This is a genomic window from Polymorphobacter fuscus (assembly GCF_011927825.1).
Lineage (GTDB): Bacteria > Pseudomonadota > Alphaproteobacteria > Sphingomonadales > Sphingomonadaceae > Sandarakinorhabdus > Sandarakinorhabdus fusca.
This window is the reverse complement of the sequence record NZ_JAATJI010000001.1, coordinates 2,684,270-2,786,013: the sequence shown is the minus strand read 5'-3', so window position 1 is coordinate 2,786,013 and position 101,744 is coordinate 2,684,270. Positions and strand designations below refer to the sequence as shown.

The 101,744-nt window shown below is 67.6% G+C and carries 85 protein-coding genes, 2 tRNA genes and 2 pseudogenes (1 of these 89 cut by a window edge); 41 read left to right on the top strand and 48 right to left on the bottom strand.

Annotation, left to right across the window (positions count from 1 at the left end; translation table 11 throughout):
• Nucleotides 1–91 precede the first annotated feature (91 nt).
• On the bottom strand, nucleotides 92–472 hold the full coding sequence (gene hspQ / locus GGQ62_RS13215; RefSeq protein ID WP_152579207.1) for a heat shock protein HspQ: 381 nt from the start codon (nucleotides 470–472) through the stop codon (nucleotides 92–94).
• Nucleotides 473–637: 165 nt separating this feature from the next.
• Between hspQ and GGQ62_RS13210 the strand changes: the two genes are divergently transcribed.
• Together GGQ62_RS13210 and GGQ62_RS13205 are read left to right on the top strand one after the other, a co-directional pair.
• A tRNA-Ser gene (locus GGQ62_RS13210) sits at nucleotides 638–727 on the top strand.
• A gap of 1,025 nt (nucleotides 728–1,752) precedes the next feature.
• Nucleotides 1,753–2,667 (top strand): sensor domain-containing diguanylate cyclase, encoded by a 915-nt coding sequence (locus GGQ62_RS13205; RefSeq protein WP_153401523.1) that lies wholly within the window; start codon nucleotides 1,753–1,755, stop codon nucleotides 2,665–2,667.
• A 241-nt stretch (nucleotides 2,668–2,908) separates the two neighbouring features.
• On the opposite strand, the gene GGQ62_RS13200 is transcribed toward GGQ62_RS13205, so the two are convergent.
• The 6 genes from GGQ62_RS13200 to GGQ62_RS13175 form a co-directional block, all read right to left on the bottom strand.
• A complete protein-coding gene (locus GGQ62_RS13200) occupies nucleotides 2,909–4,849 on the bottom strand; it encodes a TonB-dependent receptor domain-containing protein (RefSeq protein ID WP_243446331.1) in 1,941 nt (646 codons plus the stop codon).
• On the bottom strand, nucleotides 4,794–6,047 hold the full coding sequence (locus GGQ62_RS13195) for an ABC transporter permease (RefSeq protein WP_152579205.1): 1,254 nt from the start codon (nucleotides 6,045–6,047) through the stop codon (nucleotides 4,794–4,796). Before GGQ62_RS13195 ends, GGQ62_RS13200 begins: the two co-directional genes overlap by 56 nt.
• Entirely contained in the window at nucleotides 6,044–7,504 is a 1,461-nt protein-coding gene (locus GGQ62_RS13190; RefSeq protein ID WP_243446330.1) for an ABC transporter permease, read from the bottom strand. The genes GGQ62_RS13195 and GGQ62_RS13190 overlap by 4 nt, the downstream gene beginning before the upstream one ends.
• Complete coding sequence (locus tag GGQ62_RS13185; protein WP_152579204.1) at nucleotides 7,501–8,220, bottom strand: ABC transporter ATP-binding protein; 720 nt, start codon at nucleotides 8,218–8,220, stop codon at nucleotides 7,501–7,503. The genes GGQ62_RS13190 and GGQ62_RS13185 overlap by 4 nt, the downstream gene beginning before the upstream one ends.
• 11 nt (nucleotides 8,221–8,231) lie before the next feature.
• Nucleotides 8,232–10,355, bottom strand: a complete 2,124-nt coding sequence (locus GGQ62_RS13180; protein ID WP_152579203.1) for a TonB-dependent siderophore receptor — start codon at nucleotides 10,353–10,355, stop codon at nucleotides 8,232–8,234.
• Between the two features lie 176 nt (nucleotides 10,356–10,531).
• The gene (locus GGQ62_RS13175; protein ID WP_167649633.1) at nucleotides 10,532–16,564 is read right to left on the bottom strand and encodes an autotransporter outer membrane beta-barrel domain-containing protein; all 6,033 of its coding nucleotides are present in this window, start codon (nucleotides 16,562–16,564) and stop codon (nucleotides 10,532–10,534) included.
• A 219-nt stretch (nucleotides 16,565–16,783) separates the two neighbouring features.
• On the opposite strand from GGQ62_RS13175, the gene GGQ62_RS13170 reads away from it, so the two are divergent.
• Nucleotides 16,784–17,848, top strand: coding sequence for a helix-turn-helix domain-containing protein (locus tag GGQ62_RS13170; protein ID WP_167649631.1), 1,065 nt, complete (start codon nucleotides 16,784–16,786; stop codon nucleotides 17,846–17,848).
• A 111-nt stretch (nucleotides 17,849–17,959) separates the two neighbouring features.
• Complete coding sequence (locus GGQ62_RS13165; protein WP_152579199.1) at nucleotides 17,960–18,661, top strand: phosphatase PAP2 family protein; 702 nt, start codon at nucleotides 17,960–17,962, stop codon at nucleotides 18,659–18,661.
• 15 nt (nucleotides 18,662–18,676) lie between these two features.
• Here GGQ62_RS13165 and GGQ62_RS13160 read toward each other — a convergent pair whose 3' ends face one another.
• Nucleotides 18,677–19,243: a GNAT family N-acetyltransferase gene (locus GGQ62_RS13160; RefSeq protein WP_152579198.1), complete on the bottom strand. Its 567-nt coding sequence runs from the start codon at nucleotides 19,241–19,243 to the stop codon at nucleotides 18,677–18,679.
• Nucleotides 19,244–19,272: 29 nt separating this feature from the next.
• Nucleotides 19,273–19,584, bottom strand: a complete 312-nt coding sequence (locus GGQ62_RS13155; protein ID WP_152579197.1) for a hypothetical protein — start codon at nucleotides 19,582–19,584, stop codon at nucleotides 19,273–19,275.
• Between the two features lie 215 nt (nucleotides 19,585–19,799).
• On the opposite strand from GGQ62_RS13155, the gene GGQ62_RS13150 reads away from it, so the two are divergent.
• Nucleotides 19,800–20,555: an HpcH/HpaI aldolase family protein gene (locus GGQ62_RS13150; RefSeq protein WP_152579196.1), complete on the top strand. Its 756-nt coding sequence runs from the start codon at nucleotides 19,800–19,802 to the stop codon at nucleotides 20,553–20,555.
• An 11-nt stretch (nucleotides 20,556–20,566) separates the two neighbouring features.
• Here the strand turns inward: GGQ62_RS13150 and GGQ62_RS13145 are convergent, their stop codons facing one another.
• The 3 genes from GGQ62_RS13145 to GGQ62_RS13135 form a co-directional block, all read right to left on the bottom strand.
• A complete protein-coding gene (locus GGQ62_RS13145; protein WP_152579195.1) occupies nucleotides 20,567–21,868 on the bottom strand; it encodes an MFS transporter in 1,302 nt (433 codons plus the stop codon).
• Nucleotides 21,869–21,896: 28 nt separating this feature from the next.
• Entirely contained in the window at nucleotides 21,897–22,751 is an 855-nt protein-coding gene (locus GGQ62_RS13140) for a 2-keto-4-pentenoate hydratase (protein ID WP_243446700.1), read from the bottom strand.
• A gap of 88 nt (nucleotides 22,752–22,839) precedes the next feature.
• Nucleotides 22,840–24,345, bottom strand: coding sequence for a UxaA family hydrolase (locus GGQ62_RS13135; RefSeq protein WP_152579194.1), 1,506 nt, complete (start codon nucleotides 24,343–24,345; stop codon nucleotides 22,840–22,842).
• 105 nt (nucleotides 24,346–24,450) lie between these two features.
• Between GGQ62_RS13135 and GGQ62_RS13130 the strand changes: the two genes are divergently transcribed.
• From GGQ62_RS13130 to GGQ62_RS13110, 5 genes and pseudogenes are all read left to right on the top strand, one after another.
• Entirely contained in the window at nucleotides 24,451–25,476 is a 1,026-nt protein-coding gene (locus GGQ62_RS13130) for a LacI family DNA-binding transcriptional regulator (protein WP_152579209.1), read from the top strand.
• 88 nt (nucleotides 25,477–25,564) lie between these two features.
• Complete coding sequence (kduI, locus tag GGQ62_RS13125; protein WP_152579193.1) at nucleotides 25,565–26,398, top strand: 5-dehydro-4-deoxy-D-glucuronate isomerase; 834 nt, start codon at nucleotides 25,565–25,567, stop codon at nucleotides 26,396–26,398.
• Complete coding sequence (gene kduD, locus GGQ62_RS13120) at nucleotides 26,395–27,150, top strand: 2-dehydro-3-deoxy-D-gluconate 5-dehydrogenase KduD (protein ID WP_152579192.1); 756 nt, start codon at nucleotides 26,395–26,397, stop codon at nucleotides 27,148–27,150. Before kduI ends, kduD begins: the two co-directional genes overlap by 4 nt.
• Nucleotides 27,150–28,154 carry a sugar kinase gene (locus GGQ62_RS13115; protein WP_152579191.1) on the top strand — a complete coding sequence of 335 codons (1,005 nt, stop codon included), beginning with the start codon at nucleotides 27,150–27,152 and terminating at the stop codon, nucleotides 28,152–28,154. Before kduD ends, GGQ62_RS13115 begins: the two co-directional genes overlap by 1 nt.
• A pseudogene (locus tag GGQ62_RS13110) lies at nucleotides 28,141–29,657 on the top strand (carboxylesterase/lipase family protein). The gene GGQ62_RS13115 and the pseudogene GGQ62_RS13110 overlap by 14 nt, the downstream one beginning before the upstream one ends.
• 4 nt (nucleotides 29,658–29,661) lie before the next feature.
• Here GGQ62_RS13110 and GGQ62_RS13105 read toward each other — a convergent pair.
• Both GGQ62_RS13105 and GGQ62_RS13100 read right to left on the bottom strand, forming a co-directional pair.
• Nucleotides 29,662–30,045 carry a cupin domain-containing protein gene (locus GGQ62_RS13105; RefSeq protein ID WP_152579190.1) on the bottom strand — a complete coding sequence of 128 codons (384 nt, stop codon included), beginning with the start codon at nucleotides 30,043–30,045 and terminating at the stop codon, nucleotides 29,662–29,664.
• A complete protein-coding gene (locus tag GGQ62_RS13100) occupies nucleotides 30,042–31,421 on the bottom strand; it encodes a pectate lyase family protein (RefSeq protein ID WP_152579189.1) in 1,380 nt (459 codons plus the stop codon). Before GGQ62_RS13100 ends, GGQ62_RS13105 begins: the two co-directional genes overlap by 4 nt.
• Before the next feature lie 252 nt (nucleotides 31,422–31,673).
• On the opposite strand from GGQ62_RS13100, the gene GGQ62_RS13095 reads away from it, so the two are divergent.
• Both GGQ62_RS13095 and GGQ62_RS13090 read left to right on the top strand, forming a co-directional pair.
• Entirely contained in the window at nucleotides 31,674–34,553 is a 2,880-nt protein-coding gene (locus tag GGQ62_RS13095) for a TonB-dependent receptor (protein WP_152579188.1), read from the top strand.
• A gap of 20 nt (nucleotides 34,554–34,573) precedes the next feature.
• On the top strand, nucleotides 34,574–35,545 hold the full coding sequence (locus GGQ62_RS13090) for an alpha/beta hydrolase (RefSeq protein ID WP_152579187.1): 972 nt from the start codon (nucleotides 34,574–34,576) through the stop codon (nucleotides 35,543–35,545).
• Nucleotides 35,546–35,621: 76 nt separating this feature from the next.
• On the opposite strand, the gene GGQ62_RS13085 is transcribed toward GGQ62_RS13090, so the two are convergent.
• Nucleotides 35,622–36,101, bottom strand: coding sequence for a hypothetical protein (locus tag GGQ62_RS13085; RefSeq protein WP_152579186.1), 480 nt, complete (start codon nucleotides 36,099–36,101; stop codon nucleotides 35,622–35,624).
• 281 nt (nucleotides 36,102–36,382) lie between these two features.
• A pseudogene (locus GGQ62_RS13080) lies at nucleotides 36,383–36,702 on the bottom strand (endonuclease domain-containing protein).
• A gap of 236 nt (nucleotides 36,703–36,938) precedes the next feature.
• On the opposite strand from GGQ62_RS13080, the gene GGQ62_RS13075 reads away from it, so the two are divergent.
• Nucleotides 36,939–37,187, top strand: a complete 249-nt coding sequence (locus GGQ62_RS13075; protein ID WP_152579185.1) for a hypothetical protein — start codon at nucleotides 36,939–36,941, stop codon at nucleotides 37,185–37,187.
• Between the two features lie 261 nt (nucleotides 37,188–37,448).
• Here GGQ62_RS13075 and GGQ62_RS13070 read toward each other — a convergent pair whose 3' ends face one another.
• From GGQ62_RS13070 to GGQ62_RS13055, 4 genes are all read right to left on the bottom strand, one after another.
• Complete coding sequence (locus tag GGQ62_RS13070) at nucleotides 37,449–38,123, bottom strand: pentapeptide repeat-containing protein (RefSeq protein WP_152579184.1); 675 nt, start codon at nucleotides 38,121–38,123, stop codon at nucleotides 37,449–37,451.
• Nucleotides 38,120–38,938, bottom strand: coding sequence for a hypothetical protein (locus GGQ62_RS13065; RefSeq protein WP_152579183.1), 819 nt, complete (start codon nucleotides 38,936–38,938; stop codon nucleotides 38,120–38,122). The genes GGQ62_RS13070 and GGQ62_RS13065 overlap by 4 nt, the downstream gene beginning before the upstream one ends.
• 37 nt (nucleotides 38,939–38,975) lie before the next feature.
• The gene (locus GGQ62_RS13060) at nucleotides 38,976–40,031 is read right to left on the bottom strand and encodes a ribonucleotide-diphosphate reductase subunit beta (RefSeq protein ID WP_152579182.1); all 1,056 of its coding nucleotides are present in this window, start codon (nucleotides 40,029–40,031) and stop codon (nucleotides 38,976–38,978) included.
• A gap of 257 nt (nucleotides 40,032–40,288) precedes the next feature.
• Nucleotides 40,289–42,187, bottom strand: a complete 1,899-nt coding sequence (locus GGQ62_RS13055; protein WP_152579208.1) for a ribonucleoside-diphosphate reductase subunit alpha — start codon at nucleotides 42,185–42,187, stop codon at nucleotides 40,289–40,291.
• A 383-nt stretch (nucleotides 42,188–42,570) separates the two neighbouring features.
• Between GGQ62_RS13055 and GGQ62_RS13050 the strand changes: the two genes are divergently transcribed.
• The 3 genes from GGQ62_RS13050 to GGQ62_RS13040 all read left to right on the top strand — a co-directional run bounded on the left by GGQ62_RS13050 (nucleotide 42,571) and on the right by GGQ62_RS13040 (nucleotide 45,526).
• Nucleotides 42,571–44,109 (top strand): fumarate hydratase, encoded by a 1,539-nt coding sequence (locus GGQ62_RS13050; RefSeq protein ID WP_152579181.1) that lies wholly within the window; start codon nucleotides 42,571–42,573, stop codon nucleotides 44,107–44,109.
• 76 nt (nucleotides 44,110–44,185) lie between these two features.
• Nucleotides 44,186–44,779, top strand: coding sequence for a glutathione S-transferase family protein (locus GGQ62_RS13045; RefSeq protein ID WP_152579180.1), 594 nt, complete (start codon nucleotides 44,186–44,188; stop codon nucleotides 44,777–44,779).
• Nucleotides 44,780–44,836: 57 nt separating this feature from the next.
• Entirely contained in the window at nucleotides 44,837–45,526 is a 690-nt protein-coding gene (locus GGQ62_RS13040) for an HAD family hydrolase (RefSeq protein WP_152579179.1), read from the top strand.
• A 51-nt stretch (nucleotides 45,527–45,577) separates the two neighbouring features.
• Here GGQ62_RS13040 and GGQ62_RS13035 read toward each other — a convergent pair whose 3' ends face one another.
• Nucleotides 45,578–46,336 (bottom strand): PRC-barrel domain-containing protein, encoded by a 759-nt coding sequence (locus GGQ62_RS13035; protein WP_152579178.1) that lies wholly within the window; start codon nucleotides 46,334–46,336, stop codon nucleotides 45,578–45,580.
• A 173-nt stretch (nucleotides 46,337–46,509) separates the two neighbouring features.
• Between GGQ62_RS13035 and GGQ62_RS13030 the strand changes: the two genes are divergently transcribed.
• Entirely contained in the window at nucleotides 46,510–47,100 is a 591-nt protein-coding gene (locus GGQ62_RS13030) for a pyridoxamine 5'-phosphate oxidase family protein (RefSeq protein ID WP_152579177.1), read from the top strand.
• 97 nt (nucleotides 47,101–47,197) lie between these two features.
• On the opposite strand, the gene GGQ62_RS13025 is transcribed toward GGQ62_RS13030, so the two are convergent.
• From GGQ62_RS13025 to GGQ62_RS16710, 4 genes are all read right to left on the bottom strand, one after another.
• Complete coding sequence (locus tag GGQ62_RS13025; protein WP_167649629.1) at nucleotides 47,198–47,548, bottom strand: GIY-YIG nuclease family protein; 351 nt, start codon at nucleotides 47,546–47,548, stop codon at nucleotides 47,198–47,200.
• Between the two features lie 58 nt (nucleotides 47,549–47,606).
• Entirely contained in the window at nucleotides 47,607–49,286 is a 1,680-nt protein-coding gene (ettA, locus tag GGQ62_RS13020) for an energy-dependent translational throttle protein EttA (protein ID WP_167649627.1), read from the bottom strand.
• Between the two features lie 77 nt (nucleotides 49,287–49,363).
• On the bottom strand, nucleotides 49,364–50,299 hold the full coding sequence (locus tag GGQ62_RS13015) for a cation diffusion facilitator family transporter (protein WP_152578720.1): 936 nt from the start codon (nucleotides 50,297–50,299) through the stop codon (nucleotides 49,364–49,366).
• A gap of 22 nt (nucleotides 50,300–50,321) precedes the next feature.
• The gene (locus GGQ62_RS16710) at nucleotides 50,322–51,185 is read right to left on the bottom strand and encodes a TSUP family transporter (RefSeq protein WP_207790535.1); all 864 of its coding nucleotides are present in this window, start codon (nucleotides 51,183–51,185) and stop codon (nucleotides 50,322–50,324) included.
• A 149-nt stretch (nucleotides 51,186–51,334) separates the two neighbouring features.
• Here GGQ62_RS16710 and GGQ62_RS13005 point away from each other — a divergent pair, with 149 nt between their 5' ends.
• Nucleotides 51,335–52,735, top strand: coding sequence for a M20/M25/M40 family metallo-hydrolase (locus GGQ62_RS13005; RefSeq protein WP_243446257.1), 1,401 nt, complete (start codon nucleotides 51,335–51,337; stop codon nucleotides 52,733–52,735).
• 69 nt (nucleotides 52,736–52,804) lie between these two features.
• On the opposite strand, the gene GGQ62_RS13000 is transcribed toward GGQ62_RS13005, so the two are convergent.
• The 4 genes from GGQ62_RS13000 to GGQ62_RS12985 all read right to left on the bottom strand — a co-directional run bounded on the left by GGQ62_RS13000 (nucleotide 52,805) and on the right by GGQ62_RS12985 (nucleotide 57,024).
• Nucleotides 52,805–53,371 (bottom strand): manganese efflux pump MntP, encoded by a 567-nt coding sequence (locus GGQ62_RS13000; protein ID WP_152578718.1) that lies wholly within the window; start codon nucleotides 53,369–53,371, stop codon nucleotides 52,805–52,807.
• Between the two features lie 253 nt (nucleotides 53,372–53,624).
• Nucleotides 53,625–54,335: a DUF2490 domain-containing protein gene (locus GGQ62_RS12995; protein WP_152578717.1), complete on the bottom strand. Its 711-nt coding sequence runs from the start codon at nucleotides 54,333–54,335 to the stop codon at nucleotides 53,625–53,627.
• Nucleotides 54,336–54,342: 7 nt separating this feature from the next.
• Entirely contained in the window at nucleotides 54,343–55,908 is a 1,566-nt protein-coding gene (locus GGQ62_RS12990; protein WP_152578716.1) for a helicase HerA-like domain-containing protein, read from the bottom strand.
• 69 nt (nucleotides 55,909–55,977) lie between these two features.
• Nucleotides 55,978–57,024, bottom strand: coding sequence for an Mrp/NBP35 family ATP-binding protein (locus GGQ62_RS12985; protein WP_152578715.1), 1,047 nt, complete (start codon nucleotides 57,022–57,024; stop codon nucleotides 55,978–55,980).
• 113 nt (nucleotides 57,025–57,137) lie between these two features.
• Here GGQ62_RS12985 and hflK point away from each other — a divergent pair, with 113 nt between their 5' ends.
• From hflK to GGQ62_RS12965, 4 genes are all read left to right on the top strand, one after another.
• A complete protein-coding gene (gene hflK, locus GGQ62_RS12980; RefSeq protein WP_152578714.1) occupies nucleotides 57,138–58,280 on the top strand; it encodes an FtsH protease activity modulator HflK in 1,143 nt (380 codons plus the stop codon).
• Nucleotide 58,281: 1 nt separating this feature from the next.
• On the top strand, nucleotides 58,282–59,127 hold the full coding sequence (gene hflC / locus GGQ62_RS12975) for a protease modulator HflC (protein WP_152578713.1): 846 nt from the start codon (nucleotides 58,282–58,284) through the stop codon (nucleotides 59,125–59,127).
• Nucleotides 59,128–59,356: 229 nt separating this feature from the next.
• Nucleotides 59,357–60,859, top strand: coding sequence for a Do family serine endopeptidase (locus GGQ62_RS12970; protein ID WP_152578738.1), 1,503 nt, complete (start codon nucleotides 59,357–59,359; stop codon nucleotides 60,857–60,859).
• A 91-nt stretch (nucleotides 60,860–60,950) separates the two neighbouring features.
• A complete protein-coding gene (locus GGQ62_RS12965; protein WP_152578712.1) occupies nucleotides 60,951–61,382 on the top strand; it encodes a CoA-binding protein in 432 nt (143 codons plus the stop codon).
• Between the two features lie 50 nt (nucleotides 61,383–61,432).
• Here the strand turns inward: GGQ62_RS12965 and GGQ62_RS12960 are convergent, their stop codons facing one another.
• From GGQ62_RS12960 to ubiA, 3 genes are read right to left on the bottom strand one after another with little or no spacing between them, the layout of a single operon-like run.
• Complete coding sequence (locus GGQ62_RS12960) at nucleotides 61,433–62,245, bottom strand: inositol monophosphatase family protein (RefSeq protein WP_153401437.1); 813 nt, start codon at nucleotides 62,243–62,245, stop codon at nucleotides 61,433–61,435.
• Nucleotides 62,246–62,255: 10 nt separating this feature from the next.
• On the bottom strand, nucleotides 62,256–63,602 hold the full coding sequence (locus GGQ62_RS12955; protein ID WP_152578710.1) for a TldD/PmbA family protein: 1,347 nt from the start codon (nucleotides 63,600–63,602) through the stop codon (nucleotides 62,256–62,258).
• Between the two features lie 17 nt (nucleotides 63,603–63,619).
• Entirely contained in the window at nucleotides 63,620–64,543 is a 924-nt protein-coding gene (gene ubiA, locus GGQ62_RS12950; RefSeq protein WP_152578709.1) for a 4-hydroxybenzoate octaprenyltransferase, read from the bottom strand.
• 6 nt (nucleotides 64,544–64,549) lie between these two features.
• On the opposite strand from ubiA, the gene GGQ62_RS12945 reads away from it, so the two are divergent.
• Complete coding sequence (locus GGQ62_RS12945; protein ID WP_152578708.1) at nucleotides 64,550–65,296, top strand: 16S rRNA (uracil(1498)-N(3))-methyltransferase; 747 nt, start codon at nucleotides 64,550–64,552, stop codon at nucleotides 65,294–65,296.
• The gene (locus GGQ62_RS12940; RefSeq protein WP_152578707.1) at nucleotides 65,293–65,844 is read left to right on the top strand and encodes a hypothetical protein; all 552 of its coding nucleotides are present in this window, start codon (nucleotides 65,293–65,295) and stop codon (nucleotides 65,842–65,844) included. Before GGQ62_RS12945 ends, GGQ62_RS12940 begins: the two co-directional genes overlap by 4 nt.
• Here GGQ62_RS12940 and GGQ62_RS12935 read toward each other — a convergent pair.
• On the bottom strand, nucleotides 65,831–66,568 hold the full coding sequence (locus GGQ62_RS12935) for a hypothetical protein (protein ID WP_152578706.1): 738 nt from the start codon (nucleotides 66,566–66,568) through the stop codon (nucleotides 65,831–65,833). The genes GGQ62_RS12940 and GGQ62_RS12935 overlap by 14 nt on opposite strands.
• Nucleotides 66,569–66,641: 73 nt before the next feature.
• Complete coding sequence (locus GGQ62_RS12930) at nucleotides 66,642–68,384, bottom strand: N-acyl-D-amino-acid deacylase family protein (RefSeq protein WP_152578705.1); 1,743 nt, start codon at nucleotides 68,382–68,384, stop codon at nucleotides 66,642–66,644.
• Between the two features lie 140 nt (nucleotides 68,385–68,524).
• Here GGQ62_RS12930 and GGQ62_RS12925 point away from each other — a divergent pair, with 140 nt between their 5' ends.
• The 3 genes from GGQ62_RS12925 to GGQ62_RS12915 all read left to right on the top strand — a co-directional run bounded on the left by GGQ62_RS12925 (nucleotide 68,525) and on the right by GGQ62_RS12915 (nucleotide 71,373).
• Nucleotides 68,525–69,898 carry a glutamate--cysteine ligase gene (locus GGQ62_RS12925; protein ID WP_152578704.1) on the top strand — a complete coding sequence of 458 codons (1,374 nt, stop codon included), beginning with the start codon at nucleotides 68,525–68,527 and terminating at the stop codon, nucleotides 69,896–69,898.
• Nucleotides 69,895–71,079: an acetyl-CoA C-acyltransferase gene (locus tag GGQ62_RS12920; protein ID WP_152578703.1), complete on the top strand. Its 1,185-nt coding sequence runs from the start codon at nucleotides 69,895–69,897 to the stop codon at nucleotides 71,077–71,079. Before GGQ62_RS12925 ends, GGQ62_RS12920 begins: the two co-directional genes overlap by 4 nt.
• A gap of 78 nt (nucleotides 71,080–71,157) precedes the next feature.
• Nucleotides 71,158–71,373 carry a DUF3072 domain-containing protein gene (locus tag GGQ62_RS12915; RefSeq protein ID WP_152578702.1) on the top strand — a complete coding sequence of 72 codons (216 nt, stop codon included), beginning with the start codon at nucleotides 71,158–71,160 and terminating at the stop codon, nucleotides 71,371–71,373.
• 492 nt (nucleotides 71,374–71,865) lie between these two features.
• Here the strand turns inward: GGQ62_RS12915 and GGQ62_RS12910 are convergent, their stop codons facing one another.
• Nucleotides 71,866–72,543, bottom strand: coding sequence for a type 1 glutamine amidotransferase domain-containing protein (locus tag GGQ62_RS12910; RefSeq protein ID WP_152578701.1), 678 nt, complete (start codon nucleotides 72,541–72,543; stop codon nucleotides 71,866–71,868).
• Between the two features lie 56 nt (nucleotides 72,544–72,599).
• Entirely contained in the window at nucleotides 72,600–73,877 is a 1,278-nt protein-coding gene (locus GGQ62_RS12905) for a dipeptidase (RefSeq protein ID WP_152578700.1), read from the bottom strand.
• 105 nt (nucleotides 73,878–73,982) lie between these two features.
• Between GGQ62_RS12905 and GGQ62_RS12900 the strand changes: the two genes are divergently transcribed.
• The 4 genes from GGQ62_RS12900 (at nucleotide 73,983) to GGQ62_RS12885 (ending at nucleotide 77,546) form a co-directional block, all read left to right on the top strand.
• Nucleotides 73,983–75,125 carry an acyl-CoA dehydrogenase family protein gene (locus GGQ62_RS12900; protein ID WP_152578699.1) on the top strand — a complete coding sequence of 381 codons (1,143 nt, stop codon included), beginning with the start codon at nucleotides 73,983–73,985 and terminating at the stop codon, nucleotides 75,123–75,125.
• Between the two features lie 157 nt (nucleotides 75,126–75,282).
• On the top strand, nucleotides 75,283–76,503 hold the full coding sequence (locus tag GGQ62_RS12895) for an acyl-CoA dehydrogenase family protein (protein WP_152578698.1): 1,221 nt from the start codon (nucleotides 75,283–75,285) through the stop codon (nucleotides 76,501–76,503).
• Nucleotides 76,504–76,506: 3 nt separating this feature from the next.
• Nucleotides 76,507–77,346, top strand: coding sequence for a right-handed parallel beta-helix repeat-containing protein (locus tag GGQ62_RS12890; protein ID WP_152578697.1), 840 nt, complete (start codon nucleotides 76,507–76,509; stop codon nucleotides 77,344–77,346).
• Nucleotides 77,347–77,459: 113 nt separating this feature from the next.
• Nucleotides 77,460–77,546 (top strand) — tRNA-Leu (locus GGQ62_RS12885).
• Nucleotides 77,547–77,598: 52 nt separating this feature from the next.
• Here the strand turns inward: GGQ62_RS12885 and GGQ62_RS12880 are convergent.
• The 3 genes from GGQ62_RS12880 to GGQ62_RS12870 form a co-directional block, all read right to left on the bottom strand.
• Nucleotides 77,599–80,034 (bottom strand): TonB-dependent receptor, encoded by a 2,436-nt coding sequence (locus GGQ62_RS12880; protein ID WP_152578696.1) that lies wholly within the window; start codon nucleotides 80,032–80,034, stop codon nucleotides 77,599–77,601.
• Nucleotides 80,035–80,136: 102 nt separating this feature from the next.
• Nucleotides 80,137–81,759, bottom strand: a complete 1,623-nt coding sequence (locus GGQ62_RS12875) for a phosphoenolpyruvate carboxykinase (RefSeq protein WP_152578695.1) — start codon at nucleotides 81,757–81,759, stop codon at nucleotides 80,137–80,139.
• Between the two features lie 242 nt (nucleotides 81,760–82,001).
• Entirely contained in the window at nucleotides 82,002–82,343 is a 342-nt protein-coding gene (locus GGQ62_RS12870) for a hypothetical protein (RefSeq protein ID WP_194163398.1), read from the bottom strand.
• 338 nt (nucleotides 82,344–82,681) lie between these two features.
• Between GGQ62_RS12870 and GGQ62_RS12865 the strand changes: the two genes are divergently transcribed.
• From GGQ62_RS12865 to GGQ62_RS12850, 4 genes are all read left to right on the top strand, one after another.
• Complete coding sequence (locus tag GGQ62_RS12865) at nucleotides 82,682–82,864, top strand: CsbD family protein (protein WP_152578694.1); 183 nt, start codon at nucleotides 82,682–82,684, stop codon at nucleotides 82,862–82,864.
• A 150-nt stretch (nucleotides 82,865–83,014) separates the two neighbouring features.
• Nucleotides 83,015–83,707, top strand: coding sequence for a ligase-associated DNA damage response endonuclease PdeM (gene pdeM / locus GGQ62_RS12860; protein ID WP_152578693.1), 693 nt, complete (start codon nucleotides 83,015–83,017; stop codon nucleotides 83,705–83,707).
• A gap of 60 nt (nucleotides 83,708–83,767) precedes the next feature.
• Nucleotides 83,768–85,081 (top strand): MFS transporter, encoded by a 1,314-nt coding sequence (locus GGQ62_RS12855; RefSeq protein WP_152578692.1) that lies wholly within the window; start codon nucleotides 83,768–83,770, stop codon nucleotides 85,079–85,081.
• Nucleotides 85,082–85,091: 10 nt separating this feature from the next.
• Nucleotides 85,092–87,263, top strand: coding sequence for a penicillin acylase family protein (locus GGQ62_RS12850; RefSeq protein WP_152578691.1), 2,172 nt, complete (start codon nucleotides 85,092–85,094; stop codon nucleotides 87,261–87,263).
• Nucleotides 87,264–87,281: 18 nt separating this feature from the next.
• On the opposite strand, the gene GGQ62_RS12845 is transcribed toward GGQ62_RS12850, so the two are convergent.
• The 7 genes from GGQ62_RS12845 to GGQ62_RS12815 form a co-directional block, all read right to left on the bottom strand.
• On the bottom strand, nucleotides 87,282–87,584 hold the full coding sequence (locus GGQ62_RS12845) for an HPr family phosphocarrier protein (protein WP_152578690.1): 303 nt from the start codon (nucleotides 87,582–87,584) through the stop codon (nucleotides 87,282–87,284).
• Nucleotides 87,581–87,982, bottom strand: coding sequence for a PTS sugar transporter subunit IIA (locus GGQ62_RS12840; RefSeq protein ID WP_152578689.1), 402 nt, complete (start codon nucleotides 87,980–87,982; stop codon nucleotides 87,581–87,583). Before GGQ62_RS12840 ends, GGQ62_RS12845 begins: the two co-directional genes overlap by 4 nt.
• Complete coding sequence (rapZ, locus tag GGQ62_RS12835) at nucleotides 87,979–89,352, bottom strand: RNase adapter RapZ (protein WP_152578688.1); 1,374 nt, start codon at nucleotides 89,350–89,352, stop codon at nucleotides 87,979–87,981. The genes GGQ62_RS12840 and rapZ overlap by 4 nt, the downstream gene beginning before the upstream one ends.
• Nucleotides 89,349–90,956: a sensor histidine kinase gene (locus tag GGQ62_RS12830; RefSeq protein WP_152578687.1), complete on the bottom strand. Its 1,608-nt coding sequence runs from the start codon at nucleotides 90,954–90,956 to the stop codon at nucleotides 89,349–89,351. Before GGQ62_RS12830 ends, rapZ begins: the two co-directional genes overlap by 4 nt.
• Nucleotides 90,925–91,665, bottom strand: a complete 741-nt coding sequence (locus GGQ62_RS12825) for a response regulator transcription factor (protein ID WP_152578686.1) — start codon at nucleotides 91,663–91,665, stop codon at nucleotides 90,925–90,927. The genes GGQ62_RS12830 and GGQ62_RS12825 overlap by 32 nt, the downstream gene beginning before the upstream one ends.
• Nucleotides 91,666–91,731: 66 nt before the next feature.
• Complete coding sequence (locus GGQ62_RS12820; protein ID WP_152578685.1) at nucleotides 91,732–92,532, bottom strand: sigma-70 family RNA polymerase sigma factor; 801 nt, start codon at nucleotides 92,530–92,532, stop codon at nucleotides 91,732–91,734.
• Between the two features lie 37 nt (nucleotides 92,533–92,569).
• Nucleotides 92,570–93,364, bottom strand: coding sequence for a response regulator (locus GGQ62_RS12815; protein WP_152578684.1), 795 nt, complete (start codon nucleotides 93,362–93,364; stop codon nucleotides 92,570–92,572).
• 246 nt (nucleotides 93,365–93,610) lie between these two features.
• Between GGQ62_RS12815 and GGQ62_RS12810 the strand changes: the two genes are divergently transcribed.
• Both GGQ62_RS12810 and GGQ62_RS12805 read left to right on the top strand, forming a co-directional pair.
• Nucleotides 93,611–93,769 (top strand): hypothetical protein, encoded by a 159-nt coding sequence (locus GGQ62_RS12810; RefSeq protein ID WP_167649624.1) that lies wholly within the window; start codon nucleotides 93,611–93,613, stop codon nucleotides 93,767–93,769.
• A 16-nt stretch (nucleotides 93,770–93,785) separates the two neighbouring features.
• A complete protein-coding gene (locus GGQ62_RS12805; RefSeq protein WP_167649622.1) occupies nucleotides 93,786–94,811 on the top strand; it encodes a sensor histidine kinase in 1,026 nt (341 codons plus the stop codon).
• On the opposite strand, the gene GGQ62_RS12800 is transcribed toward GGQ62_RS12805, so the two are convergent.
• The gene (locus GGQ62_RS12800; protein ID WP_152578682.1) at nucleotides 94,781–95,209 is read right to left on the bottom strand and encodes a hypothetical protein; all 429 of its coding nucleotides are present in this window, start codon (nucleotides 95,207–95,209) and stop codon (nucleotides 94,781–94,783) included. The two genes, GGQ62_RS12805 and GGQ62_RS12800, sit on opposite strands and share 31 nt — an antisense overlap.
• Nucleotides 95,206–97,626, bottom strand: a complete 2,421-nt coding sequence (locus tag GGQ62_RS12795; protein ID WP_152578681.1) for a ligase-associated DNA damage response DEXH box helicase — start codon at nucleotides 97,624–97,626, stop codon at nucleotides 95,206–95,208. Before GGQ62_RS12795 ends, GGQ62_RS12800 begins: the two co-directional genes overlap by 4 nt.
• A gap of 44 nt (nucleotides 97,627–97,670) precedes the next feature.
• Here GGQ62_RS12795 and GGQ62_RS12790 point away from each other — a divergent pair, with 44 nt between their 5' ends.
• From GGQ62_RS12790 to ggt, 4 genes are all read left to right on the top strand, one after another.
• Nucleotides 97,671–98,051 carry a GFA family protein gene (locus GGQ62_RS12790; RefSeq protein ID WP_152578680.1) on the top strand — a complete coding sequence of 127 codons (381 nt, stop codon included), beginning with the start codon at nucleotides 97,671–97,673 and terminating at the stop codon, nucleotides 98,049–98,051.
• Between the two features lie 71 nt (nucleotides 98,052–98,122).
• On the top strand, nucleotides 98,123–99,121 hold the full coding sequence (locus tag GGQ62_RS12785) for a ligase-associated DNA damage response exonuclease (RefSeq protein ID WP_152578679.1): 999 nt from the start codon (nucleotides 98,123–98,125) through the stop codon (nucleotides 99,119–99,121).
• A gap of 73 nt (nucleotides 99,122–99,194) precedes the next feature.
• Nucleotides 99,195–100,220, top strand: a complete 1,026-nt coding sequence (locus GGQ62_RS12780; protein ID WP_152578678.1) for a quinone-dependent dihydroorotate dehydrogenase — start codon at nucleotides 99,195–99,197, stop codon at nucleotides 100,218–100,220.
• 52 nt (nucleotides 100,221–100,272) lie between these two features.
• Nucleotides 100,273–101,744 carry the 5' portion of a gamma-glutamyltransferase gene (gene ggt, locus GGQ62_RS12775; protein WP_152578677.1) on the top strand. It continues 253 nt past the right edge of the window, so the window shows 1,472 of its 1,725 coding nt (coding positions 1–1,472); its start codon is at nucleotides 100,273–100,275; its stop codon lies off the right edge, out of view.

Below are 101,744 nucleotides of genomic sequence, written 5' to 3'. Positions count from 1 at the left end.
TCGAATTTGATCCCGGTTCGCATGATCCTGAATCGCACGGCCAGGCGACGCTGGGAATCCTAAAACGGACTCATCCGTCAGGCGATATCCACTAGTTGCGGATTTCGGGCCGCAGCTTGTAGCGGCTGCCTTCCAGCCCGGTGAACATCTGCTGGACGGCCGGGTGCTGCACCGGCTCGCCATCGGCCTCCAGGATCAGGTTCTGCTGGCTGACATAGGCGACATAGGCCGATTCGTCGTTTTCGGCGAGCAGGTGATAAAAGGGCTGGTCCTTGCGCGGCCGCACCTGTTCGGGGATCGATTCCCACCATTCGTCGGAATTGTTGAATTCCGGATCGACGTCGAAAATGACACCGCGGAACGGAAACAGCCGATGCCGCACGACGTCGCCGATGGTGAACGTCGCTAGGGCGGCTTCGTCGGCTGCGCCGGGGTTGAAGGCTGCGCCAGGGTTGAATTTCGTGTCAGTCATGCGCCGGACCCTTTCATTCCGCCAGAGCATCATGCTCTCCCTACAACATATAGGGAGGCTTCGGGTTTCGTGAAGTGCGATGCGGCAAGAAGGCTTGGCAAGCCGTGCCGGCCTCGTCTATAGCCCGGCGCTTCGACCGACCGCGCCAGCGCGTTCGAACCTCGCGGAGAGGTGCCAGAGTGGTCGATCGGGACGGTCTCGAAAACCGTTGTGGGTGCAAGCTCACCGTGGGTTCGAATCCCACCCTCTCCGCCACGTTTCGAAAATATCGCCGTCAACCGCCTAAAACGTTCTGAACGCGCCGCTTTTTACCGTCGAGTGCTACAAAACGGTGCTCCAAAATGCGGTCAATGGCGTACGTTCGAAGGTCGGGTAACGATAGCTTCGAAGTCCGGATCGTCGTGCCCGACGACTGTCGGAAAACGGTTGGCAAAACCAATCTGACACGGCGCCCTGGGCAAACGTCCAGATCGGAAGCAAATCGCATTGCTGCCCCATCCCTAGCGAACTTCGGTCTCTGATTGATCTCGCAAGTGCGGTGGATCGCTCGACCCCGATCTTGCCGACTGGCTCGGCGCTGGCCCACCCCCGATCGTTTTCACACTGGGCAGTCTTGCCGGCGCGGCACCGGGCGAATTCCCGGCGGTTTCGCTGGCTGCGGCGCGGACCTTGGGACGCTGGGCGGTGCTGCCGGCCGGTGGCCGCCGCTGCGACAGCCCGACATCGTCACGCACGCGCACATAGATCATCGTGCTATTCCCGCGCGCGGTGGCGATCGTCCACCACGGCGGCATCGGCACGGTGGCCGGGGCCCTTTCCGCGGCAAGCCACAGCTGATCGGGCCACATCTGGGCGACCAGGCGACAATGCCGCGTGTGTCCCCTGCTTCGGTGTCGGCCGAGCGCTGCAACTGCGACACTGCAACCACGTCCGCGCTGCTGGCGCGATCGATGCCGGGATCGCAGCCGCCGTGGTGCGCTGGTGTTGGAAGGGCTGGCCCAGAACTGGACCGCCAACGTTGGCCCGTTTTCCGAATAGAGTCCGGCTACACCTTCCCTGTTCAGCCATTCAACAGACCGGCTGGTCCCCCGTCCTGCGAAACACAGTCTGGCAGTCCAGCGACGCTGCATAAATACAATACTGACGAAGCGCGAACATTTGGTTCGGGTGCGGGAGGCGCCTCCCGGCCGCCTCGACTTGATCGCCACCGAAGTCGACGTTCGCCGCAATTGAAGCGGCGACACACCAGACGTTAATCGAGAGATGCTATTCAATGCCTCTTGGAGAAGCGCACTGTGGACTATGTAACGCGCGTTAAAGAGCTGGCCGCCGAGGCGGTGACGTCTTCCATTTTCCAGCGCGCCCTCGACGCATTGCCGGATGGTGTTCTTTTGGTAAATGCCGAACGCAGGATGGTCTACGCCAACACGGCATTCACGCGGCTGTGGCAGATGCCCGACGATATTCTCGCGTCGAAAGACGATGCGCGGGCGTTGCAATATGTCACAGACCAGCTCGTCGATCCCGAACAATTCCGTCTCGAGGTCGAGCGTCTGCACGCGACGACGGAAACATCCGAGGATGAGATCCTGTTCAAGGACGGGCGGATCATTTCGCGTCGCAGCCTGCCGTTCGAGGAAGGTGTCGACCTGGCCGCGCGGATCTGGATTTTCACCGACATAACCGAAGCCCGAAGCGCCTCCGTCGATCATCTGACCGGATTGCCCAATCGCCTGGCATTTTCCCGCGCGTTCCCGCACTTTGTCACGGCACCGGCCGATGGACTGACGCGCTCGATCGCCATGCTCGATGTCGACAATTTCAAGCGGTACAATGACCTTTACGGCCATGCTTGCGGCGACGACGTCCTGGACGAGATCGGCACGATTTTTCAGGCGCACGGCCAGGAGACCGGGGATCTCGCCTTTCGCATCGGGGGGGAGGAGTTTCTGATGGCTACGCGCACGCGCAACAGCAGCGAAGCCAGGATCCTGTTCGAAAAACTGCGCAAGAGCATCTGCGCGCTGAACATCGTGCACGAGGGCAATCGGCCCCATCAATGCGTGACGGTTTCCATCGGCTTCGCATCCTTCCAGGGCGCGGCGGAACCCCAGGCGATATTCGAAACCGTCGACAAGGCCCTGTACCTCGCAAAGGACAGCGGGCGAAATCGAATAGTCGAAGCGACGGTCTGAACGTTAGCGGCTGAAAACCGTGCCCGGGAATCGCTGCGCAACGAATATGCGCGTGGTGGGACCTCGCGTTTCCGTTCCATTCGCCGACACCGTCGACACAAGGCGTGTGTCAGCGTCACCCAGGAGCGTTTCAACCTGCAATGGGGATGGACGCACATGAGGCCACGGTTTCAAGGCCAGGTCCGGCGCGTCTGAAAGCAAGGCCAAGGGCGTTGCCGAAGCCCGGACCGGCGCGCAAGCCTCAAAAATCGACCGTCAGGAACATCGTCAGCTGGCGCGGCGCGTTGACCTGGTAGCTGCCGCTGCCGACGAGCGCCCAGTCATAGGCATTGGTCAGGTTGAGCAGCTGGACCCGCAACAGTGCCGGGTTAGCGCCGAGGTCGAAGCGCCAGCGGACGCCCGCATCGAGGATGGTGCGCGCGGGCAGTTCGACAAGGTTGCGCGTATCGGCCGCCCGCGGGCCGCGATGGGTGGCGTTCAGCGTCAAGGCAAAGCCGTCGATACCGGCGACCGCATATTGCGCGGCCAGCGTCAGCAGCCGCGACGGCTGGCCGATGGGACGCGGGCCGACCCGGCCAAGCGCGACCGCCGGGCCGGAGACCCGCGGTTGCATCAGCACGGCGCCGGCGACGATGGTGAGGCGAGGCGCAATCGGGCCGGCGGCCGAAAGCTCCATGCCGCGGTGGCGGACATTGCCGAGTTCGCGAAAGACATTGGCTTCGTCGGCGGCGAAATAGGGCTTTCGCACATCGAACAACCCGGCGAGGATATTGATGCCGCGCGGCGCCTTCCAGCGCAGGCCGGCATCGACCTGCGAGGTAAGGATGGCCGGCAGGGCTTCGGTGCGGTTGGCTGCGCTGTCGGGGGCAAGGCCGGTTTCCTCCAGCCCGCGGGTGAAGCTGCTGTAAAAGGCCAGTCGATCGGTCAGATCGGCGGAGGCGGTGATGTTGGGCAGCCAGGCTTCGTCATCGGTACGGGCCAGGGGCGTGCCCGGACGGTCGACGCGCTTGCGATACCAGGTCCGTTGCAGGCCGAGGCTAAGCCCGCCGACCCCCTGCCAGCGGCCATCATAGGCGATGCCGGCGATCGCCTGGCGAACGCGCTCGCTGGTCTGCGGGCCGAAGACGAACTCCGGACGCGGGCTGGTCAGGACAGCTTCGACCGATCCGCGTTCGTAAAGGACACTGGCACCGCCGCCATAGCGGCTGGCGCGATCGCGGCCGCGCAGGGCGGCGTGCAGCGTATGGCGGCGGGGACCATCGGCGAACGTGCGGCTGATCCGCACCTCGCCGCTGGTGCCACCCAGGGTCTGCTGCGGATCGGCGGTGATGCGGCGGATGGCCGTGCCGTCCGGCTGCATCTGCGTGAAATTCTGGGCGTAGTTGGTCGCACTGTCGGAAGTCGAACGGAACAGTCCGGCAGCAACCTGCCATTCGGGTGTCAGCCGCGCCTTGGTCAGGATGCCGTAATGCTGAACGGTGTTGCGCTGGTCCGCCCATTCCGGGCCGGGGAAAAACCGACGCCGGACCGCGGGCGGCAGGAACGCGCCCGCCGGCGTGTAGAGCGGCGCGGCCTCGCGGTTGTAGAGGTCGACACGGCTCCAGAACGGGATGACTTCGACGCCGGGGGCGGGCTTCCAGCGCGCGGCAAGCGCATAGGAGCCGTAGAAGGACTGGTTGCCCGGTGCCAGTTCGTCGACAAACCCGGCGATGCCGGCGACGAGGCTCAGCCGGTCCTTGATGACCGGAAGCTGCGCATCGAGCTCCAGGCGGCCGCCGCCCCAGCTGTTGAGGCCAAGCATCGTGCTGAGCACGAAATCATTGCCGGCCGGGCGGATGCGGTAATCGACAATGCCCGTCGGCGCCGGGAACAGGTAGTTCTGCGCCGTCAGCCCGACGCGCACGACATTGCCTTGCACCAGCCGGTCGGTGAACGCGGCGGGACGATCGATATACAGTCCCTCCAGCCGGATATTGTTGGCGGTGGCGGGCGAGAAGCCGCGCACGTCGGACCCGCTGTACAGGCCGACGCGTTCGTTGCCGATGCTGGTGCCGAAGGCATCCTCGGCATTGGTGGCGGCGTTGTCGGTGACGCGCTGGGCAACGGCCGGGACGGCCAGCGCCGCGCTACATGCTGCCAGCCGGATCGAAGTGCGGCACGCGCGCCAGATCGGCCGCGCCAAAGGGCTTTTCGCTGAAAAGATAGTCATAATAGAACTCGCGCAACCGGGTGTGATAGGCGCGGATGCGCTGTTGATAGGCCAATTGCGCCGCGACATCGGTGCCGGCAAGTGCCGCCATCGCCTGCGCCAGCCCGGCGGGCGGCAACAGCCAGCCGGTGGTGCGCGCCAGTTCGGCGCGGCGGGCTATGCCGGAACGATAGGCATCCGAGGTTTCGGCGACGTGCAGGTCGCCCAAATGCTGAAAGGCGAAATACCATTTCCAGTGGAATGTCGGCGGCAGCGCGCTGCCGGCGGCGTGTTGCGGGTAAAGCGCCAGGAATTGCTGCATCGTCGCTTCGCGCGGCCGGTCCCAGCCGGCATGGACATCCTCGCGGTTTTCCCGCGCCAGCGCCGCACCATCGGGCATGGCGACGGCGGCGTTGATGGCCAGGTTGGCGGCAGCGGGCGCAACGAGCGTCAGCGCGAACCAGATCGCCGCGAGCGATGCGGCGTTGACCGCCGAAGTGCGGCCGCGCCGGGCGACCAGCAACGCCACGGCCGTCCAGAACAGGCAGACGAGCGCGATCAGGCCGGCGAAAGCCAGCGCGCGCTGTGGGTCGGTGCCCGCCACCGCTGCGCCGATGGCGAACGGCAGCAGGAGCGCGACCAGCACGCCGCCGACGCGCACCGCCACGCGCGGCGCCCAGATGCGACGCCGTGCCGACGGCGTTGCCTCCAGTGCATGGAGGCGCCCGGCCTCGCGTTCCCCCGACCACAGGTCGTGCAGCAGCGCGATCAGCACCAAGGGCGCCAGATAGACGACGACAAAGGCCAGGTCGAAACGCCCGGGAAGCGCCAGTTCGGGGTTTGCAGCCTCGTTTTCGTAAATCTGGCCTTCCAGCGCCAGGGCGCGGACGCGGAGCAGCGCCGGCGCTATGTCCCGGCTGCCCAATGCCGCAAACGCCAGGTCGGAGGGGGCATCCCATGTCGGCTGGAAACCATAATAGGCGCCGTAGCCGGCATCGCGGACAAAACCGGCCAGCGCTGCGTCCTCGGTGCGTTGGCCGGCCAGCATCCGGTCGATGGCGGCGGTGTCGCGCGCCACCGTCGCAAGACCCAGGCCGACGCCGGCGGCGGCGCACAGGAACAGCAGCAGCAAGGCGGCCAATGCCGCACGGCTGCGGCCGAGCAGCCAGGCTTCGCGTTTCAAGTCGGTCATTCGGCGGTCCGATCGAGCGTGCGCCGCGCCAGCGCCAGCAGCAGGGCGCTGATGGCCAGCCACAGGCCGAGAAGCCCGAGCGCCGGCAGCATTGCTGTGGCGCGCGTCGCGGGTGCCGGGGCGGCGAGATGGAATTGCGGCATGGTTTTCCAGAAATCGGCGGAAATGCGGGTGCGCTGGTCGGCGAGCGGATCGCGGCTGCGGGCGCCATCATCGGCACTGGACACCTGGTTGGCCTGCAGGGCGTTGAGGCGCTGGATCAGGTCGTAGCGATAGGCTTCGGCGCGGTTCATGAAAGCGAGATGCGTGCCGAGGTCGGTCGCGGCGCCGACCATCGAGGCCTGGCGGACGGCGAGCGCCGGGCTGATGACCCCGAGCGCCTGGAGCCTTGCCGACTGGCCACGCTGGATCGCATCGGCGCGCGCAGCGTAATTGGCGAACAATTCGGACGTCAGGCGTTCGCCTTCGGCAGCGACAAGGCCGCGATAGTTGACCGGCAAATCATCGGTGCTGGTGACGCCGTATCGGTCCAGAATCCGCGCCTTGAAGGCGGCGAAATACTTGTCGTCGGGGTTGTGGCTGTCCCCCAGGCGTCTGAGGTCGGCGGCGATGGCGAACTCCGTATCGACACGGGTCGGCAGCGGGTCGGCAACGCCGGCCCAGCCGGCTGCGGCGCGCGGCACGAGGACGGTGATGATCGCCCAGGCCGCGATCAGCGCGACGAGCGCGCCCTGCGCGGTGCGCGCCAGGGCGGAAACGGCGGTGATGCCGATGACCCAGACCAGCAGATAGGCGGCATAGGCGAGGGCGATCAGGGCCGCGATGCCGCCCTCGCCCGGATGCCGCAGTGCCGACCAGAGCAGGGCGACCAGCGCCGGTGCCATCGCGAGCAGCGCAACGGCGCCAAGCGCCAGCACCTTGCCGGCAAGGATGCCGGCAGCGGTGGCGCCATGGGACCGCAAGGCCCGCAGGCTGCCGCGTTCGCGTTCGCGCGCCACGGCGGCGAAGCCGAGGAACACCAGCAGCAGCGGCGCCAGCGTCTGCAGGACGAACGCCGGCGTCAACTGGCCGAAACGGACGAGGTCGGACGATTCGCGCGCGGCGCCGAATGTCGCGCTGTTCTGCCGATGACCTTCGAGGAACAGCACGGTGCCGGTGAAGGCATCGACCCCGGAATCGAACGCCGCCAGCGGGCCCACCGGCCGCAGGGCATAGGTGCCATAATGGACCATGCGATGCGGGTGGCGGTCGGGCTGGGTCTGGAATTGCGCGTCGGTCGCCGCCTGCGCCGCGGCCCGGGTGGCCGATGCCGATGCGGTCTGCACCGCCGAGGTGACGGCGGCGATCCCGGACAGCAGCAGCAGCGTCGCGACACCGACAAGCGCCAGGCGGGACCGCAGCATGAGGCGCAGTTCGGCGCCGGCGATGGCGCCGGCCATGGCGAACGGCCGGGTCATCGGGCGCTCGCAAAGCCGCTGTGGAGGGCGTTGAGATCGAAGCGCGGTTCGGTCGGCGCGGCCGTCCATTCGCGCGCGATGCGGCCCGCCTGGATGAGGCCGATCCTGTCCGCGGTGTCGGCCGCGCCCAGCAGGTCATGGGTGACCATCAGGATCGCCACATCGCGCTTCGCCAGGGCTTCGAGCAGCCGGTGAAAATCGCTGGCGGCGGCGGGATCGAGCCCCGATGTCGGCTCGTCGAGCAGCAGCAACGGAGTCTCGCGCAGCAGCGCCAGCGCGATCGCCGTCTTTTGCCGCATGCCTTTGGAAAATCGCGTGGTGCGTTCGTCCCATGCCGATGCCGCCAGGCCGACTCCTTCGAAGCCGGCCTCGACATCGGCGCGGCTGCGCGGGCGGCCGGCGATCTTCAGGAAATAGTCGACATTCTCGCGCGCCGTCAGATGGTCGTACAGCGCGACATTTTCCGGAAGATACGCAACCTGTGTCCGCACGGCGTCGGGATCTGCGGACGCGTCGATGCCGGCGACCATCAGGCTGCCGGCCTGTCGCTTGAGGAAGCCCAGAATGGCGAACAGCGTCGTCGATTTGCCGGCGCCGTTGCCCCCCAACAAGGCGTAGATCTCGCCCGGCATGAGCGACAGCGACAGGCCGTCGACAACGCGCTTGTCACCCCGTTCGACAACGAGATCGGCAATGCACAGGGTGGGTTTCGACATCGCCGGGCTTTCTAGAAGGACAGGCGTGCAGCGACCGACGCCGCACGCGGCGTGCCCGGTTGCACCCAGAGCTGGGCAAAGCTGTTGGTGTAATAGGTGGCGTTGAACAGGTTGCTGACGTCGGCAAAGATCTCGACATTTTCCTGGACGCGCCAGGCGGCGAACACCCGCGCCAGCGTATAGGCAGGCAGCATGAAGCTGGTCGCGGTTTCGCCGAGGCGCGCGCCGACATGCTGGACACCGCCGCCCAGCGTCAGGCGCGTGTCGCCCAGCGCGAAGGCCCGCGACAGCTGCACGTTGAGCGCGTGTTTCGGCACATTGAGCAGCGGATCGCCGGCGCGGATGGCGAGGCCGAAGTTCAGATCGGTGACGTCGGCCCGCGCCTCGGCATCGACATAGGCATAGGAAAACCACAGGTCGATAGCGCCCGGCAGCTTGCCGTTCAGATCAAGCTCCACCCCGCGGCTGCGCGCCTTGCCGACGGGCAGCGAAAAGCCCGGGTTGGCGGGGTCGGCCGCAAGCACATTCGATTTCGACAGGGTGAAGACCGAGACCGTGCCTTGCAACCGGTTGTCGAGAACCCCGAACTTGGCGCCGATTTCAGCCGATTTCGATGTTTCGGGATCGAACAGCGCACCGGCGGCCGTCGCGCCCAGATTGGCGCGGAAGCCTTCGCCATAGGCGGCATAGAGCGAAACCGCGTCGGATGCCGCGAACACCAGGCCGGCCTGCGGGCTGAAGCGGTTGTAACTGCGGGCAGCGAAGCTGTTGGCGGCCCGGTTGCGGGTGTCGACCGTGATGTCGTCGAAGCGCCCGCCGATGCGGATCTGCAGCGTGTCGGTCAGGCTGATCTGGTCCTGCACATAGGCGCCGAACGCCCGCTGCCGGTCGAGCCGGTCGGTCTGCGGCGCCGGCACCGGCAACGGATAGCGGCCATAGACCGGGTTGAAGACATCGATGTCGTTGCTGGCCTGCGGCGTGGTCGCGGCACCGATCACCGGCGGCCGGAAACGCAGGAACAGTTGCGAATTGTCGAACCGGTCATAGTCCATCCCGATCAGCACGCGATGTGTCAGGGTGCCGGTGGCGAACCGCCCGGCGACTTCGCCGCGGACGACGAAATGCTCGCCTTCGTACAGCCGCGACCGGCGCTGGCGCGACAGCGAGCGGCCATCGCGAAACAGGCGCTGGCGGCCTGCCACCAGCTCGGCGTCGGTCGAAAAGCCCTGGAGGCGTGTCTCGCGATATTGCGTCCCGACCATGACGCTCCACGTGTCGCTGAAATCATGATGCAATTGCAGCTGATGTCCCGTGGCATCGGCTTCGGTCGGCCCGTCCCCCGGCTCCCCCAGGAAGCGCTCGCGCGGGATCAGGCCCAGCACACCGTCGATGGCGATGGTGCCTCGGTCGAAATCCGATTTTTGCCGGGTCAGTTCGAGGTCATAGGTCAGGCTCGTCTGGCCGCCGAGCTTGACGAGCACCGACGGCAAGAAGCCGAAGCGCTCGCTGCGAACCGTCTCGCGAAAGCTGCCGGCATCTTCGTAAAAGCCGATCAGCCGGACCGCGGCGACGTCACCGAGCGCCAAATTGACGTCGGCGTCCCCGCGCTGCCGGTCGAAGCTGCCGGCGAGCAGGTTGACCCGTCCGCGCGTATCGAAATCCGCACGCTTGGTGACGATGTTGATGGTGCCGCCCGGTTCGCCGCGCCCGAACAACGCCGCGTTGGGCCCCTTCAGCACCTCGATGCGCTCGATGCCCGCCACGTCGCGCGTGCCACCGAAACCGCGGCCGCCGTTGAAGCCGTTGACGAGATAGCCGGACGGCAGGTTTTCATCGCCGGCAAAGCCGCGCACGGCATAGGCATCCCACAGGCCGCCGAGATTGTTCTGCCGCGCCACCGATGCCGACAGGTCCAGCGCATCGGCGAGCCGGGTCAGGTTGTTGTCGTCGATCTGCTGCGGCCCGATTTCGATGATCGCCTGCGGTGTCTCGCGAAGGGTGAAGTCGCCGCGATAGGCCTGACGCTTGCTGGTGACGACAATGGTCTCGTCATCCAGAAGCTCGGCCGCGGCAGGCGCGCCGAGAAGCGCGAACACGGCGACGCTGCTTAGAATCGTGTGTCTCAAAATGCCCATTTCGCCCCGTTTTCGTCGCGACCAGATATCCTTTCTGTCATGTGACAAGATATCATTTCCCTGGCAAGCCGGGATCGGCGCTGACGGCTGAAAAAATTGCGATTTGCCGAGCGGCCGCAAGCCGCGCTGCGATGACGGCTTTGCAGCGCGGCTCCGGTCGTCACAGGCTGTCGGGGTCAGAACCGGTAGTTCAGCCGGGCGACCCCCTGTTGCGTGGTATAGTGGCTGCCGAATTCGGGCGTGTAGCTGATGGACAGCGCGAAGTCGGGGCCGCTGGTGAGTTCGGCCCCGATGCCGAAGCGGCCGATTGTTCCCGGCGCGCGGGCCTTGACCGCGAACGGATCGCTGGCGCCGCTCTCGCCCACGAACCTCGCGCGGGTCTCCCAGCCGGTACCGCCGGCGAACTCGACAGCGGCGGTGACGAACGGGTCGAGGCGCGCGTCCTCGCCGATGACGATCCTTGTGCCGAGCGATGCGCCGATGGTGCCGCTCGCGGCGAAATTGCCCCGCGCGGCGAACTGGAGCGCGAAGGGTGAGAGGCTGTCCTCGGCAAAGCCATTGGCGCGAACATTGGCGCCGCGCACGGCAGCAAAGGGTTTCAGATAGCTGTTTGCGCCCAAAGGCATGCGGTAGTTGGCAGCCAGCGCCATCCCGAGGTTCCACAGGCGCGGCCGTGCATCGGCCGGCTGGCTGTCGCGGCCGACGGTGATCGACCGGCGGCTGGCGTACCAGCCGAAACCGCCATCGACCGAACCGACGAGCTGCAGCGCGCCCGAACGATAGTGAAGTCCGATCGCGCCCAGCATGGTGTCGCCGTCGATCCGCGCGCTGCCGTCGCTGTCGCGCAGCAGGCTGTGCTCATAGGCCAGCGCGCCGCCGAGATCGAGCCCTTCGGCGATGGGGATCTGGCCGCCCATCTCGAAAACCTGGAACTGCGCGTCATAGCCGATCGCGTCGGCGGCTTCGTCCTGCCTCGTCTGCCCGGCCTGGATGCGCGCCCAGCTGCAGGGGGCATCGCAAGCGCCGATGACGTCGGAAACGAACCGCCGGCTCGACTGGTAGCGCTGGACCGCCATCGCCCCCAGCGCCTTGCCCGAAAGGCTGTCGAGGGTTTTCGCATAGTCCTGCCGGCTCGCCAGCTTCGATAGCGCCGTGAAGCCGGTGTCGAACGCTTCGCCGCTTTCGAAAAGAGACTGAAGGTGCCCTGCAACCGATTGCTGCCGCCCGACGAGCCCGCTGGCCTGGGCCGCCAATTGCGCCTGTGGGGTCGCGTAGAGCGTCGTGCCGTCGCTTTCGAACCGGTAGGTGAACAGCTGGTTGGCGGACGCCGTTGCCGCCAGCTGCGGCGCAAGCGTCACCCCACCGGCGGCGCTGACCAGCGCCAGCCGCGCGTTGCGCATGGTCGGCGAAGCAACCGCGATCTCGGCGGTGATCGTCGCATGGCCGGTGACCGCCAGTTTGTCGCCGACACCGCGCACGAGGTCGGCGTCGAACACGATCGTGCCGGTGCTCGAAAGATCGCCCGTCACCGTTGTGGCGCCGATGGTCCGGGTCCCGCCGACATGGAGCGTGCCGGCGTTGGCAAGGCGGCCGCCGGTGCCGAGAGCCAGAGTGGCGCCAGGATCGAGCACGCCGCCCGCCCGATTGGTCAGGACGCTGCCGTTGCCGGCGGTGGCGATCGCGCCGGTGATGGTGCCACTGTTGTCGATCTGCACCGCCGCATCCGACCATAGCGCGATGGGGTTGACGGTGCCGGCGCCCGTGATCGTGCCGGCGTTGGTGACGGTGTTGCCGCTGCCCTGCAGGATATGGATCGCACCGGCCATCATCGTCTGGCCGGCACTGGCGACCGCGCCGCCGGTCACCGCGCTTTGCGCGTCGATCGAGACCGCGGCGCCGCCGCTGCCATTGGTCTGGATGACGATGCCCGGCGATTGGACTCCGCTGGCATCGATGACGCTGTTCACCAGCGTGACCGACACGCCATTGCCCCCACCGGAACCGCCCGCGCCGCCGCTGAACAATGTGCCGGCCTGGGCGATCAGGCCGCCGCCGCCGCCCAGCGATTGCGCATAGATTGCCGGGGCGCGCGCACCGGTCGTCGTCAGGCGCGTTCCGGCAAGGCCGATCGCGACCTGCCCGCCGCTGCCGGTGCCGGCGCTGACCGCGGCGGTGCCGCCGGCGAGCGGCTGCACGGCCGACACGTCGGCAAGGCTGCCGCCCAATCCGCCACCACCGCCGATCGACTGGGCCAGGATGCCATAGGCGCCGTCGCCGGCCGTGGAAATCACGGCACCGGCCGTGGTAGCGACCGTCACCGTGTTGCCGTTGCCGTTGCCGGTCCCGCCGCTGGATTTGCCGCCGAGAACCTGCCCCCCGATCGCCGCGCCGCCGCCGCCGCCGATCGACTGCGCAAGGATGGCGTGGGCGGTGCGGCCGCCGGTGGCAACCGATCCCGCCACATCGACCTCGGCGGTGCCGCCGTCGCCGGTCGTGTTCGTGCTGCCGCTGAACGACAGGGTCAGGCCATGGACGTCGCCGAGGCGGCCCTGCGGGTTGTTGATGATATCGGCGGGATCAAAGGTTTCGTCGGTCGTCATCGTGCGGGCCAGGCCGCCGCCGCCGCCGATCGATTGCGCCAGGATGCCGATGCTGTGCTTGCCGCCGGTGTCGATCGCACCGGCGTTGGTGACCTTCACCCCGCCGCCGACGCCATAGGACCCGCCCGAGCCACCGATCCCGACCGACAGGCTGACGAGCGAGCCGGCGACCGTGCCGGCGAGGCCCGCCGAACCGCCGCCGCCGCCCACCGACTGTGCCACGACACCGAAGCCGAGCACGCCCTGGGTCTGGACCAGCGCGCCGCTGGCGTTGACGACGCCGACGCTGCCGCCGTTGCCGCCGGCGCCGCCGCCGCCGCCGATGCCGATCGCCGCCTGCGCGCGGCCATCGTCGACCGAGGTGTCGGTGGAACTTGCCGCCCCGCCCTTGCCGCCGCCGCCGCCGATCGATTGGGCGAACACGCCGTCCGATTGGGCGCCGAAGGTGCTGATCTGCCCGGTGTTGCCGACGGTCAGATCGCCGCCCTGGCCCGCAGCGCCGCCGCTGCCGCCGATGGACAGGCCGATGTCGATCGACGTCGCGCCGCCGATGCTGCCGGGGTCGCCCGCCATCTGCTGGGCAAGCGCATAAAGTTCATCGGCCGCGCTGTAGACCTCGGTCGCGAGCTTGCCGATCTTGAGAATGCCGTTGATCGGCGTGGTGACGCTGGCACCGAGATTGAGGCCGGCGGACAGCGTCCCGAACAGCTTGGTGGCGTTGGTGACCGGGCTGACACCACCGGAGGTGGCGCCGCCCTTGCCGGCCTTGCCGCCGCCACCGCCGACCGATTGGGCCAGCAGGCCCACCGCATCGGTGCCGCGCGTGACGATCGCACCGCCGTTCGATGCGGTAACGCTGCCACCGTCGCCGCCGGCACCGCCCGACCCGCCGACCCCGACACTGAGCGTGAGCGTACCGCCGTTGGCGGCCGCCGTGCCGCCGCCGGCCGCGCCGCCGCCGCCGCCGACCGACTGGGCGAAGACGCCATCGGCGCCGTCGCCATTGGTGGCGATGCCGCCGCCGCTGACCGCATCGACGATGCCGCCATGGCCGCCGCTGCCGCCGCGGCCACCGACCGCAAGCGACGCCGCAAAGCTTGCCGGCGCCTTGCTGGCAGTGGCGCTGGAATCGCCGCTGCCGCCGGCACCGCCGCCGCCGCCGACACTCTGCGCGAACACGCCATAGGCATCGGCGCCATAGGTGAGGAGCAATCCGCCGTTGTTGGCGCTGGCGGTGCCGCCGGTGGCGCCGGTGCCGCCCGAGCCGCCGACCGCGACCGAGAATGACACCGTCAGGCCCGGGCTGTCGCCGCCCGAATAGGAGGCGGCGGTCGAATCGCCGCCGATGCCGCCGCCGCCGCCGACCGATTGCGCGACAAGCGCATAGGCGCCTTCGCCCGCCGTGGTGACGATACCGCTGTTGCCGGCGGTCGCCGCGGCGCCGGTGTTGCCGCTGCCGCCCGAACCGCCGAGCGCCAGCGAAACCGAGATCGCCGGGAAGGATTCGCTCGGCGCGATGGCGACGGCACGGGCGGTTGCCGAACCGCCGCTGCCGCCGCCGCCGCCGATCGACTGGGCGACGATGGCATAGGCGTCCGACCCATAGGTGGTGACCTGCCCCGAACTGCTGACCGTGGCGCTGTCGGCCGGGCCGCCGCTGCCGCCGCGGCCACCGATCGCGATCGACGCGGTCGGCACCACGCCGACGCCGAAGGAAACGGCCGAGCCGCCCTTGCCACCGCCGCCGCCGACCGATTGCGCCTGCAGCCCCGCCGCGTGGTCGCCATAGCTGGTGATAAGGCCGGCATTGTCGATCGCCACCGGCCCGGCCTGGCCGCCGCCGCCGGCATCGCCGCCGATGGTCATCGTGATGAAGCCGCTGCCATTGGCGGTCGCGGTGCCGCCGGCGCCGCCCGAACCGCCGATCGATTGCGCCAGCACCCCATTGTCGCCGAGCGGGTCGAGCGAGCCGATGATCGCGTTCGCGCCGACCTGGACGGTGACGCCCTGCCCGTCGCCGCCAAGGCCGCCATTGCCGCCGACCGACAGGTCCGCACCGATCGCGATGCCGTTCGAATCGCCGCCGATGCCGCCGCCGCCGCCGATCGATTGCGCGATCAGCCCGCCTGCCGAGGCGCCGCTGGCGACCAGCGATCCATCGACGATATCGGCGTTGATGGTGCCGCCGTCGCCGCCTGCTGCGCCCGCGCCGCCGCCAACGAGGAAGCTGCCGACGCCGCCGTTGCCGCCGCCGCCGCCGATGCTCTGCACCACCGCCGTGTTGGTGTATTTGCCGAAGCCGGACACGGCGGCGGACTGGTCCACGCTGCCCAGCGTCAGCGACGCCGACCCCCCCGATCCGGCAAGACCGCCGCCGCCCGAGCCGCCTTCCAGCGCGCTGGCATTGCCGCCGGCGCCGCCGAGGCCCCCTGACGAGGCGACATAGATCGCGTGCCCCGGCCCCGTGCCCTGGCCGGTATAGGCGATCGTGCCGACTACCGCAGCACTGGCCGCACCGCCCGCGCCGCCGGCGCCGCCGTTGCCCGCGGTGACGCTGACCAGCGCACCGCCGGATCCGCCCGCACCGCCGGCACCCCCTTCCGACACCGCCCGCAGGGCAGCATTATACGGGTCGTAGCTGGTTTCGCCGATCGTGATCGTGCCGCCCGACATGATGATCGACGCGGCGCCGGCAGCGCCGCCGATACCGCCGTCGCCGCCATTGTTCTGGTCGCCGCTGCGAGCGGATCCGCCGTTGCCGCCAGTCCCGCCATAGGAGCCGGCGATGCCGCCCTGGCCGCCGGCCTGGATCGATCCGCCTTGCCAGCTGAACATGGCCGGGCCGCCCTGGCCGCCGTTGCCGCCATTGCCACCGTAATTCGTCACCAGCGCGTCGGAGGTACTGACCGACGCCCCCGTGCCGCCATTGCCGCCGGCGCTTTCCACCAGGATGCCCTGGCCGGTAGCCTGGACCTGGCCGGTGCCGGTGAATTGCGCCAGTGCGCCCGCGCCGCCGCCGCCGCCGTCGCCGCCGTTCTTGTCGCCGCCGCAACAGGTGCCGACACCGCCCCCCAGACCGCCGGCGCCGCCGAAGCTGCCGATCTGGAGCCCCGTCAGGACGAGGCTACCGGCGCCGTCCGGGCCGATGGTGCCCGACAAATTGACCGTGATCGCCCCGCTGGCGCCGCCGGCGCCGCCATTGCCGCCTTGCAGGTCACGCAGCACGGGGCTGCCCGCACTGCCGCCATTGCCGCCGCCGCCGCCGGTTGCGATGACGACGGCTCCTGCCCCGAAGATGGAATTCGGGCCGGAGACGGTCACGTTCGCAGCGCTGTTGTCGATCGCGCCGGCGGGCTGGCCGGGTGACCCCGGATCGCCGTTGGTGTCGTCGCCGCGAGACGCCCCGGCGCATCCCGGTTCGCCGACATTCTGAATATAATAGGCGTTGTTAAGGTCAAACGTCTGGTTGCTGTAATCGACGGTCTGCGCGCTCGTCGGCTGCGGCGCGCCGGCGCTGCTGCACTGGGCATGGGCAGCGCTCGATATCGCGAGCGCCAGAGATGCGAGAACGATGTCGCGAACGCCTGAAGCAAATGACCGTCTGTGCACCGTCGCCCCCATGTTCCCCGCCAAGGGCGCGAAGCCCCCCGATCCGCCGCCACCCGCGCCACCTCCCGACAACGGAATCGTTTCGGTGGTGAACGGCAGCGATCCGGGCGGCAAGAGGCCGGCGGTCCGGAGGCCGCGCTTTGAGACGCCTGGTCGAAAATCTTCTGTTAAGGCATCGTGGCCCGGCCTATGTTCGGGCAAAATCGGGGGGATCACCGGATGACGGAGCATAGCCCGGCGACTCGGCTGCCGAACCTGGCCGCCCGGATCGGCGCCGACTATGCCGACAGCTTCGCCGCCTGCCGCGAACTTCTGGCGACGATGTTCGACCTGGAGACACCGCTGCCGGATCAGCACGCCGGCTACACGATGGACTTCGCCCTGTATGACTATGGCCCGATCAAGCTGGGGCAGTCGGTCGCGACGACAGCACCCTCCATCCTGGTTCGCGATCCCCAGGTGATCGCCCGGATCGGGGTCGATCACTTCCATATCCAATATTATCGCAGCAACGGCTTTGCGATGACCGTCGACGGCGTCGAGCGGTGGGTGGCTGCGGGGGATGTCTGCATGCTCGACCTGTCACGCCCGGTGACGCTGCGAACGGAAGGCATCGACAATCTTTCCGCCATTGTCGACCGCAACCTGCTCGCGCCGCTGCTTGCCGATGCCGGCGAGGTGCACGGGACGATCCTGCGCCGGGACAGCGAGGCAGGCATTGCCGTGCGCGAGCATCTGGACGACCTGTGGCGGCAGGCACCCGCGCTGACCGTTGCACAGGGGCTCGACCTGAGCCGTTCGACAGCGGCGCTGCTCGCCGCCGTCATCCGGGCGAACGCCGAATATCGCGCCGCGACCCGGGCCGAGTTGCGCAAGAGCCAGTTTCGGGCGATCTGCCGGCGCATCGACCGGCATATCGCCGAACCCCGCCTTGGTCCTGCGATGCTGGTCCGCGACTTTCACGTGACGCGGCCGACCCTCTATCGCATGTTCGAGCCGCATGGCGGTATCGGACGCTACATTCTCTGCCGGCGCCTGACCGGCGTGTTCCTCGACCTGTCCGACCCGGCGCTTTCGGACCGGAAGATCGACGCGGTCCTGCACGATTGGGGATTTGCCAACCACACCGCCGCCGGGCGCGCCTTTCGGAAGGCCTATGGCATGACGCCGTCGCAATGCCGGTCCCGGGCCCGGGACGTCCGCAGGCAGGGGCGCATTGCCGCCGCGAACGCCTTTGACATACCATCCGAAATCCCCGCGAATGTCGCCATCTTCCGGCGCTGATCCGCGCGCGCGTCGACATCGGGGTCACATCGACGGCCGCATGGGGAACGGACGGCGCGGCCGGGCGTTGACCCGCGTCTTGATTGCAATTGATCGGTTCAGGGTGGGATGATGTCGAAGCGGCTGTTTCCGCGCCAGGGCCGTGATGCGGGTGCCGAGATCGGCGTCGCGCTGGGGCTGGGCACCGCCTCGGTCATCGCCTTGCTGTTCTTGTGGCTGGGGCGCGAGGTCCGCACCGGGGAGACGACGCGGTTCGACACCGCCATCATGCTGGCGCTGCGCCATGCCGATGACCTTGCCAGCCCGATCGGGCCGCGCTGGCTGGAAAGGACGATGGTCGACCTCACCGCGCTCGGCGGCGTGACGCTGCTGACGCTGGTCACCCTGATCGTGATGGGGTTCCTGCTGACGCAGCGCAAATATGCCGAGGCGGCCTTCGTCGGAATCGCCATCGGCGGCGGCGCGCTGCTGGGCTCGTTGTTGAAGGCGAGCTATGCCCGGACCCGGCCGTCGCTGGTGGCGCATCTGGTCGAGGTGAATTCCGCCAGCTTCCCCAGCGCGCACGCGATGAATTCCGCCATTACCTATCTCACGCTTGGCGTTCTCGTCGCGCGCGCCGCCTCCACCCACCGCGAAAAGGCCTATGCGATGTGGGTGGCGCTGTTGCTGACGCTGGTCGTCGGCGTCTCGCGCGTCTACCTCGGCGTCCACTGGCCAACGGACGTGATTGCCGGATGGGCGGTCGGGTCGGCCTGGGCGGTTACCTGCTGGATCATCGCCGAACGCGTGCGGGCACCTTCCGTCGCGCGCTGAATCGCAGCGGCCCCGTCAGATATAACGGCTCAGCCGGATCAGCGTCGGATCACCCGCCACCGGCGCCACGATGAACCCCATTTCCTTTTCCAGCCCGATGGCCGCGCGATTCTCCCGCGCCTCGATCGATTCGATGACCTTGATGCCCCGTGCTTCGGCGTATTGGGCGATATGATCGAGCAAGGTCCAGCTGATGCCCTGGCCGCGGTGATCGGACCGGATCGAGATGGCGACTTCGGCGCGCGCCCGATCGGCATCGGTCGCGATCAGTCCCGAAGCAATAATGGTGCCATCGTCGAGCACGGCGAGGAAGTTTTCGGTCTGGTCGTGATCGATGTCGGTCATCGCCACCAGCCGGGCATGGCCGACCTCGCGGCAGGCGGTGAGGAAGCGGAAGCGCAATTCCTCGGGTGTCACATGCGCGAAAAAGTCGGCGAGTGCGGCTTCGTCATCGGCGGCGACGGGCCGTACGCGGAATTCGAAACCGCTGCGGGTCGTCAGCCGCCGCTGCCAGGACGCACCAAGTTGGATCGGCTTGCTGGCCGACACCAGGTTGCGATGCTCTGCGAGTTGTTCAGCCATTGTGTTTTCCTTCCGGGCAAGCGCGAATGTCAGGCGGCGAGCCGAAGACCGGCAACCCCCTGCGGCAGCGGCGCCACGACCGCACCCGGGACCAGCGACCGCAGCGCGGTGATGTTCGCCTGGCGCTGGGCGAGCAGCCGGTCGACATGGCCGGGGTCGGCTTGCGGCCGGGCGAGTTCCGCCGTGATGGCGTCGATGGCGGCGCGATGAAAGGCGATGCGCCGTGTTTGCACGCTTTCCATCCATTTCGGCAGGAACAGCCACGCCGGGACGGCGACCGCCGCCGCCAAGGCCAGGCTGAAGAACAGCATCAGCCCATCGATGATCAGGGAACCGGTCATGGTGGTCGCTCCTTTGATGCCGGCTGACCCGATCCGTCGACGGCGGCGACCCGGTGGGTGCCGCGCCCGGGCTGCAGCCAATGGGAACCTTATGCACCCGCGCCGGCAGCGTGCTTTGCGCCAGATCAAAATCGCCCAAATTCGATATCGTTCGTCGCCCTTGCCGGCCGCCGCCGTTTCAGCGCCAATGGCGCCATGTCGTCGAGGAGAGTGCCGTGAACCGCATCCGATCCGCCTGGGCCAAAGGCGACGCCGCTATCATCGGCTGGATCAACATTCCCGCCATCCTGTCGGCCGAGGCACTGGCGCGTTGTGGCTATGACGGGCTGCTGGTCGACCTGCAGCATGGTGCGGCCGACATGGCGTCGGCGCCGGCGCTGCTGCTGGCGATCGAGCATGGCGGCGCCGAGCCGATGGCGCGGGTTGCCGCCAACAACGCCGCCGATATCATGCGGCTGCTCGATTTCGGCGCCACCGGCATCATCGCCCCGATGATCGATACCGCCGCCGATGCCCAGGCCTTTGCCGACGCGCTGCACTATCCGCCGCGCGGCCAGCGGTCCTTTGGCCCGCGCCGGCCGCAGATGCGGTTCGGCCCGGACTATCTGGCGGCGGCGTCGGACAGCATCGTGTCGCTGGCGATGGTGGAAACGCGCGCCGGCCTCGACAATCTCGACGCGATCCTGGCGGTGAAGGGGTATGACGGCATTTTCATCGGGCCGTCGGACCTCGCGCTGGCGCTCGGCCTGTCACCGCGCGCCGACAATGACGACCCGGCGCTGCTGGCGGCGATCGACCATGTCATCGCGCGCTGCAAGGCCGCCGGGCGCCGGGTCGGCATCTATTGCACGGCGCCGGCGCACGCGGTGCGGATGATCGCGGCCGGGTGCGACATCGTCTCGATCGCGCCCGACCTGCTGATGCTGACCACCGCCGCGACGGCCGCCGTGCAAGCGACGCGCGCCGGCTGACGTCGATCGATCTAGGCGCGGAATTCGGCGCGCGCCAGCCGCGGGCTGAGCAGGTGGATGGCACCCAAAGCGAGGAAATAGGCCGATCCGGCGACGGCGAACAGCGGCGTGTAGCTGCCGAAGCCATCGAGGATGAAGCCGGCATATTTGGCCATCATCATGCCACCGATGGCGCCGACAGTGCCGCCGATGCCGATGACCGAGCCGACAGCGTTGCGCGGGAACAGGTCGGACGGCAGCGTGTAGAGGTTGGCCGAAAACGCCTGGTGCGCCGCGGTGGCGATGCCGATGATGAAGACGTTGAGCCACAGGCTGTCGATATCCTGCGAGAAGATCACCGGCAGTACGGCGATGGCGCAGACCAGCATCGTCATCTTGCGGGCGAAGTTGACCGACTTGCCGGCCTTGATCATCCGCGACGACGACCAGCCGCCGACGATGCTGCCAGCATCCGACATCAGGTAGATGACGACCAGCGGCGGGCCGAAGCTGACGAGATCGAGATTGTAGCGCGTGCCGAGAAAGCCCGGCAGCCAGAACAGGAAGAACCACCAGATCGGGTCGATGAAGAACTTGCCGAGCGCATAGGCCCAGGTTTCGCGCACCGTCAGCAGGCGCTTCCAGGCGACCGGAACGATCGGATCGGCCGGGTCCTGGCGGATCCAGGCGAGTTCGGCGGCGCTGACCTGCTTCTTTTCGGTCGGGCGGCGATAGATGGCCAGCCAGGCGATCAGCCAGACGATGCTGAAGCCGCCGGTGATGACGAAGGTCGATCGCCAGCCATAGGCGATGGTCAGCGCGGGCACGAGCAGCGGCGTGATGATGGCACCGACATTGGCGCCGGCGTTGAAGATGCCGATGGCAGTGGCGCGTTCCTTGGCCGGGAACCATTCGGTCACCGCCTTGATGCCGGCCGGGAAGTTGCCGGCCTCGCCGATGCCGAGGCCAAAGCGCGCCATGGCGAACTGGGTCACGGTATAGACGCCGCCATGCGCCATATGGGCGATGGTCCAGATGGTGAAGGCCACGGCATAGCCCAGCCGTTCGCCGATGATGTCGACGACCCGGCCGAAACCGATATAGCCGATGGCATAGGCCATCTGGAAAAAGAAGATGACGTTGGCGAAATCGGTTTCCGACCAGTTGAGGTCGGCGGCGAGCGTCGGCTTCAGCACGCCGATCATCTGGCGATCGATGTAGTTGATGGCTGTCGCTGCAAACAGCAGCGCGACGATGACCCAGCGATAGCCACCGACCTTGGTGGTCCCCGGTGGCGCGCCGCCGGTGTCCGCGGCTGTTTCTCCAGCGATCATCTTCACCTCCCCATGGCCGCCGAACGCATCAACCGGCGTCCGGTGCAGCCCGTTCGATATGGCAGTCAAGCCGGAACCGGTCGCCGAAGCGCGCCGTCGCGGACTGGCCGCTGGCGATGACATGGACGCCGCTGACCGCCCCGCTCGACACCCATGTCCCCACAGGCACGGCGATGCCGCGCTGGGCGAGCAATTCCAGCAGGAACTTCACCGAACCCACGGTGCCATCGGGAAAATTGCCGGCCATGCCGCTGCCGATTTCGACACCATCGATAGCGACCGAAACCGGCCAGCTGTCGAAGCCGGCGCTGGCCCAATCGGCGATCTCGGGGCCGACGATCAGGCCCTGGTTGTTGCCGAAATCCGACACGGTGACCGCCGGGCCGAGATCGTTGATGGCACCCAGCGGCGAGCTGGCGATCTCGATCCCGACATGGACACCGGCGACGGCGGCCGCCGCCTCCGCGAGCGAATAATGAGTCTTTGCCGGATCGACGATGCCAAGACGAAACACGAACTCGGCCTCGACAGCGCCGAAACCGCCTGCGAAAACGGTCATGGCGCGCGACGCCCCGTCATCGGCCATGACGACGCGATCGGCAAAGATCGGCCCGGCAAGCCGCTGGCTGCGATAGTGCGCATCGAGCGGCGGCAAGATGCGGCCGACCTTCCATCCGGCAATGGCGCCACCACGCAGCGCGATGGCTTGGTCCTGGATCGCATAGCCGTCGGCCAGCGTCTCCGGGATGGTGCCCGGATAATCGCCGATCGGCGTGGCGCTGCGGCGCGCGGCAACAAAGACCCCGGCAATGCGGGCGGGGTCCGCGTTCGAATCGCGACCCGCATCATTGTCCGCACCGGCAATCGGCGTAATTTCTGTCACCCTCACCCTTCCCCAAGGCCATGGTTGCTGTTGGAAACCGGTGTCATAAGCAGTCGAGCGATGCAAGCGGCGCGTCGCATTTTGCCGGTCAAAGCGTTACGCCGCGCTTCCAGATGGCGATTTCGCGCTCCTCGTTGCGCTCTGCCGCCGTCGTCGCGCCCGAGGCCACGGCCAGGATTCGATCGAGAAATGCGTCGGTCGCCCCGGCCAGCCCATCGGCGAGGACCGAGCCGGCGTCGAAATCGATCCAGCCCGGCTTGGCCGCTGCCAGCGCACTGTTCGAAGCGACCTTGATCGTCGGCACCGGAAAGCCGAGCGGCGTGCCGCGGCCGGTGGTGAACAGGATGACGGTCGCGCCCGCTGCGGCGAGGGCCGTCGACGAAACGGCGTCATTGCCGGGGGCGTCGAGCAGGGTCAGCCCGGTGCGCCGCACCGAAGCGCCATAGCCGATGACATCCCCGACCTGCGCATGGCCGCCCTTCTGCACCGCGCCGAGCGATTTTTCCTCCAGCGTGGTGATGCCACCGGCAATATTGCCGGGGGACGGGTTTTCCGACACCGGCTCGCCGTGCGCGAGGAAGTAGCGTTTGAAATCATTGACCATGGTGACGATGCCATCGAAGGTCGCCTCGTCCCGGGCGCGGGCCATCAGCAGCGTCTCGGCACCAAAGACTTCGGGAATTTCGGTCAGCACGGCGCTGCCGCCGGCGCCGGTGACGCGGTCGGCGATCTTGCCGACCAGGGGATTGGCCGTCAGCCCGCTGAACGCATCGGAGCCGCCGCATTTCAGCCCGACGACCAGCCGGTCGAGCCCGACGACTTCGCGTTGCGCGCGCCCGGCCTCGGCGATCAGGTCATCGACCAGCGCCAGCCCGGCTTCGATCTCGTCGCCTGCGCCCTGCGCCCGCAAGGTCCGGATCCGCCCGCGCTGCGCCTCGGGCACCAGGGCGAGAAGTTCGTCGATCTGGTTCGATTCGCAGCCGAGGCCGAGGATGAGGACGCCGCCCGCATTGGGATGGCTGGCAAGCGCCGCCAGGATCGCACGCGTTCCGCCGAGGTCGTCGCCGAGCTGCGAACAGCCATGCGGATGACCAAAGGCATGGACGCCCTCCACGCTGCCGTGGAGACGCCCGGCGGCGCGTGCCGCAATCTTCTGGGCGGTGCGCGCCACGCACCCGACGGTCGGCAGCACCCAGATCTCGTTGCGGGTGCCGACGCGGCCGTCGGCGCGGACGAAGCCGCTGAACTGCGCGGGTGCGGCGGCTTCCCGAACCGGGGCGGGGACCGGCTGGTAACGATAGCTGTCCTCGCCGCTGAGCGACGTCGCCACATTATGGCTGTGGACATGGTCGCCGACCGCGATGTCCATTGTGGCATGGCCGATGGAAAAGCCGTATTTGACCACCGGGTCACCGGCATGATGCGCCGCGATGGCCAGCTTGTGCCCCTTCGGCACGGCGTTCCGGACGGCAATCTCCGACCCGCCGACAGGGACGATCTCGCCAGCGCCGATGTCGCGCAGGGCGACCGCAACCGTATCGTGCCGATCGACCTGCAGCACGGCCGGGAGGACAGGAGCGATTGAAACATCCATGCTGGTTCGATAGGGGTTACCGGTGTCATTGTCCATGAAATGCGCGGCACCGAGACGGCGCGGGGACGATGAAGCGGGGGGGACGCAATGGACGCTGACGACAGCATGAGCGGCAATGCCAAGCCCACGATCAACGACATCGCGCGGCTGTCGGGCGTTTCGAAAAAGACCGTCAGCCGCGTCATCAACCGTTCGCCGCTGCTCAACGAGGAAACGCGCAAGCGCGTCGACGACGTCATCCGCCAGACCGGCTATATTCCCAACCCGCAGGCCCGGGCGCTGGCATTGCGGCGCAATTTCCTGATCGGCCTGGTGCACGACAACCCCAATGCGCAGATGGTGCTGGGGGTGCAGCAGGGCATTTTGAGCGTGCTGAAGGGCACCGAATATGAACTGATCGTCCGGCCCGTCGATCGCGGGTCGACGACGCTGGTCGCCGATGTGCGGTCGTTCCTCGAACGCCAGCGGCTGCACGGCGTGGTGCTGCTACCGCCGATTTCCGAAAATGACGGTCTCGCCAGCCTGTGCCTCGAACTCGGCTGCCGCTATGTCCGCATGGGCTCGGCCGAGCTTGACGACGCCGCGCACATGGTCGCGTCGAACGACCGCGAAGTGGTGCGCGAAGTTGTGACGTTCCTGATGACGACCGGCCACCGCCGCATCGGCATCATCACCGGCCCGCCGGGGTTCCGATCGGCATCGGAACGGCATCACGGCTTTAACGAAGCGCTCGTCGCCGGCGGCATCACGCCGGAGCCGGCCTGGGCGGTCGAAGGCAATTACCGGTTTGAATCGGGGCTGGTGGCGACGCGCAACCTGCTGGCGCAGGACCCGCGGCCCACCGCGATCTTTGCATCCAACGATGAAATGGCGGCCGGCGCGCTGCATGCGGCGCGGGAAATGGGGCTCGATGTCCCGGCCGACCTGTCGATCATCGGCTTCGACGATACCGCCATCGCCGCCCATATCTGGCCGCCGCTGACGACGGTGCGCTGGCCGATCGTGGAGATGGGCAAGGCGGCCGCGCGCAAGCTGCTCGCCGGGACCATCGACGCGCTGCCGGAAATGCCCGGGGATGCGCTGTTTCTCTCGGCGCTGATCCAGCGCGCGTCGGTGGCGCCACCGAGATGAGTTCGCCGGAATGCGTTGTCAGCCACGCTGACACCGGTTACCAGACGCAGCCATGATGCTGCTGCCCACAGCCTGAAGGGATTGTTCGATGTTCGAGAAAACCTACCACGCCACCCACCCCGACATGATGGAGATGGTCGCCAACGACGAACTGCGCGATCGCTATCTGATCACCGGGCTGTTCCGGGCCGGCGAGGTCGTCCTCAACTATTCGCACAACGAGCGTTTCGTCATCGGCGGTGCCACGCCGGGTGCCACGCCGCTGGCGCTGCCGACGCAGGTTGCGCCCGCTTCGGCCGCCGGCAAGCCCTTTCTGGAACGCCGCGAACTCGCCGCCGTCAACGTCGGCGGCCCCGGCCGCATCAGCGTCGATGGCGAGAGCTTCGACATGGCGCCGCGTGACTGCCTCTATATCCCGATGGGCGCCACCGACGTGGTCTTCGAAGGTGAAGGCGCGCGTTTCTATCTCGCTTCCACCCCGGCGCATGTCGCCAAGACGGTGAAGAAGATCGCCATTGCCGAGGCCAATCCGCTGGAACGCGGCGGGCTCGAAGGCTCCAACGAGCGCACCATCTACCAGATGGTCATCCCCGGCATCTGCGACAGCGCCCAGCTACTGCTCGGCCTGACCATCCTCAAGCCCGGCAGCGTCTGGAACACCATGCCGCCGCACCTCCACGATCGCCGCAGCGAGATTTATTTCTACTTCGATCTCGGCGAGGATGACCGGGTCTTCCATTATATGGGCGAACCCGATTCGATGCGCCACATCGTCATGGCCAATGAGGAAGCGGTGATTTCCCCGCCCTGGTCGATCCACATGGGTTCGGGCACCCGCGCCTATGCCTTCATCTGGGCGATGGGCGGCGAGAACCTCGACTATACCGACATGAACGTCCTCGACATCTGCCAGCTGCAATGACCGGCATGTTCGATCTTTCGGGCCGCGTCGCGGTCGTCACCGGCGCCAACACCGGCATCGGCCAGGCGATCGCGCTGGCGCTGGCCGGCGCCGGTGCCGACATCGCCGCCGTCGGCCGCACGCCGGCGACGGAAACGGCTGCCAAGGTGACGGCGCTGGGTCGCCGCGCCATCCTGGTCGCCGCCGACCTGTCGACGATCGAACCCGTCGACCGGATCGTCGCCGAGACGCTGGAAAGCCTTGGCGGGCTCGACATCCTCGTCAACAACGCCGGCATCATCCGGCGTGCCGACAGCGTGGATTTCACCGAGGCCGATTGGGACGCGGTGATCGACACCAACCTGAAATCGGTGTTCTTCCTCGCCCAGGCGGCGGGGCGGCACATGATTACCAATGGTCGCGGCAAGATCATCAATATCGCATCGATGCTGACGTTCCAGGGCGGCATTCGCGTGCCCAGCTACACAGCGTCGAAGTCCGGCGTCGGTGGCCTCACGAAACTCCTCGCCAACGAATGGTCGGCCAGGGGGATCAACGTCAACGCCATCGCGCCGGGCTATATCGCCACCAACAACACCGATGCCCTGCGCGCCGATCCGGACCGCAACGCGTCGATCCTCGGCCGTATTCCCGCCGGCCGGTGGGGCGATGCGGCCGATTTGGGCGGTGCCGCGGTATTCCTTGCCTCGTCCGCGTCCGATTACGTCGATGGCCATATCCTCGCCGTCGATGGCGGCTGGCTGGCACGCTGATGGGCGCGGTCGTCTGCTTCGGCGAGCTGCTGATCCGCCTCACCGCGCCCGGCCGCACCCTGCTGATGCAGACGCCGGCGCTGGATCTCCACGTCGGCGGTGCGGAGGCCAATGTCGCCATCGGCCTCGCCTGCCTGGGACATGACACGGCGATGGTCAGCGCCGTGCCCGACAATGCGCTCGGCCGCGGCGCTATGAGCGCAGTGCGTACGCACGGCGTCGATACCCGCGCCGTCACCACCCGCGATGGCCGCATGGGGCTGTATTTCCTCAGCCCCGGCGCCGGCCTGCGCGCTTCCGAAATCGTTTACGACCGGGCGCACAGCGCCTTCGCCACCACGCCCGCCGACGCCTTCGACTGGCCGGCGCTGCTCGCCGGCGCGGCGCGGCTGCATCTGTCGGGGATCACACCGGCCCTCGGCCCGGTGCCGGCGCAGGGCGCCATCGCCGCGGCCGAAGCGGCGACGGCGCTCGGCGTGCCGGTGTCCTTCGACGGCAATTACCGCGCCCGGCTGTGGGAGGCGTGGGACAGCGACCCGCGTGCCATTCTGACCCAGTTGATCGGCCATGCCGACATCCTGTTCGGCAACCACCAGGATGTCGCCCTGCTGCTCGGACGTGATTTTCCCGGTGGCGGGTCGGACCGCCGCCGTGCCGCCGCCGACGCCGCCTTTGCTGCCTTTCCGCGGCTGCAGCTGATCGCCTCGACGGCACGCCACACCGAAGATGCCGACCGCCACCGCATCGCGGCACGGATCGACACCCGCGATGCGTCGGCGCAAACCGATGAGGTACTGGTGTCGGGCATCGTCGATCGCATCGGCGCCGGCGATGCCTTTGCCGCCGGTGTCCTCCATGGCTTGTCCGAAGGCGACATCGACCATGCGGCGCGGATCGGCCTGGCGCTCGCCTGCCTCAAACATTCGCTGCCGGGGGATGCCAGCCTGTTCGGCCGCGCCGATATCGCGGCCTTCCTCGCCGGCGGGCTGGATGTCCGCCGCTAGCGCGGTTTCACGGCGTGCGCTGCTTGCTGCCGTTCCCTTGCTTGCCGCCACGCCGGCACGCGCCGCCGACCCGGTCGCGCGCACGGCCGCCGGCAATTTCACCGGAACGCGCGAAGCAGGGACCCTTGTTTTCCGCGGCATCCGCTATGGCCGGGCGGCACGCTTTCTCCCCCCCACCCCCGAAGCAAACCCCGGCAGGACGATCCCCGCCACTGGCTTCGGCCCCGTCGCGCCGCAGTCCGGCAACCGCTACGTCCCGCAATCCGAAGACTGTTTGTTCCTCAACATCTGGACCCCCGGCGTCGATGCCGGGCGGCGGCCGGTCATGGTCTATATTCATGGCGGCGCCTATGCGAACGGCAGCAGCACCGATGCGATGAACGATGGCGCGGCGCTGGCCGCGCAGGGTGATGTCGTCGTCGTCACGGTCAACCATCGCCTCAACGCGCTCGGCTATCTCTACCTTGCCCGCATCGATCCGCGGTTTCCCGACAGTGGCAATGCCGGGCAGCTCGACCTGGCGCTGGCGCTGCACTGGGTGCGCGACCATATCGTAGCCTTCGGCGGTGACCCGGGCAATGTGACGGTGTTCGGCCAGTCGGGGGCGGCGCCAAGATCGCCACGCTGATGGGCATGCCGGCTGCCCGCGGCCTGTTCCACCGCGCCATCACCATGAGCGGGCAGCAGGTGACCGCCGCCGGGCCGCTGAATGCCACCGCCCGCGCCCGCGCCTTCCTCGCCCGGCTCGGCCGCGACCCTCTCACTGCGCCCGTCGAAGCGCTCATCGGGGCGCTCGGCGCCCCCGACCCCATCCTCGCCGGCACCGTCAACTTCGCCCCGGTCCTCGACATGCGAAGCCTCGTGCGCCACCCGTTCTGGCCCGACGCCAACCCGCAGTCGAACGCCATCCCGATGCTGCTCGGCAACACCCGCGACGAGGCACGTGCCTTCCTGCCCGCCGGTTCGCCGAAGCTCGCCGGCCTGGGCTGGGACAATCTGGCCGCCGTCATGGCGCCCGAACTGCGTGTCGATATCCTGCCCGAATGGGTCATCGCCCAATATCGCGGCCGTTATCCGGGCTGGTCCCCGCGCGACATCCTGTGGGACGCCGTGACCGCCGCGCGCAGCTGGCGCGGGCAGGTCGAGGAGGCGCAAGCGCGGGCCGCCGCCGACGCGCCGACCTGGGTCTATCAGCTCGACTTCGCCGACCCCGCCCGCGCCGATGCCGGCGCGCTGCACACGATGGACATTCCGCTGGTCTTCGGCACCACGGCCGCCGCCGACGCGCCATCGGGCGACAGCGCCGCTGCGCGCCGGGTCAGTGCGGCGATGATGGCCGTGTTCATCCGCTTCGCGCGCACCGGCACCTGCGACTGGGCGCAATATCGGGTGGATCGCCGCACCACGATGATCTTCGACGCCGTATCCCGGCCCGAAGACGACCCGCGCCGCTGGCAACGCGAATTGTTCGCGCGCGTCCCCTATATCCAGCCCGGCAGCTGACCGGCTAGCGGACCACCGGATAGGCGATGATCAGCACCAGCGGCTCGTCGCCGGTCTGGACGATACCGACATTGGCGCCGGTGTAGAGATAGGCCGCCATGCCCGGCGCCAGCGGGCGTTCGACACCATCCGATGTCACCCGCCCCGTGCCGGAGACGGCATAATAGACTTCGTCATGCCCCAGCACGTGCAGGCCGATCGAGGCGCCCTTGTCGAGCCCGCGCTTGCGGAATTCCATGCTGCGGCCGGGCGCCTTGTCGCTGATCCGCCAGGCGCTGCTCATCCCCTGCCCGCCATGCGGCGGCGCCTCGCGCACCAGCGTGTCGCGTTCATCGACGACCACCATCGGCGCCCCGGCGAGCAGCGCTGCGAGCACCAGTGCGATCATTTCGGCGCACCATTGCGCATCGCGGCATCGCGTTCCGAAAGATGCTCTTGCGGCGCCGGTGCCTTCTGGCCCGGATACAGGCCCGACTTGGGCTCCATCGTCGCCATGTCCCAATCCGCCTCGACGAAGCGTGCCGCCGTCGGCTTCTGCACCGGATAGCCGCCGACGGTCTTTTCATCGTCGATGATGCCGCCGCGCCCTTCGGCGATGAAGAACAGCACGCGGATATCGTCGGCATCGCGGTCCCACGGCCGCGCCCCGGCATTGGCGAGGACATGGGTTTCGACGTCGCGCACCGGCATGGCGGTCACGCCGGCGGGCAGCGGATCGGGGGTGGCGGCGGTAACGATCTTCGCCCGGGTTTCGCCATAGCGGCCGACCATCGGCAGGGCGACGCCGAACTTGTCCACCGCCAGATTGTCCTTGCCGAAATAGCGCAGGTCGCCATCGCCGCCCAGCATCAGGAACGGCAGGCCCGGCGCCGTCGAAGGGCCGCCACGCATGACATTGCCGATCGCGGTCAGCCGGCCTTCGACATAAGGCTGGCCGGTCCATTCCAGCGCCATCAGATTATAGTGGACGGCACGTTCGCCGGGATCATAGATCAGGTTGTTGACCATCACGGCCTGCACACCACCCTTGAGCAGCGGCGAGCGTTCGACATTGTGCGCCCAGATGTTGCGCCAGAAGACGATGCCGGTGGCATTGTCGTGGATCAGGCTGCCCTTGGAATGTTCGCCCTTGGGGTGGCTGGCGTTGGCCAGGCCTTCGGCGGCAAGATTGTAGGAAAAGACGATGTTGCGGCTGGTGTTCTTGCGCCAGTCCGCCACCGTGTCACCGCCGGCAAAGCGCGGCCCCGACGCCGACATGTTTTCGTCGAGCGCCCAGGTGAAGCTGTTGTGATCGATGATGACATCGTGCGCCGCGACGGTGGAAAAGGCATCGGCCTCCCAGCCCGACAGCGCCGCCTGGCCGTCGCGGCCGGTGCGGACGCGGATGTGGCGAATGATGACATCATGCGCCTTCAGGTCGATGCCGCCGCGGATGATGGTGATGCCGGGCGACGGTGCGGTCTGGCCGGCGATGGTCAGGTCGGGCTCGGTGATGGATAACACGCTGCGGCCGAGGTCGATCAACCCGCCGACTTCGAAGACGACGATGCGCGGGCCCTTGGCCTCCACGGCGGCGCGCAGCGACCCCGGACCGGTGGCATTCAGATTGGTGACGCGGATGATCCGGCCACCGCGGCCGCCGGCGGTGGTGGTGCCGCCGGCTGCGGGCGTGCCATCCACCGGCGCAGCGACGAGCGGCTGGGCAAGTATCGCGAGCGATAGTGTCCCAATTGCAACCCCCAGAAAGGATCGACATCCACGCATTCTGATCTCCCCAGCGAATTGTTGACAAGGCCATTGCATGTGGACAATGTCGTTTATGACACCGGTTACTTAGACAAGAAACCAGTCGCAGACCACAGCAAATGTGGCGGGAAGGGGAGGAATTGGGCATCCGCGCAGCGGGGCCATTTTCCGCAACGGAACGTCACGGACAAAAAGAACGCGCTCGTTCGGCGCCGTTTACCGAATTGGTAACCGGTGTCACGCGGGTCGGCCGAACATGGGGAGACTGTCATGACACCACGCAACCGCTTCGCACGTCGCACGATCCAGCTTCTCGGCTGCACGTCGCTGTCTGTCCTCGCCGTATCGGCTGCCCGGGCGCAGGACGCGGCGCCGGCCCCCAACCCGGCCACCGCCGTGGCCGCGCCCGCTGCCGGCAATCCGGAGGAGGAGATCCTCGTCACCGGATACCGCGCCTCGCTCGCCGGCGCGCTCAACGACAAGCGGCTGTCGATCGGCATCGTCGATGTTATCCGGGCCGAAGACATCGCCGACTTCCCCGACAACAATCTGGCCGAATCGATCCAGCGCATCCCCGGCGTCACCATCACGCGTGACCAGGGCGAAGGCCGCAACATCACCGTGCGCGGCCTGGGGCCGACGTTCACCCGCGTCCGCATCAACGGCATCGAGGGCCTGTCGACCACCGGCGGTGCCGATGCCAGCGGCGGCGCCAACCGCAGCCGCAGCTTCGACTTCAACGTCTTTGCGTCGGAACTGTTCAATTCGATCACCGTCCGCAAATCGGCATCGGCCGATGTCGAGGAAGGCTCGCTCGGCGCCACCGTCGATCTCGTCACCGCGCGGCCGTTCGACTATAAGGACGACATGACCGTTGCCGGGTCGGCGCAGGTCGGCATCAACGATTTCTCCAACGCCATCAACCCCAAGCTGGCGGCGCTGATTTCCAAGAAGTTCGCTGACGGCAAGATCGGCGTTCTCGTCTCGGCCGCCTATTCGGAACGCGGGATTGCCGAAGAAGGTCCTTCGACCGTGCGCTGGGAACGCGGCACCGACAATGCCCCCGCCGGCGGCCGCCCGACCGGCGCCTTCGCCCCCGGATCGACGCTGCCCAACGGCGCGCAGCAGGGCTATGGCTTCTTTGCCCCGCGCATCCCGCGCTACGACAGCTATCGCTATGACACCAAACGCCTCGGCCTGACCGGGTCGCTGCAGTTCGCGCCGACCGACGCGACGCTGCTCAGCTTCGATGCGCTCTATGCCACCTTCAAGTCGAACCGGTCGGAGCAGTATCTGGAGGCGATCTCCTTCAGCCGCGGCGCCGGCGGCAAGCAGGACACCGTCATCCTGCCGGGTGCCGTTGTCGATTCGAACAACAGCCTCGTCAGCGGCCGGTTCAACAACGTCGATGTGCGGGTCGAATCGCGCTATGACGAGCTCGAAACCAAGTTCCAGCAATACACCGGCTCGCTGCACCAGGAGTTCGGCGATCGCGTCCGCCTCGACCTGCTCGGCGGCTATTCGAAGTCGGCCTTCTCCAACCCCATCCAGACCACCGTCGCGCTCGATGCCAACAACGTCCAGGGCTACAGCTACGACTTCAGCAGTCGGGCGCCGACGTTCAACTATGGCAATCTCGACGTCACCGACCCGACCAGGTTCACCCTCGCCGAAGTCCGCCTGCGCCCGCAATATGTCGATAACGACTTCAAGGTCGGCCGGGCCCAGCTCGAATTCGATGCGACCGACACGCTTAAGCTGCGCGTCGGCGGCGACTGGAAGAAGTACGGCTACAGCTCGCAGGAGTTCCGCCGCACCAGCGAAACCGATGTCGCGGGCCTCATCGCCCCCGGGCAGCTGCCGGGCCTGACGTCGATCTATTCGTTCAGCCCGAACACGGCGCTGGGCGGATCGCCGGCCGGCTTCGTTGTTCCCAATATCGATGCCATGGCGTCGACGCTCGGCTTCTATTCCAACACCGGCAAGTTCGCGCTGACCGGCATCACCAACGCCAGCGCCCGCGGCAGCTTCACCACCGTCGGCGAACGCAGCCTCGGCGGTTTCGGCCAGATCGTCTATTCGGGCGAGATCGGCAGCATGCGCGTGCGCGGTGACGCGGGCGTCCGCTATGTCGACACCCGCCAGACGTCGACCGGTTACCAGAACACGCCCACCGCCCCCGGCTTCCAGTTGATCGAGGTCACCCGCAACTATGGCAATTGGCTGCCCTCGGCCAACCTCAGCGTCGATGTCACCGACGAGATCATCCTGCGCGCCGCCGTCGCCCGCGTCATGGCGCGGCCGAACATCGGCACGGTCAACCCCGGCGGGTCGTTCTCGATCAGCGGCGGCAACCGCACCCTGTCGCTGGGCAACCCCTTTGTCGATCCGACCAAGGCATGGGACTACAACCTTGGCGCCGAATGGTATTTCGCCAAGGGCGCGGCGCTGACCGTCGGGCTGTTCTACAAGGACATCAACAGCTTCGTCGCCACGACCACCCAGCAGATCCCGTTCAACCAGCTCGGCCTGCCCGACACGCTGCTGGCCGGGACCAATGTCGCGCCGACCGACCTGTTCACCGTCACCCAGCCGGCCAACAGCAAGGGCGGCACGTTGAAGGGCCTGGAAGTCGGCCTGCAGACGCCGTTCAGCTTCCTGCCCGCCGGCTGGTCGAACTTCGGCGTCCAGGTCAACTACACCTATGTCGATTCCAAGATCGAATATCCGCTCGCCACGGCTGCGGGTGCCCCGGTCATCATCCAGCCGCTGGTCAACCTGTCGAAGCACAGCGCCAACGGCACGCTTTACTATGAAGACGATGTCTTCTCGATCCGCGGTTCGGTGGCCTATCGCAGCGGTTACCTGACCAACGTTCCGGGCCGCAACGGCGTCGCGCCGGGCGCCGGGCCGGTGTTCAACGCCAATTCGGGCCAACCGACCTTCAACGATGTCGAAGGCGTCAAGGGCACGGTCAACGTCGACATGTCGGCTTCGGTCAAGTTCAACGAAGCCATCAGCCTGACCTTCGAGGCGATCAACCTGACCGACCAGTATATCGACCAATATATCGATAGCGCGGCCGACCGGTTGAGCGTCTATCACCACACCGGCCGCCAGTTCTATTTCGGCGTCCGCTTCAAATACTAGGCCTTCGGGAGGTCGTTGCCATGGATCGCCGCGCCCTCCTGATTGCCGGTCTCGCCGCCCCGGTGGCGGCGCAGACGCCGCCGCCCGCCGGCAAGGCGCTTCCCGGCCCGGCGCCGACCGAGACCATCGACCTGTGGCCCGCCGGCGCACCCGGCGCGCCGGCGACGCTGCCGAGCGAGACCGTCACCGAACGCAGCACCGACCCGGGCCGGTCGGACCGCGCCGTCGCCGGCATCGTCCGGCCACGCCTCGTCGTCTTTCGCCCCGTCCAACCCAACGGCGGCGCCATGCTGGTCATCCCCGGCGGCGGCTTTCGCCATGTCGTCGTCGACAAGGAAGGCTATGAGCTCGGCCGCTGGCTGGCGGCGCGCGGCGTCACCGCCTTTGTGCTGTTCTACCGCCTGCCCGGCGACGGCTGGGCCGCCGGGCCCGATGTCGCCCTGTCCGATGCACAGCGCGCCATGCGCCGCATCCGCCACCGTGCGGCCGCCTTCGGCATCGACCCGGCGCGGGTCGGCGCCATGGGCTTTTCGGCCGGCGGCCATGTCTGCGCCGACCTGGCGGCGCGCTTTGCCACAAGCACCTATGCGCCGGTCGATGCCGCCGATGCGCTGCCGGCGCGGCCGCTGCTGGCGGCGCCCATCTACCCCGTCGTCTCGATGACGCCGCCGCTCGCGCATCCGGGGTCGCGGACCCTGCTGATCGGCGACAATCCGGCGCTGGAGGCGGCGCACAGCCCGCATCGCAACATCCCCGCCGACGCGCCGCCCTGCTTCCTCGTCCATGCCGAAGACGACGCCAGCGTGCCGGTGGACAACAGCCTTGTCCTGCGCGCCGCGCTGCGCGCCCGCAATATCGCGGTGGAAACGCACCTGTTCACCGCCGGCGGCCATGGCTTTGGCCTGCGCGGCGCGGTCGGCAAGCCGGCGGCGGCATGGCCCGAGCTGTTCCTGGCCTGGGCGACGACGCAGGGGCTGGTCAGCGCCGCCTGATCCTCACCCCGCTGTGGATTGCAGCGCCTTGTTTCCGGGATTATCGTTTTCCGTCAGTCACTTGCTGCCGACAAGTTCAGATTACGTCCACCGCCGGCTGACCTTGCGCGTCCGCCGCCGCGACGATCTCCGGCGCAGGGTCGTCGGCCTCGACCAGCCGTTCCAGCGCCTCGAGCATCTTGTGCTGCGGGGTAAAGGCCGCGCCGGTGTCATAGTGGCGCAGCAGGAACATCAGCAGCCGGTCGTTGAGCACGACGCGGCGGCCGACGGCGACGCCGTTGCAATAGACATCCTCCAGCACGCCGTTGATGGCGCGATCGAACGCCACCTGCCGCAGCGTTGTCGGACAGGCGCCGAGCGCCGTCTCCCAGGCGCTGCGGAACGCCTCGGCGCCGGGGTGCAGCCGCAGCCGATAGGCGGAGGATTCGGACATCTCCGCCCGCGCCGCCGCCTGCTTGACCGACCCGGTCATCGCCAGCGTCTTGATGAACATCCGCTGGCGCGGCAGCGTCCAGCCATCGGAGCGGATACGGCGGGTGGTGCGGGGCATTTTCATGGTTCACCACTAACCTATATGGCTTGTTTTGTCAAGATTTCGGGTTATGATGTGGCGCGTGGCACCAGCAAACAGTTGGTCTGGAACGATATTTTGTGTGGGCTTGCTGTTCGCGGCGTGGTGATTGTCCTGGTCTTTCGGGATGAAAACCGGGCGTCGCCGGGGCGCGACGGGGTCGCCGCGGGGCATCCTGGGGGCGTTTCCGGGGCGGCGGCAGGGCGTTCGCGGGGTGGTGACGGGGTGCAACGGGGGTAACGGGAGGGTCGAGTCGGGCGGCGCTGTCAGGACTGCTTGCAATTTCCGCTGCGCGGCGACCGCAGATGGGCGATGATCTCGCGCAGCACATTGTCCATGTCGGCCAGCACCCGCGCGTTCCAGAAGCGGATGACCGTCCAGCCCTCGGCCGCCAGCAAGGCGGTGCGGCGCGCGTCGGCGGCCCCGGCGTGCGCATGCTGCGAACCGTCGAGTTCGATCACCAGCCGCGCCGCGACACAGGCAAATCGGCGATGAACGGCCCGATGCTGTGCTGCCGGCGAAACTTGTGCCCGAGCAGGCGGCGATCGCGAAGCTCCCGCCACAGCCGGGCTTCGGCGTCGGGCATGCTCTGCCGCAGCGGCGCCGCATGCGGGCTGACGATCCGAGTGACGCGCGACATGGGAGCAGATTATCGACGGCGCCGGCCACAGCAACCCCTCTCCCGCCTGCGGGAGAGGTCGAGAGACGCGCGCAGCGCGGCCACGGGTGAGGGTGTCGCGTCCTGGGAAACCTCGCACACCAGCCGCGCTGCCCGGACCCCTTTTTTTGACGGGCGCGACCATCGGGGGCAGATTTGCGGGCATGTCCGATGCGCCCTCCCGCCATGCCGAACCGGCCCGCGAAGGGATCGCCCGGCAGGTCGCCACCTGCGCCGGGCCCGACGCCGACGCCTATCTCAGCGATCTGGTCGTGCGTGATCGCGACGATGCCGCACGGCAGGCGGCGCTCTATGCGGCACTCGATGAAGGGGACACCAGCGAGGTCTGCGACCTGACTATCGAGGAGATATTCGCCGACGCCCGCGCTCGCAACCTGCTTGCCAAGGCTTAGGTTCAGCGCTGCGGCGCGAGGCGACCTTGACGCGATCTACGACTATGGCGTGGCGCCCCTCGGTCAGGACGCCGCCTACCGCTATGCCACGAGGCTGACGATGACAACACTGGCCTTCCCCCGTCGAATCTTTTCTACGGCGAGGCCTTGGCACAACGCTCTTTCTGCCTGCCTCCTGCGGCTAGGGCGCTGGCCCCCAACCCCTTTCGAGCGATTTTAAGGCCGCACTACTGCAATCTCTGTCAAACACTTATTCAAGCGTCACGCCAATAATAGCTGATAGTTTTCATAAACGTCAGGGTACAATTGGAAAGGATCAATATTACCATACGAGTCGAAATTCAACTTCGGCAGACGATCTCGCACAATTCCTTCCAGAATTAGTCGCGCATAAATGTCCGAATCAAAATGCCCATATCGAGAGATTGAAAGCTCAAATACTTTGCGTTGGATGTTAAGGAATATCAAAACCCGCATACTAGTTGTCTTACGTTTCTCCCTGAGGATCTCCTCATATAGGCTGTTTGTTTCGACAAATAGTCCATAGTTTCCACTAAATCTATGATCAGCACGAACGGCGACATCAACCAGATTCTTAACGGCCCATGCTTTATAGGTGTAGTGTCGATTATTACAATAAGACTGCAAGAGAGCAGCCATCTTTAATGTAATTTTGAAATTTACATATTCTTCAATAAAAACAAACCTGGGATCAAACTGGGGATCAATTTTTGTATTTTCGTTTAGGTTCGACCAAGTCAGATTGGTACCTGTAAGGTTCATTCCGCGCAAGTCTTGGTCTTTTAGATCACATGCGGACAGGTCTTGTCCGACATAGAATATCTCTGGCTCGGCTCCGACTGTTCTGGCAAGTTCTTTCAAGTCTGCGGTATTTGCAGACAGTATTTTATTTATTCCAGCTAGCCAGCTAGTCATTCTTCTATTTGCTTTTCAATAAACAAATCTGCGAGTGTAATAGATCCATACGGATCCGAAAAATTTCTTACATCAAGATTCCTGTCAGATAGGGAATTCCTTATGTATGCCTCCGCCGCTGCAATCTTGTTGTTAAGCATCTTGTTTTTAATGTTTTGTACAACGCCTTGATCTTTAATAACAAAATTGGATATAACTAAATCTTCGCGTCTGCAACGGACCTCAATTCTGGCGACAGACTCAATTACATTCTCTACCTTGCTCATATTCTTTATTTTAAGTAGCGGCTCTAGAACCGAATCCCATGCTTTACCGAGCAGCGCTTTTGAATTGGCTGGAGCTAGTTGCCAAACGTACTCACCGGTCGGCAGTTTAGATTGCGCCCAAGCTATACCGCCCGTATTTTGGGTAACCTGCGTTTGCTCCTGCGAATTTGTTGCGTTTGAGTACCCTCCCGATGAAGACAGCTCTATATTGGTATTTGCTGCATCAATATTCAGACCTGCATTTCCTTTCACCATCATTGATCTGTCTTTTGATGTGATCAATGTTTTTTGAACTGTCAGAGGCTGCTCTCTACGAACAGATGTCTGTATGACAGACAAAGGTTCGCCTGCCGGTATTATAAATACAACCTCCGCCTTGCTCAAGGAAACCTCAAAACGAACTGGGCTTTCTGGCTCATCCCCAAGCTTCCCTCTCAGGAACGATACGTCAACATGAACAGCAGCGACTTGACTGGCATTGTCAAATGACGTGTGCCACGCGTCTACTGATACGACGCTGTCGAATATCCGCCGTTGGTTTGAGTTCACGTTTTTTTAAGCCTTATAGTTGGGGTTAACTATTTAATTACTCCGCAGCCACCCCCAACAACCCACCCTGCCGGTCATCAACCCCATTCGCCGCCCCGCCTTCGCTCAGCGCCTTGGCACCCTTGCGGCTGTCGAACGCGTCCCAGACCTCGTTCCAATTGCCCTTGGTCGCCGCCTTGGAATATTCCGTCGCGCGGGCTTCGAAGAAATTGGCATGCTCCACACCGTTGAGCAGCGGCGTCAGCCAGGGGAGCGGGTGTTCCTCGATCATGTAGATCGGCTTCATGCCGAGCTGCTTCATCCGCCAGTCGGCGGTGAAGCGGACGTAGCGCTTGATGTCCGACGCGGTCATGCCGGGGACCGGGCCCATTTCGAAGGCCAGGTCGACGAAATTGTCTTCCAGCCGGACGGTGCGCTGGCAGATGTCGGCGATTTCGTCGCGCAGCTTGTGCGTCAGCACGCCGGTTTCGGCGCAGAAGGCGTGGAACAGCTTGATGATGCCTTCGCAGTGGAGGCTTTCGTCGCGGACCGACCAGGTGACGATCTGGCCCATGCCCTTCATCTTGTTGAAGCGCGGGAAGTTCATCAGCATGGCAAAGCTGGCGAACAGCTGCAGCCCTTCGGTGAAGCCGCCGAACATCGCCAGCGTGCGGGCGATATCGGTGTCGGTCTCCACGTTGAAATTGGCCAGATATTCGTGCTTGTCGCGCATTTCCTTGTAGTTGAGGAAGGCGCTGTATTCGCTTTCGGGCATGCCGATCGTATCGAGCAGATGGCTGTAGGCGGCGATGTGCACCGTTTCCATGTTGCTGAACGCCGCCAGCATCATCTTGATCTCGGTCGGCTTGAACACCCGGCCGTATTTTTCGTGATAACAGTCCTGCACCTCCACATCCGCCTGGGTGAAGAAGCGGAAGATCTGGGTGAGCAGATTGCGCTCATGCTCGGTGAGCTTCTGCGCCCAGTCGCGGCAATCCTCCCCCAGCGGCACTTCCTCCGGCATCCAGTGGATCTGCTGCTGGCGTTTCCAGAAGTCATAGGCCCAGGGATATTCGAAGGGCTTGTAGGATTTGGAGGCCTTGAGGAGCGACATGGGGATTACCTTTTCGAAGAAATGGCCTCCGGCGGCTGGGGCCTTGGGCCCCAGACCCCGTTTCGGGGGCCTGGGCAAAACTGTGGGAGGGGGCCGTGGCTTTGCGTCGTGGAATGCAACGCCGCGGCCCCCTCGCCGTCCAACCGGGCAGCTTGCCCGTTGGTCCTCCGGTCACCCGGAGTCATGCCCTGCTGTCAGGCACGGCATTCTGACGAATGGGGTCCGGGGCCAATGGCCCTGGCCGCCGGAGGCGCCTGCTATTGGCACGCCAGACATTCGTCGTAATCCTTCATCTCCATCTTCATGATGGGCGCGGCTGGCGTGTTGTCCGCCTCCACGCCGCCGGCGAACCCGGCGCGCTGGATGCTCATCGAGCGGAGATAATAGAGCGATTTGATGCCGAGCTCCCAGGCGCGATAGTGGAGCATGAGCAGGTCCCATTTTTCCACGTCCGCCGGGATGAACAGGTTGAGCGACTGCGCCTGGTCGATATAGGGCGTGCGGTCGCCGGCGAGTTCGAGCAGCCAGCGCTGGTCGATTTCGAAGGCGGTGCGGAACACCGCCTTTTCGTCCGCCGTCAGGAAGTCGAGATGGCCGACCGAGCCGCCCTGTTCGAGGATGGAGTTCCACACCGCGTCGCTGTTCTTCGATTTGGAAATCAGCAGCTTTTCGAGGAACGGGTTGCGGATGGAAAAGCTGCCCGACAGCGTCTTGTGGGTGTAGATATTGGCGGGGATGGGTTCGACACAGGCGCTGGTGCCGCCGGCGATGATGGAGATGCTCGCGGTCGGCGCGATCGCCATCTTGCAGGAAAAGCGTTCCATGACGCCCATGTCGGCGGCATCGGGGCACGGGCCGCGTTCGGCAGCGAGCGCCATCGACGCCTGGTCGACCTGGGCGCGGATGTGGCGGAACATCTTCAGGTTCCACGATTTCGCCATGGCGCCTTCGAAGGCGATGCCGCGCGCCTGGTAGAAGCTGTGCAGCCCCATGACGCCGAGGCCGACCGAGCGTTCGCGTTCCGCCGCATAGCGGGCGCGCGCCATTTCGGGTTCGGCGCGGTCGATGTAATCCTGCAGGACATTGTCGAGGAAGCGCATGCAGTCTTCAATGAACTGCGGGTCGCCGTGCCACTGGTCCCAGGTTTCGAGGTTGAGCGACGACAGGCAGCAGACGGCGGTGCGGTCGTTGCCGAGATGGTCCGGCCCGGTCGGCAGGGTGATTTCGGAGCAAAGGTTCGACGTGCTGACCTTCAGCCCCAGGTCGCGCTGGTGCTTAGGCATGGTGCGGTTCACTTCATCGACGAAGATGATGTACGGCTCGCCGGTCGCCAGCCGGGTTTCGACGAGCTTGGTGAACAGGCTGCGGGCATCGACCCGCCCGCGCTTTTCGCCGGTCTTGGGGCTGATGAGGTCGAAATCGGTGCCGTCGCGGACCGCCGCCATGAAGGCATCGGTGATGAGGACGCCGTGGTGGAGGTTGAGCGCCTTGCGGTTGAAGTCCCCCGACGGCTTGCGGATTTCGAGGAATTCCTCGATTTCGGGGTGGGAGACGTCGAGATAGACGGCGGCCGAACCGCGGCGCAGCGACCCCTGGCTGATGGCGAGGGTGAGGCTGTCCATGACGCGGACGAAGGGGATAATGCCGCTGGTCTTGCCGTTGAGGCCGACGGGTTCGCCGATACCGCGGACATTGCCCCAATAGGTGCCGATGCCGCCGCCGCGCGACGCCAGCCAGACATTTTCGTTCCAGGTGTTGACGATGGCATCGAGGCTGTCACCGACCGAGTTGAGATAGCAGGAGATCGGCAGGCCGCGCCCGGTGCCGCCGTTCGACAGCACCGGCGTCGAGGGCATGAACCACAGCTGCGACATGTGATCGTAGAGCCGCTGGGCGTGGGCGGCGTTGTCGGCATAGGCGGCAGCGACGCGGGCGAACAGGTCCTGGTAGGATTCGCCGGGGAGCAGATAGCGGTCGTCGAGGGTTTCGCGGCCGAAGTCGGTCAGCAGCGCGTCGCGGCTGCGATCGACGGTGATCGGGAATTTCCACGGCATGACCTCGTTGGAGGCGCGACGCGCCGCGGGCGCGGGCGCCGCCGCGGCAGGCGCCGGATCGCGGGTCAGCACGTCCTCGCTGTGGCCGTCACGATCGGCCATGGTCTGAAATTCGCTCACCCGCATCACTCCCGAATCGATCCTGCCGGGGGATGGTAGAATGAGAACAAACCGGGGTCACGCGCCAATCCGTGCGCGTGCACTTATCCCCGTTATCCACAACCGGCGTTGTGGCCCGGCGTTGTGCCGATGGTCTGCCCTCCTTCGACCTGTGCCACCACAGCTTGTGTGACGGCGCCTGTCCCCGAGCTACAGATTGTGCCTGATCCGCTTTGAAACACAAGCCCAATTTATCTTTTTCCGGGCCTTTCGCGCCGCGGCAAACACGCCCAAGGGCTTGCCGGGCCAAATGATTCGGCGGTGGACCGCAACGGCGCCGCGGGCTATGCGACGCGCAGTTGCCGCACCCCCGGAAGACCCAGATCGTGACCCTTATCGCCCAGGACGACGTCATTGAATCGGTGGCGGACGCGCTGCAGTACATCAGCTATTTCCACCCGATGGACTATATCCGGGCGCTGGGGCGCGCCCATGACGCCGAACAGGGGCCAGCGGCCAAGGATGCGATCGCGCAGATCCTGACCAACAGCCGGATGTGCGCCGAAGGGCATCGGCCGATCTGCCAGGATACCGGCATCGTCGTCGCCTTCGTCAAGGTCGGCATGAACGTGCGCTGGGGCCACAAGGGCGCGGGCGCCACCATGACGCTTGCCGAGATGATCGACGAAGGCGTGCGGCGGGCGTATCTGAACCCGGACAACCGGTTGCGCGCCTCGATCGTCGCCGATCCCGCCTTTGGCCGCACCAACACCCGCGACAACACGCCGGCGGTGACGCATGTCGAGCTGGTGCCCGGCGACACGGTGGAGATCACCGTGGCAGCCAAGGGCGGCGGCAGCGAGAACAAGACCAAGTTCGCCATGCTCAACCCCAGCGATTCCATCCGCGACTGGGTGGTCAGCACCGTGCCGCTGATGGGCGCCGGCTGGTGCCCGCCGGGCATGCTCGGCATCGGCATCGGCGGGTCGGCGGAAAAGGCGATGCTGCTCGCCAAGGAATCGCTGATGCTGCCGATCGACATGGCGGAATTGCAGGCGCGCGGGCCGAATTCGAAGATCGAGGAACTGCGGATCGAACTGTTCGACGCGGTCAACGATCTCGGCATCGGCGCGCAGGGGCTGGGCGGGCTGTCGACGGTGCTCGACGTGAAGATCCTCGACACGCCGACCCATGCCGCATCGAAGCCGATCGCGATGATCCCCAATTGCGCCGCGACCCGCCATGCGCATTTCGTCCTCGACGGCTCGGGGCCCGCCTATCTGGAGGCGCCCAACCTCGTCGATTGGCCGCAGGTCGCCTGGACGCCGTCCCGGCAAGCGATCCGTGTCGACCTCGACACGTTGACGCCGGCGATCGTGGCATCGTGGCAGCCGGGCGACCGGTTGCTGCTCAATGGCCGGATGCTGACCGGGCGCGACGCCGCACACAAGCGCATGACCGACATGCTGGCGCGCGGCGAGACGCTGCCGGTCGATTTCACCAATCGCGTCATCTATTATGTCGGCCCGGTCGACCCGGTGCGCGATGAAGTGGTGGGTCCGGCCGGGCCGACGACCGCGACGCGGATGGACAAGTTCACCGAGACCATGCTGGCGCAGACCGGGCTGATCGCGATGGTCGGCAAGGCCGAGCGCGGGCCGGCCGGGATCGACGCGATCCGCAAGCACAAGGCCGCCTATCTGATGGCCGTCGGCGGTGCCGCCTATCTGGTGTCGAAGGCGATAAAGGCTTCGAAGGTGCTGGCGTTCGAGGACCTGGGGATGGAGGCGATCTATGAATTCACCGTCCAGGGCATGCCGGTGACGGTCGCCGTCGATTCAACAGGCGAAAGCGTCCATGCGACCGGGCCGATGGTGTGGCGCGAGAAGATTGCGAAGATGAAGGCGCTGGAGGGGGCTGCCTGACACCCGCGCTCGAACGATCTTGACGGATGCGTTCCGGATCGGCAATGTTCCCTTATTGTTCCTGGGGAGTCGCGGCATGGACCTGATCCTTTACACCAACCCGCAATCGCGCGGTCGGACCGCCCGTTTCATGCTCGAGGAGGTCGGCGTTCCGTACGAGACGGTGATCCTCGATTACGAGGGGGCGATGAAGACGCCCGAATATCTGGCGATCAATCCGATGGGCAAGGTGCCGGCGCTTCGCCATGGCGACCAGACCGTCACCGAATGTGCCGCCATCTGTGCCTATCTCGCCGATGCCTTTCCCGATGCCGGGCTGGCCCCGCCGCCGGCGCGGCGCGGCGATTATTATCGCTGGCTGTTCTTCGCCGCGGGGCCGGTCGAAGCGGCGATCATGGACCGGTATCGCAAGCTGGAGCCCGATGACGAACAGCAGCGCATGCTCGGCTATGGCGATTTCGATCGCACCATCGCCGCGATCGATGCCGCGGTGACGCGCCATCCCTGGCTGGCGGGCGACGATTTCAGCGCCGCCGATGTCTATGCCGGGTCGCAGATCGACTGGCCGATGCAGTTCGGCATGCTGACGCCGACTCCGGCGCTGTCCGACTATGTCGAGCGGCTGCGGGCGCGGCCGGCCTATGTCCGGGCGAACGCCATCGACGGCTGAGCCCGATCGCGGCAATGGCGTTGACAGCGATGGTGCGATCCGGCCATCGCGGCGGCCATGCTCACCTTGTGCCCCGCCGCCGTCATCTTCGACATGGATGGATTGTTGCTCGATACGGAGCGGATCAGCCGCGAGACGATGATCGCGGCGATGGCCGAGCTGGGCTTTGCGATGACAGAGGCCGATTTCGTGCCGCTGATCGGCATGCCGGACGACGTCAACCGCATCCAGCTGGTGGCAACCCATGGCCCCGACTTCGACTATGACGAAATGCGCGCCATCCAGGCCCGCGTGAAGACCGAGCGATACGGCGACGAACGGCCGCTGCAGCCCGGCGCGCGGCTGATCGTCGAAACCGTCGCCGCGCTCGGCATTCCGCGCGGTGTCGCGACTTCGAGCCGGCGCGTCGCCGCCGATGCCCATCTCGGGCACATGGGGCTGCGGCCGCACATGGATGTCGTGCTGACCCGCGACGATGTCGCGCGCGGCAAGCCCGACCCCGATCTGTACCTTGCGGCCGCGGCCGCGCTGCGCCAGGCGCCGGCCGCCTGCCTGGCGCTCGAGGACAGCCACAATGGCGTGCGCGCGGCGCATGCCGCCGGCGTTCCGGTGATCATGGTTCCCGACCTGCTGCCGGCCACCGCCGAGATGCGATCGCTGTGCCTCGCCATCGCTGCCAACCTGGACGAAGTCCGCGACTGGCTGGTCGCCGCGTGCCGGCCACAGAACAGCCTGCCGCGCCCATGAAAAAGGCGGCGCCGGTTGCCCGACGCCGCCCTTCGTCAGATGCTGCAGGGCTTAACGGCTCTGCGGCAGGTCGTCCTTATATTCCTCTGCCGGCTCGCCGGTGCCCTTTTCATACTCATGGGCCGACTGCTGGCCCTCGGGCCCGACGACGCGCGCGGCGCCGTCCTCGCCCAGGTTGCGCTTCTTCTGCTGTTCGGGGCTGAAGAAGCCCGGCACCTCGGGTTCCTTGGCGACTTCGTTGGTCTGGTGCTTGCCCGGCAGGTCGGCGTTGCGATCGGCCTGGGCCTGGCTGCTGTAAAAGCCGAGCGGGCGTTCGATACCGTCATTGGCATCGCTGCGGTTCGATTCGTCGATACCGGCCGGAAGCGGTTCGCCGCTCGCCTTGTCGGTGTGCGACGTCGCGCCGTGCGACTTCGAGGCGCGCGGTGTGTCGGCATAATAGCTGTCGATGTCCGACCCGCCGCGATCATAATCGAACGCGTCCATGTCGTCGCGGCCATAGGCCGGCGCATCGGTCAGCGCTTCGCGGTCGAGATCGACGCGATAGCCGCCGAGCGACGTGTCATAGTCGAGCACATCCCAAGGGAGCGGGTGATATTTTTCGCCGATGCCAAGGAAGCCGCCGAACGACATGACGACATAGGCGACATCGCCGTGGATCTTGTCGATCATGATCGAATCGACCGTGCCAAGGCGATCGCCGGCGTGGTTGAAGACTTCGGTGCCATGCACCTTGTCGGCGCTGATCAGGGTATTGGCGTCGCGGCTGCCGCCATCGGCGAGCGCGGCATCGCTGTAGCTGGTGGACATCTCGATACTCCTCAAGTGCGGCTTGCCAAGCCGGCAAGTGATGGACAAACCCGTGGCGGCGCGGCGCGGTTCCTGCCGGGGGACTTGCATGGGACGAAATGCGGCAGTTCTGCGGCACGGCGCAGCGGCGGCCTGCGGGTTGCGGCGGCCCGCGGTCCTTGGCATCAGGGGGCATGACCGACAGCCTTGCCGATGTGCTCGACGCCGCCTGGCGATTGCTTTCGGACGGTGCCGGCGACCGGCGCAGCCCGGTCCACACGCCGGTCGTGACGAGCATCGGCGGCGACGGCGCCCCCGACGCCCGGGTGATGGTGCTGCGCGCCGCCGATCGGGCGACAGCGACGCTGCGCTTCCACACCGATGCGCGGTCGCCCAAATGTGCAGCGCTGGACGGGGCGCGGGTCGGTGTCCTCGCCTATGACCCGGCGGCGGCGGTGCAGCTGCGGCTGGCGGGGACAGCGCGGGTGGTCACGACCGGTGCCGAGGTCGACGCGATCTGGGCAACGTCGACGCCGTTCGCACGGCGCTGCTATCTCGCCGAAGCGGCGCCGGGAACGCCGCTGCCGGCGCCCGGGTCGGGCCTGCCGGCGTGGGTCGAAGGCCGCAAGCCCGACGAGGCCGAGCTTCTGCCAGCGCGGCCGAATTTTGCCCTGCTGCTGGTCACGGTGACGGCGATCGACCGGCTGCATCTGGCGCAAGCAGGGCACCGGCGGGCGCGGTTCGCGGCGAAGGATGGCTGGGCGGGGGCGTGGGTGGTGCCGTGAGGGTGGCGGGTGCGGTGGCGTACCTTGCAAGATATGGAGATGAACCCCCGCCTTCGCGGGGGTGACGAAGAGGGAGTGGGTGCCCCAAGAACACCCGTCACCCCCGCGAAGGCGGGGGTCCATCTCCCGAACTCAGCGTATAAGGCAAGGGCGCAAAACCAAGCACCGACACCGCTAGATCGTCCCAGTCCGGATTGCCGGCTTCGACCAGCCGGATCTTCCAGTCGCGGTTCCATCTCTTCATCTGCTTTTCGCGCCCGATGGCAAGCGCGATATCGTCGTACCGTTCCATCCAGACGAGGCGCTTGACGCCATGGCGGGAGGTAAACCCCGGCGTCAGGTCCAGCCGATGCTCCGAAATCCGTCTGACGAGGTCGGAGGTGACACCGATGTACAGCGTCCCCTGCTTGCGGCTGGCAAGAATGTAGACGAAGCCGCCCGGGTCCATCCGCACGCTCCCGGGATCTGGAGATGGACCCCCGCCTTCGCGGGGGTGACGGGTCGAATTATCGGGTGAGTTTCTTGTACGTCAGTGCCGTCGGCCGGTCGGCGGCGTCGCCGAAGCGGCGGCGCTTGTCTTCCTCATAGGCTTCGAAATTGCCTTCGAACCATTCGACATGGCTGTCGCCTTCGAAGGCGAGGATGTGGGTGGCGAGGCGATCGAGGAAGAAGCGATCGTGGCTGATGACCACGGCGCAGCCGGCAAAGCTTTCCAGCGCTTCTTCGAGCGCGCGCAGGGTTTCGACGTCGAGGTCGTTGGTCGGCTCGTCGAGCAGCAGGACGTTGCCGCCCTTGACCAGCATCTTGGCCATGTGGACGCGGTTGCGTTCCCCGCCCGACAGCTGGCCGACCTTCTTCTGCTGGTCCGGCCCCTTGAAGTTGAAGGCACCGACATAGGCGCGGGTCAGCACCTCGTTCTTGCCGAAGTAGAATTTGTCGTTGCCGCCGGAGATTTCCTCCCAGACGTTCTTGTTGGGCTCCAGCGCGTCGCGCGACTGGTCGACATAGGCGAGCTTGACGGTGTCGCCGATGCGGATGTCGCCGCTGTCGGGCGTTTCCTGGCCGGTGATCATGCGGAACAACGTCGTCTTGCCGGCGCCATTGGGGCCGATGATGCCGACGATGCCGCCCGGCGGCAGGCTGAAGCTGAGGTTTTCGAACAACAGCTTGTCGCCATAGGATTTGGTGAGGTTGTTGGCCTCGATGACGGTGTTGCCCAGCCGTTCCGGGATCTGGATGAGGATCTGGGCGCTGCCGAGGCGGCGGTTGGCCTGTTTTTCGACAAGCTCGTCGAACGCCTTGATGCGCGCCTTGGACTTGGTCTGGCGCGCCTTGGCGCTCGACCGGATCCATTGCAATTCGTCCTTGATCGCCTTTTCGCGGCTTTCGTCCTCGCGTTCCTCCTGCGCCATGCGCTTCGACTTGGCTTCGAGCCAATCCGAATAATTGCCTTCGAACGGGATGGCACGGCCGCGATCGAGCTCCAGCACCCACTTCACGACATTGTCGAGGAAGTAGCGGTCATGGGTGACGAGGATCGCCATCCCCTTGTATTCCTTGAGGTGATTTTCCAGCCAGGCGACGCTTTCGGCGTCGAGGTGGTTGGTCGGCTCGTCGAGCAGCAGGATGTCGGGCTTTTCGAGCAGCAGCTTGCACAGCGCGACGCGGCGCTTTTCACCGCCCGACAACTTTTCGACGGGGGAATCGCCCGGCGGGCAGCGCAGCGCGTCCATGGCGATTTCGAGCTGGTTGTCGAGCGTCCAGCCATCGACCGCGTCGATCTTTTCCTGCAGGCCGCCCATTTCCTCGAGCAGCTTGTCGAAATCGGTCGAGTCCTGCGGATCGGCCATTTCGGCGCTGATCGCGTTGAAGCGCTCGACAAGGTCGGCGACGGGACGGACGCCGTCCATGACATTGCCGCGCACGTCCTTGGTCGGGTCGAGCTGCGGTTCCTGCGGCAGATAGCCGACGGTGATGCCTTCGGCGGCCCAGGCTTCGCCGATATATTCCTTGTCGATGCCGGCGATGACCTTCATCAATGTCGACTTGCCGGCGCCGTTGGGACCGATGATGGCGATCTTGGCGCCGGGCAGGAAGCTGAGCGTGATGTCCTTGAACGCCGGCTTGTTGGCGCCGGGATAGGTCTTGGACAGACCCTTCATGACATAGGCGTATTGATAGGCCACTTTGGGGGCTTTCGGATTCGGGAGGATGGATTGCGTGCCGTCTAGCGGATCGGCGGCGGCAGTTCAAACAATGCCCGTCAGACGAGATCGGGGTCGGCGGTGAAGACGATGGTCAGCCATTGTTCGGGGCCGGTGCCGCCCAGCGCCTGGCCGATTTCGTGGCGGATGGCGTCGAAATCGGTGATCGAGGCGACCGGCATGTCGGCCGGGACCAGAAACGAGATCTCGATGAAGCGGGCGCGGCCGACTTCGACGGCATAGCTTTTGAAGTCGAGAAAGCCGTGGCGCGCCGCCGCAGCCTCGGCCGCGGCCTTCACATCGGCGTCCATCTCCTTCGAGGTAATCAGGAAAATCTCGGCAAAGGCCTGGCGCGCGGTGCGCAGCGGCACCGGCAGCAGCACCGGCGCCAGCACCGCCAGCACCGCCGGGTCGACATAGGGCGTCAGATATTCCAGCCGCGTGCCCTTGATGGCAAGGGCGCCGGCAAAGGCGATGAGCAGCGCCAGGGTGATCAGCGCCGACATCAGCCAGCTGTGCACTTCGAGCGCGATCAGTTCCGATTCGAGCCGTTCGTTGACGCGGCGCAGCCGGAACGCCATGCCGAAGCAGATCACCGCCACGATCGCTGCATAGACGATCCCCATGTCGAAACGCAGCGCATGACCGCCGGTGAGCAGGCCCTGGACCGCGTTGAGAAAGGCATAGCCGCACAGCAGCACCAGCACCGACGCGTTGAGCGCCAGCACCAGCGGTTCGAGATGCCAATAGCCATATTGGAAGCGGTGGCTGCCTTCGCTGGCGAGCAGCCGGGCCACCACCAGCGTCACCACGCCGACGACGGCATCGATGCTGGAAAACAGCCCGTCGAAGACGATCGACATCGACCGCGACAAAAGGCCGATGAGCACCCCGGCGCCGGCGACACCGACGGTGGCGACGATCGAGCCCTTCAGCAGCGACGCTTCGAGCTGGCTGCGAAGCGCCGTGACGGTGCGGGCACGTTGCTGGCTCATGCTGGCATTGCCATGCCGCAAGTCAGGCCGGTTGAACAGTCCGGCCCCGGGCCGCGGCGCGCAGCATGACGACGCCGGTATAGAGAACCACCGCCACCACCACCCAGCGCAGCGTCGCCAGCGGCAGCGACTTTACGATATAGGCGGCGACGAGGACCGCGGGGATGCCGCCCAGCGCCAGCGACAGCACCAGCTTCAGGTCGATGCGGTCCGACTTGATGAAGCGCAGCGCGCTGGCCGGCATCATCAGCGCGCCGGCGCCGGCCATGATCGGGAAGACGGCCACGGGGTTGAGCCCGAACAGACTGAACATCGCCAGCATCGGCGCGTAAAAACCGATGCCGACGGTCATCAGCGCGCCGATGATGAAGCTGCCGACCAGCACGATGGCAAAGGGCAGCGGTGCCAGCGACCGCGCCTCGCCGCCGGCCGGCATCAGCCCAAGGCCGGCAGCAGCGAAGAAGCCGCCCGCCAGCAGCAGCGCGATGCCGATCGTCAGCTGGATGGTCCGCACCGGCAGCCGCACCGCCACCGGCGCGCCGACGAGCGCGCCCGCCACCGCCGCCGCGATGGCGGCGACGAGCAGCACCGGGTCGACCTCCACCAGCGTGATGTAGATCAGCCCCTGCGCGAGCGTGGGCAGCGCATAGCCGCTGATCATGACGCCGGGGATGAAGCTGTCGGGCACCAGCTTGCGCAGCTTGAGCCACGCCGTCGTCGGCGCGAACGAGCCGATGCCGAGCGTGTCGAAGAAGTTGGTGACGGCACCGAGCGCCACCCCCTCCCCCTTCAGCCCGAGCGCCCCGCGGCGTGACGCCGTGCGCAGCAGCACGATGGCATAGGCGATCGCCGTGACGACGAGCACCATCAGCAGGATTGCAACCACTTGACCCCCATTTTTCCGCCATGCCGCACGGCCGCAAGCGGATGGTGTAACAGCCGGATGCCGGCCTGTCCCCTGCCTGCACCCGCGGCTTGCACGGGGCGGGCGAACGGCTATGACCGCGGGGCTTTCCAGCCATGAGGGTCCCACCGATGCGCCGCCCGTTCCTGCCCGCCCTGCTGCTCGCCGCTGCCTTCACCGCGCTTCCCGCCGGGGCCGCGACGCGGCTGGAACAAGCGGCCGTGGTGCGCGACGCGGCGCTGGCGAAGTCGGAGGCCTGGCCGATGCTCGCGGACCTGACGACAAATGTCGGCCAGCGGCTGGCAGGCACCGAGGCGGAGGCGCGCGGTCGCGACTGGGCGGTGAAGGCGATGAAGGCCGCGGGGTTGACCAACATCAAGGTCGAACCCTTCCCGCTGCCGGTGTGGACGCGCGGCGCCGAAAGCGCCGAGATCGTTGGTGCGGCTGGCGCCGAAACTGGCGGAACCGGGCAAAAGCTCGCCATCGCGGCGCTCGGCTACAGCGGTGCGACGCCGCCCGAGGGCATCACTGCGCCGGTCGTCTATTTCCCCGATTACGCAGCGCTGGAGGCAGCGGCGCCCGGCAGCCTCGCCGGCAAGATCGCCTTCATCGACCATCGCATGATGCGTGCGCAGGACGGATCGAGCTATGGCACCAACGGCGCCGTCCGCCGGTCGGGACCGGCGCTGGCGCAATCGAAAGGCGCCGTCGCGACGCTGATCCGCAGCCTTGGCACCGATTATCACCGCAACCCGCACACCGGCGGCACCGTCGCCGCGCCCGGCACCGTGCCGATCCCTTCGGCAGCGCTGTCACTGCCCGATGCCGAGCTGCTGGCGCGCCGGCTGCAGGCCGGGCCGGTGTCGGTCAAACTCGTGTCGACGCCGATGACGCGCCCCGGCGGGTCGGCCAATGTCTCGGGCGAGATCCCGGGCCGCGTGCCGGGCGAAATCGTCGTCATCGGCGGCCATCTCGACAGCTGGGACATCGGCCAGGGCGTCATCGACGACGGCGCCGGCATGGCGATCACGCTGGCGGCCGCCAAGGCAATCAAGGACTTTGGCAAGGACGCCGGGGTGCAGCCCCGCCGCACCATCCGCGTCGTCTTCTGGGGCGCCGAGGAACTGGGGCTGATCGGCGGCCGTGCCTATGCCGAAGCGCACAAGGGCGAGAACATCGTCCTGGCCGGCGAAAGCGATTTCGGCGCCGACCGCGTCTGGCGGGTATCGTCGAAGGTCGCCGAGGCCGGCCTGCCGCTGGTGGCCGAGATCGGCCGCGTGCTGGCGCCGCTCGGGGTCGCGCCGACGCGCGACAACGGCGCCGGCGGCGGTCCCGATGTCGGGGCGCTGGGAGCGCTGGGCGCCGGCATCATCGACCTGGAACAGGACGGCACACGCTATTTCGACCTGCACCACACCCCCGACGACACGCTCGACAAGGTCGATCGCGCCCAACTCGACCAGAATGTCGCGGCCTGGGCGGCGGCGACCTGGCTGGCGGCGAGCGACGACCGGCCGCTGCGGACGAAATAGCGCGGGCGCCAGCCGGGACCCGGAGTTGGCCCCCGCCTTTGCGGCTGTGGCGGAATGGCGGGCGCCGCGTCAGCCGGCGAGCATCCCCGTATGTTCGAGCAGGATGCCGAGGCCGATCGCGATCAGCGCGAGGCCGCCGACCCGTTCCGCCGTCTTGCCGAAGCGCAGGCCGACGGCCTTGCCGATGAGCATGCCGATGGTGGTGAGGACGAAGGTCGAAAAGCCGATTGCGGCGGCGATGACCCAGATGTTGGCGCCGATGAAGGCCAGGCTGACGCCGACCGCTGCGGCATCGATGCTGGTGCCGATGGCGGTGCCGACCAGCGCCCAGCGTCCCGACCGCGGCGCCGGGGCGTCGGTTTCGACCGGCTGGCGGCTCTGGCGGATCATGTTGGCGCCGACCAGCGACAGCAGCGCAAAGGCGATCCAGTGATCGATGGCTTCGACAAAGCCGGCGGCGAGCAGCCCGAGCGACCAGCCGATCAGCGGTGTCAGCCCTTCGATGACGCCGAACACCAGCCCGGCCTTCAACGCCGCCGGGACATCGGGCCGATGCGCGGCGCCGCGGCCGATCGCGGCGGCAAAGGCATCGGTCGACATGCTGAGCGACAGGATGGCGATGGCCGCTGGTGTCATGATCAGGTCCGCCGGGCGCGTGCGACAGCGCACTTCGCACCCTGCCGGTGGGGCAGCGAAGCACGCTGGTCTCGCCAAGCGGGCTGGCCCGCCGATCGCACCACGCCGCCCGAAACGGGCCGCGAGCATGTTGACACGATCCCGGCCTAGAGACGCCGGAAGCTACTCCCCAACGCCGGCGTAACTATCCGCCGCACCGCGATCCTGCAAGACGAATCGGCGTGCCGCCAGGGCGGGTCGGCGTGCCGCCGGTTCAGTCACCCAGGCGCCAGTTGAGAGTCAGGTTGGCGACATGGTTGACGCGGTGGTCGCCGCGGTTGCGTTCGATCTGCGCCATGTACCCGCCTTCGAAATTAAGGCGGGGGTGGACGGGGACAAGGGCGCCGACAAAGGCGCGGATCTGGCGGACGCCGCTCTGTTGCCCCCAGTCGGTGTCGTTGAGACCGACCAGCGCCTCGCTCCACAGCAGCGGGCCGGCGCTGCCTTCCCCCTTCAGCGGTGCCTGCACCCGCACCAGCGCCCGCGCCCGCCAGCCGAGATCCTGCGCGCTTTCGATGGTGCGTTGTTCCAGCCGCAGCCGCGTCGTCACGATCAACCGGTCCGGGTCCCGGTAGATCGGCAGCAGCAACTGCTGCCACATCCGGTGTTCGCTGGTGACACGGCCGCCGCGCGGCGCGTTGCGCTGAAAATGATAGCCGAAAAGCGCGTTGAAATCCGGCCCGATGCGGACGCCGAAGCCGGTGCGAGCGATCATCGGGTTGAGCTGCGACACGTCATTGGCAAGGCGCGGCTGCACCTCGATCCAGACCATCGGCTTGACGCCCTTGCCGGGTTCGATCGGACCCTGGAGGATGGCGGTCGCCCAGAGTTGCGTATCGTCGGCACGCGCGGCGGCGGGCGCCAGCGCCAGCACGGGCGCCAGCACGGCAGCAAGATGGCGCCTGGCGCCGCGCAAATCGGTCATGGGAACCCTATTTCAACAATCCGCCGAGCAGCCCGCGCAGCAACTGGCTGCCGAAGGTGCCGCCAAGCTTGCGACCGACCGACGTGGCCGCCGATCGCGCCGTCGATTCGATCATCTTTTCGGCAAAGCTCTTGGGTTGCGGGCGGGCAGCGGTGCGCGCGGCGGCGGCGCGCTCGCGTTCCAGCGTCTTGGCGGCAGCGGCTGCCTCGCGGGCGGCAGCGGCGGCGGCGCTGGCGTCGAGCTTGGCCTTCAGCGCCGCGGCCTTGTCGGCCTCCGTTTTCGCAGCGGTTTCGGCGGCGCGGCTGTTGAGCATTTCCCACGCCGATTCGCGGTCGATGCCTTCGTCATATTTGCCACCCAGGGGCGAGGCGTTGACGATGGTGGCGCGTTCGGCGGGCGTTACCGGTCCGACCCGGCTGCGCGGCGGCGCGACCAGCGTGCGTTCGACCGGCGTCGGCGCGCCGTCGGCCATCAGCAGTGATACCAGTGCCTCGCCGACCTTCAGCTCGGTGATCGCGGTGACGACATCGACATCGGGGTTGGCGCGGAAGGTTTCGGCCGCCGCCTTGATGGCGCGCTGGTCGCGCGGCGTGAAGGCGCGCAGCGCGTGCTGGACCCGGTTGCCGAGCTGGCCGGCGATGCTTTCGGGAATGTCGATGGGGTTCTGGCTGATGAAATAGACGCCGACGCCCTTGGACCGGACCAGCCGCACCACCTGTTCGACCTTGTCGAGCAGCGCCTTGGGGGCTTCGTCGAACAGCAGATGCGCCTCGTCGAAGAAGAAGACCAGCTTGGGCTTGTCGGGGTCGCCGACTTCGGGAAGCGTGCTGAACAGTTCCGACAACAGCCAGAGCAGGAAGGTCGCGTAGAGCCGCGGGGACTGCATCAGCCTGTCGGCGGCGAGGATGTTGACGCGGCCGTGGCCATTGGCGTCGACGCCGATGAAATCGGTGATGTCGAGCGCCGGTTCGCCGAAGAAATTGTCGGCGCCCTGGGTTTCGAGCTGGAGCAGCTGGCGCTGGATGCTGCCGATGCTGGCCTTGGTGACATTGCCGTATTTGGTGCTGATTTCGGCGGCATTGTCGGCGCAGAACGACAGCATCGCCTGCAGGTCCTTCAGGTCGAGCAGCAGCAGCCCCATGTCGTCGGCATAGCGGAAGGCGACCGACAGCACCCCCTCCTGGGTGTCGTTGAGGCTCATCAGCCGCGCCAGCAGCAGCGGCCCCATTTCGGAAATCGTCGTGCGAATGGGGTGGCCCTGTTCGCCGAACAGATCCCAGAACACCACCGGGTTGGCGGCATAGTCGTAATCGTCGATGCCGATTTCGGCGGCGCGCTTGCCGGTCCAGGCGGCGGCGTCGCTGCCTTTCATCGCCATGCCGGCGATATCGCCCTTCACGTCGGACAGGAACACCGGCACGCCCTGGCGCGAAAAGCCTTCGGCCAGCGTCTGCAGCGTCACCGTCTTGCCGGTGCCGGTGGCGCCGGCGATCAGGCCGTGGCGGTTGGCGCGTTTGAGCACCAGCGCCTGGGGGTGCTGTTCGCCTTTTCCGATGAAGATGCTGTCGGCCATTCTGCGGTGTCCCCCGGGAAGCGTCGGCACGGCGATAGCCGGTTTTGCCGATCGGGTTAAGGGGTGCGCCTAAAGGCCGACGCGCCCGCCCACCGCGGCTGCGACCGCCGCGAACACCGCGGCATTGGCGCCGGTGGCCGGCGCCCCGGCGTCGCTCGACCGGCGCAGGGCGATATCGAGCGGGATGCGGCCGAGGAAGGGGACGCCCATCGCCAGCGCTTCGGCTTCGGCGCCGCCATGGCCGAAGGGGTCGCTGGCCTCCCCGCAGTGCGGGCAGACATAGCCGCTCATGTTCTCGACGACGCCGAGCACCGGGACGCCGACCTCCGCGAACATGGCGACGGCGCGGCGCGCGTCGATCAGCGCCAGGTCCTGCGGGGTCGAAACGATGACGGCGCCGTCGGGCTTGAGCTTTTGCGCCATCGTCAGCTGGATGTCGCCGGTGCCCGGCGGCAGGTCGATGACGAGCACGTCGAGCGCGCCCCAATCGGCCTTTTCGACCATCTGCAGCATCGCCGAGCTGGCCATCGGGCCGCGCCAGATCACCGCCTTGGTGGGGTCGGTCATCATCCCCATGCTGAGCGCCTTGATGCCGTGCACCGCGACCGGCTGCAGCTTGCCGTCGTCGATCCGCGCGCGGCCGGAAATGCCGAGCAGCGTCGGCACCGACGGGCCATAGATGTCGGCGTCGAGCAGCCCGACGCTGTTGCCGGCGCGCGCCAGCGCAATGGCGAGGTTGGCGGCGACCGTCGATTTGCCGACGCCGCCCTTGCCGCTGGCGACGGCGACGATCTTGCGGATGCCGGGCACGGTGGTCGCCACCGGGCGCGCCGTGGCCGCCGGCGCGCTGGCGCGGTCGGCGGTCAGGATGATCCGCGCCGCGGTCACGCCGGGAACACGGTTGACCACCGCCTCGACACTGGCCTGCAGCCGTTCGGCGGCGGTGCGATCGAGGCCGTCGACCGACAGCACCAGGCCGACGCTGCCATCGGCCTTGACCACGATCCCGGCGGCGCGGCCGCTGGTGACGATGTCGCCGGCGGCATCCCCCGCACCCTGCCGAAGCGGGTCCGCAACGCCGCGCAGCGCCGCCGCCACATCATCCTTGACCGTCATTCCATGCCCCTTTTCCGGCTGCCGGCGCCAGCGACATCGTCGCGCCCTCGCAATCCCGGATTACGGATCGTATATAGTGTTCTCACAGCCGATGACGAGACTTGGGATTCTGGATGCCGGTGCACAACAACAATGACGGCGGGCCCTGGGGCGATACTCCGGAGGACACCGCCAACGACAGTCCGGCACGCGGCGGCGCCGAGTCCGGCCCGCGCAACCCGAACCCCTGGGGGGAGGCGCCGCCGCGGCGCGCCCCCGGCCCGCGCCCGACCGGGACCCGCGACATCGACGACCTGCTGCGCCGCGGCCAGGAAAAGCTGCGCACGTCGTTCGGCGGCGATGGCAACGGCGACAATCCGGTCGGCGACTTCTTCGGCGGCAACGCCTGGCTATGGGCGCTCGGCGCGATCATCGCCGTGTGGGTGGTGGCGACCAGCTTCTACCGCGTCGATGCGCAGGAGCGCGGTGTCGTGCTGCGCTTCGGGCGGTTCGTCGGCGTCACCGACCCGGGCCTGCAGTTCAAGGCGCCCTGGCCGGTCGACACCGTCATCCTGAGCAAGGTCGAACAAATCAATTCGGTCGACATCGGTGCCACCGAGGGTTCGGCCGAAAATCTGATGGTCACCGGCGATCAGAACATCATCAACCTGGCCTATGCCGTGCGCTGGAAGATCAAGAACCCCGAGCTGTTCCTGTTCGAGCTCGCCGAGCCCGAGCAGACGGTGCGCGAAGTCGGCGAATCGGCGATGCGCGCCGAAATTTCCAAGGCGACGCTCAACGATGCCATCGGCCCGCAGCGGGCGCAGATCGCAGAACTGGTGCGCGAGCGCATGCAGGAAATCCTCGACAGCTATCGCTCGGGGATCGAGGTCCGCGGCGTCGACATCAAGCAGGCCGATCCGCCGGCCGCCGTCGATGATGCGTTCAAGGACGTGTCGGCCGCGCAGCAGGATGCGCAGCAGTATCTCAACCAGTCGCGCGCCTATGCCCAGCAGCTGCTCGCCAGCGCCCAGGGTGCAGCGGCGGCGTTCGAGGCGGTCTATGCCCAGTACAAGCTGGCGCCTGAAGTGACGCGCAAGCGCATGTATTTCGAAACGATGGAAAGCGTGCTGTCGAAGGTCGACAAGACGGTTGTCGAAACCGGCGGCGTGCAGACCTATCTGCCGCTTCCCGAAGTGCGCCGCCGTGCCGCGTCGGCCGAGCCAAGCGCCGTCGACGCCGCGTCGAACAGCGCGTCCGGCAAGTCAGGACAGTAAGATGAGCCTTTTCCGCAACCCCATCGTCTGGGCCATCGGCGCCTTCACCTTGATCGTCGTGGCCATGGGCACGCTCTACACCGTCCACGAGACCCAGCAGGTCGTCGTGCTGCGGCTCGGCAAGCCCGAACGCATCGTCAATGCCTATGACCCCAAGGCGCCGTTCGGCACCTCGGGTGCCGGGCTGGTCGCCAAGGTGCCGTTCATCGAAAACACCATCTTCGTCGACAAGCGCGTGCTCAACCTCGACATGGAGCAGCAGACGGTGCTGACCACCGACCAGCTGCGGCTGGTCGTCGATGCCTTTGCCCGCTTCCGCATCACCGACCCGCTGCGCATGGTGCAGACCGTCGGCACCGAACAGAATCTCAACGACGCGCTGCGGCGCATCCTGGCGTCCAAGATGCGCAACGAACTCGGCAAGCAGCCGTTCGCGGCGCTGCTCAGCCCCGAGCGGACGGCGATGATGGACGACATCCAGACGACGGTGAACCGCCAGGCCAAGCAATATGGCGCGGAGATCATCGACGTGCGGATCAAGCGCGCCGACCTGCCCAGCGGCGCGCCGCTCGAATCGGCATTCCTGCGCATGCGCTCGGCGCGCCAGCAGGAAGCTGCGACAATCCGTGCCCAGGGGCTGAAGCAGGCGCAGCTGGTCCGCGCCGATGCCGATGCCCAGGCCGCCAGCACCTATGCCGGCAGCTTCGGCAAGGACCCGCAATTCTATGCCTTCTACCGGGCCATGCAGGCGTATCGCACGACCTTCACCGATCAATCCTCGACGGTCGTGATGTCGCCCAATAACGAATTCCTGCGGGAGTTCGAAGGCCGGCAGACAAACCGATAGTCCGCGAGGTTGCCGTAATGATCAAGGTTGTTCATCGCGGGTTAGTTTCGAAGGCGGCATAAGCCCCGCCGTGCTATTGTTGCGTCGACTGTGTTCTGCCCCCGGAATAGTGTCGTTTCGCTTCGCACATGTCTTCCGACTTGAAAGCCTGAAAGGTTCCCTTCCCTTGCGCATCGCTCGCAGCCTTGTCCCCGCCGCCCTTGTCCTTGGCGGTGCCGCCGTCGTCTTCATGCCGTCGTTCGCCCAGGCGCCGGCGCCCGCAACCAGCCAGCCGGCGCAGAACGCCACGCCGCCGGCGGTGCCGATCGCACCCCCGGGCGGTGCGCCGCGCAGCTTTGCCGACCTGACCTCGCGGCTGTCCCCGGCCGTCGTCAACGTGTCGACGACCCAGAAGGTCGAAGTCGGCAAGATGCGCGGCGGTGCACCCGGCTCGCCGCTGGAGGAGTTGTTCCGCCGCTTCCAGGAGCAGCAGGGCGACGGCGGAGCGCCGGTGACGCGCGAGGCGACCTCGCTCGGGTCGGGGTTCATCATCGACCCGACGGGCTATATCGTCACCAACAACCACGTCATCTCGGCGGGTGAAGGGCGCGGCGCGCCCGTCGACACCATCACCGTCACGCTGTCCGACCGGCGCGAATACAAGGCCAAGCTGATCGGCCGCGACACGCTGACCGACATGGCGCTGCTCAAGATCGACGCCAAGGACCTGCCGTTCGTCAAGTTCGGCAATTCGCAGAACGTGCGCGTCGGCGACTGGGCGATCGCCATCGGCAATCCGTTCGGCTTGGGCGGCACCGTCACCGCGGGCATCGTCTCGGCGCTGCACCGCAATATCGGTTCGGGCCAATATGACCGCTACATCCAGACCGATGCGTCGATCAACCAGGGCAATTCCGGCGGCCCGCTGTTCGACCTCGAAGGCAATGTCATCGGCATCAACACCGCGATCTTCTCGCCGACCGGCGGCAACGTCGGCCTGGGCTTCTCGATCCCGGCGGAACTCGCCTATCCGGTCATCCAGCAGCTGCGCGCCACCGGCACCGTCAAGCGCGGCTATCTGGGCGTCGGCATCCAGCCGCTGACCACCGACATCGCCGCCGGCCTGGGCCTGCCCAAGGACAAGGGCGAAATCGTCGCGTCGGTCGAGCCGATGGGCCCGGCGGCACGCGCCGGCATCCGCCAGGGCGATGTCGTGGTGCGCATCAACAACAGCGATGTGACCTATGACAACACGCTGAGCTACATCGTCGCCAACACGCCGGTCGGCACCACCGTGCCGATCGAGGTGATCCGCGAGGGCCAGCGCAAGACGCTGAACGCCACCGTGGCGCAGCGTCCGGCCGAATCGGTCGTGCAGGCCCGCGCCGGCATCACGCCCGATGGCGATGAAGACACCGCCGACGCGACCAAGGACGCCGAAGCCGCCAAGGCCAGCCTGGGCATCACCCTGCAGCCGCTGACCGCCCAGTTGCGCCAGCAGCTGCGCATTCCGGAAACCACGCGCGGTGTCGTCATCGCAGGCATCAACCCCGGCAGCGACGCGGCGAGCAACGGCCTGCAGCGCGGCGACGTGATCCTGCAAATCAACCAGCGTCCGACGACGACGCCGGCCGAAGCCGCCGCCGCCGTCGATGCGGCGAAAAAGGCCGGGCGCGACACGGTGCTGATGCTCGTGCAGCGCGGTTCGATGCCGCCGACCTATCGCGGCGTCAAGCTCAACAGCGCCAAGTAACCGCAGCCTCGTACCCGTCACATGGGCTGATGCGTTGGGTCGGCATCCGGTATAATCCGGGTGCCGGCCCAATGTCGTTCAGGAGTTCGCCATGCCCCTCACCACCGATGCCGAAATCGGCGAGCTGCTCGCCGCCGCGCGCACCATCGCTTTGGTCGGCGCCTCCGACCGGCCCGAACGCGCCAGCCATGGCGTGATGGGCGCCTTGCAGGACCATGGCTTTCGCGTGCTGCCGGTCAACCCGTCGATCACCGGCGAGCATGTGCTGGGCGAATATGTCTGGGAAAGCCTCGACCAGCTCGGCATGGACATCGACATCGTCGACGTCTTCCGCCGCTCCGACGCCGTCGAGCCGATCGTCGACGAAGCGATCAAGGCCGGTGCCCGGGCGATCTGGATGCAGCTTGGCGTCGTCAACGAAGCCGCCGCTGCCAAGGCCGAGGCGGCCGGGCTGAAGGTGGTCATGGACCGCTGCATCAAGATCGAACTGCGACGGCTGGGGATTCCGGCGATCGCGCAATAGCGAACGACTACGTCACCCCGCCTTTGCCGGGGTGACGGGATGATCGGGGTTCATTCCGCCTTTGCCCGCCGCGCTGCGAACAGCTTCAACGCATGGTCGAGCCGGGCCAGCACTTCGCCGTGGAGCGCGGCGTTGGCAGCGGCGATGCCGTGGAACACCGGCAGCGGCTTGTTGAAGGCCAGCGGCGCGCCATGGCGATCGGTGACGACGCCGCCGGCTTCGGTCAGAATCAGCGCCGAGGCGGCGACATCCCATTCGGCAATCGTGCGGCCCTCCAGCCAGGCATCGGCCTCGGCACTGGCCAGCTTGGCCATGCGCAGCGCCAGGCTGTTGGGCTTTTCGACCGTCTCGCCCGGCCAGGGGGACGGCCAGAACGGCGCCGACAGATTAGCGGCGTCCATCGGCAGGCGGACGCCCTGCAGGCTGGGCAGGTCCGCCACGCGCAGCGGCAGGCCGTTGCAGGTCGCGCCCTGCCCCCGCGCCGCGACGAACAGCTGCTGGCGCGCCGGCGCCGCGAGCGCCGCGACGGTGACGGCATTGTCCTCGACCAGCGCGACCGAGACCGCCCAACCGGTGCGGCCCTGGACGAAATCGCGGGTGCCGTCGATCGGATCGACGACCCATACCCGGCGTAACGACAGGCGATCGGCCGTGTCGGCGGTTTCTTCCGACAACCAGCCATCATCGGGACGCGCGCCGAGCAGCGCCGCCTTCAACAGCGCATCGACCTCCAGATCGGCGATGCCGACCGGGTTGCCGGGGGATTTTTCCCACCAATCGGACCGGGCATGGAAATGCCCGAGTGCGAGGACGGCGGCAGCGCTGGCAGCTTCGACGGCGAGGGTCAGGTCGGACCGGTTCACCGCCACGCCGTCATGCGCCGGCGATCGTCATGCCATCGATGCGCAGGGTCGGCACGTTGGTGGCATGGCGGAAGCTGAGGTCATCGGCGGCGACCAGCGCCTTGAACATATCGACCAGGTTGCCGGCGATCGTCACTTCGGCGACCGGCACGGTGATCTCCCCATTTTCGATGAGAAAGCCCGACGCGCCGCGACTGTAGTCGCCGGTCAGGCCGTTGACGCCCATGCCGATCAGTTCGGTGACATAGAAGCCGCGGCGGATATCGGCCATCAGCGCGGCGGGCGTGACGCTGCCGCCTTCGAGATGCAGGTTGGTGGCGCCGGCGCCGGGCGGGCCGGAGGTGCCGCGCGCGGCATGGCCCGTCGGCGCCAGGCCGAGCTGGCGAGCGCTCGCCGAATCGAGCAGCCAGCCGGTCAGCTGGCCGTGGTCGATGATGCGGGTGATGGCGACCGGCAGGCCTTCGCCATCGAAACCGCGCGAGCGCAGGCCGCGGCGGCGCAGCGGATCATCGACAATGGTGATCGACGGGTCGAACACCACGGTCCCCAGCGCATCCTTGAGGAACGAGGTGCCGCGCGTGATCGCGCTGCCGGTGATGGCGCCGATGAGATGGCCGACCAGCGACGAACCGACACGCGGATCGAAGACGATCGGCAGGGTGCCGGTTTCCAGCTTGATGGGGTTGAGGCGGCGCACGGCGCGTTCGCCGGCGCGCGCGCCGATGATGGCCGGGCCTTCGAGATCGGCGAAATGCCGGGCGCTGTGCCAGGCATAGTCGCGCTGCATGTCGCTGCCTTCGCCGGCGAGAACGCTGGCCGAGGCGCCATAGCTGGTCGAGCGGCGGCCGCCGCGAAAGCCGGTCGAGGTCGCCAGCGCCGTCACGGCGCGGCCGGCGGAAGCGCCGCCGCCTTCCGAATTGGTGACGCCGGCAACGGCGCGCGCCGCGTCTTCGGCGGCCATGGCGAGGTCGCGCAGCGATCCGGCCTCGGGGTCGCTGCCATCGTCGATGTCGAGATCGGGGATCGCCCCGGTCAGCAGCCGGTCGGCGGGCGCCAGCCCGGCCCATTTGTCCTCGGGTGCCAGCCGCGCCATGGCGACGACGCGTTCGGCCGCCACCGCGAGCGCCGCCGGCGACAGGTCGGACGACGACACGCTGGCGGATTGCTGGCCGACGAAGACGCGGATGCCGACCTCCTCGCCCTCGCTGCGGCCGATGTCCTCCAGCTTGCCGAGGCGGACGCTGATCGAGGTCGAGCCATCGCCGACATAAAGCGCGTCGGCGGCGTCGGCCCCGGCAGCGCGGGCCGCGTTGAGCGCGGCATCAAGGCGATCGAGAGCGTCGGGGACTGTGAGCATGCGCCAGACTTAGGGTGTCAGCGCAGTGCACTCAACCCCACGACGGCGCAGGCGGCGAACACCAGTGCCCCGGCGGCGCGGTTGGCGCGGAACAGCCGCAGCGCATTGGCAGGCGATGTGTCGCGCAGCGCCGCGACCTGCCAGGCGAAGTGCAGCGCCACCGGCACCAGCGCGGCGACGGCGAGCGGGTCGCCGCCGGCCTGCCACAGCGCCGCACCCCAGAGGGCGACCGCGGCGGCGTAAAAGGCCGCCACCCCCGGCCGGGCGCGGGGCCCCAGCGCGCGCGCCGAGGATTTGATGCCGGCCATGGCGTCGTCCTCGATATCCTGCAGCGCGTAGATGGTGTCGTAACCGAGCGTCCAGGCGACGCCGCCGGCATAGAGCAGGCCCATCGCCGGCGCCGGATCCGCCACCGCGACAAAGCCGACCAGCGCCCCCCAGTTGAAGGTCAGCCCCAGCCACGCCTGCGGCCACCAGGTCAGCCGCTTCATGAACGGATAGGCGGCGACGAGGGCGAGGCTGGCGACCGCGACCAGCTGTGCCAGCGGGCGCAACTGCAGGACGACGAACAGGCCGACGAGCGACAGGGCGACGGCGAAGGCGAAGGCCTTTTTCACCGAGATCGCGCCGCTGGCGATGGGCCGCGCGCGGGTGCGCTCGACCTGGGCATCGAGATCGCGGTCGATGATGTCGTTCCACACGCAGCCGGCGGCGCGCATGGCGAGGCTGCCGATGCCGAACCAGACGATCAGTGCCCAGTCGGCGACCAGCCCGTCGGCGAGCGCGACGCCCCAGGCGCACGGCCAGAACAGCAGCCAGCTGCCGGCGGGGCGGTCGAGGCGCGCCAGCCGGGCATAGGGGCGCACGCCGGCGGGCAGGCGATCGATCCAGCTCGGCTGGGCGTCGGGGGTCGCGTCTTGATCGGATGCTGTGCTAGCCACGCCGCCATGAGCGAAACCGCGCCCGATCTGTCAACCACCCCACGGCTTTATGTCGACCAGCCGCTGGCGCCGGGCGCGACGATCACGCTGCCGGTGCCGCAATCCCATTACCTTGCGCAGGTCATGCGGCGGCAGCCGGGCGATGTCGTGCGGCTGTTCGACGGGCGCAGCGGCGAATGGGCGGCGCGGCTGGTGTCGGTCGGCCGCAAGGCGGTGACGGCGACACTGGAGGCGGCGTCGGCGCCGCAGGAGGCGGTGGCCGACATTTGGCTGTGCGCGGCGCCGCTGAAGCGCGGGCGGATCGACTGGGTGGCGGAAAAGGCCTGTGAGCTGGGGGTGGCGCGCTTCGTGCCGGTCATCACCCGGCGCACGATCGTCGACAAGTTGAACCTCGACCGGCTGCGCGCGCACATGGTCGAGGCGGCGGAGCAGTGCGGCCGCACCGCCCTGCCCGACCTGGCCGAACCGACGCCGCTGGCGGCGCTGTTGCGCGACTGGCCGGCGGGGCGCGCCCTGATCTTTGCCGATGAAACCGGCGGCGAACCGCTGCCCGCCGTCTGTGCGCGTGCGCCGGCGCCGGCGGCGGTGCTGATCGGTCCCGAAGGCGGCTTCACGCCGGAGGAGCGCGCCGCGATCCGCGCCGTGCCGCAGGCGCTGGCGGTGACGCTGGGGCCGCGCATCCTGCGCGCCGATACCGCCGCTGCGGTGGCGGTCGGCGTCTGGCAGGCGCTGGTCGGCGACCGGGCGGCATGACCGCGCCGCCGCCCTGGGCCGACCCGTCCGAAGGCACGCTGCCCTGGCTTGCCGTCGCCGGCTATCTGGTCGCGGTCGTGCTGTGCGTGCGGCAGCGCCGGCACAGCGCCACGGCGCGCGAACGCTGGTTCTGGACATTGGCGGCGCTGGCGATGCTGGCGCTGGGCCTCAACAAGCAGCTCGACCTGCAGACGGCGCTGACTGCCTGGGGCCGGCAGATGGCGCGCGACGACGGCTGGTTCGCGCAGCGCCGCGCCTTTCAGGCGGCGTTCGTGAAAACGGCAGCGGCGGTCGCCCTTGTCACGGGGCTCGCCTTCGCCTGGCTGGTGCGCGGCATGCGGCGCCAGGTCATTGTCACCCTTGCCGGGCTGATGCTGCTGGCGCTGTTCGTCGTCATCCGTGCGGCATCCTTTCACCATATCGACGTGATGATGCGCGCGCCCGTGCTGGGGTTGAAGCTGCACACGCTGCTCGAACTGGCGGGAATCGCGGTGGTCATCGCCGGCGCCGGCTGGCCGCAGCGGCAAGCGCGCCTCAGAATTCCTTGATCATGCGCAGCGCCGCATTGGGGTGAGCACGGCGGTTTGCCGGCTTTTGAATGCCGGCGCCGGCCTGCATCATGATATCGGGCGCCAGCCGCTGGTGCAGCTGCGGGATGATCAGCCAGCTGGTGTCGCGCCGGCCGGCACGCACGTTGAATTCGATACCGGCGGTGGTGCGCGGGGAAAAATCCCGAAAGACGCTGTGGTTGACCAGCAACGCATTGTCGCGCCGTTCGCCCGCCCTGTGGCGCTCGTTGGGAATGTTGACGCCGACCATGGTCAGCGACGTCCAGCGCGGCGAATAGCGCACGCCGACGATATAGAGCAGCGACGATTCCACCCGCCCGGTATCACGATCGACGATGCCGAGAAATTGCCAGCCGTGCACGGCCTTGTCGGCGGCGAATGTGCCGAACGTGCCTTGCAGGCCGATCTTGCCGCTGGTCAGCCGGCCGTTTTCGAAGGGCAGTTCGAGCTCGGCGGCATGGCCATCGGCGAAGGCATATTCGATCTCCGGCGCCCAATCGATCTTTTCGCCGGGCGCGCTCAGAGGGAACAGCGCCAGCGCATTGGCTTCGAGTTCGCCGCGCCTGGCGGCAAGCGGCCGCACCATGTCGAACACCATCGGTTCGGGTATGTGCGGCGCACTGTCCATGCTGGCGCTGGCCGGTGCCGCGAAGGCCGAAATGGCCGCGAGCATCAGCGCTGCACGCCGGGAGGGGTTCGACACTCGATGTCTCCGGTCCGCCTGGGGAGCGACCGGAATAGCGGCGGAGGGCCGGGCTGCCAACCCAGCGGCGGCGTTATTCCGCCGCCAGCGCCACCGGCGGCGCCGCCTGCGGGCCGCGGATCAGCACGCCGGGCAGGTCGCCGGTCATTTGCCCTTCGCGGAAGGTGACGACCCCCGACTTGATCGTGGCGACATAGCCATCGGCCCTTTGCAGCAGCCGCTTGCCGCCGGCCGGCAGGTCGAACGCCATCCACGGCGCGCCCAGTTTCAGCCGCGCCATGTCGATGAGGTTGATGTCGGCGATCAAACCGGGAACGAGCTGGCCGCGGTCGTGCATGCCGTACAGCCGGGCGGTGTCGCTACACTGGCGCTTTATGGCGTTTTCGATGGTGATGGTGCCGCGCTTGCGATCCCGCACCCAATGCTGGAGCAGATAGGTCGGGCTGGCGGCGTCGCAGATGGTGCCGCAATGGGCGCCGCCGTCCGACAGCGAGATGACGATGTCGTCGCGCTGCAACAGCCCTTCGACGAAATCGAGATTGCCGTCGGCATAGTTGAGGATGGGGAAATAGATGAAGCCGGTGCCGTCCTTCGCCGACATCAGGTCATAGGCATATTCGGCAGGGGAGACGCCGGCCGCGGCGGCGCGGGCGGCGATGGTCTGCGCCTGCGTCGGTTCATAATCGAAATCGGCGTCCATCTCGTAATGGAGGCCGAAGCCCTGGGCGACGGCGTATAGCAGCGCCGTCACGTCGGATTCGGGGATGACATCGGCCTCGGCGAGCAGCTGCGCCTTCCAGGCCGGATCGCTGATTTTCGCCCATTGCACGTCCCAGGGCGCCGTATCGATTTCGGCCCAGGACGGCTTGAACTTGAACGGGTGGACGGTGCCGCGCCACGCCATCAGGATGCCGTTGCCGCGCAGCGCGATCTGCGCGACGATATTGGCGCCCTCGGCATTCCAGCGCGCGGTTTCGGACATCTGTTCCTGCCAGGGCAGTTCCTTGGCGATCGATTGCAGCATGGCGAAGGTGACCGGCAGCCCGGTTTCCTTGCTCAGCGCCCCCATCCAGCCGAATTCGTCCCATTCGCGGCGCAGGTCGCTCGCCATTTCGAACACGCCATGGCCGGCGCGCGCCACGGCACGCCCGATGCCGATCAGTTCCTCCTTCGTCGCGGTCGTGCCGGGGACGAGGACGCCGTCGATCGACTTGTGCAGCACCGTGCGGCTGGTCGAAAAGCCGAGCGCGCCGGATTTCAGCCCTTCCTCGACGATCGCGCTCATCTGGGCGATTTCGTGTTCGGTCGGCGCTTCGTTGTTGGCGCCGCGTTCGCCCATCACATAGGCGCGCACCGCGCCGTGGGCGACATGGGTCGCCACGTCGATGGTGCGCGGGCGCTGCGCCAGCGCGTCCATATATTCGGGGAAGGTTTCCCAGTTCCACGCCATGCCTTCGGCGAGCGCGGTGCCGGGGATGTCCTCCACGCCTTCCATCAGCCCGATCAGCCAGTCGTGCCTGTCGGGCCGCGCCGGCGCGAAGCCGACGCCGCAATTGCCCATGACGACGGTGGTGACGCCGTGCCACGACGACGGTGCCATTTCCGAATCCCATGTCGCCTGGCCGTCATAATGGGTGTGGATGTCGACAAAGCCGGGCGTGACATGCAGGCCGGCGGCGTCGATCTCCTCCCGCCCCTTCGCCGTCACCGTGCCGACGGCGGCGATGCGCCCGGCGTCGATGGCGATATCGCCGACAAAGGCCGGCGTGCCGGTGCCATCGACGATGGTGCCGTTCCGGATGACCAGGTCGTGCATGGTGCGACTCCCGCTGCTGATCGGCGGAGTGTGACATGATGGGCCGGCGATGTGCCCTATGAATAGCGTCCGGTGCGCCATCGGAATTGCCAAGCCGCGCTCAATTGCGCCGGACAGCGCCCGCCGCTAGAGGGCGAAGCATGAGCAACCAGGTCCTGACGACGGGCGACGACGCCCCCATCGAATCCCGCGACCAGCTCGTCGGGGTGTTCGAAAAAGGCAACAAGCCCAAGGCCGACTGGCGGATCGGCACCGAGCATGAAAAGTTCGTCTATCGCCTGAGCGGCCATGGCGCGCCCTCGTACGACGAACCCGGCGGCATCCGCGACCTGCTGGACGGCATGGCCGCCTTCGGCTGGGAGCCGGTGCTGGAAGGCGGCAACGTCATCGCCATGAAGGGCAGCGACGGCGCCATCAGCCTGGAGCCGGCGGGGCAGTTCGAGCTGTCGGGCGCCGCGCTCGACACCATCCATGAAACCTGCGCCGAATCGAACCGCCACCTGGCGCAGTGCCGCGAAGTCGGCGACCGGCTGGGGCTGGGGTTCCTCGGGCTGGGCTTCTGGCCCGACAAGACCCGGAGCGAACTGCCGGTGATGCCCAAGGGGCGCTATGTCATCATGCGCAGCCACATGCCCAAGGTCGGCACGCTGGGGCTCGACATGATGCTGCGCACCTGCACGATCCAGACCAACCTCGACTATGCCAGCGAAGCCGACATGGTGCTGAAGTTCCGCGTGTCGATGGCGCTGCAGCCGCTGGCGACGGCGCTGTTCGCCAATTCGCCGTTCACCGAAGGCAAGCCCAACGGCTTCAAGTCCTTCCGCAGCCATATCTGGACCGATACCGACCCGGCGCGCACCGGCACCCTGCCGTTCGTGTTCGAGGACGGTTTCGGCTTCGAACGCTACACCGACTATGCGCTCGATGTGCCGATGTACTTCGTCTACCGCGACGGCAAATATATCGATGCGGCCGGGCACAGTTTCCGCGATTTCCTGGCCGGCAAACTGGCCGTGCTGCCCGGCGAAACACCGCGGGTCGGCGACTGGAAGGACCATCTGTCGACGGCGTTCCCCGAAGTCCGCATGAAGGGCTATCTGGAGATGCGCGGCGCCGATGGCGGGCGCTGGGACCGGATCTGCGCGCTGCCGGCGTTCTGGGTGGGGCTGCTCTACGACGATGTCGCGCTCGATGCGGCGTGGCAGCTGGTCAAGGGCTGGACGCCGGCCGACCATGACCGGCTGCGCGCCGAAGTGCCGCGGCTGGCGTTGCAGGCCGCCAGCCCGAACGGGGGCACGCTGCAGGACCTGGCGAAGCAGGTGCTCGCCATCGCCGATGCCGGGCTGGCGCGGCGGGCGCGGCTGAACCGCATGGGTGACACCGAACAGGGGTTCCTCAACCCGCTGCGCGAAATCGCCGACAGCGGCCTGACCAATGCCGACCGGATGCTGGCGCTGTACCATGGCGCCTGGGGCGGTGATGTTTCGAAAGCCTATGACACGGAGAGTTACTGATGGCCGACGCGGTGGTGATTTCCGGTTTTGCCCGCACGCCGATGGGCGGCTTCCAGGGCGCGCTGGCCGGCGTGTCGGCGACGGCGCTGGGATCGGCGGCGGTCCGGGCCGCGGTCGAGCGATCGGGCGTCGATGCGGCGAAGGTGGAGGCGATCTTCATGGGCTGCGTGCTGCCGGCGGGGCTGGGCCAGGCGCCGGCCCGCCAGGCGGCGCTGGGGGCCGGGCTGCCGCTGTCGGTGGAAGCGACCACGGTCAACAAGATGTGCGGATCGGGGATGCAGGCGACGATCATGGCGCACGACGCGCTGCTTGCCGGCACTGCCGAAGTGATCGTGGCGGGCGGCATGGAGAGCATGTCGAACGCGCCCTATCTGCTGACCAAGCACCGCGGCGGCGCGCGCATCGGCCATGATGCGATCAAGGATTCGATGTATCTCGACGGGCTGGAGGACGCCTATGACCCCGGCAAGCTGATGGGCGCCTTTGCCGAGGAATCGGCGCGCGATTACCAGTTCACCCGCGCGGCGCAGGACGATTACGCCCTCGAAAGCCTGGCGCGGGCGAGCGCGGCGATCGCTTCGGGCGCCTTCGACGATGAAGTGACGCCGGTGACGGTGCCGGGGCGCGGTGGCGACACCGTCGTCAGCGTCGACGAGCAACCCGGCAAGGCGCGGCCCGACAAGATCCCCGGGCTGAAGCCGGCATTCGCCAAGGATGGCACCATCACCGCTGCCAATGCCTCGTCGATTTCGGACGGCGCCGCGGCGCTGGTGCTGACCCGCGCGAGCGTCGCGGCGCGCGACGGCCTGCCGGTCCGCGCGCGCATCGTCGCCCATGCCGGCCACGCCCATGAACCCGGCAAGTTCACCACCGCACCCGTTCCGGCAATCGAGAAGGTGCTGAAAAAGGCCGGCTGGACGGTGGCGGATGTCGACCTGTTCGAAGTCAACGAAGCCTTTGCCGCCGTGGCGATGATCGCCATGCACGACCTGGGGATCGCCCGCGACAAGCTCAACATCCATGGCGGCGCCACCGCGCTGGGGCATCCGATCGGTGCATCGGGGGCGCGGATCATCGCGACGCTGGTGGCGGCGCTGGAGCGGACCGGCGGCAAGCGCGGCGTCGCGGCGCTGTGCATCGGCGGCGGCGAGGCAACGGCGATCGCGGTGGCGCGGGACTGACGACAGGCTGCGGCCATGTCGCCGGGGAACGCCGGCCGGAACGCCGCGTTCAGACATAGGAACAAAAGGAGACAACCGATGTCCGACACCAACCGCGACCTGCCCGCCGGCGCCGAAAAGGACCCGGCCGACTGGACCACCGGCGACGAGGCGATGACCGGCCCGCAGGCGAGCTATCTCAAGACGCTTGCGCACGAAGCCGGCGAAGATTTCGACGAAACGCTGACCAAGGCCGAGGCCAGCCTGCGCATCGAGGAACTGCAGGCGAAGACAGGCCGCGGGGTCGACCATTAAAGGCTTTGGCGGCGACTTATCCCCGATATCCCCGTTATCCACAGGCCGGCCGGCAATTATTTCGCTTTGACGACTCGCGGCCGGGTGAGACACTTGCCTTGTAGCCGGGAATTGACGGCGGCGGAAACGCCGAAGGAAATGAACGGTTTACAGCCGGAGACAGCGCCAGTTCGAGCCGCAGGGCAGGAATTGCAACGCCGGTCGAAGGCAAGGGACGGCCGGGGAACCAGCCCGCAAGCGCGGCCATGCAAATGGAGGGCGCAGCGACGGGGAAGCGGCCGGTCCGGCAGCAAGGAAGGCCCGACCGGGCGGACCGACCTGCGAAGTGCCGTGGCACCAAGTCGGGACACGTCGCCGACAGGCGAACGGGCCGCGAGGCCGAAGGCAGAGGCCAGGCAGCGAAAGCTGAAAGGCCGCGCCGGTGTGCCCCGCCAAGCAGGCACGACACAGTGGCGGCCGGTGGCGACACCGGCCGCCATTTTGTTGTCCGGGTCAGCCCAGCTTGCCGAGCAGTGCCTCTGCCGCCTTTGCCGAGGACGCCGGATTCTGCCCGGTGATCAGCAGCCCGTCTTCGACGACATGGACGTCCCAATCAGCGGTCTTCGAATAGTCGCCGCCCTGTTCCTTGAGCATGTCTTCGACCAGGAAGGGCACGACATCGGTCAACCCGACCGCCGCTTCCTCGCTGTTGGCAAAGCCGGTGACGCGCTTGCCGCGGACCAGCGGCGCACCATCGGTGCCCTTGACGTCGCGCAGCACGCCGGGGGCATGGCAGACGGCGGCGACCGGCTTGCCGGCGGCGATCGCGGCTTCGATCAGCGCGACCGAGGCGGCGTCATTGGCAAGGTCCCACAACGGACCATGGCCGCCGGGATAGAAGACTGCGTCGAAATCGGCGATGTCGACCGTATCGAGGCGCCGGGTGTCGGCAAGCGCGGCCCCGGCTTCGGCATCGGCATCGAAGCGCCGCGTGCTGTCGGTCTGCGCATCGGGTGCGGCGCTGGTCGGGTCGAGCGGCGGCTGGCCGCCCTGCGGCGACGCCAGGACCATTTCGGCGCCCGCGTCCTTGAAGACATAATAGGGCGCGGCGAGTTCCTCGAGCCAGAAGCCGGTCTTCTTGCCGGTGTCGCCAAGATCGGCGTGCGAGGTCAGTACGACGAGGATTTTCATTTCGGGTCTCCAATGGGGCGCCGGGAGTCAACCGCCCGCCGCCGCCCGGGTTCCGGTCACGGCACCGCCGTCACCTGCAGCGGGCTCGGCACTTCGTCCTTCAGCCCCGCCGCAACCTTTTCCGCTGCCTCCAGCACCCGCAGGATATTCCCCCCGGCCAGCTTCGCCGCATCGGCGTCGCTCCAGCCGCGGCGCAGCAGTTCGGCGATCAGCGCCGGATAGGTTTCGACGCCTTCGAGGCCGGTCGGCGTCGTGTCGATGCCATCGAGATCGCCGCCGATACCGACATGGTCATGGCCGGCGACCTTGGCGAGATGGTCGATATGGTCGGCGACTTCGGCCAGTGTCACCGCGGGCATCGGGTTGGCCTTTTCCCATTCGGTGAAGGCAGCGGCGGCGCGGTCGGGCTGGCCGATGTACAGGCCCGAATAGGGCGGCGCGTTGAAGCTGGCGCGCACCCCGGCGCGCGCCGCTTCCCATTCCATGCGCTTGCGGCTGACATAGCCGGGCGCATAATTGACCATGACGATGCCGCCATTGGCCTTGAGCAGCGCCAGCACATCGTCGGGGACGTTGCGCGGATGGTCGGTGATGGCGCGCGCCGAGGAGTGCGAGAAGATCACCGGGGCCTGCGATACCGCCAGCGCCGCCTTCATCGTGGCGGGGGAAACATGGCTGAGATCGACAAGCATGCCGATGCGGTTCATTTCGTGCACCACCGCCTTGCCGAAGGCCGTCAACGGCTCGGCGCGGGGCGCCTCGTTGGCGCTGTCGGCCCAGGCGTTGTGGCGGACGTGCGTCAGCGTCATGTAGCGGACGCCGAGGTCGTAGAACATGCGCAGCGCCGGCAGGCTGTCGTCGATCTGGCTGCCGCCCTCCACCCCTATCAGGCTGGCGATGCGCCCGGTCTTCTGGATGCGGCGGATGTCGGCGGCGGTCGATGCCAGCGCAAAGTCCTTCGGGTGGCGGGCGACGATGCCGCGGACGATGTCGATCTGTTCGAGCGTGGCCTTGACCGCCGCCGGCCCGGTGACCGTTGCCGGCACCCAGACCGACCAGAATTGCCCGCCGACCTGGCCCTGGTGCAGGCGCGGAATATCGGTCTGCAGCGGCTGTTTGAAGCGGCGGCTGTCGGCGTTGAGGTCGGCGCTCCACCAGCCTTCGCCGAACTGGCCGCGCAGCTGTTCGGCCCAGTCATTGTGCCCGTCGATGATCGGCTGGCGCTTCAGCACCGCATGGGCGCGGGCGAGATAGGGGTCGCCGGCCGAAGCGGGGGCGGCGTGCGCCGGGACGGCGGTGGCGAGGAGCAGGGCGATGAGGGGGAGGATGCGCATGGCGATGTTGTCGCACCGCCGCACCCTCTCTTGCAAGACAGCTGTGTTTCGCCCGCCGCGTCTGGGATAACGGCGGCGCAAACGACCCGCCTGTGGAGATTCCCGATGCTCGATACCAGCGAACGCCATGTCTACACCCCCGACCATGAAGCGTTCCGCGGCACGGTGCGCAAGCTGTTCGACAAGGAGCTGTACCCGCACATCGACACGTTCGAGAGCGAGGGCATCGTGTCCAAGGCGTTCTGGCGCGCCTGCGGCGACAATGGCCTGCTATGCCCGACGGTGCCCGAGGAATATGGCGGGCTGGGGCTCGATTTCGGCTATAATGCCGTTGTCGATGAAGAACTTGCCTATGCCGGGTCGTCGGCGGGCATCACCCTGCAATCCGATATCGTTGCCGACTATATCGTCGCCTATGGGTCGGAGGAGCAGAAGCGCAAATATCTGCCGCAGATGATCTCGGGCGAGCTGATCACCGCCATCGCGATGACCGAACCCGGCGCCGGGTCCGACCTGCAGGGCGTGCGCACCACGGCGAAGCGCGACGGCAACCATTATGTCATCAACGGTTCCAAGACCTACATCACCAACGGCCAGAACGCCGGGCTGATCATCGTCGTCGCCAAGACCGATCCCGACAAGGGCGCCAAGGGCACGTCGCTGATCCTTGTCGAGCAGGAGGCCGAAGGCTTTTCGCGCGGCCGCAACCTCGACAAGATCGGCCAGCACAGCGCCGACACGTCGGAGCTGTTCTTCAACGACGTCCGCGTGCCGATCACCAACTGCCTCGGCGAGGAGAACAAGGGCTTCATCTATCTGATGAGCCAGCTGCCGCAGGAACGGTTGAGCATCGCCATCGGCGCCCAGGCCGGCGCCCAGCGCGCCTTCGACGAAGCGGTGAAGTTCACCAAGGACCGCAAGGCCTTCGGCAAGACGGTGTTCGATTTCCAGAACACCCGCTTTACCCTCGCCTCGCTCAAGACCGAGCTGCAGGTCGGCTGGGCGCATATCGACTGGGGGCTGAAGCGCCTGCTCGAAGGCAAGCTGACGGCGGCCGAAGCCAGCGCCGCCAAGCTGTGGCACACCGAGATGCAGGGCCGCGTCGTCGACGAGGCGCTGCAGCTCCATGGGGGCGCGGGTTACATGAACGAATATCCGATCGCGCGGCTGTGGCGCGACGCGCGGGTGCAGCGCATCTATGGCGGCACCAGCGAGATCATGCGCGAAGTCATCGCCCGCACCATCTGACCCCCTCGCTCCGCCGGGGGGAGGTCGGGAGACGCGCGAAGCCGGCCCGGGAGAGGGGTTTTCTCCCGGCCGGCGCGCAACCTAGGTAAAATCAGGGACTGGCTTCGCCCTGCCGGGCGTGACACTGAGGCCGCGAAAGCCACAGGAGAAGACGACCATGATGTTCGAATACAGCGACAAGACCAAGGGTCTCATCGAGCGCGTCAGCGCCTTCATGGACGAACATATCTACCCCAACGAAGCGCGCTACGAGCAGGAAGTCGGCGAAGGCGAGCGCTGGAAGGTGCTGCCGGTCATCGAGGAGCTGAAGCCGGTCGCGCGCGCCGCCGGGCTGTGGAACCTGTTCCTCAACGTGTCCGATCACGATGTCGGCGAATGGAAGGGCCCGGGCCTGACCAATTCCGAATATGCGCCGCTTGCCGAAATCATGGGGCGTGCGCCCTGGTCGAGCGAGGTGTTCAACTGCTCGGCGCCCGATACCGGCAACATGGAAGTGCTGCGCACCTATGGCTCCGAAGCGCAGAAGCAGACATGGTTGAAGCCGCTGATGGCCGGCGAGATCCGCTCCGCCTTCCTGATGACCGAGCCGGCCGTCGCATCGTCCGACGCCACCAACATCGAAACCTCGATCGTCCGCCAGGGCGATGAATATGTCATCAACGGCCGCAAATGGTGGTCGTCGGGCGTCGGCGACCCGCGTTGCACCATCGCCATCGTCATGGGCAAGACCGACCCCAATGCCGCCCGCCACGCCCAGCAGAGCCAGATCCTGGTGCCGCTCGACACCCCGGGCATCACCAAGCTGCGCGCGTTGAAGGTGTTCGGCTATGACGACGCACCGCACGGCCATTTCGAGGTCATTCTCGACAATGTCCGGGTGCCGGCCGAAAACATGATCCTGGGTGAGGGCCGCGGCTTCGAAATTGCGCAGGGGCGCCTCGGGCCGGGCCGCATCCACCATTGCATGCGCAGCATCGGCGCCGCCGAACGCGCGCTCGAAAAGATGGTCAAGCGGCTGAAGTCGCGCATCGCCTTCGGCAAGCCGCTGTCCGAACACAGCCTGTGGCACGAACGCATTGCCGATTCGCGCATCGCCATCGAACAGGCGCGGCTGCTGACGCTGAAGGCCGCCTATATGATGGACACGGTCGGCAACAAGGGCGCCGCCAACGAGATCGCCATGATCAAGGTCGTCGCGCCGAACATGAGCTGCCTGATCCACGACCATGCCATCCAGGCGCATGGCGGCGGCGGCGTCTGCCAGGATTACGGGCTGGCGTCGGGCTATGCCGGGCAGCGGACGTTGCGACTGGCCGACGGTCCCGACGAAGTCCATCGCCAGGCCATCGCCAAGACGGAATTGCGGCGCTACAACTAAAGGATGATCATTATCGCCCTGGCACTGGCTGCCCTCCCCGGTCTCACATCGGGGGGGACCGTCACTTTGCCGCCCGGGCCGCATCCGATGGTGGAGATCCGGGGCAAGACCTTCGACCCGCCGGTGACGATCAACGCCACCGGCGCGGTCGTGAAGGGCCTGCGCATCTGGGACAGCAAGGGCATCATCTGGCGCGGCGGCACGATCCACGCCCCCAGCGGCAATGTCGGCCATGGGCCCGTCGCCTATGGGGCCGACATCCGCCGCGCCGACACGCTGACCATCGACGGCGCTACCTTCACCAATGCGCTGCGCGGTGCCGTCGTCGCCGACAGCCGCAACCTGGTCGTGCGCAACGCCCAGTTCAAGGGCCTGCAGTCGGACGGGCTCGACGTCGCCGGCAGCAGCCATGTGCTGATCGAAAACAACCGGTTCACCGATTTCGACCCCGTCAAGGCGACCGGCAACAAGGCCGATGGCACCTGGAAGGACGGCGACCACCCCGACGCCATCCAGATGTGGACGACGCCGACCAACAAGCGGGTGACCGATGTCGTCATCCGCGGCAACACCGTCGACGGCGACACCCAGGGCATCAACTTCTTCGGCCCGCGCGGCGATGGTTATGCGCGGGTGAAGATCGAGGACAATGACGTCCGCGTCGCCTATCCGGCGGCGATCTCGCTTGGCGGCTGCGACGATTGTTCGGTGCGCAACAACCGCATCAAGGCCGCCCCCGGCGCCAAGTTCCGCGCCAACGTCCGCTTCGACGAGTCGAAGGGCAAGGCCTGTGGCAACGACATGCCGGGGATGCCGAACCACCCCGCCGCCCGACGCTGCTGATTTAAATATGGGCCGGACACCGGCAACCGCCTGATCGCTGTTGCGCTGTTGCGGATGCCTGTGCTACCCGCCCCCTCCTACCGGACGGGAAGGCTTCCCGGACACTTGGTCGTGCGGCCATGGCGGAACTGGTAGACGCGCAACGTTGAGGTCGTTGTGGCCGAAAGGCCGTGGAAGTTCGAGTCTTCTTGGCCGCACCAAGTCATCATGGTCCCGGGACACCCCGGGGCCTGCCCGAGGTCCCCGATCCGATCAGAACACCCGGCGCGCCCGCACCTGCCAGGTCCGCGGCGGATTGAGGTAGCGCACCGTGCCCGCCACCGACTGGGTGTACGCCGTGTCGAGGCAGTTGGCGCACTCCAGCGCCAGCGTCCAGTTGTTGTCGTCGGTGCGCAGCGTCAGCGCCGCCGCCACCTGCCACACCGCCGCGTTGCGCGACCCGGTGATGACATCGCCGCCGAACGGATTGGCCGGATAGCTGCCGCCCAGCGGCGAGGCGACGCTGCCGGTGAACAGGGTCGCATTGGCGGTACCGGCTTCGAACGCCCCGATGTAGCGCGCGTCGACCGACGGCGTCAGGATGATACCGGCGGCGGGGATCGCCCAGTCATAGGCGCCGCCAAGGCCCAGGGTGACATCGGGGGTGCGCGCCGGGGTCGCCACATCGCCATTGGCATCGATGATGCCCGCTGCACAATTGCCGGCTGCGGGAAATGCAATGACAGGCACGCGGCCCCCCGGCCCCGGGCCGGGGACCGAAATCAGCGTCCCGGCGGGCGGTGCCAGCGGAACCTTGCCGGCTGCCAGTTCGCCGCGACACAGCTGCTGCTGCTGCGCGACCGCTGTCGCGCCATCGGTCGTGTAGCGGGCGTTCTGGTAACCGATGCTGGCGCGCAGATTGAGCCCGGTGACCGGGACTGCCGTCACTTCGAGCTCGACGCCGCGGTTGCGATAGCCGGGGATATTCTGCAGCACGGGCACGCCGGCGAACTGCGCCACCGGCACGCCGCCGGTCAGCAGCGGCGCCTGGGCGTTGCGCGTCACCATCCAGAAGGCTGCCAGATTGGCGCGTACCCGGCCGCCAAAGGCATCGGCCTTGATGCCGCCTTCGTAGCTCCAGCTGGTCTCGGGCGCGAACGGCAGGATGCCGGCAACTTGCGGAACGCGTGCGTCCCGGCCGCCCGAACGGAAGCCGCGCGACGCACTGGCATAGGCCATGACCGCGTCGGTGGCGCGCCAGCTGGCGACGAAGCGCGGCGTCCACTGCTTCGTCTTGCGCGTCGTCGGGCCACCGACCAGATTGGCGGTGTCGAAACACGCCGCCGCCGGCTGGCACGAGGCGCGGGCATCGGTGATCGCGAAGGTCGTTTCCTCATCGGTGTAGCGCACGCCGCCAGTCAGCTTGATCCGGTCGGTGGCGTTGATGTCGACCTGGAGGTAGCCGGCCTTGTCGATGACGCCATTGTCGACGATCGCATAGCCGAGGTCGCTGGTGTCGCTGCTGTCGAGGTACAGCAGCCCGGCGATATAATCGACGCGGCCGTCGAGCAGCGATCCGGTCAGCCGCAATTCCTGCGAGAACTGGTTGTGCCGGCCGACGCGGGTGACCGGCGTCACGCCGGTTGCCACCGGGTTGACCACCGGGAACGGCACCGCGGCGTTCGGCATGGCACGGCCATCGGTCAGGTCGATGGCGAGGCGCTGCCGGCTGGTGACGAAGCCGGTGATCGCGCTGATGGCGATGGCGTCGCTCGCCCAGTCGATATGCGAGGTGTAGAGCTGGGTGTCGAGCCGGTTGCCGAGCGGCAGCAGTGGTGTTGTCGCCAGCAGCGGCGGCCGCACCAGCCGCCCGGTGGCGGCGAAGCGCGCGTCGCACCTGGTCGGCGCATTGGGGTCGCAGACGCTGTTGGCGAGGTTGTCGCCATCGTTGCGCATATAGGTGCCCGCCAAATTCCAGCGCAGCGTGTCGGTCAGCTTCAGCTGCAGCGCGCCGCGGATGCCGGCGGCATCGCTGTCGTTGAGCCGTTCGCCGGTGGTGGTGTTGTGGACATAGCCGCGGTCGTCCTGGAAATAGCCCGACAGCTTCAACGCGACGCCCGTGGACAACGGCAGGTTGAGCGAGGCACGTCCGGCAAGGCGGTTGAACGCGCCATAGGCGAACTCGCCATAGCCGCCGAGCACGTCCGACGGACGGTCGATGGCGACGGTCACGGCGCCGGCGCTGGTGTTGCGGCCATAGAGCGTGCCCTGCGGCCCGCGCAGCACCGCGATGCGGCCGATGTCGAAGAACTGGAAATTGGTGCCGGCAACCGGGCTGAGGTAGATATCGTCGACGAAGGTGCCGACCGCCGGGCTGAAATTGGGGTCGGTGGCGCCCTGCCCCAGCCCGCGCAGCGTATAGTCGTTCGCCGAGGCAGCACCGATGGCGCTCGACGCGAACATGTTGGGGACCATGCCGGCCACCGCCAGCGGCGTCGCCAGGCTGCGCGCCGACAGCATGTCGCCGGTCAGCACGGTCAGCGCGATCGGCACCTGCTGCGCCGGGTCGGCGCGATGTTCGGCGGTGACGATGATGTCGGGGATGGGCGGCACCGGCGGCGCGGCGACGGCCGCCTCCTGCGCCAGCGCCGGGGCGGCCGCCAGCGCGGCGATGGCCGCGCCGGTGTGTAGAGTTTGCCACAAGGTCATGGAGGGGTTCCTGCGCGCCGAAGGGCGCTGTCCCCCGGTCGATAGCCGCACGCCGGTTTCGCGGCAATGCAGCACGACATGCGGCGGCGCCCCTGCCGACGGTCAGGCCGCCTTGGGCGCGCTTTCCATGACGCCGGCATCGACATGATCGGCAAACTGGGCAAAATTGGCGATGAACATGCCGACCAGCGCCTTGGCCTTGGCGTCATAGGCAGCGCCGTCGGCCCAGGTGTCGCGCGGGTTGAGGATCTTCGAATCGACGCCGGGCACTGCGACCGGCACCTGGAAACCGAAATTGGGATCGGTGCGGAACGTCCCGGTTTTCAGCGAGCCGTCGAGCGCCGCGTTGAGCAGCGCCCGTGTCGCCTTGATCGGCATGCGCGTGCCCGTCCCGCCGGTGCCGGCGCCGCCGCCGGTCCAGCCGGTGTTGACCAGCCAGACATCGACGCCGCCCCGGGCGATGCGTTCCTTCAGCAGATTGCCATAGACCGACGGATGGCGCGGCATGAACGGTGCGCCGAAGCATGTCGAAAACGTCGCCTCGGGTTCGGTCACGCCGATTTCGGTGCCGGCGACGCGGGCGGTATAGCCCGACAGGAAGTGATACATCGCCTGGTCGGGCGTCAGCTTGCTGATCGGCGGCAGGATGCCGAAGGCGTCGGCGGTCAGCATGACGATGTTGCGCGGCACCGGGCCCAGATTATGGTCGCTGGCGTTGGGGATGAAGTCGATCGGATAGGATGCCCGGCTGTTTTCGGCCAGCCGCGCATCGTCGAGGTCGATCACGCGCGTTACGGGGTCGATGACGACATTTTCGAGCACGGTACCGAAGCGCTTCGTCGTCGCATAGATTTCCGGTTCGGCTTCGGCCGACAGCCGGATCATCTTGGCATAGCAGCCGCCTTCGAAGTTGAAGACCGCGGTGTCCGACCAGCCATGTTCGTCATCGCCGATCAGCGTGCGCGCGGCATCGGCGCTCAGCGTCGTCTTGCCGGTGCCCGACAGGCCGAAGAACACCGCCGTGTCGCCATCAGGGCCGATATTGGCCGAACAATGCATCGGCATGACGCCTTCCAGCGGCAGCAGATAGTTGAGGATGGAAAACACGCTCTTCTTCATTTCGCCGGCATAGGCGGTGCCGCCGATGAGGACGGTCTTGCCGGTGAAATCGACCGCGACGATGGTTTCGCTGCGGCAGCCGTGGCGCGCCGGGTCGGCGCGGAAGCTCGGCAGGTCGATGATCGTGTAATCGGGCAGGAAGTCGGCGAGCGCCGAAAGTTCGGGCCGCACCAGCATCGTGCGGATGAACAGGCTGTGCCAGGCATATTCGGTGATGACGCGCACCTTGACGCGGTGTTCGGGCTGCGACCCGCCGAACAGGTCCTGGACGAACAGCGTGTCCTTCGCCGCCAGCGCCGCCTGGAAATCCGCCTTGATGGCGGCGAACTGGTCGGGCGTGATCGACTTGTTCTTGTCCCACCAGATGACGCCGTCGGTCGCCGAGTCACGCACGATGAACTTGTCATTGGCGCTGCGGCCGGTGTGCCGGCCGGTTTCGACGACAAGGGCGCCGTCCTTCGACAACAGGCCCTCCTGCCGCGTCACCGCCAGTTCGATCAACGGCGCCGTGCCGAGATTCCAGTGGAGCGTGGCCGGCGTCGCATAGCCCTGGGCATCGAGGCCATGCGACGAAACCGGGGCGGAGGAAGTGGGGGTTGCTGGCACGGGCCTGTTCCTTTTTGCATCGGGGCGTTGCGCCACCGGCTGACCGCCGGATCGGGCGCGATCGCGGCCCGGTCGCACCGGCGACCCTGATGCCGTCGGCGCATACCGAAGCCGGTGCTATTCGTCAAAATCCCTATGGTGAACTGCAAGGAAAGATAGGCGCCGAAAAAGATCAGACAAAACAACGGCGCCGAACCCTTGCGAGGTTCGGCGCCGCATGACGCAACAGGATACTGAAAACGTTACTTCTGGGCAGGCATCGTCGTCGTGGTGCCCGTATCGGTCGTCGTGGTGGCGCCGATCTTTCCGTCTTCGATGGCGTCGGCCTTGTTCTCGCCGCTGTCGCGGACGGCATCGGCATTGTCGCGCATCGCGTCGGCAGTGGCTTCGGCCTGATTCTCGGTCGGGCCACCAACGGCTTCGCCCTGGTTCTCGACGACATCGGCCTTGTTCTCGATGTTCGCGGCTTCGGCTTCGGTGGTGCTGCGCACGGCATCGGCCTGGGCGTCGGCAGGCGACTTGTTGCAGGCGGCGAGCGACAGGCCGGCGGCGAGGATGAGCATGGTGGGTGCGAACGTCTTCATGTGTCGATCTCCTGATGGAAGCTCCCCTGTCGGGTGCCCGATGCTCAACGCATCGATTTGGTCCCGGTTCCGGAACCAAATTTGCGCGGGCGAAATGAGGGGGGTGGGCCCGGCCACGTTCGGGGGGGGTGTCCGTGGCCGGGTCCGATAAGGTCAGCACTCGCGGGGGGACTGTTCGCGCTGCCTCGACGGTAATTACGCACAACCGCAAACAAGGTTGCAGCGACCAAGCGGATTTTTTTCGCGGCAGGTCGATGGGAACCCGTATCGCAACGGCGGCGTTATGACAGACAGCCAGGGCACGCTGCCCGGGCCAGAGTTATCGAAAGGAAATCCCCATGGGTGAACTGACCGACAAGGCCAAGGGCCTCGGCAACGAAATCGCCGGCAAGGCCAAGGAAGGCCTCGGCAAGGCGACCGACAACGAGAAGCTGCGCCAGGAAGGCAATGCCCAGCAGGTCAAGGGCGAAGCCCAGAAGATCTCGGGCGACGTCAAGGGCGCGTTCGGCGACAAGGTCTGAACGCGGCTGACGCTTTCTTGAAAGCGTAGAAACCGAAACGGTCGGCACGGCGCAAGCCTTGCCGGCCGTTTTCGCATGGGGCGACGTTGATACGGGCCGACCTCACGATGGTGCTTGCCGTGCCGGGCATCGATCGGGCAAGACGCGCCGATGGATGTTGCCCTTTCGTTCGGCGGCGAGACCTTGCAGCCGCTGCCCTGTGGCGGCCTGTACTGGCCGGCGCAATCGACGCTGATCGTCGCCGACCTGCATTTCGAAAAGTCGAGCGCCTTTGCCCGCCGGGGCTGGCTGTTGCCGCCGTACGACAGTGCCGAGACGCTGCGCCTGTTGATCGACGCGCTGGAGGCCACCGGCGCCGCCCGGGTCATCTGCCTCGGCGACAGCTTCCACGACAGGGGCGGACCGGACCGGTTGCCGGCAGGGCCGCGCGCGGCGCTGCAGGCACTCGCTGCCAGCCTCGACTGGCTGTGGATCACCGGCAACCATGACGACAGCGCCGGCGCCAGCCTGGGCGGCCGGGTGATGGCCGAGGCGCGGATCGGCGGGCTGACCCTGCGCCACGAGGCCGACCCGGCCGACGGCGTTCCCGAATTGTCGGGCCATTTCCACCCCAAGGTGGCGGTGCGCATCCGCGGCCGCCGCATCACGCGCCGCGCCTTCGCGATGTCGGCGACCAAGATGATCCTGCCCGCCTATGGCGCCTATGCCGGCGGGCTCGACATTGCCGACCCGGCGATCACCGGCGTCATGCGCGGGCCGGTGACCGCCGTGCTCGCCGAAGGCGGCCGGCTGCTGCGGTTCCCGGTCTGGACGCCGCCGGGCGGGGCCGTCGCCGCCGCCTGAGCGGGCGGCCTTTGCGAAATAACAGTGTCACGCGCGCATCCCGCTGGCTATGCGCCGGTGATGACCGCGCCGCCGCCCGCCCCGAAAGCCGCCCCGAAAGCCGCCTCGACCCGGCGCATCCTCGGCGCCAGCCTCGTCGGCACCGCGGTCGAATTCTATGATTTCTACATCTATGCAACGGCGGCGAGCCTGGTGTTCGGGCCGCTGTTCTTCCCGTCGGACAATGCCTCGGCGCAGTTGCTGGCGGCCTATGCCAGCTTTGCCGTGGCGTTCGTCGCGCGGCCGATCGGGGCGCTGGTGTTCGGCCATTACGGCGACCGCATCGGCCGCAAGTCGACGCTGGTCGCCAGCCTGCTGGTGATGGGCGGGTCGACGCTCGCCATCGCCTTCCTGCCGACCTATGCCAGCGTCGGCTGGTTCGCGCCGCTGCTGCTGTGTGCGCTGCGCTTCGGCCAGGGCTTCGGCCTTGGCGGCGAATGGGGCGGCGCCGCGCTGCTGGCGGTGGAAAATGCGCCGCCGGGCTGGCGCGGCCGGTTCGGCATTTTCCCGCAGCTCGGCGCACCGGTCGGCTTCATCGCCGCCAATGGCCTGTTCCTGCTGCTCGGGCTGACGCTGACTGACGCCGATTTCCAGGCCTGGGGCTGGCGCCTGCCGTTCCTGTTCAGCGCGCTGCTGGTCGCCGTCGGCCTGTGGGTGCGGCTGAAGCTGACCGAAACCCCGGCGTTCGCGGCAATGGCCGAAAAAGGCCCTCCGCCCGGCGTGCCGATCGCTGAACTGCTGCGCGACCATTGGCGGGCGACGCTGGGCGGCACCCTGGGCGTCATCGCCTGTTTCGCGCTCTTCTACCTGTCGACGGCGTTCGCCCTGGGGTTCGGCACCACCCGGCTCGGCTATGCGCGCGAAACCTTTCTGTCGGTGGAGCTGGGGGCGATCCTGTTCCTGGCCGTCGGCATCCTGCTGTCAGGCTGGTTGTCCGACCGGTTCGACCCGCGCCGCGTGCTGATCGGCGGCTGCGTCGCCGGGATCGGCGTCGGGCTGCTGCTGGCGCCGATGCTGGGCAGCGGGTCCCTCGCCGTCGTCGCCGCCTTTCTGGCGCTGGCGCTGTTCACCATGGGCTTTGTCTATGGCCCGCTCGGCGCCTGGCTGCCCGGGCTGTTTCCGGCGCGGGTGCGCTATACCGGTGCGTCGATGGCCTTCAACCTCGGCGGCATCTTGGGGGGCGGGCTGGCGCCGATCGCGGCGCAGGCGCTGTCCGAATGGGGCGGGCTGCAGCCGGTCGGCTGGTATCTGGCCGCCGCCTGCGCCGCCAGCCTTGGCGCGCTGCTGGCGCTGAAACGATCGGCGCATCTCGACGGCGACCTGCCGAGCCGATAGCGTCGGCGGCATGAAAATCCTCCTCATCGCCGCCATGATCGCCGCGGCCGCCGCCCCCGCAACCGCCGCCGCCCCCGACATGGCACGCTGGCAGGCGCAGGCGGCGCGGGTGACGATCCGGCGCGACGATTGGGGCATCGCCCATGTCCATGGGCGCACCGACGCCGATGCGGTGTTCGGCATGATCTATGCGCAGGCGGAGGACGACTTCAACCGCGTCGAGACCAACTTCATCAACGCCCAGGGCCGGCTCGCCGAGGCCGAGGGCGAAGCTGCGATCTGGCGCGATCTGCGGATGAAATTGTTCATCACCCCCGAAGCGCTCAAGGCCGATTATGCCCGCAGCCCGGCGTGGCTGAAGGACCTGATGGTCGCCTGGGCCGATGCCCTCAACTTCTACCTCGCCACCCACCCGCAGGTGAAGCCGCGCGTCATCACGCATTTCGAGCCGTGGATGGCGTTGAGTTTTTCGGAAGGCAGCATCGGCGGCGACATCGAAAGCGTGTCGCTGGGCCAACTCGAGGCCTTTTACGGGCAGAAGCCGGTGGCGCCGTCCGCCGTCGAAACCGGGGCGCGGCGCCCGGAGCCTTTGGGCTCCAACGGCTTTGCCATCGCTCCGTCGCACAGCCGGGACGGCCACGCCCTGCTGCTGATCAACCCGCACACCAGCTTCTTTTTCCGTTCCGAAGCCAAGGTCGAAAGCGATGCCGGCCTCAACGTCTATGGCGCCGCGACCTGGGGGCAGTTCTTCACCTATCAGGGCTTCAACGCCACCGCCGGCTGGATGCACACCACCTCGGGCGCCGACGCCGTCGACGAATATGTCGAAACCACCCGCACCGTCGCCGGCCGCACCGAATATCGCTTCGGCACCGAATGGCGGCCGATGACCTTGGTCGAAGTGACGGTGCCGTATCGCGACGCCGCCGGCGTGCTGCAGTCGCGCCGCTTCACCACCTTTCGCACCGTCCATGGCCCGGTGGTACGCGCCGCCGATGGCAAGTGGATCAGCGTCGCCTTGATGAACAAGCCGCTCGCGGCGCTCGAGCAGAGTTTCCTGCGCACCAAGGCCGCCGACCTCGCCGGTTTCCTGAAGGTCGCCGAGCGCAAGGCCAATTCATCGAACAACACGATCTTTGCGTCGGCGAAGGGGGAGATCGCCTATCTCCACCCGCAGTTCATGCCGCGCCGCGATGACCGCTTCGATTACAGCCGCCCCGTCGACGGCAGCGACCCGGCGACGGCGTGGCAGGGCGAACATGCGCTGTCGGAACTGCCGCAGGTGCTGACGCCGAAAAACGGCTGGGTGACCAACACCAACAACTGGCCGTGGCACGCTGCCGGCGCCGACAGCCCCAGCGCCGCCGCCTTTCCGCGGTACATGGACAAGGCCGGCGAAAATCCGCGCGGGCCCAACGCCGTGCGGGTGTTGTCGGCGCGCCGCGACTTCACCGTCGATAGCCTGCTCGCCGCCGCCTATGACAGCTATCTGACCGGCTTCGCCAGCCTGGTGCCCACGCTGGTCGCGGCCTATGACCGGCTGCCCGCCGCCGACCCGCAGCGCGCCGCGCTGGCCGCCCCGATCGCGGCGCTGCGGGGTTGGGACTACCGATCGTCCGAAACGTCGGTGCCGATGGCGCTGGCGACCTTCTGGGGCGAATCGCTGGTCGCGCGCTTCGGCGCCGCGGCCAGGCAGGACGACGAAGCGCTGGTGCCGTTCCTGGTCGCCCGGCCCAGCGACGCCGACCGGCTCGACGCCTTTGCCGAAGCGACCGAGCGGCTGACCCGGGATTTCGGCACATGGGACACGCCCTGGGGGCAGATCAACCGCTTCCAGCGGCTGACCGGCGACCTGGTACAACCGTTCGACGACAGCAAGCCGAGCCTGCCGATCGGCTTTTCCTCGTCGCAATGGGGGTCGCTGCCGGCGTTCGGCGCGCGGCCCTGGCCGGGCACGAAGCGCTGGTACGGCACCTATGGCAACAGCTTCGTCGCGGTGGTCGAATTCGGCCCTGCGGTGTCGGCGCGGGCGATTTCGGCGGGCGGCCAGAGCGGCGACCCCGCCTCCCCCCATTTCAACGACCAGGCCGAACGCTATCGCAGCCATGATTTTCGCCGCGTCTATTTCACTGATGCCGCGTTGAAGGGCCATGTCGAGCGCAGCTACCGGCCGGGGGAATAAGCCGGACGGCGGCCCCGCTCAATCTTCCCCGAACTTGTCCATCACCAGCCCGGCCAGCTTCGCCACCGCGGCTTCGGCATCGGGCCCGGCGGCCGAAATCTGGATCGATTCGCCGATGCCGGCGGCGAGCATCATCAGCCCCATGATCGAGGTGCCGGTGACGCTGCTGCCATCATGGCTGACCGTCACTTCGGCATCGAAGCTGCTCGCCAGCGTCACGAACTTGGCGCTGGCGCGGGCATGGAGGCCGCGCTTGTTGGTGATCGGAACGGTGACTGGCCCGGCAACGGGGCCGGAAGGCGCTTCGCCACCGGCGGTCAAGCGGCTTCGCCCAGCATCTTCGACGCGACGGCGATATATTTGCGCCCCGCCTCCTGCGCCGCTTCCACGGCGGCGGCGACCTTCATCGTCTTGCGCACCGACGCCAGCTTGATCAGCATCGGCAGATTGACGCCGGCGATGACTTCGACATTCGGCGCCATCAGCGAAATCGCCAGGTTCGACGGCGTGCCGCCGAACATGTCGGTCAACATGATGACGCCCTGGCCCTCGTCGGTCGCCTTGATCGCGGCCTCGATGTCCTTGCGGCGAAGCTCCATGTCCTCGTCGGCGCCGATGCAGATGGCGACGACACGGTCCTGCTTGCCGACAACATGTTCGGTCGCCGCCAGGAATTCCCTGGCAAGGTCGCCGTGCGTGACAAGAATCAGCCCGATCATGTCGCGCTGCCCTGACCCGTCAAAGGGGCCGCTGTCAATATGGCGGCATCATTGCCATTGCTGGCGACATCACGGTGGACGAGCAGCGGGGCATGGCCCGCCGCCGTCAACCGGTCGTGAAGTTCGCACGCTACGGCGACACTGCGGTGGCGGCCGCCGGTGCACCCCACCGCGATGGTCAGATAGGCCTTGCCCTCCGCCCCATAGCGCGGAAGCAGGGTCAGCAGCAGGTCGGCGATGCGGTCGACCGCCGGGGCAAAGGCCGGGTCGGCGGCGACATAGGCGGCCACGGCCGGGTCCTCCCCGGTCAACGGGCGCAGCGCGACGTCCCAATGGGGGTTGGCGAGGAAGCGCATGTCGAACACCAGGTCGGCGTCGCGCGGCAGGCCGGCGGCAAAGCCGAAGGATTCGATGGTGACGGTCAACCCGCCGTCCGCCGACCGCCCCAGCTGTTCGGCGATGCGGCGGCGCAGGTCGGCGACCGACAGCCCGGTGGTGTCGATGACCATGTCGGCCCAGCGCCGCAGCGGCGCCGTCAGCGTGCGTTCGCGGCCGATGCCATCGGCCGCCGGCCGGTCGGCGGCGAGCGGGTGGCGGCGACGGGTTTCGGAAAAGCGCCGGGTCAGTTCGTCGTCCGAACAATCGAGGTAGAGCAACCGTATATCGACCCCTTCGGCGCGCAGCGTGCGCAGCCGCACCACCAGCGCCTCGGCGTCGAACGCGCGGGTGCGGGTGTCGATACCGAACGCCAGCGGACGCGGCGGGCCGTCCCCGCCTTCCGCCGAGTTGAACAGGCTGTCGACCATGTCGAGCGGCAGATTGTCGACAGCTTCATAATCCAGGTCTTCGAGCGCTTTCAGCGTCGAGGACTTGCCGGCCCCCGACATGCCGCTGACGATCAGGATCGGCGGGGTTTCGGCGGGAAGGGCGGGCGCGGCGGGCACAGGGGCTTTTACGGCCGGCACGCGCGCCTGCAAAGCCCGCTCGACCTTCAGCGGCGCCGATTCGTCCCGGGGCGACAGCATGGCACAGGGAATGGCGATGCCGCCGAAGTCGCGCGATGCCGCCTCCGGCAGCCGCTCCGGGGTTCCGGCAAGATCGATGACGAGCGCCACCCGGGCTTCGCGCAGCGCCGGCTCGGCGACGATGCCGACACCGCGGACTTCGATCAGCCCGGCGATCGGCGCCGGCGCCGAGGCCCAGAGCGCGCCATCGCGCACCGTCAGCACCACCCGGTCGTCGGCCACCAGCCGCCAGCCGCGGTCGATCAGCCGCAGCGCCAGGTCGGACTTGCCCGCTCCCGACGGCCCCAGCAGCAGCACGGCGCGGCCGTCCAGCGCGACGGCGGTGGCATGGACGGTCGGTGTCATGCCGTCGCCGGCAGGGCGACGGTGAACAGCGCGCCGCCGCCGGGAGCGTCCTCCACCCCGATGCTGCCGCCATGCGCCTCGATGATGGCGCCGGCAATCGACAGGCCCAGCCCCGAATGACGGCCGAAATCCTCCGCCTCGGGCCGCTGCGAATAGAAGCGCTGGAAGACATCGGCGCGGTTTTCGCGCGGCACGCCGGGCCCGGTGTCGGCGACCGACAGCCGCACCCGCCCATTGTCGGCGGCGACCGTCACCTGCACATGGCCGCCCGGCGGCGAAAACGACAGGGCGTTGTCGATGAGGTTGCGCAGCACCTGCGCCAGCCGCGCCGGGGCGCCGCGCACCAGCGCCGGCTGGCCGGGCTCGGCATAGCCGATCGACAGGTCGGACGGCAGGCCGGCGGTGTGATAGGCAGCGACCAGCCCGGCCGCGAGCGCCCCCAGGTCGACCGGTTCGAAGCGTGTCCGCGACAGTTCGGCATCCAATCGGCTGGCATCGGCGATATCGCTGATCAGCCGGTCGAGCCGGCCGACATCGTCGCGAATGACCGCCAGCAGCCGCGCGCGCAGCGCCGGCGCCTCGACGCTTTCCAGCGTGTCGACGGCGCTGCGCAACGACGCCAGCGGGTTCTTCAGTTCATGGGCGACATCGGCGGCAAAGGCCTCCGTGGCATCGATGCGCAGCCGCAGCGCGATCGACATGTCCGACAGCGCCCGCGCCAGCGCACCGATCTCGTCGCGCCGCTCGGGCAGCCGCGGCACCACGACCTCGCGGCTGCGCCCCAGCCGGACGCGGTGCGCGGCGATGGCGAGCATGCGCAGCGGCCGCACGATGGTGCGCGCCAGATACCAGGTCAGCCACAAGGTCAGCCCGGTGACGCTCAGCAGCAGCCAGAACGACGTCAGCCGCTCGGCCCGCAAGATCCGCGTCAGGTCGCCGGCATTGTCGGTCAGGTGGACCGTCCCGCCCGAGGCAACGGCCGCGGCGGCGCCGAGCATGAAACTGCCATCGGCGGCGCGGCGCAGCCGGGTGACGGCACCGGGGCCGTCCAGCGCCGCGATTTCGGACCATTGCGCCGCCGTGTCGGGCACGGCCTCGCGATAGGGCGGCAGCCGCTGGAACGAGCCGACGACTTCCAGCGCGCGATCGATGAAGCGCGCCGAACGCCGGCGCCAGCTCTGCTGCGCCGGGTCGTCGACGACGAAGCGGGTGACGCCGGGGCGCCGCCAATTGTCGGCCGCGACCTGCCCGTTGCTGTCGTACAGCCGCAGCCGCGTGCCGCGATCGAAGCTGCGCTGTTCAAGGCTGGCGACGCGCAGCGACGGCGGCAGGTCGGCGGCGAAGCCGGCGATGGTCGTCGCCTGGTCGGCGAGCGCCGCGGTGCGCTCGTCGAGCAGGCGCGACCGCACCGTATCGATGTAGAGCAGCATGATCGCCAGCACGATGACGGCGATGATGTTGACCGCAAAGATCCGCGCCCTGAGCGAACCGAAGCCCAGGTTTCGCCGCCATTCCTGAACCTCCGACGGTTCGCCGGCGGCACGCGCCTGCGACGCCGCGTCGACGCCGCGCTCAGGCTTCGTTGAAGCGATAGCCGACCCCATACAGCGTTTCGATGCCCTTGAATTCATGGTCGACGGCGCGGAATTTCTTGCGCAGCCGCTTGATATGGCTGTCGATGGTGCGATCATCGACATAGACATCGTCCTGGTAGGCGGCATCCATCAGCTGGTCGCGCGACTTGACGAAGCCGGGCCGGCTGGCCAGCGTTTCCAGGATCATGAATTCGGTGACGGTCAGCGCGACATCGCCGCGGCGGCCCTCGCCGGCGTCCCAGGTGACGCGGTGGCGCGCCGGGTCCATCGTCAACCGGCCGCGGATGATCGGTTCGGTGGCGACGATCTCGCTGCCCTCCTCGGCCGGCAGCGCCCGGTTGGCGGCGCGGCGCAGCACGGCGCGGATGCGTTCGATCAGCAGGCGCTGGCTGAACGGCTTGCCGATATAATCGTCGGCACCCATCGCCAGGCCGAGCGCCTCGTCGATCTCGGTATCCTTCGACGTCAGGAAGATCACCGGCACCTGCGATTTTTCGCGCAACCGGCGCAGCACCTCCATGCCGTCCATGCGCGGCATCTTGATGTCGAGCACGGCAAGGTCGGGCGGATTGTCGATGAGCGCCTTGAGTGCCGAATCGCCGTCCGAATACATGCGGACGGTGAAGCCTTCGGCCTGCAGGGCGATCGACACCGAGGTCAGGATATTGCGGTCATCATCGACAAGCGCGATGACCGGAGGGGGGGCGGCATCAGACATTGGCGCTGTTCTCGCGCCGCAATGCCGATTTGGCAATGGCAAGCACAGCGGCGGACCGAGCGCGGCTCATGGCAGCAGCAGCGGTTCCTTCTTCTTGCGCGGCTGCGAAAAGGTGCGCGCCTGGTCCATGATCTGGTCGAGCGCCGACACATCGGTCGTCGGCGTGTCGGCGCGGCTCTGGGTGAGCTGGCCACCCTCGAGCAGCGCCCGCAGCGCGGTGCGGGCGCGGGCGACGCGGCTCTTCACCGTGCCGGTGGCGCATTGGCAGATTTCGGCGACTTCCTCGCAGGTCATGCCGCCGGCGCCCATAAGCACCAGCGCCTCGCGCTGTTCGGCGGGCAGCTGCATCAGCGCGCGCTGCATGTCGCCCAGTGCCACATGGCTGTCCTGCCCGGCCGGGATGGCGAGCAGCAGGTCGGCGGAATATTCGTCCCATTCGCCCTTGAAGCGCGCGCGCCGCGCCTGGGAGAAATAGATGTTGCGCAGGATGACATGCGTCCAGGCGCGCATGTTGGTGCCGGCGACGAAGCGGTCGCGCGCCACCCAGGCCTTCAGCATCGTTTCCTGCACCAGGTCGTCGGCGGTATCGGGGTTGCCCGACAGCGAGCGGCCGAAGGCGCGCAGATGCGGGATGACGGCCGCCAGCGCCGCCTTGAATTCGCGGTCGCCGAGCGCTGCGGGGGCGGAGCGTTCCGGCTCCCCCTCCCCCAGCTTTTCGAGAAGTTCGAGGAACACTGCCGGCAGCGTCGCTTCCTCGACGGCGGCAAAGGCGAGCCGCAGATAGGTGCCGATGTCGCGCTCCGCCGGCGTCTGGGCGGCGGCGCCCGGCAGGCGGTCGACGGGGGCAGTCTGTGGTCGGCGGCTCATCGCAGGGGTCCCTTTCGGTGGAACGTCGAAGTCGGCGTCAGGCGCCCGGCTGGGCGGTCGAGTTGAAGAACAGCGCCTGGGCAATCGCGGCCTTCACCGTTGCCGTCTGGAACGGCTTGGTGATCAGGAATGTCGGCTCCGGGCGCTCGCCCGTCAACAGCCGTTCCGGAAAGGCGGTGATGAAGATGACCGGCACCGAGGCTTCGGCGAGCATGTCGCGCACCGCATCGACACCGCTGCTGTGGTCGGCGAGCTGGATGTCGGCGAGCACCAGGCCCGGCCGTTCGGCGCGGAACATCGCCGTCGCCTCGTCGGCAGTGGTCGCCATTCCGGTGACGCCATGGCCGAGATCGCGGACGATGGTCTCGATATCAAGCGCGATGATCGGCTCGTCCTCGATGATCAGCACGCGGGTCGTCGTCTGGCGATCGATGTCGGCAAGCGCCTCGGCGACCAGCTTGAGCACTGCCGGCGTCGGCTGGTCGATCAGATAGCCGACATCGTCGCTGGTGAAGCCTTCCATCGCGCTGAGCAGCAGCGCCTGGCGCGGCAGCGGCGTGATCGCCGCCAGCCGGCTGCCGGCCATGACCTCGAAATCGCTGTCGGCGTCGGTGCTGGTCGTCTCTGCGCCGCTGTCCCGCCAATGCGCCTGGAAGGCCTTGTACAAGGCCAGCCGCGGCGGCACATCATTGGCGAAGCTGCCCCGGTCGGCGACGATCGCCGCAAGCGTGGCGGCGACGGCGGCGTCGCCTGCCGCCTGCGATCCGGTCAGCGCGCGGGCGTAGCGCCGCAGATAGGGCAGGTGGGGCGCGATTTGCGAAGCGAGCGACATGGCAGGAACCCTTTGATGTTCGGGGCGTTGAATTGGCGCCTGGCAGAAATTTTACCGGCTGTCGCCGTTCTGACTTGGCCAACGATGTGTACAGCCAATGGTTCCCACGGTCATTGGATATAGTGATCTGGCAGTTGAAGTGACTATTTTTGATCGGGAAGAGCGATGCAGCATGTCAAAAGCCCGGTCAGTGTCGCATATAGCCATGCAAGATCCCGTGGCACCGACACATTCTGGCTGAAACAGATGGCTGAGAAGATCCCCACCCCGCCTCCGGCGCCGCAGCGCCAGCCGCCGGTCGATGGCGCCGATCCGATCGCGGCGACGCTTGCCCGCGCCTATGCCGCCACGCTCGCCGAACCGCTGCCGCCGCGGCTTGCCGATCTGCTACGCGCGCTCGAATAGCCGGATCCACACGTCGTTGACGACCAATCGCCAGCTTTCGAAGACTTTGGGCGGCGCGCTGATTTTGGCGCTGTTGCCGATGGGGCTGCTCGCCGTCTTGCTGTCGCTGCGCAGCTACAATGCCGTCATCGCGGTCCAGGGCGCCGTTTCGCCACTGGGGCTGTTCGGAATCGTCCTGCCGGTGCTGATCTGGATCACTGCGCTGGTTGTCGGCTGGTACGCCGTCAGCCGCCTCGTCGTCCAGCCGCTGCTCGCCATCGAACGCGGCATGGCGCTTTACGGCCGCAGTTCCGACCCGGCGCGGACGCGGCTGCGCTTCGGCGCCCGCGATTTCGGCAGTGCCGAACTTGCCAGCCTCGCCGCCAGCTTCGATTCGATGGCCGACGAGATCGACCAGCACAGCCGCAACCTGCGCAGCGCGCTTGTCGAACAGCAGCGGCTGACGCGCGAGGTCCATCACCGGGTCAAGAACAACCTGCAGATCGTTTCCAGCCTGTTGTCGCTGCAGGCCCGCGGCGCCGACAGCAGCGAAAGCGCCCAGACCTATGCCGTCATCCAGGCCCGGCTGGCGGCGCTGATGCACGTCCATCGCTGGATGTACGACGACGCCACCAGCCATGGCGTCGATCTGACCTCCCTCGCCGGGGAATTGTGCGCCGGGCTTGAAACCAGCCTCGTGTCGCCGGCGCATCCCAAGGTGACGATGGTCTGCGAAACGGCGCCGATCATCCTGCATCCCGATGCCGCCGTGCCGGTGGCTTTCCTGATCACCGAGCTTGCCAGTCTCGCCGCCTCCTATGCCGAACCCGGCCCGCTCGAAATCTGCGTGTCGGCGACCTTGCTGCCGCGCAACGGCGACGACCCGGTGAAATCGAAGATCGCGGTCGAATCCGCCGGCTTCAAGGGCGTCGATCATATCGCCGCGGCCAGCATGACCCCGACGGCGCGCATCATCCACGGCATGGCGCGGCAGCTGCGCAGTGCGCTGGTGCACGATGCCGATATCGGCTGCTATTCGGTGACCTTTGCCGGATCGGCCTGATCGCCGCCGGTGATGCGCCGCCAGATGCGCGCGGCCATGTCGAGAATCGAGTCATTCGCCGGCAGCGACTCCAGCGCCGCCTGCGCCGCCGTAACGTGGTCGCGCATGCGCACATCCGCGTCGGTCGATCCGGCACCTTCCGGCACCATGCCCTCGTCGGCGGCGGCGATCCGGTCACCCAGGTCCTGCGCCCATTCCGCGAGCAGCGCCTGCTGCTCCGATCGGCTGAGATTGCGGTCGTCGAGGATCGCCTGCGGGTCGGTATACCAGGCGGCCGGGTCCTGCCGGACCAAGTCGAAATCGCTGGTTTCGTCGCTGTGCGTCATGACCTGTGCCCCGGATGCCCTCATGGTGGCGACATAACGACCCACCGCGGAACCGGTTCCGCCGGGCGTCATGCGCCGTCGATCTGCATTGCTTCCGCCGCCAGCGCCGAGGCTTCGAGCAGCAACGCCGTGTCGGCGGTGCCCGCCACCCGTTCGCGACCGACTTCGAGAAGCACCGGCACCGCCAGCGGCGACACCCGGTCGAGCGCCACCAGCACCAGATTGCGCTGCGCGGTTTCGAGCAGCGCCGCCAGCCGGTCGATGTCGGTCAGCTTCGACCGGGCGTCGTGCCAGGCGGCGGTGAGCAGCAGGTGGCCGGGTTCGTGGCGGCGCAGCACGTCGTAGATGAGGTCCGACGACACGCTCATCGCCTTGCCGGTCTTGTGCTGCCCCGGCAGCGTCCGTTCGATCAGCCCGCCGATGATCGCGACTTCGCGAAACGCCCGGCGCAGGAACGGCGACGCCGCCATCCATTCGGCCAGTTCCTCTTCGAACACATCGGGGGAAAACAGCGGCCGCGGGTCGGTGACCTGCTGCAAGGACCAGACCGCGACGACATAATCGCTGCCGACAAAGCCCAGAGGCTGCAACCCCGCTGCCTCCATGCGCTGGGTCAGCAGCATGCCGAGCGTCTGGTGAGCGTTGCGGCCGGCAAAGCCATAGGCGACCATGAACCAGCGGCCATCGCGTTCGAAGGTTTCGACCAGCAGGTCGTCGAGCCCCGGCAACAGCGACCGCCGCTGCTGGATTTCCAGCCATTCGCGCACATCGGGGGGCATTTCGGCCCAGCGTTCGGGCGCATTGAACAGCCCGCGCACCCGCGCCGCGAGGTTGGTGCTCAGCGGCATGCGGCCGCCCACATAGGTCGGCACGCGCGGGTCGCCCCGGCCATGGCGGACGAAGATGTCGGGGCCTTCGAAGCCGGTCACTTCCAGCGTCTGGCCGGCGAACATGAAGCTGTCGCCGATGCGCAACTGCCCGCCGAACCATTCCTCGACCTGGCCGAAGCGGCGCCCGCTGCGGCCGTTCTTGCCGAAGACGACGTTCATCGTCACCGCCTCGACGATGGTGCCGGCGTTGAGCCGGTGCTGCGCCGCCAGCCGGGGGTGCGTCAGCCGCCAGCTGCCGTCCTTGCCCTGTTTCAACCGCTGGTAACGGTCATAGGCGCTGAGCGAATAACCGCCGGTGGCGACAAAGGCGATGACCTCGTCGAAGCGCGCCCGCGCCAGCCCGGCATAGGGCGCCGCGCCGCGGATTTCCGCAAACAGTGCATCGGCCTGGAACGGCGCTGCCGCCGCACAGGCGACGATATGCTGGGCGAGCACATCGAGCCCGCCGGGGCGGAAGCGATCCTCGTCGAGCTCGCCCTCGCGCACCGCATCCTGCGCCGCCAGCGCCTCCAGATATTCGAAGCGATTGCCCGGCACGACGATGGCGCGGCTGGCTTCGTCCATGCGGTGGTTGGCGCGGCCGGTCCGTTGCAGCAGCCGCGACGACCCCTTGGGCGCCCCCATCTGGACGACAAGGTCGACATCGCCCCAGTCGATGCCGAGGTCGAGGCTGGCGGTGGCGACGATGGCGCGCAGCCGGCCGCTGGCCATGGCATTTTCGGTCTTGCGGCGCGCTTCGGCCGACAAGGATCCATGGTGGATGCCGATCGGCAGCGCCTGGTCGTTTTCCGCCCACAGGTCGCGGAACACCAGTTCGGCGACGGCGCGGGTGTTGACGAAAACGATCGCCAGCCGCGACGCCTCCAGCCGGCGCATGACGGCGCGCGCCGCCCAGCGGCCATTGTGGCCGGCCCAGGGAATGCGATCCTCGATGACGAGGATTTCCACCACCGGCTCGGCGCCCGGGTCGCCCGTCACCAGCCGCACCGCGGCGCTGTCGGCATCGGGCGCCAGCCAGCCCTGATAGGCCTCGGGGTCGGCGATGGTGGCGCTCAGCCCGACGCGGCGCATGTCGGGCGCCAGCGCCTGCAGGCGGGACAGGGCCAGGCTCAGCTGGTCGCCGCGCTTGGTCGTCGCAAAGGCGTGGATCTCATCGACGATGACGGTCTTTACCCCGGCCAGCATGGCGGCGGCATCGGGATAGGAAATCAGCAGCGCCAGCGATTCGGGCGTTGTCAGCAGGATGTGCGGCGGCCGTTCGCGCTGCCGGCGCTTGCGGTCGGACGGCGTGTCGCCGGTGCGCGTCTCGATGCGGATATCGAGGCCGATCTCGGTCACCGGCGTCAGCAGATTGCGCTGCACATCAACAGCGAGCGCCTTCAGCGGCGACACATAGATGGTGTGGAGCCCGTCGCGGGGGTTTTCGGCAAGGTCGGCGAGCGTCGCCAGGAAGCCGGCGAGTGTCTTGCCGGCGCCGGTGGGCGCCACCAGCAGTGCGTGGCTGCCGTCGCGCGCCGCCGCCACCATTTCGAGCTGGTGCCGCCGCGGGTGCCAGCCGCGCTGCGCGAACCAGGCGGCAATGGGTGGGGGAAGCGACACGCCGTTGATATAAGGGGCGGTCAGCGGCAGCGAAAGGTGACCCCATGCCGACAGGTTCGTGTCTCTGCGGCGCCGTCCGCTTCACCGTCGCCGGCGAACTGGCGCCGCCCGATGCCTGCCATTGCAGCCAGTGCCGCAAGCAGACGGGGCATTATTGGGCGTCGACCGATGTCCCGCGCGCGGCGCTGACCGTCGAAGGCGCCGACAATGTCACCTGGTACCAGTCGTCCGAAAAGGTCCACCGCGGCTTTTGCGCCACCTGCGGCAGCGTGCTGTTCTGGGACCCGCCGGCGCGCGACAGCATCGCCATCGCGATGGGCGCGTTCGACGGGCCGACCGGCACACAGCTCCACATGCACATCTTCGTCGCCGACAAGGGCGATTATTACGACATCGGCGACGGGCTGCCGCAGCATATGGCCTGACGGCCGCCGGCGCGCCGACGTGCCGACACGCCGCGCTGGCGGATCGGGGCGGCGCATCCCATATTCGGGGCATGGCATCCCCCGACTGGCTCGTCCCCCATCCCGAAGGCATCCATATCGTCCCGGCCGATGTGTGGATCGACCCGTCGCAGCCCAAGGACAAGGCGCTGGTCACCCATGGCCATGCCGACCACGCGCGGTCCGGCCATGGCAAGGTGCTGGCCACCGCCGAAACGCTGGCGATCATGGGCGTCCGCTATGGCGACCAGGCCGGTGGCCAGGGGCTGGCCTATGGCGAAACGGTGCAGCTCGGCGATGTGTCGGTGCGCTTCGTGCCCGCCGGCCATGTGCTGGGGTCGGCGCAGATCGTCCTCGAGCACAAGGGCCAGCGTATCGTCGTTTCGGGCGACCACAAGCGCCGCGCCGACCCGACCTGCGTGCCGTTCGAGCCGGTGCCCTGCGACGTCTTCGTGACCGAAGCCACCTTCGGCCTGCCGGTGTTCCGCCACCCGCCGACCGGCGGTGAAATCGCCAAGGTGCTCGCCGCCCGCGCCGCCGACCCGGAGCGCGCCGTGCTCATCGGCGCCTATGCGCTCGGCAAGGCCCAGCGGGTCATCGCCGAACTGCGCGCCGCCGGCCATGACGCCCCCATCTTCATCCATGGCGCCATGCAGAAACTCTGCGACCTTTACCGCCATTTCGGCGTCGACCTCGGCGACCTGCGCCCCGCCACCGAGGCCAGGGCCGCCGACATGAAGGGCGCCATCGTCATCGCCCCGCCCTCGGCGCTCGCCGACCGCTGGTCGCGGCGCCTGCCCGACCCGGTGTCTGCGCTCGCCTCGGGCTGGATGCGCGTCCGCCAGCGCGCCGTCCAGCGCGGCGTCGAACTGCCGCTGATCATCTCCGACCACGCCGATTGGGACGAACTGACCGACACCATCACCGAACTCGACCCGGGCGAAGTCTGGGTAACGCATGGCCGCGAGGAGGCACTGGTCCATTGGTGCGGCCTGCACCAGCGCCGCGCCCGCGCGCTCGACCTGGTCGGGCGCGAGGACGAGGAGGAATAACGCTTGCCGGCAATTCCCGCATCGCGCCGCTGCCACCTTTGACGCCTGCCCCCCGGCACGCCATGACGCTGCCATGTTCCACGCCCTCCGCCCGCTGGTCTTCGCCCTCGATCCCGAACGCGCCCATGGCCTGACGCTGGCGGCACTGCGCTCCGGGCTGGTCCCGCGCGCGCCGGCCGACGATCCCATCCTCGCCACGCGCGTCGCCGGCCTGGCCCTGCCCAACCCCGTCGGGCTGGCGGCCGGGTTCGACAAGGATGTGCTGGTGCCCGACGCCATGCTGCGGCTGGGGTTCGGCTTTGTCGAATGCGGGTCGGTGACGCCGCGCCCGCAGGACGGCAACCCCAGGCCACGACTGTTCCGGCTGGTCGACGATGCCGCCGTCATCAACCGCATGGGCTTCAACAACCTGGGCCTCGACCATGCCGTCACCCGGTTGACGGCACGGCGCGGTCGCCCCGGCATCGTCGGCATAAACCTTGGCGCCAACAAGGATTCGAACGATCGCACCGCCGACTATGTTGCGGGGGTTCGCGCCGCGGGGGCGCTGGCCAGCTATGTCACCGTCAACATCTCGTCGCCCAACACCCCGGGCCTGCGCGCCCTGCAGGACGGCGCCGCGCTGACCGATCTGGTCGCGCGCGTCGTCGCGGCGCGTGGTTCGCTGCCGGTGCCGCTGTTCGTCAAGGTCGCGCCCGACCTGGAGCCTGCCGATTTCGACACCATCGCGCGGATCGCCCTCGATGGCGGCGTCGATGGCCTCATCGTTTCCAATACCACCATCAGCCGCCCGCCGCTGCGCAGCCGCGACGCGGGGGAGGCGGGCGGCCTGTCGGGCGCGCCGCTGGCCCCGCTCGCCCTGGCGGCGCTGCAGGGCTTTGCCCGCGCCACCGGCGGCGCGCTGCCGCTGATCGCCGCCGGCGGCATCGCTTCGGGCGCCGATGCCTATGCCCGCATCCGCGCCGGCGCGAGCGCCGTGCAGCTCTATTCGGCGCTGGTCTATGAAGGCCCCGGCCTCGTGCAGCGCATCAAGGCCGATCTGGCGGGCCTGTTGCGCCGCGACGGCTTTGCCAGCGTCGGCGACGCCGTCGGGGCCTGACGCCGCGGTGCTGCCTCTTGCCGCGGCGAACGACCCCGCTATGGTCCGCGACATGCGAATGATCCTTTCCCGCCGGGCGCTGCCGTTTCTTGTCCTGGCAGCCTGTGCTGCACCGGCCGCTGCCATCGCCCCCGAACCGGCGCCGCCCGGCGCCTTCATCACCGGCGTGTCGTCGGCCGATGCGCGCGGCACCGCCGCCGGCATTGCCATGCTCAAGCAGGGCGGCACCGCAATGGATGCCATCGCCGCGACCTTGCTGGCGCTGTCGGTGGTCGAACCGCAATCCTCGGGCATCGGTGGCGGCGGTCTGCTGGTTTACCAGCCGGCGCGCGGCGGCGCGGCGCTGACCTTCGACGGCCGCGAAAAGGCGCCCGCCGCGGCGACGCCGACGCTGTTCATCGGTCCCGACGGCAAGAAGCTCAGCTACAGCCAGGCGGTTCCGGGCGGCACGAGCGTCGGTGTGCCCGGCAATATCGCCATGCTGGCGCTCGCCCATGGCAAGCTCGGCAAGCTGCCCTGGGAAGCGCTGTTCCAGCCGGCGATCACGCTGGCGCGCGACGGTTACGAGATGACGCCGCGCATGGCCCGCGCCGTCGCCGCCAGCGCCAAGACCCTGAAACTCACCCCGGAGGCGGCCGCGCTGTTCCTCAACGCCGATGGCACGCCCAAGCCCGTCGGCACCCGCATCGTCAACGCGCCGCTGGCCAAAACGCTGGAGGCCATCGCCAAGGGCGGCCCCCAGGCCTTTTACACCGGCGACACCGCCAAGGCGATCGTCACCCGCGTCACCACCGCCCCCAACAACCCGTCGGCGATGACGCTGGCCGACATGGGCGCCTATCAGGCCAAGGCGCGGCCGCCGGTGTGCGCCACCTATCGCCGCCACAAGATCTGCACCATGGGGCCGCCGTCGGCCGGCGGTATCGCCGTGCTGGCGATCCTCAAGCAGCTCGAAGGCTTCGACCTCGCCCGGCTCGGCCCCGACAGTCCGGTGTCGTGGCATTTGCTGGCCGAAAGCCAGCGCCTCGCCTTTGCCGACCGCTCTGCTTATGGCGGGGACAGCGATTTCGTCCCGGTCCCCGTCGCCGGCCTCGTCGCCGATGATTATCTCAAGGCCCGCGGCGGGCTGATCAGCGCCACCGCCACCATGCCCAAGGTGACCGCCGGCACGCCCAGGGGGGCCGCGCCGCGCACCCCGGCCCCCGGCGGCGAAGTCCCGTCCACGACGCATTTCGCTGCCGTCGACCCGGCCGGCAATGTCGCCTCGCTGACCTCGACGGTGGAAGGCGGCTTTGGCAGTTCGCTCGTCGCGGGCGGCATGGTGCTCAACAACGAGCTGACCGATTTCAGCTTCGAACCCATGGCCGATGGCGCGCCGGTCGCCAACCGCGTCCAGGGCGGCAAGCGCCCGCGCTCGTCGATGTCGCCGTCGATCGTCTATGATCCGCAGGGGCGGCCGCTGCTCGCCATCGGCGCCGCCGGCGGCATGACCATCCCGGCGCAGGTCGCCAAGGCCATCATCGG

Coding starts and splice junctions, on each gene's coding strand:
- GGQ62_RS13060 (WP_152579182.1), bottom strand. CDS start 40,031: ATGTCGCTCCTCAAGGCCTCCAAATCCTACAAGCCCTTCGAATATCCC.
- GGQ62_RS13090 (WP_152579187.1), top strand. CDS start 34,574: ATGGATCGCCGCGCCCTCCTGATTGCCGGTCTCGCCGCCCCGGTGGCG.
- rapZ (WP_152578688.1), bottom strand. CDS start 89,352: ATGACACCGACCGTCCATGCCACCGCCGTCGCGCTGGACGGCCGCGCC.
- GGQ62_RS13190 (WP_243446330.1), bottom strand. CDS start 7,504: ATGACCCGGCCGTTCGCCATGGCCGGCGCCATCGCCGGCGCCGAACTG.
- GGQ62_RS12900 (WP_152578699.1), top strand. CDS start 73,983: ATGCTCGATACCAGCGAACGCCATGTCTACACCCCCGACCATGAAGCG.
- GGQ62_RS12815 (WP_152578684.1), bottom strand. CDS start 93,364: ATGTCGCTCGCTTCGCAAATCGCGCCCCACCTGCCCTATCTGCGGCGC.
- GGQ62_RS13105 (WP_152579190.1), bottom strand. CDS start 30,045: ATGATCGCACTGGTGCTCGCAGCGCTGCTCGCCGGGGCGCCGATGGTG.
- GGQ62_RS12965 (WP_152578712.1), top strand. CDS start 60,951: ATGCCCCTCACCACCGATGCCGAAATCGGCGAGCTGCTCGCCGCCGCG.
- GGQ62_RS13005 (WP_243446257.1), top strand. CDS start 51,335: ATGCGCCGCCCGTTCCTGCCCGCCCTGCTGCTCGCCGCTGCCTTCACC.
- GGQ62_RS12990 (WP_152578716.1), bottom strand. CDS start 55,908: ATGGCCGACAGCATCTTCATCGGAAAAGGCGAACAGCACCCCCAGGCG.
- GGQ62_RS13015 (WP_152578720.1), bottom strand. CDS start 50,299: ATGAGCCAGCAACGTGCCCGCACCGTCACGGCGCTTCGCAGCCAGCTC.
- GGQ62_RS12865 (WP_152578694.1), top strand. CDS start 82,682: ATGGGTGAACTGACCGACAAGGCCAAGGGCCTCGGCAACGAAATCGCC.
- GGQ62_RS12895 (WP_152578698.1), top strand. CDS start 75,283: ATGATGTTCGAATACAGCGACAAGACCAAGGGTCTCATCGAGCGCGTC.
- GGQ62_RS12810 (WP_167649624.1), top strand. CDS start 93,611: ATGGCTGAGAAGATCCCCACCCCGCCTCCGGCGCCGCAGCGCCAGCCG.
- GGQ62_RS12995 (WP_152578717.1), bottom strand. CDS start 54,335: ATGACCGATTTGCGCGGCGCCAGGCGCCATCTTGCTGCCGTGCTGGCG.
- GGQ62_RS12825 (WP_152578686.1), bottom strand. CDS start 91,665: ATGTCTGATGCCGCCCCCCCTCCGGTCATCGCGCTTGTCGATGATGAC.
- GGQ62_RS12955 (WP_152578710.1), bottom strand. CDS start 63,602: ATGCTCACAGTCCCCGACGCTCTCGATCGCCTTGATGCCGCGCTCAAC.
- GGQ62_RS13000 (WP_152578718.1), bottom strand. CDS start 53,371: ATGACACCAGCGGCCATCGCCATCCTGTCGCTCAGCATGTCGACCGAT.
- kduI (WP_152579193.1), top strand. CDS start 25,565: ATGTTCGAGAAAACCTACCACGCCACCCACCCCGACATGATGGAGATG.
- GGQ62_RS13145 (WP_152579195.1), bottom strand. CDS start 21,868: ATGATCGCTGGAGAAACAGCCGCGGACACCGGCGGCGCGCCACCGGGG.
- GGQ62_RS12840 (WP_152578689.1), bottom strand. CDS start 87,982: ATGATCGGGCTGATTCTTGTCACGCACGGCGACCTTGCCAGGGAATTC.
- GGQ62_RS13025 (WP_167649629.1), bottom strand. CDS start 47,548: ATGGACCCGGGCGGCTTCGTCTACATTCTTGCCAGCCGCAAGCAGGGG.
- GGQ62_RS12985 (WP_152578715.1), bottom strand. CDS start 57,024: ATGACGGTCAAGGATGATGTGGCGGCGGCGCTGCGCGGCGTTGCGGAC.
- GGQ62_RS13165 (WP_152579199.1), top strand. CDS start 17,960: ATGTCGAAGCGGCTGTTTCCGCGCCAGGGCCGTGATGCGGGTGCCGAG.
- GGQ62_RS13095 (WP_152579188.1), top strand. CDS start 31,674: ATGACACCACGCAACCGCTTCGCACGTCGCACGATCCAGCTTCTCGGC.
- GGQ62_RS12820 (WP_152578685.1), bottom strand. CDS start 92,532: ATGAGCCGCCGACCACAGACTGCCCCCGTCGACCGCCTGCCGGGCGCC.
- GGQ62_RS13055 (WP_152579208.1), bottom strand. CDS start 42,187: ATGGCCGATCGTGACGGCCACAGCGAGGACGTGCTGACCCGCGATCCG.
- GGQ62_RS13045 (WP_152579180.1), top strand. CDS start 44,186: ATGGACCTGATCCTTTACACCAACCCGCAATCGCGCGGTCGGACCGCC.
- GGQ62_RS12870 (WP_194163398.1), bottom strand. CDS start 82,343: ATGAAGACGTTCGCACCCACCATGCTCATCCTCGCCGCCGGCCTGTCG.
- GGQ62_RS12850 (WP_152578691.1), top strand. CDS start 85,092: ATGAAAATCCTCCTCATCGCCGCCATGATCGCCGCGGCCGCCGCCCCC.
- pdeM (WP_152578693.1), top strand. CDS start 83,015: ATGGATGTTGCCCTTTCGTTCGGCGGCGAGACCTTGCAGCCGCTGCCC.
- GGQ62_RS12790 (WP_152578680.1), top strand. CDS start 97,671: ATGCCGACAGGTTCGTGTCTCTGCGGCGCCGTCCGCTTCACCGTCGCC.
- GGQ62_RS12925 (WP_152578704.1), top strand. CDS start 68,525: ATGAGCAACCAGGTCCTGACGACGGGCGACGACGCCCCCATCGAATCC.
- GGQ62_RS12905 (WP_152578700.1), bottom strand. CDS start 73,877: ATGCGCATCCTCCCCCTCATCGCCCTGCTCCTCGCCACCGCCGTCCCG.
- GGQ62_RS13135 (WP_152579194.1), bottom strand. CDS start 24,345: ATGGATGTTTCAATCGCTCCTGTCCTCCCGGCCGTGCTGCAGGTCGAT.
- GGQ62_RS13185 (WP_152579204.1), bottom strand. CDS start 8,220: ATGTCGAAACCCACCCTGTGCATTGCCGATCTCGTTGTCGAACGGGGT.
- GGQ62_RS13030 (WP_152579177.1), top strand. CDS start 46,510: ATGACCGACAGCCTTGCCGATGTGCTCGACGCCGCCTGGCGATTGCTT.
- GGQ62_RS12970 (WP_152578738.1), top strand. CDS start 59,357: ATGCCGTCGTTCGCCCAGGCGCCGGCGCCCGCAACCAGCCAGCCGGCG.
- GGQ62_RS13115 (WP_152579191.1), top strand. CDS start 27,150: ATGGGCGCGGTCGTCTGCTTCGGCGAGCTGCTGATCCGCCTCACCGCG.
- GGQ62_RS13160 (WP_152579198.1), bottom strand. CDS start 19,243: ATGGCTGAACAACTCGCAGAGCATCGCAACCTGGTGTCGGCCAGCAAG.
- GGQ62_RS12910 (WP_152578701.1), bottom strand. CDS start 72,543: ATGAAAATCCTCGTCGTACTGACCTCGCACGCCGATCTTGGCGACACC.
- GGQ62_RS12945 (WP_152578708.1), top strand. CDS start 64,550: ATGAGCGAAACCGCGCCCGATCTGTCAACCACCCCACGGCTTTATGTC.
- GGQ62_RS13040 (WP_152579179.1), top strand. CDS start 44,837: ATGCTCACCTTGTGCCCCGCCGCCGTCATCTTCGACATGGATGGATTG.
- GGQ62_RS12880 (WP_152578696.1), bottom strand. CDS start 80,034: ATGACCTTGTGGCAAACTCTACACACCGGCGCGGCCATCGCCGCGCTG.
- GGQ62_RS12940 (WP_152578707.1), top strand. CDS start 65,293: ATGACCGCGCCGCCGCCCTGGGCCGACCCGTCCGAAGGCACGCTGCCC.
- GGQ62_RS13170 (WP_167649631.1), top strand. CDS start 16,784: ATGACGGAGCATAGCCCGGCGACTCGGCTGCCGAACCTGGCCGCCCGG.
- GGQ62_RS12830 (WP_152578687.1), bottom strand. CDS start 90,956: ATGGGGTCGGCTATCGCTTCAACGAAGCCTGAGCGCGGCGTCGACGCG.
- GGQ62_RS13075 (WP_152579185.1), top strand. CDS start 36,939: ATGTCCGATGCGCCCTCCCGCCATGCCGAACCGGCCCGCGAAGGGATC.
- GGQ62_RS12915 (WP_152578702.1), top strand. CDS start 71,158: ATGTCCGACACCAACCGCGACCTGCCCGCCGGCGCCGAAAAGGACCCG.
- GGQ62_RS13100 (WP_152579189.1), bottom strand. CDS start 31,421: ATGCGTGGATGTCGATCCTTTCTGGGGGTTGCAATTGGGACACTATCG.
- GGQ62_RS12890 (WP_152578697.1), top strand. CDS start 76,507: ATGATCATTATCGCCCTGGCACTGGCTGCCCTCCCCGGTCTCACATCG.
- hflK (WP_152578714.1), top strand. CDS start 57,138: ATGCCGGTGCACAACAACAATGACGGCGGGCCCTGGGGCGATACTCCG.
- hflC (WP_152578713.1), top strand. CDS start 58,282: ATGAGCCTTTTCCGCAACCCCATCGTCTGGGCCATCGGCGCCTTCACC.
- GGQ62_RS12930 (WP_152578705.1), bottom strand. CDS start 68,384: ATGCACGACCTGGTCATCCGGAACGGCACCATCGTCGATGGCACCGGC.
- GGQ62_RS13180 (WP_152579203.1), bottom strand. CDS start 10,355: ATGGGCATTTTGAGACACACGATTCTAAGCAGCGTCGCCGTGTTCGCG.
- GGQ62_RS13085 (WP_152579186.1), bottom strand. CDS start 36,101: ATGAAAATGCCCCGCACCACCCGCCGTATCCGCTCCGATGGCTGGACG.
- GGQ62_RS12780 (WP_152578678.1), top strand. CDS start 99,195: ATGTTCCACGCCCTCCGCCCGCTGGTCTTCGCCCTCGATCCCGAACGC.
- GGQ62_RS13155 (WP_152579197.1), bottom strand. CDS start 19,584: ATGACCGGTTCCCTGATCATCGATGGGCTGATGCTGTTCTTCAGCCTG.
- GGQ62_RS13130 (WP_152579209.1), top strand. CDS start 24,451: ATGAGCGGCAATGCCAAGCCCACGATCAACGACATCGCGCGGCTGTCG.
- GGQ62_RS13195 (WP_152579205.1), bottom strand. CDS start 6,047: ATGACCGACTTGAAACGCGAAGCCTGGCTGCTCGGCCGCAGCCGTGCG.
- GGQ62_RS12800 (WP_152578682.1), bottom strand. CDS start 95,209: ATGACGCCCGGCGGAACCGGTTCCGCGGTGGGTCGTTATGTCGCCACC.
- hspQ (WP_152579207.1), bottom strand. CDS start 472: ATGACTGACACGAAATTCAACCCTGGCGCAGCCTTCAACCCCGGCGCA.
- GGQ62_RS12785 (WP_152578679.1), top strand. CDS start 98,123: ATGGCATCCCCCGACTGGCTCGTCCCCCATCCCGAAGGCATCCATATC.
- GGQ62_RS13070 (WP_152579184.1), bottom strand. CDS start 38,123: ATGACTAGCTGGCTAGCTGGAATAAATAAAATACTGTCTGCAAATACC.
- kduD (WP_152579192.1), top strand. CDS start 26,395: ATGACCGGCATGTTCGATCTTTCGGGCCGCGTCGCGGTCGTCACCGGC.
- GGQ62_RS13035 (WP_152579178.1), bottom strand. CDS start 46,336: ATGTCCACCAGCTACAGCGATGCCGCGCTCGCCGATGGCGGCAGCCGC.
- GGQ62_RS12855 (WP_152578692.1), top strand. CDS start 83,768: ATGACCGCGCCGCCGCCCGCCCCGAAAGCCGCCCCGAAAGCCGCCTCG.